Source organism: Pseudomonas sp. PGPPP4, assembly GCF_002256045.1.
Taxonomy (GTDB): Bacteria; Pseudomonadota; Gammaproteobacteria; order Pseudomonadales; family Pseudomonadaceae; genus Chryseomonas; species Chryseomonas oryzihabitans.
In genome coordinates, this window is the sequence record NZ_NKID01000011.1 from 57,672 (window position 1) to 147,528 (window position 89,857).

Annotated in this window: 78 protein-coding genes, 4 pseudogenes and 1 riboswitch (1 of these 83 running past the window's edge); of the genes and pseudogenes, 49 read left to right on the plus strand and 33 right to left on the minus strand. The window is 67.2% G+C overall.

The features are described 5' to 3' along the window. The 5 genes from CFE50_RS18560 to pstS all read right to left on the minus strand — a co-directional run. Window positions 1-203 carry the 5' end (the start) of a putative porin gene (locus tag CFE50_RS18560; protein WP_286736653.1) on the minus strand. Its footprint begins 1,084 nt before the window's first position, so 203 of the gene's 1,287 nt are visible here — the first part of the coding sequence; its start codon is at window positions 201-203; the stop codon falls past the left edge of the window. Between the two features lie 291 nt (window positions 204-494). After that, window positions 495-1,259, minus strand: a complete 765-nt coding sequence (gene pstB / locus CFE50_RS18565) for a phosphate ABC transporter ATP-binding protein PstB (protein WP_017638707.1) — start codon at window positions 1,257-1,259, stop codon at window positions 495-497. 5 nt (window positions 1,260-1,264) lie between these two features. Further along, window positions 1,265-2,140, minus strand: a complete 876-nt coding sequence (pstA, locus tag CFE50_RS18570; protein WP_007160737.1) for a phosphate ABC transporter permease PstA — start codon at window positions 2,138-2,140, stop codon at window positions 1,265-1,267. Then, a complete protein-coding gene (pstC, locus tag CFE50_RS18575) occupies window positions 2,140-3,114 on the minus strand; it encodes a phosphate ABC transporter permease subunit PstC (protein ID WP_007160736.1) in 975 nt (324 codons plus the stop codon). Before pstC ends, pstA begins: the two co-directional genes overlap by 1 nt. Window positions 3,115-3,190: 76 nt before the next feature. Then, complete coding sequence (pstS, locus tag CFE50_RS18580; protein ID WP_007160735.1) at window positions 3,191-4,204, minus strand: phosphate ABC transporter substrate-binding protein PstS; 1,014 nt, start codon at window positions 4,202-4,204, stop codon at window positions 3,191-3,193. 395 nt (window positions 4,205-4,599) lie between these two features. Further along, window positions 4,600-4,767, plus strand: a riboswitch (yybP-ykoY riboswitch). A gap of 4 nt (window positions 4,768-4,771) precedes the next feature. Here pstS and mntP point away from each other — a divergent pair. Continuing rightward, a complete protein-coding gene (mntP, locus tag CFE50_RS18585) occupies window positions 4,772-5,344 on the plus strand; it encodes a manganese efflux pump MntP (RefSeq protein WP_286736657.1) in 573 nt (190 codons plus the stop codon). After that, window positions 5,344-6,180 (plus strand): SMP-30/gluconolactonase/LRE family protein, encoded by an 837-nt coding sequence (locus tag CFE50_RS18590; protein WP_150339575.1) that lies wholly within the window; start codon window positions 5,344-5,346, stop codon window positions 6,178-6,180. The genes mntP and CFE50_RS18590 overlap by 1 nt, the downstream gene beginning before the upstream one ends. Here CFE50_RS18590 and CFE50_RS18595 read toward each other — a convergent pair. After that, a complete protein-coding gene (locus CFE50_RS18595) occupies window positions 6,177-6,719 on the minus strand; it encodes a cytochrome b (RefSeq protein ID WP_286736658.1) in 543 nt (180 codons plus the stop codon). The genes CFE50_RS18590 and CFE50_RS18595 overlap by 4 nt on opposite strands. Before the next feature lie 79 nt (window positions 6,720-6,798). After that, entirely contained in the window at window positions 6,799-8,472 is a 1,674-nt protein-coding gene (locus CFE50_RS18600) for a phosphoethanolamine transferase (RefSeq protein WP_286736659.1), read from the minus strand. A 244-nt stretch (window positions 8,473-8,716) separates the two neighbouring features. On the opposite strand from CFE50_RS18600, the gene CFE50_RS18605 reads away from it, so the two are divergent. Continuing rightward, the gene (locus tag CFE50_RS18605; RefSeq protein WP_286736661.1) at window positions 8,717-9,679 is read left to right on the plus strand and encodes a cation diffusion facilitator family transporter; all 963 of its coding nucleotides are present in this window, start codon (window positions 8,717-8,719) and stop codon (window positions 9,677-9,679) included. Here the strand turns inward: CFE50_RS18605 and CFE50_RS18610 are convergent. Further along, window positions 9,676-10,224, minus strand: coding sequence for a cytochrome b/b6 domain-containing protein (locus CFE50_RS18610; protein ID WP_286736663.1), 549 nt, complete (start codon window positions 10,222-10,224; stop codon window positions 9,676-9,678). The genes CFE50_RS18605 and CFE50_RS18610 overlap by 4 nt on opposite strands. Beyond that, window positions 10,224-10,490, minus strand: coding sequence for a PepSY domain-containing protein (locus tag CFE50_RS18615; RefSeq protein ID WP_286736665.1), 267 nt, complete (start codon window positions 10,488-10,490; stop codon window positions 10,224-10,226). Before CFE50_RS18615 ends, CFE50_RS18610 begins: the two co-directional genes overlap by 1 nt. A gap of 153 nt (window positions 10,491-10,643) precedes the next feature. Between CFE50_RS18615 and CFE50_RS18620 the strand changes: the two genes are divergently transcribed. Both CFE50_RS18620 and CFE50_RS18625 read left to right on the plus strand, forming a co-directional pair. Then, window positions 10,644-11,309 (plus strand): response regulator, encoded by a 666-nt coding sequence (locus CFE50_RS18620; protein ID WP_286736751.1) that lies wholly within the window; start codon window positions 10,644-10,646, stop codon window positions 11,307-11,309. After that, a complete protein-coding gene (locus CFE50_RS18625; protein WP_286736667.1) occupies window positions 11,306-12,667 on the plus strand; it encodes an ATP-binding protein in 1,362 nt (453 codons plus the stop codon). The genes CFE50_RS18620 and CFE50_RS18625 overlap by 4 nt, the downstream gene beginning before the upstream one ends. A 10-nt stretch (window positions 12,668-12,677) precedes the next feature. Here the strand turns inward: CFE50_RS18625 and CFE50_RS18630 are convergent, their stop codons facing one another. After that, entirely contained in the window at window positions 12,678-13,892 is a 1,215-nt protein-coding gene (locus CFE50_RS18630; RefSeq protein WP_286736668.1) for an MFS transporter, read from the minus strand. A gap of 78 nt (window positions 13,893-13,970) precedes the next feature. On the opposite strand from CFE50_RS18630, the gene CFE50_RS18635 reads away from it, so the two are divergent. Together CFE50_RS18635 and CFE50_RS18640 are read left to right on the plus strand one after the other, a co-directional pair. After that, a complete protein-coding gene (locus tag CFE50_RS18635; protein WP_286736669.1) occupies window positions 13,971-14,465 on the plus strand; it encodes a MarR family winged helix-turn-helix transcriptional regulator in 495 nt (164 codons plus the stop codon). Window positions 14,466-14,470: 5 nt separating this feature from the next. Continuing rightward, window positions 14,471-15,244 (plus strand): AraC family transcriptional regulator, encoded by a 774-nt coding sequence (locus CFE50_RS18640; RefSeq protein ID WP_286736671.1) that lies wholly within the window; start codon window positions 14,471-14,473, stop codon window positions 15,242-15,244. Here CFE50_RS18640 and CFE50_RS18645 read toward each other — a convergent pair. Both CFE50_RS18645 and CFE50_RS18650 read right to left on the minus strand, forming a co-directional pair. Continuing rightward, window positions 15,241-16,305, minus strand: coding sequence for a 2-isopropylmalate synthase (locus CFE50_RS18645; RefSeq protein ID WP_286736672.1), 1,065 nt, complete (start codon window positions 16,303-16,305; stop codon window positions 15,241-15,243). The genes CFE50_RS18640 and CFE50_RS18645 overlap by 4 nt on opposite strands. 150 nt (window positions 16,306-16,455) lie before the next feature. After that, complete coding sequence (locus tag CFE50_RS18650) at window positions 16,456-17,817, minus strand: MFS transporter (protein ID WP_027600118.1); 1,362 nt, start codon at window positions 17,815-17,817, stop codon at window positions 16,456-16,458. Window positions 17,818-18,134: 317 nt separating this feature from the next. Here CFE50_RS18650 and CFE50_RS18655 point away from each other — a divergent pair. The 3 genes and pseudogenes from CFE50_RS18655 to CFE50_RS18665 all read left to right on the plus strand — a co-directional run bounded on the left by CFE50_RS18655 (window position 18,135) and on the right by CFE50_RS18665 (window position 20,879). Then, window positions 18,135-20,222 (plus strand): annotated as a pseudogene (locus CFE50_RS18655) (PAS domain-containing protein). A gap of 26 nt (window positions 20,223-20,248) precedes the next feature. Beyond that, the gene (locus CFE50_RS18660) at window positions 20,249-20,383 is read left to right on the plus strand and encodes a hypothetical protein (RefSeq protein WP_286736673.1); all 135 of its coding nucleotides are present in this window, start codon (window positions 20,249-20,251) and stop codon (window positions 20,381-20,383) included. 214 nt (window positions 20,384-20,597) lie between these two features. Further along, window positions 20,598-20,879, plus strand: coding sequence for a hypothetical protein (locus CFE50_RS18665; protein ID WP_286736674.1), 282 nt, complete (start codon window positions 20,598-20,600; stop codon window positions 20,877-20,879). A gap of 9 nt (window positions 20,880-20,888) precedes the next feature. Here CFE50_RS18665 and CFE50_RS18670 read toward each other — a convergent pair whose 3' ends face one another. Then, entirely contained in the window at window positions 20,889-21,671 is a 783-nt protein-coding gene (locus CFE50_RS18670) for an aldolase (RefSeq protein ID WP_286736675.1), read from the minus strand. Window positions 21,672-21,801: 130 nt separating this feature from the next. Here CFE50_RS18670 and CFE50_RS18675 point away from each other — a divergent pair, with 130 nt between their 5' ends. Next, on the plus strand, window positions 21,802-23,619 hold the full coding sequence (locus tag CFE50_RS18675; RefSeq protein ID WP_241808016.1) for an alkaline phosphatase family protein: 1,818 nt from the start codon (window positions 21,802-21,804) through the stop codon (window positions 23,617-23,619). 7 nt (window positions 23,620-23,626) lie between these two features. Here the strand turns inward: CFE50_RS18675 and CFE50_RS18680 are convergent, their stop codons facing one another. Both CFE50_RS18680 and CFE50_RS18685 read right to left on the minus strand, forming a co-directional pair. Further along, window positions 23,627-24,457 carry a PhzF family phenazine biosynthesis protein gene (locus CFE50_RS18680; protein WP_286736676.1) on the minus strand — a complete coding sequence of 277 codons (831 nt, stop codon included), beginning with the start codon at window positions 24,455-24,457 and terminating at the stop codon, window positions 23,627-23,629. Window positions 24,458-24,983: 526 nt separating this feature from the next. Next, the gene (locus CFE50_RS18685; protein WP_286736677.1) at window positions 24,984-25,748 is read right to left on the minus strand and encodes a FadR/GntR family transcriptional regulator; all 765 of its coding nucleotides are present in this window, start codon (window positions 25,746-25,748) and stop codon (window positions 24,984-24,986) included. Window positions 25,749-25,900: 152 nt separating this feature from the next. On the opposite strand from CFE50_RS18685, the gene CFE50_RS18690 reads away from it, so the two are divergent. The 5 genes from CFE50_RS18690 to CFE50_RS18710 all read left to right on the plus strand — a co-directional run bounded on the left by CFE50_RS18690 (window position 25,901) and on the right by CFE50_RS18710 (window position 30,562). After that, window positions 25,901-26,641, plus strand: coding sequence for an SDR family oxidoreductase (locus CFE50_RS18690; RefSeq protein WP_286736678.1), 741 nt, complete (start codon window positions 25,901-25,903; stop codon window positions 26,639-26,641). 43 nt (window positions 26,642-26,684) lie between these two features. Then, the gene (locus CFE50_RS18695) at window positions 26,685-27,533 is read left to right on the plus strand and encodes an ureidoglycolate lyase (protein WP_278896091.1); all 849 of its coding nucleotides are present in this window, start codon (window positions 26,685-26,687) and stop codon (window positions 27,531-27,533) included. 106 nt (window positions 27,534-27,639) lie between these two features. Next, the gene (locus CFE50_RS18700) at window positions 27,640-28,932 is read left to right on the plus strand and encodes an L-fuconate dehydratase (protein WP_074585514.1); all 1,293 of its coding nucleotides are present in this window, start codon (window positions 27,640-27,642) and stop codon (window positions 28,930-28,932) included. Further along, window positions 28,929-29,789, plus strand: coding sequence for an amidohydrolase family protein (locus CFE50_RS18705; protein ID WP_286736680.1), 861 nt, complete (start codon window positions 28,929-28,931; stop codon window positions 29,787-29,789). Before CFE50_RS18700 ends, CFE50_RS18705 begins: the two co-directional genes overlap by 4 nt. Continuing rightward, entirely contained in the window at window positions 29,786-30,562 is a 777-nt protein-coding gene (locus CFE50_RS18710) for an L-fucose dehydrogenase (RefSeq protein ID WP_286736681.1), read from the plus strand. The genes CFE50_RS18705 and CFE50_RS18710 overlap by 4 nt, the downstream gene beginning before the upstream one ends. 433 nt (window positions 30,563-30,995) lie before the next feature. Here the strand turns inward: CFE50_RS18710 and CFE50_RS18715 are convergent, their stop codons facing one another. Next, complete coding sequence (locus tag CFE50_RS18715) at window positions 30,996-31,133, minus strand: hypothetical protein (RefSeq protein ID WP_169742428.1); 138 nt, start codon at window positions 31,131-31,133, stop codon at window positions 30,996-30,998. A gap of 60 nt (window positions 31,134-31,193) precedes the next feature. Next, window positions 31,194-31,757, minus strand: coding sequence for a TetR/AcrR family transcriptional regulator (locus CFE50_RS18720; protein WP_286736683.1), 564 nt, complete (start codon window positions 31,755-31,757; stop codon window positions 31,194-31,196). A 73-nt stretch (window positions 31,758-31,830) separates the two neighbouring features. Between CFE50_RS18720 and CFE50_RS18725 the strand changes: the two genes are divergently transcribed. The 8 genes from CFE50_RS18725 to CFE50_RS18760 all read left to right on the plus strand — a co-directional run bounded on the left by CFE50_RS18725 (window position 31,831) and on the right by CFE50_RS18760 (window position 38,994). After that, window positions 31,831-32,703: an alpha/beta hydrolase family protein gene (locus tag CFE50_RS18725; RefSeq protein WP_286736685.1), complete on the plus strand. Its 873-nt coding sequence runs from the start codon at window positions 31,831-31,833 to the stop codon at window positions 32,701-32,703. A 124-nt stretch (window positions 32,704-32,827) separates the two neighbouring features. After that, complete coding sequence (locus CFE50_RS18730) at window positions 32,828-33,946, plus strand: Re/Si-specific NAD(P)(+) transhydrogenase subunit alpha (protein WP_286736686.1); 1,119 nt, start codon at window positions 32,828-32,830, stop codon at window positions 33,944-33,946. 35 nt (window positions 33,947-33,981) lie between these two features. Further along, entirely contained in the window at window positions 33,982-34,296 is a 315-nt protein-coding gene (locus CFE50_RS18735) for an NAD(P) transhydrogenase subunit alpha part 2 (protein ID WP_286736688.1), read from the plus strand. A gap of 1 nt (window position 34,297) precedes the next feature. Beyond that, window positions 34,298-35,734, plus strand: a complete 1,437-nt coding sequence (locus CFE50_RS18740) for an NAD(P)(+) transhydrogenase (Re/Si-specific) subunit beta (protein WP_286736690.1) — start codon at window positions 34,298-34,300, stop codon at window positions 35,732-35,734. Between the two features lie 257 nt (window positions 35,735-35,991). Beyond that, window positions 35,992-37,113: a hypothetical protein gene (locus CFE50_RS18745; protein WP_286736692.1), complete on the plus strand. Its 1,122-nt coding sequence runs from the start codon at window positions 35,992-35,994 to the stop codon at window positions 37,111-37,113. A gap of 260 nt (window positions 37,114-37,373) precedes the next feature. Next, window positions 37,374-37,706, plus strand: a complete 333-nt coding sequence (locus CFE50_RS18750) for a hypothetical protein (protein WP_286736694.1) — start codon at window positions 37,374-37,376, stop codon at window positions 37,704-37,706. Beyond that, a complete protein-coding gene (locus tag CFE50_RS18755; protein ID WP_286736696.1) occupies window positions 37,703-37,993 on the plus strand; it encodes a hypothetical protein in 291 nt (96 codons plus the stop codon). Before CFE50_RS18750 ends, CFE50_RS18755 begins: the two co-directional genes overlap by 4 nt. A gap of 185 nt (window positions 37,994-38,178) precedes the next feature. Then, a complete protein-coding gene (locus CFE50_RS18760) occupies window positions 38,179-38,994 on the plus strand; it encodes a glucose 1-dehydrogenase (protein ID WP_286736697.1) in 816 nt (271 codons plus the stop codon). On the opposite strand, the gene CFE50_RS18765 is transcribed toward CFE50_RS18760, so the two are convergent. Continuing rightward, entirely contained in the window at window positions 38,991-40,151 is a 1,161-nt protein-coding gene (locus CFE50_RS18765) for a sensor histidine kinase (protein ID WP_286736699.1), read from the minus strand. The two genes, CFE50_RS18760 and CFE50_RS18765, sit on opposite strands and share 4 nt — an antisense overlap. Before the next feature lie 78 nt (window positions 40,152-40,229). Next, window positions 40,230-40,481: a hypothetical protein gene (locus tag CFE50_RS18770; RefSeq protein WP_286736701.1), complete on the minus strand. Its 252-nt coding sequence runs from the start codon at window positions 40,479-40,481 to the stop codon at window positions 40,230-40,232. A 210-nt stretch (window positions 40,482-40,691) separates the two neighbouring features. Here CFE50_RS18770 and CFE50_RS18775 point away from each other — a divergent pair, with 210 nt between their 5' ends. Beyond that, window positions 40,692-41,789: an alpha/beta fold hydrolase gene (locus CFE50_RS18775; RefSeq protein WP_286736703.1), complete on the plus strand. Its 1,098-nt coding sequence runs from the start codon at window positions 40,692-40,694 to the stop codon at window positions 41,787-41,789. Window positions 41,790-41,798: 9 nt separating this feature from the next. On the opposite strand, the gene CFE50_RS18780 is transcribed toward CFE50_RS18775, so the two are convergent. Beyond that, entirely contained in the window at window positions 41,799-42,299 is a 501-nt protein-coding gene (locus CFE50_RS18780; protein WP_241808000.1) for a GNAT family N-acetyltransferase, read from the minus strand. Window positions 42,300-42,479: 180 nt separating this feature from the next. Here CFE50_RS18780 and CFE50_RS18785 point away from each other — a divergent pair, with 180 nt between their 5' ends. Further along, window positions 42,480-43,040 carry a carboxymuconolactone decarboxylase family protein gene (locus CFE50_RS18785; RefSeq protein ID WP_286736706.1) on the plus strand — a complete coding sequence of 187 codons (561 nt, stop codon included), beginning with the start codon at window positions 42,480-42,482 and terminating at the stop codon, window positions 43,038-43,040. A 565-nt stretch (window positions 43,041-43,605) separates the two neighbouring features. Here the strand turns inward: CFE50_RS18785 and CFE50_RS18790 are convergent. Then, on the minus strand, window positions 43,606-44,775 hold the full coding sequence (locus tag CFE50_RS18790) for an MFS transporter (protein ID WP_286736708.1): 1,170 nt from the start codon (window positions 44,773-44,775) through the stop codon (window positions 43,606-43,608). 96 nt (window positions 44,776-44,871) lie between these two features. Here CFE50_RS18790 and CFE50_RS18795 point away from each other — a divergent pair, with 96 nt between their 5' ends. From CFE50_RS18795 to CFE50_RS22930, 4 genes and pseudogenes are all read left to right on the plus strand, one after another. Beyond that, a complete protein-coding gene (locus tag CFE50_RS18795; RefSeq protein ID WP_144947991.1) occupies window positions 44,872-45,765 on the plus strand; it encodes a LysR family transcriptional regulator in 894 nt (297 codons plus the stop codon). A 186-nt stretch (window positions 45,766-45,951) separates the two neighbouring features. After that, window positions 45,952-47,364 (plus strand): sugar porter family MFS transporter, encoded by a 1,413-nt coding sequence (locus CFE50_RS18800; protein WP_286736711.1) that lies wholly within the window; start codon window positions 45,952-45,954, stop codon window positions 47,362-47,364. 235 nt (window positions 47,365-47,599) lie between these two features. Next, window positions 47,600-48,607, plus strand: a pseudogene (locus tag CFE50_RS22925) (cache domain-containing protein); the annotation flags it as partial. Window positions 48,608-48,694: 87 nt separating this feature from the next. After that, the gene (locus CFE50_RS22930) at window positions 48,695-49,462 is read left to right on the plus strand and encodes a methyl-accepting chemotaxis protein (protein WP_371099676.1); all 768 of its coding nucleotides are present in this window, start codon (window positions 48,695-48,697) and stop codon (window positions 49,460-49,462) included. Window positions 49,463-49,960: 498 nt separating this feature from the next. Here the strand turns inward: CFE50_RS22930 and CFE50_RS18810 are convergent, their stop codons facing one another. Then, window positions 49,961-51,397, minus strand: coding sequence for a dihydrolipoyl dehydrogenase (locus tag CFE50_RS18810; RefSeq protein ID WP_286736715.1), 1,437 nt, complete (start codon window positions 51,395-51,397; stop codon window positions 49,961-49,963). Window positions 51,398-51,630: 233 nt separating this feature from the next. Between CFE50_RS18810 and CFE50_RS18815 the strand changes: the two genes are divergently transcribed. Together CFE50_RS18815 and CFE50_RS18820 are read left to right on the plus strand one after the other, a co-directional pair. Then, window positions 51,631-52,152 carry a hypothetical protein gene (locus CFE50_RS18815; protein WP_077171523.1) on the plus strand — a complete coding sequence of 174 codons (522 nt, stop codon included), beginning with the start codon at window positions 51,631-51,633 and terminating at the stop codon, window positions 52,150-52,152. Between the two features lie 351 nt (window positions 52,153-52,503). Beyond that, window positions 52,504-53,547, plus strand: coding sequence for an acyltransferase family protein (locus tag CFE50_RS18820; RefSeq protein ID WP_286736717.1), 1,044 nt, complete (start codon window positions 52,504-52,506; stop codon window positions 53,545-53,547). A gap of 19 nt (window positions 53,548-53,566) precedes the next feature. Here CFE50_RS18820 and crcB read toward each other — a convergent pair whose 3' ends face one another. Together crcB and nhaA are read right to left on the minus strand one after the other, a co-directional pair. Beyond that, window positions 53,567-53,944: a fluoride efflux transporter CrcB gene (gene crcB / locus CFE50_RS18825; protein ID WP_027600082.1), complete on the minus strand. Its 378-nt coding sequence runs from the start codon at window positions 53,942-53,944 to the stop codon at window positions 53,567-53,569. Between the two features lie 12 nt (window positions 53,945-53,956). Beyond that, complete coding sequence (nhaA, locus tag CFE50_RS18830) at window positions 53,957-55,126, minus strand: Na+/H+ antiporter NhaA (protein WP_286736719.1); 1,170 nt, start codon at window positions 55,124-55,126, stop codon at window positions 53,957-53,959. A 258-nt stretch (window positions 55,127-55,384) separates the two neighbouring features. Between nhaA and CFE50_RS18835 the strand changes: the two genes are divergently transcribed. The 3 genes and pseudogenes from CFE50_RS18835 to CFE50_RS18845 form a co-directional block, all read left to right on the plus strand. After that, on the plus strand, window positions 55,385-56,548 hold the full coding sequence (locus CFE50_RS18835) for an HPP family protein (RefSeq protein WP_286736721.1): 1,164 nt from the start codon (window positions 55,385-55,387) through the stop codon (window positions 56,546-56,548). Window positions 56,549-56,654: 106 nt separating this feature from the next. Then, window positions 56,655-57,086 carry a DUF4398 domain-containing protein gene (locus CFE50_RS18840; RefSeq protein ID WP_027600079.1) on the plus strand — a complete coding sequence of 144 codons (432 nt, stop codon included), beginning with the start codon at window positions 56,655-56,657 and terminating at the stop codon, window positions 57,084-57,086. Window positions 57,087-57,115: 29 nt separating this feature from the next. Continuing rightward, window positions 57,116-57,499 (plus strand): annotated as a pseudogene (locus CFE50_RS18845) (DUF4398 domain-containing protein); the annotation flags it as partial. Between the two features lie 51 nt (window positions 57,500-57,550). On the opposite strand, the gene CFE50_RS18850 reads toward CFE50_RS18845, so the two are convergent. Further along, window positions 57,551-59,212: a bifunctional metallophosphatase/5'-nucleotidase gene (locus CFE50_RS18850; RefSeq protein WP_286736724.1), complete on the minus strand. Its 1,662-nt coding sequence runs from the start codon at window positions 59,210-59,212 to the stop codon at window positions 57,551-57,553. A gap of 197 nt (window positions 59,213-59,409) precedes the next feature. Here CFE50_RS18850 and CFE50_RS18855 point away from each other — a divergent pair, with 197 nt between their 5' ends. The 7 genes from CFE50_RS18855 (at window position 59,410) to CFE50_RS18885 (ending at window position 65,740) form a co-directional block, all read left to right on the plus strand. After that, entirely contained in the window at window positions 59,410-59,817 is a 408-nt protein-coding gene (locus CFE50_RS18855) for an ExbD/TolR family protein (protein WP_286736726.1), read from the plus strand. A gap of 2 nt (window positions 59,818-59,819) precedes the next feature. Beyond that, the gene (locus tag CFE50_RS18860) at window positions 59,820-60,593 is read left to right on the plus strand and encodes an energy transducer TonB family protein (RefSeq protein WP_286736728.1); all 774 of its coding nucleotides are present in this window, start codon (window positions 59,820-59,822) and stop codon (window positions 60,591-60,593) included. Window positions 60,594-60,617: 24 nt separating this feature from the next. Continuing rightward, entirely contained in the window at window positions 60,618-62,906 is a 2,289-nt protein-coding gene (locus CFE50_RS18865; protein ID WP_286736729.1) for a TonB-dependent receptor family protein, read from the plus strand. 14 nt (window positions 62,907-62,920) lie between these two features. Continuing rightward, window positions 62,921-63,571, plus strand: coding sequence for a MotA/TolQ/ExbB proton channel family protein (locus CFE50_RS18870; protein WP_286736730.1), 651 nt, complete (start codon window positions 62,921-62,923; stop codon window positions 63,569-63,571). Window positions 63,572-63,627: 56 nt separating this feature from the next. Beyond that, on the plus strand, window positions 63,628-64,182 hold the full coding sequence (locus tag CFE50_RS18875) for a GNAT family N-acetyltransferase (RefSeq protein WP_286736731.1): 555 nt from the start codon (window positions 63,628-63,630) through the stop codon (window positions 64,180-64,182). Window positions 64,183-64,256: 74 nt separating this feature from the next. Further along, window positions 64,257-65,264 (plus strand): zinc-dependent alcohol dehydrogenase family protein, encoded by a 1,008-nt coding sequence (locus CFE50_RS18880; protein ID WP_286736733.1) that lies wholly within the window; start codon window positions 64,257-64,259, stop codon window positions 65,262-65,264. Window positions 65,265-65,347: 83 nt separating this feature from the next. Beyond that, on the plus strand, window positions 65,348-65,740 hold the full coding sequence (locus CFE50_RS18885; RefSeq protein WP_007160683.1) for a response regulator: 393 nt from the start codon (window positions 65,348-65,350) through the stop codon (window positions 65,738-65,740). Here the strand turns inward: CFE50_RS18885 and CFE50_RS18890 are convergent. Next, entirely contained in the window at window positions 65,737-66,120 is a 384-nt protein-coding gene (locus CFE50_RS18890; RefSeq protein WP_007160682.1) for a response regulator, read from the minus strand. The genes CFE50_RS18885 and CFE50_RS18890 overlap by 4 nt on opposite strands. 244 nt (window positions 66,121-66,364) lie before the next feature. Here CFE50_RS18890 and CFE50_RS18895 point away from each other — a divergent pair, with 244 nt between their 5' ends. After that, window positions 66,365-69,706, plus strand: coding sequence for a PAS domain S-box protein (locus CFE50_RS18895; protein ID WP_286736736.1), 3,342 nt, complete (start codon window positions 66,365-66,367; stop codon window positions 69,704-69,706). A 551-nt stretch (window positions 69,707-70,257) separates the two neighbouring features. On the opposite strand, the gene prpF is transcribed toward CFE50_RS18895, so the two are convergent. The 4 genes and pseudogenes from prpF to CFE50_RS18915 form a co-directional block, all read right to left on the minus strand. Continuing rightward, a complete protein-coding gene (gene prpF / locus CFE50_RS18900) occupies window positions 70,258-71,403 on the minus strand; it encodes a 2-methylaconitate cis-trans isomerase PrpF (protein ID WP_286736738.1) in 1,146 nt (381 codons plus the stop codon). A gap of 21 nt (window positions 71,404-71,424) precedes the next feature. Next, a complete protein-coding gene (yghX, locus tag CFE50_RS18905; protein WP_286736740.1) occupies window positions 71,425-72,315 on the minus strand; it encodes a YghX family hydrolase in 891 nt (296 codons plus the stop codon). Between the two features lie 109 nt (window positions 72,316-72,424). Continuing rightward, window positions 72,425-76,543 (minus strand): annotated as a pseudogene (locus CFE50_RS18910) (CheR family methyltransferase). A gap of 735 nt (window positions 76,544-77,278) precedes the next feature. Beyond that, window positions 77,279-79,612 carry a DNA polymerase II gene (locus CFE50_RS18915; RefSeq protein WP_286736741.1) on the minus strand — a complete coding sequence of 778 codons (2,334 nt, stop codon included), beginning with the start codon at window positions 79,610-79,612 and terminating at the stop codon, window positions 77,279-77,281. 210 nt (window positions 79,613-79,822) lie between these two features. Here CFE50_RS18915 and CFE50_RS18920 point away from each other — a divergent pair, with 210 nt between their 5' ends. Both CFE50_RS18920 and CFE50_RS18925 read left to right on the plus strand, forming a co-directional pair. Beyond that, a complete protein-coding gene (locus tag CFE50_RS18920; RefSeq protein WP_286736743.1) occupies window positions 79,823-80,515 on the plus strand; it encodes a 3'-5' exonuclease in 693 nt (230 codons plus the stop codon). Window positions 80,516-80,600: 85 nt separating this feature from the next. After that, the gene (locus tag CFE50_RS18925) at window positions 80,601-81,644 is read left to right on the plus strand and encodes a zinc-dependent alcohol dehydrogenase family protein (RefSeq protein ID WP_286736744.1); all 1,044 of its coding nucleotides are present in this window, start codon (window positions 80,601-80,603) and stop codon (window positions 81,642-81,644) included. 6 nt (window positions 81,645-81,650) lie between these two features. Here the strand turns inward: CFE50_RS18925 and CFE50_RS18930 are convergent, their stop codons facing one another. Beyond that, complete coding sequence (locus tag CFE50_RS18930; RefSeq protein WP_169742435.1) at window positions 81,651-82,142, minus strand: hypothetical protein; 492 nt, start codon at window positions 82,140-82,142, stop codon at window positions 81,651-81,653. A gap of 385 nt (window positions 82,143-82,527) precedes the next feature. On the opposite strand from CFE50_RS18930, the gene CFE50_RS18935 reads away from it, so the two are divergent. Next, window positions 82,528-83,547, plus strand: a complete 1,020-nt coding sequence (locus tag CFE50_RS18935) for a branched-chain amino acid aminotransferase (RefSeq protein WP_286736746.1) — start codon at window positions 82,528-82,530, stop codon at window positions 83,545-83,547. Between the two features lie 864 nt (window positions 83,548-84,411). Here the strand turns inward: CFE50_RS18935 and hisN are convergent. Next, entirely contained in the window at window positions 84,412-85,218 is an 807-nt protein-coding gene (gene hisN / locus CFE50_RS18940; protein ID WP_044342957.1) for a histidinol-phosphatase, read from the minus strand. Window positions 85,219-85,220: 2 nt separating this feature from the next. Further along, entirely contained in the window at window positions 85,221-86,171 is a 951-nt protein-coding gene (locus CFE50_RS18945) for an adenosine deaminase (RefSeq protein ID WP_241809608.1), read from the minus strand. Window positions 86,172-86,399: 228 nt separating this feature from the next. On the opposite strand from CFE50_RS18945, the gene CFE50_RS18950 reads away from it, so the two are divergent. The 3 genes from CFE50_RS18950 (at window position 86,400) to CFE50_RS18960 (ending at window position 89,287) form a co-directional block, all read left to right on the plus strand. Further along, window positions 86,400-87,500: an acyltransferase family protein gene (locus CFE50_RS18950; RefSeq protein WP_241809607.1), complete on the plus strand. Its 1,101-nt coding sequence runs from the start codon at window positions 86,400-86,402 to the stop codon at window positions 87,498-87,500. Between the two features lie 107 nt (window positions 87,501-87,607). Beyond that, on the plus strand, window positions 87,608-88,714 hold the full coding sequence (locus tag CFE50_RS18955; RefSeq protein ID WP_241809606.1) for a calcium:cation antiporter: 1,107 nt from the start codon (window positions 87,608-87,610) through the stop codon (window positions 88,712-88,714). Window positions 88,715-88,723: 9 nt separating this feature from the next. After that, window positions 88,724-89,287, plus strand: coding sequence for a DedA family protein (locus CFE50_RS18960; protein WP_278438823.1), 564 nt, complete (start codon window positions 88,724-88,726; stop codon window positions 89,285-89,287). Window positions 89,288-89,857: the final 570 nt, after the last annotated feature.

Here is an 89,857-nt window from a genome sequence, read left to right on the forward strand (position 1 = left end):
TGCTGGGCGACCTGGGCGGCGCGCGCCTGCTGCTCCTGCTGCAGGTCGCCGCGCAATTCGGCGTACTGGGCGGGGGTGATGGAGCCGTTGGCCTTGAGCATGTCGAGCAGCTTCTCATCGACAGCGGCACTCGCGGCGGCCGAGCAGGTGGCCAGGAGCACGCCCGAGAACAGCGCCGTGAATCGATAAGGGTTAACAGACATCGGCAGATCTCCTTTCAAGACAATCCAGGGGGTGGTGGCTGGCAATGCAGCCCGTCACGAAGCTGGGTCAGTCTCGGCAGAAGAGATGTCGTTTTGCTTGCAAGAAGATAAAGCTTTTAATTCAAGTCATTGAATCTGAAGCAAAATTTAATCAAACCTTCATCCATCTCGGGCCGCGCGATAGAGGATCGGCATGGAGCACGATGACCAGAGGCCCTGGCCCGGTACTTTCCGCTCGCCCATGAAAAAGGCCACTCCGGGGAGTGGCCTTGCCGAGAGCCGGCGAAATCCTCAGCCGAAGCGACCGGTGATGTAGTCCTCGGTCTGCTTCTTGTCCGGCTTGGTGAAGATCTTGTCGGTCTTGTCCACTTCGATCAGCTCGCCCAGGTACATGAAGGCGGTGACGTCGGAGCAGCGCGCTGCCTGCTGCATGTTGTGGGTGACGATGACCACGGTGAACTCCTGCTTGAGTTCGGCCAGCAGCTGTTCGATGCGCGCGGTGGAGATGGGGTCCAGGGCCGAGGTCGGTTCATCCAGCAGCAGCACCCGCGGACGCAGGGCGATGGTGCGGGCGATGCACAGCCGCTGCTGCTGACCGCCGGAGAGCCCCAGGGCGCTCTGGTTGAGCTTGTCCTTGACCTCGTCCCACAGCGCCGCACCGCGCAGGGCCTGCTCGACGCGATCCTGCAACTCCACCCGGGACAGCCGCTCGTGGTGGCGGATGCCGTAGGCGACGTTGTCGGCGATCGACATCGGGAAGGGCACTGGCTTCTGGAACACCATGCCGATGGTGCTGCGCAGGCGGCTCAGCGAGTACTTGGGATCGAGGATGTTCTCCCCGTCCATGAGGATCTCGCCGGTCGCTTCCAGCCCCGGGTATTCCGAGTAGATGCGGTTGAAGATGCGCAGCAGCGTGGACTTGCCGCATCCGGACGGGCCGATGATGGCGGTGATCTGCTTGGCCGCGATGTCCAGGTTGATCGACTTGAGCGCCTGGTGGCCCTTGTAACGGAAGCCGACGTCGCGCGCCTGCAGTTCCGGTATCTGCGTCTGCATGGTAGTCACTTGGAATCCCGGTTACGAAAGAAGAAGCGAGAGGAGAGGTTCAGGAGCAGCACGAACAGCGTCAGCAGCAGGGCGCCGGCCCAGGCCAGGTGCTGCCAGTTCTCGAACGGACTCATGGCGAACTGGAAGATGGTCACCGGCACGGTGGCCATGGGCTTGAGCACGTCGGCGTTCCAGTACTGGTTGCCGAAGGCGGTGAACAGCAGCGGTGCGGTCTCGCCGGTGATGCGGGCGATGGACAGCAGCACCCCGGTCACCACGCCGGCGCGGGAGGCGCGCAAGAGGATCTGCAGGGTCACCTTCCACTGGGGGATGCCCAGGGCCAGGGCCGCTTCGCGCATGGCCGGCGGCTGCAGCTGCATCATCTCGTCGGTGGTACGGGTCACCACCGGCACCACCAGCATGGCCAGCGCCAGGGAGCCGGCGAAACCGGAAAAGCCCAGGCTGCCGCCGGAGTACTGGTTCAGCGTCACCACCACGGCGGTGTAGATGAACAGGCCGATGACGATGGACGGCGCCGACAAGAGGATGTCGTTGACGAAGCGCACCACCAGGCCCAGCTTGGAATGACGGGCGTATTCGGCCAACCAGAGTCCGGCGAGGATGCCGATGGGCGCGCCGATGGCGGTGGCCAGCAGGGTGATCAGCACGCTGCCGAACAGGGCGTTGGCCAGACCGCCGTCGGCGGCGCCGGGCGGCGGCGTCATCTCGACGAAGATGGCCGGGCTCAGGGCGCTGACGCCCTTGATCAGGGTGGTGCCGAGGATCCAGGCCAGGAAACCCAGGCCGAGCACGGCGGCGGCGCTGCCAAAGATCAGCGCGATGCCGTTCTTGATCCGCCGCTTGCGATAGAGATAGGCGTCGATGTGCATCAGTTACCTGCCTTGCGCGACAGTTGCGTCAGCATCAGTCGTGCCGCCAGCAGCACGAAGAAGGTCACCACGAACAGCAAAAAGCCCAGGGCGATCAGCGAAGAGCGGTGCAGATCGGTGTAGGCCTCGTTGAATTCGTTGGCGATCACCGAGGCGATGGAGCTGCTCGGCATCATCAGCGAGAGGGAGAACTGGTGGGCGTTACCCAGGACGAAGGTCACCGCCATGGTCTCGCCCAGGGCGCGACCGAGACCGAGGAAGGCGCCGCCGACCACCGCCGAGCGGGTGTAGGGCAGCACGATGTCCCAGCAGACTTCCCAGGTGGTGGACCCCAGCGCATAGGCCGATTCCTTGAGCTGGGCCGGCACGCTGCGAAACACCTCGTACATCACCGAGGTGATGAAGGGCAGGATCATGATCGCCAGGATGATGCCGGCGGTCAGCATGCCGATGCCCAGCGGCGGCCCCTGGAACAGCACGCCGATCACCGGAATGGCGCCGAGGTAGTCGTTGATGAAGGGCGAGATGTGCGCGGCCATGAAGGGACCGAAGACGAACAGGCCCCACATGCCGTAGATGATCGAGGGGATACCGGCCAGCAGTTCCACCGCCGTGGCCACCGGACCGCGCAGCCAGGTCGGGGCGATCTCGGAGAGGAACAGGGCGATGCCGAAGGCGGTAGGCACGGCCAGCAGCAGGGCGATGAAGGAAGTCATCAGGGTGCCGTAGATGGGCACCAGGGCGCCGAACTTCTCGGCTCCGACATCCCATTCGGCCGAGGTGATGAAGTCCAGGCCAAAGGTCATGAAGGCGTGGCGGCCGCCCCAGAGGGTGGACGCGGCGGCGCCGACCAGTACCAGCAGTACCAGCAGCGCGGCGGAAAACAGCAGCCGGCGGAACCAGACATCGGCGCGGGTATCCCGGCGGATGCGCTGTTCCTGAGCGGCGGAGAGGGGCAGGGTCTGGTCGGTCATGGAGCTTTCCGTCTACCTGGAAGGACGCGCGAAACCGCCCGGACCCCAGGGGATCCAGGCGGCGGGACAGGCGTGCTTACTTCTTGAAGTCGGACGCCCAGTAGCCTTCGATCTGCTTGACCAGGGTGTCCGGGACCGGGACGTAATCCAGGGCCGCGGCATCCTTCTGGCCATGCTCCAGGGACCACTTGAAGAAGTCGAAGGCGACCTTGCTGCGCTCTTCGTTCTTGGGTTCCTTGTACATCACGATCCAGGTGGTGGCGGTGATCGGCCAGGCGTCGGCGCCCGGGGCGTTGGTCATCAGCAGGTTGAAGTCCTTGGCGCTCTTCCAGTCGGCGGTGGCGGCGGCGGCCTGGAAGCTCTTGGCTTCGGGCTGCACGAAGTTGCCGGCGGCGTTCTTCAGCTGCACATGGGTCATCTTGTTGGTCAGCGCATAGGCGTACTCGACGTAGCCGATGGAGCCCTTGATCTGCTTCACGTAGGCGGCGATACCCTCGTTACCCTTGCCACCCACACCGACCGGCCAGTTGACGGTGGTACCGAAGTTGAACTTCTCCTTCCACTCCGGGCTGACCTTGGCCAGGTAGTTGGTGAAGTTGTAGGAGGTACCCGAGCCGTCGGAACGACGCACCACGGTGATGGCGCCCTCAGGCAGCTTCATGCCGGGGTTCAGCGCGGCGATGGCTGGGTCGTTCCAGGTCTTGATCTCGCCCATGAAGATCTTGGCCATGGTCGGGCCGTCGAGCTTCAGCTTGCCAGGCTCGATGCCTTCCACGTTGATCACCGGCACGATGCCGCCGATGATGGTCGGGAACTGGCCCAGACCGCCCTTCTGCAGGTCGTCGGTGCTCATGGGGGCGTCGGTGGCGCCGAAGTCCACGGTGCCGGCCTTGATCTGGGCGATGCCGCCGCCGGAGCCGATGGACTGGTAGTTGATACGGTTGCCAGTCTTCTCGCTGAAGCCTTGCGACCACTTCGACAGAACGGGGAAGACGAAGCTCGAGCCGGCGCCCGTGACATCCACGGCGTGAGCGGCGGTGCTCAGGCAAAAGGCCGACAACAACAGAGAGAGGCTGAACGTGCGTTTCATGGTGGCTCCATTACCTAGTGAGGGCTGGCGCTAGGCTATTGCCGAAATGTGACAATTAAGTGTCAGCGGCATGACGAAACGGGGACGGCAGAGCGCCATCATTAGTGTCGGGCTGGCGCCGGACCTCATGGCCGGTAAAGGTACGCTTCCTGCCCTGCCCAGCGGGATCAAGCGACCTCCGGGCATCCCTGTACGACGTCGGCACAGGGCGCCGGTAGCCGCAGCCCGTCTCCCACAGCATCCTGTGCCGAGCCCCCCAACCCAGTAACAGCGCGGCCTGCAGCGGCTCTACCACAGCGTTCGAAAGACTCGACGGCAGAAGATTTAGCCAAGGCTATATATATTAGAACTATCTACAAGATAGACTTTCTCTATCCGGATGGGTAAGGTGGCGGCCTCTTTGGGGAGTAGCCTGCTTCCACCGCGGTGGAAAGCGTCCTGATCAACATACTCGGCAACCGCCGTGGTCAGGACAGCCAGTCAGGGTTGGCGAGACCAGAGGCATCACCGCGCCACGCCGGGCGTGCGGGGGTGTCTTGTGGATCGAGCCCGGCCGGCGCTGTCACGATGAACCCCGCTTCCCTGATGTTCCTGGCCTTCGCCATGTCCACCGATGCCTTTGCCGCCGCCGTCGGCAAGGGTGCCAGCCTGCATAAGCCCTGCCTGCGCGAAGCCCTGCGCACCGGCGCCATCTTTGGCGTCATCGAAGCCATCACCCCGGTGATCGGCTGGGCCGTCGGCCTCACCGCCGCCCAGTACGTCCAGCCCTGGGATCACTGGATCGCCTTCACCCTGCTCACCGTGCTCGGCCTGCGCATGATCTGGGCCGGCTTCGGCGCGCCCGAGGCCGAGGAAGAAAAGCCCCGCCAGCATTCCTTCCTGCTGCTGGCCCTGACCGCCGTGGCCACCAGCATCGATGCCCTCGCCGTGGGCGTGGGCCTGGCCTTCATCGACGTCAACATCGTCACCGCCGCCCTGGCCATCGGCCTCGCCACCATGATCATGGTCACCACCGGGGTGATGCTGGGCCGGGTGATGGGCAATCTGGTCGGCAAGCGCGCGGAGATGCTCGGTGGCGTGGTGCTGATCGTGATCGGCGTGGCCATCCTCCATGAACACCTGGCCGCCGTCGCCAGCTGATGGCCCGGCCCTGGCGTAGCGCCCTCCTCGTCCTGGCCGCCCTGCTGCTGGCCGCACTGGGCTTTCTCGCCTGGCAGCGCTTCTGGCCGGCCCAGGCCGCTCCCGGCTGGCGCTACGAAGTCGCCCATGCCGACATCGCCAAGGCCAGCGCCCTGGCCTGGCAGGGCGATGCCCTGCTCACCGCGGAAGAACTCAAGGACGGCAAGGGCCGGCTGCTGCGCATCGATGCCCAGGGCCGGCGCAGCGTGCTCAGCGAGGGGCTGTACAAGCCCGACGGCCTGGTGCCCTACCAGGACGGCTTCGCCTACAGCCAGGAAGGCGGCACCCATCCCATCCGCTGGTTCGACGCCGCCGGCAGTCGCGATCTCTTCACCGGTATCAACGCCCAGGGCCTCTGGGCCGAAGGCAAGCGGCTCTATGCCGTGGAAGACCGCAAGGGGGCCGGACGCCTGCTGCGCTACGACGCCGCCGATGGCAGCCTGACGGTGCTGCGCGACCACCTGGACGAGGCGGAGTCCTTTACCCGCTGCCCGGACGGCAGTGCCTTCTATACCGAGAAATCCCGCGGCCTGGTGCGCCAGCTGAGCGACGATGGCCGGGATCCGCCGGCGCTGCGCGATCTGCGCGAGCCGAGCTTTCTGCTCTGCGACCGCCGCGGCCTGTGGATCAGCGAAGACTCCACCCACCGCGCCCGCCTGCTGCTCTGGGATCGCCAGTCGGCCCCGCGCGCCATCCTGACCTTCCTGCGCGCGCCCCAGGCCTTGCTGCCACGGGGCGACGGCTATCTGCTGGCCGAAGGCGGTCGCGACCGCATCATCGCCCTCGAACCGCGTTAAAGCATGCGCTTCAAGGTGTCGTCCTTGCGCACCAGGTGATGCCAGAGCGCGGCCAGCAGGTGCAGGCCGATCACCCAGTAGAAGGCCTTGCCGAGCCAGAGGTGCACGCCCTTGAGCGTCTTCGCCAGTTCCGCGTCCACCGGGAAGGGCGAAGGCAGCGCCCAGGTGCTGGAGGGGATCTTGACCGCGCCGATGGTCAGCCAGACGGTGAACAGTCCGAGCAGCGGCTGGGCCAGCAGAAAGGCATAGAGCCCATAGTGGGTCAGCCGGCCGACGGCCTCCAGGCTTCGCGCCAGCGGCGGCGTGATCGGCGGTACCGGATGGCGATGGCGCACCAGCAGCCGCGGCAAGACCAGCGCCAGGACCAGCAGCCCGACCCAGAAATGGCTGAGCGTCACCCACTGGCGCTCCAGGGAGCCCCGCTCGAATTGCCCGCGGTTGAGGATCAGTACATAGGCCAGCAGTACCAGCGCGGCCATGAGCCAGTGCAGCAGCCGGGCGCTGCGCGCATAGCGGGAAACAGGAGAAGCGGAAGGCATGACGGGATCCTGCGACTGAGATGAAGAGGCGCCGGCAGTGTAGCGGCGCCCCGAGGCCAAGGGTAAGACGGCCGCGGCCCTAACCGCAGGGCGCCACCGAGGTATCCAGCAGCAAGGTGCTCAGCTGCTGCGGCGGCTGGTGCACGAGGCCGGTGGGCGATTCGCAGACGCGCTGCACGAAATTGTCGCTGAACAGGAGCTTGCCATGGACGAAGTACTCGTCGGGGCGGCGATTGGGATTGTCGATACGGGTCCCCAGCAGCTGCGCCAGCCAGCTGCCGGCCTCGTAGTGGCTGATCCAGCGCTCGCCCTGCAGCTCGGCCAGGGGTTGGGGCGGTGCGTCCCGCGCCACCACGATCACCGGCACGTCGCTGACCTCGGGCACCAGGTCGTTATGCCCCCAGTGACCGCCCTCCCCCAGCCGCTGGCCATGGTCGCCGGTGATGATCAGATAGCGCTCGCCGTCGAGGCGGTCGAAGTCGGTGAGGATCTCGGCGAGCAGGCCGTCGAGATAGTGCAGGGAATTGTCGTAGGCATTGGCCTGGCCCTCGGCCCCGCTATCCGGCCAGGGCGCCGGGGTGTTCTCGTGGCGATAGTTCTGCGCATAGGGCAGGTGCGCGGTGCGCAGGTTGAGCACCACGAAGTTGCGCGGCGCCCATTGCTGTTCGTCGAGGATCTCCAGCAGGGCACGGTCCTGGCGTTGCAGGAAGCGCAGCGGATGGTCCTCGCGGGTGATGGAGACGTCCAGATAGCGACTGCCCAGGTGCGCCAGCAACTTGGATTCCTGGGACGACAGCCAGTGGGTGCGAAAGCCGGCGGCCTGGGCGAAGCGGAACAGATTGATCTCGCCGCTGCGCAGGCGCCCGTCCTGGCCCGGTTCGCGGATCGGATTGAGCAGATAGGGCAGGCTCACGTCGGTGGCCACCCCCGCTGCCACCCCTGGGCGGATCAGTGTCTGGGGATTGCTCGCCAGATAGGCCGACAGCTGGGGCGTGGTATCGCGCGCATAGCCAAAGACGCCCAGGCGATCGCTGCGCAGGGAATCGGCCACCACTAGCCAGACGTGCCGCGCGCTGCTGGGCACCTGGGCCAGTCCATAGGGCGCATAGGCGGTGGGCGGCAGGACGACGTCGTCACGCCCGGCCAGGCGCACCGCCCAGGCGGAAAAGGCGTTGAGGCTGTTGTGCAGCCCGCTGCGCGCGGGGCTCGGCACGAAGGCATCAAGGTTGCGATAGGTGGCGCGATAGGGTTTGGACAGCAGCACCGCGGCGATCAGGATCAGCGCCCAGCGACTGGCCGGCAGCGGCACTCGGCCGGGCAACTGGAGATGCAGCGCGATCAGCAGTCCATAGGGCAGCCCCACGCACAGCAGCACCGGCCAGTGTTCGGGCAGACTGAGCCACAGCGTCTGGCGCACTTCGGCGGTGTCGCCCAGCAGGGCCTGGATGTCGATGGCGCTGAGCGGCTCGCCGAAGAAACTCAGGTTGCCCAGCTGCATTAGCTGCATCAGGGCGAATCCCAGCAGGATGACCGCCGCCAGGCGCGGCAGATTGCTCAGCCAGAGCGCCAGGCTGAACACCCAGAGCGCGGCCACATAGCCTGCTTCCAACTCGGCGCGGTTGTTTGGCGTGAAGCCTTGCTGCAGGAAGTCGTCGGCCAGCAACAGCAGGCAACTCAGACTGCTCAGCAGCAGCAGATTGCGCCAGGGCCGCCAGCCCGAAGCGCGGGGACGGGAGAAGGCTGCGAGCAGCATCAGGGCGCCCTGCGCACGCGCGAGGGGAGACGGGGGAAGGCGATCATGAGCGGGCTCCGGCGACAGGGAGCCGCTACCCTGAGGGGCGAACCTTAATGAAGTCTTAGCGGCTCATGCGCAGTAACAGATGACCAAGGGGTCAGATGACTGCCGACCCGCTTGACCCTGAAGTCACTTCAGGCTTCAGGATGGTCAGAGAAGGGCCTGTGCCCAACCGCCTCCTCAATGCTCCGGAGACCTGTAGATGAGTGGCTCCACCTCTCACCACGATCATGACCACGACCACGACCACGACCACGACCATCAGCATGGCCACGACCATGGTCATTCCCACGCCCCGCGGGTGACCGCCGACAACGAGCGCAAGCTCAAACTGGTCTTCGCCCTCACCTTTGGCTACGCCATCGTTCAGGCCGTGGGCGGCTGGTGGTCCGGCTCCCTGGCGCTGATCGCCGACTCCGGGCACATGGTCTCGGATGCCGCGGCCTTGCTGCTGGCGCTGGTGGCCTACCGGGTGGCGGCCAAGGCGGCCAATGCGCGCTTCACCTATGGCTTCCACCGGGTGCGCATCCTCGCCGCCCTGACCAATGGCGTCGCCCTGCTGCTGCTGGTCCTGTGGATCGGCTGGGAGGCCATCATGCGGCTGCGCGAGCCCACCGAGGTGTTGTCCGGCCCCATGCTGGCGGTGGCGGTGATCGGCCTGGCGGTCAATATCGTCGGCTTCGTGGTGCTCAACGGCGGGCACAAGGACGACAGCAACCTGCGCGGCGCCCTCCTCCATGTGGCCGGCGACCTGCTGGGTTCGGTGGGCGCCATCGCCGCCGCCCTGGGCATCCTCTGGACCGGCTGGACCTGGCTGGACCCGGCGCTGTCGATCCTGGTCGCCCTGCTGATCGTCAAATCGGCCTGGACCCTGGTGCGCGACGCCGGCGCGGTGCTCCTGCAGGCGGCGCCGCGGGAATTCGACACGGCCGGTGCCACGGCGGCGGTCCGCGCCCTGCCGGAGGTGGCCGAGGTGGGCCATCTGCACGTCTGGACCCTGACCGACGAGACCCGTATCGCCACCCTGCACATCACCCCGGCGCCGGGCAGCGATCCCCTGCGCCTGCCGACCCTGGTGGGCGAGCTGCTGCGCAGTCGCCATGGCCTGCAGCACGTGACGGTGCAGGTGGATCCGCCCGGTACCCTCGACGGGCACTGCGCCTAGTCGCGCGGGGACGACTCATCCAGCGGGCGACGGCGACCGGTCAGCATCGACAGCGGCAGGTTGTCGCCCACCCTCAGGCTTTCCACCACGGCGGCCACGGCATGCAGGCAGACCAGCGCCAGCAGGCCGTTGGCGAAGCAGGCGTGCAGGTCCTCGGGCCAGTCGGCGCCCCAGAGGGCATCCACCTCGCGCATGAGAAAGCCGGTGACGCCCAGGCCGCCGATGGCGGCCATCATCAGCAGCATCACCAGGGCGCCCAGCGGCGAATGGCCGAGACGATGATGGGGCCGCCCCTGCCAGAGATCGCGCAGATGGGCGCCCAGCCGCGCGCGGGTCGGCCAACAGTCGCTCCAGCGCGCGCTGCGCGGGCCGACGAAACCCCAGGCCAGGCGCACCAGCAGCCAGGCGCTGGCGTAGTAGCCGATCCAGCGGTGCCAGAAGGCGCCCTTCTCGTTGAAGAAGTAGTTGGCGAAAAAGGCGGCGGCGACCGACAGGTGGAACAGCCGTACCAGGGGATCCCAGAGCCGCACGGTCGCCGCGCTCATCAGCTGTCGATCTCGCTCTTGACCGCCTTGCCGCTCACCGGATCGTGATAGATCTCGACCTTGCGCCTGTCCTTGTCGAAGCCGTAGATCTCGTAGCAGTTGCCCTTGGTGATCTTGAACTTCTTGATCTCGTAGCCCTGCTCGCGCAGCTTGGCCTGGAATTGCTCGGCGTTCTGCCAGGTCGACTTGTCCGCCTGGGTGCACTGGGGCTCGGCAGCCAGGGCCAGGGGGCTTACTAACAGCAGCGGTAGCAGTAGACGGCGCATGGCGAAGCTCCTCTTGTGTTGGGAGACCCAGGCTCGGCGCCGAACCTTAATGCAATCTTAGGATGCAACGCCCGGTAACAGTTGCCCCTGCCGCTGCGCCAGGGCAGCGGCGATGATGGCGGGCTGGCGGCAGGCAACGAGAGGAACGCGGTCGTGCGGGTACTGCTGGTGGAAGACGATGCGGCCCTGGCCCAGGGCATCCGCATGGCCCTGCGCGGCGAGGGCTATACCCTGGACTGGGTGGCCGACGGCCTGGCCGCCGAACACGCCCTGGCCGCCGAGCGCTTCGATCTGGTGCTGCTGGACCTGGGCCTGCCGCGCCTCGACGGCCTCGAGCTGCTGCGCCGCCTGCGCAGCCAGCCGGACGGCCAGGTGCCGGTACTGGTGCTCACCTCTCGCGACGCCAAGGCCGATCGCATCCAGGGCCTGGATGCCGGCGCCGACGACTACCTGGTCAAGCCCTGCGACCTGGACGAACTCAAGGCGCGCCTGCGCGCCCTGATCCGCCGCAGCTGTGGCCGCGCGCAACCGCTGCTGGAGCACGCCGGCATCAGCCTCGACCCGGCCAGCCAGCTGGTGCACTACCGCGGCGCCGAGGTGGTGGTGACCCCCATGGAATACCAGCTGCTGCACCAGCTGCTGCTGCGGCCGGGCGCCGTCATCACCCGCGAACGGCTGAGCAATACCCTCTATGGCTGGCAGGAAGCCGCCTCGGGTAACACCCTGGAAGTGCTCATCCACAACCTGCGCAAGAAGCTCGACAGCGGCCTGATCCGCACCGTGCGCGGGGTGGGCTATCTGCTGGAGCGTCAGCCATGATCGCCATCCGTACGCGCATCCTCGCCCCCACCCTGGCCCTGGTGCTGGCCGGCAGCCTGGCCCTCGCCCTGCTGGCGCTGCGCGACAGCCATCGCGAGATCGAGGGTATCTACGACGCCCAGCTGGTGCAGGGCGCGCGCCTGCTGGAAGGCCTGCTGCAGGCCGGCACGCCGGCGGCGGATCGCTGGCCGGAGCTGATCCGGATGTTCGATCGCGCCATGCAACCCGCTCCCGGCAGCGTGGCGGCGCACCCCTACGAGAATCAGCTGACCTTCCAGGTCTGGACCGCCGATGGCCGGCTGCTGGCCCGCTCCGGCAATGCGCCGCGGCTGGCCGAGGTGCCGCCGGAGGGCCTGCACGAGGTGTTCGAGAACGGGCGCGAATGGTGCGGGATGCTGGTGCGTACCGCCGATGGCGGCCTGCGCATCTGGGTTGGCGAGCGCGAGGACCTGCGCCAGGACCTGATCCAGCGCATCGTCAGCCATACCCTCTGGCCGACCCTGGTGGGCCTGCCGCTGCTGGTCGGGGTGCTCTGGCTGCTGCTGGGCTGGGGACTGCGACCGCTGCAGGATTTCGCCCGCGGACTGCGCGAGCGCGATCCCCACAGCCTGGCGCCGCTGCCGGCCGGCCCGCTGCCGCCGGAATTGCAACCCATGCGCGGCGCCCTGGATCACCAGCTCGCCCAGTTGCGCGCCCTGCTCGATCGCGAACGGCGCTTCATCGCCGACGCCGCCCACGAATTGCGCACGCCCCTGGCGATCCTCGACCTGCATGCGCAGAACGCCCAGCGCGCCGAGACGGCCGCGGAGCGCGACGAAGCCCTGGGCTATCTGCGCCAGGGCGTCAGCCGGGCCACCCGCCTGGCCAGCCAGTTGCTGACCCTGGCGCGACTGGAACCCGGCGCCACCCAGGTCCAGCCGCTGGCCCTGGAACCCCTGGTGCGCGAAGAGCTGGCGGAATTGACGCCGCTGGCGCTCAGGCAGCAGGTGGAGTTGGTGCTGGCGGCCCAGGCCGGACCGCCGGTGCTGGGCGATCCGGACGCCATCTCCATCGCGCTGCAGAATCTGATCACCAACGCCCTGGCCTTCGCCCCCGCCGGCAGCGCGGTGGAAGTCGGCATCGAGGCCAGCCAGGACCAGGGCGTCCTGCTGCGGGTGGAGGACCGCGGCCCCGGGGTGGACGAGGCCGAACTGGCGCGGTTGTGCGATCGTTTCTACAGTGCCGGCAACCCCCAGGGCGCCGGGCTGGGGCTGGCCATCGTCGAGACCATCACTCGCCGCCTGGGCGGTGCCCTGACCTTCAGCAATAGGGCGCGGGGCGGCTTCTGCGTGGAGTTGCGCCTGCCGCGCGCCGGCTAGGTTCAAACAGCTAGGCCCGCTGGTAGCCGCGCGCCACGACCGGGCGCTCCGGACGGGTCAGGCGCAGGCCGAGACCCATCAGCAATACCACGCCGACCGCCATCAGCAGCCAGGCGTTGGCCAGGCTGTCCAGGTGGTCGCGCAGGATGCCGGCGGCCAGCGGCGCCAGGCTGGCGATCAGATAGCCACCGCCCTGGACGAAACCGAGCAGCGCGCCGGCATCGGCGGGATCGCGCACCTTGTCCATCGCCAGGATCAGCGACAGCGGAAACAGCGCGCCGATGCCCAGGCCGAGCAGAATGGCGGTGGGCACCGCCAGCTGCAGCGGCGCCAGCGCCAGGCACAGTAGCCCCACCAGCACCACGCCGAGCACCCCCAGCACCAGCGGCCGGCGATTGCGCAGCCGGGCGATGGTCGCCGACAGCAGGAGACCGGCGCTGACCTCGGCGAGACTCACGCCGCCCAGCAACAGGCCGCTGTCGGCCGGTTGCCAGCCGAGGCCGGTGTAGTACGGTGGCAGCCAGGCCAGCACCAGGGTGTAGGCGGCAGTACCGATGCCGAAGAAGGCCAGCAGCAGCCAGGCCTGGCGCTGCCGCCAGGGTTGCGCGCGGGGTGTCGCGTCCTGCACTGGCGCATCCGGACGGGCCAGGGCCAGCCAGGTGCCGAGCGCCAGCAGCACCGGCAGGGTCCAGAGCGCCAGGCCCTGGGCCCAGCCCCACTGCTCGGCCAGGGGCGCGGCGGTGGCCGCCGCCACGGCCGCACCGCCCATGATGCCGGTGGTGTAGAGACCCATCAGGGTACTGGTGCGCTGCGGATGGCAGCGGCGGATGTAGGCCGGGATCAGCGCCTGCACCAGGGCGATGCCGACGCCGCCCAGCCCGGCGGTGAGGATCAGCCCCAGACCGCTCGGCTCTTCCCAGCGCAGCGCATTGGCCAGGGCCAGCAGCAGCAGGCCAAGGGCGATGCCGCGGCGCTCGCCGAGCCACGCCTGCAGACGGGCGCCACCCAGGGCGCAGAGGCCCATGGCGGCGATCGGCAGGGTGGTCAGCACCCCGGCGCCGCTGCCTTCCAGGCCGGTGGCGGCCTGGATGCCATCCAGCAGCGGGCCGATGGCGGCCAGGATGGGTCTCAGATTGAGGCCGACCAGCAGCACCAGCAACACGGCGAGGAAGGCGTCCTGGCGCGGTGCGGGCGTGGTCGGGGATGAAGGTGACGCGGAAAGCATGGACAATCTCCGGAGTGACGCGATATTTCTCTTGATGAGAAGTATCTTAACATCAAGATATATTCCCGAGGTAAGCCGATGGCCGATCGCGCCGAATTCGCCGTGGACCAGTGGCGCCGCGAGCGCCCCGACCTGGATGCCCTGCCCATGCGCCTGGTGGGTCGCCTGGGCGAGATGGCCCAGGTGCTCAACCGCGATGTCCTGCAGCCCTTCTTCGACGAACACCGGCTGCACTATGGCGAATTCGATGTGCTGGCCACCCTGAGGCGCGCCGGCGAGCCCTATGCCCTGAGTCCGACCGTCCTCTATGAATCGGCCATGATCTCCTCGGGCGGCATGACCAATCGCCTCGACCGCCTGGAGCGCGCCGGGCTGATCGAACGGCGCAAAAATCCCGAGGATCGCCGCGGCACCCTGGTGGCCCTCACCGCGGACGGCTTCGCCCTGATCGACGGCCTGATGACCGCTCACGTCGACAACGAGCGCCGCGCCCTGGCCACCCTCAGCGAGGCCGAGCAGCGGCAGCTGGATGCCCTGCTGGGCAAGTGGCTGGCCGGCCGCGCGCCGTCCTGACGGCCATGTACCTCGACTTCAGCTCCTGCAATGGCCTCCACGCCCTGGCCCAGGACTATGCCCATGGCGAGCGGGTGCCGCCCCATCGCCATCGCCAGGCGCAGCTGATTCATGCCCTCTGCGGCATCGTCATCGTCAACACCGCCCAGGGGCGCTGGGTGGTGCCGCCCGGGCGGGGGGGCTGGGTACCCGCCGGCGAAGAGCACGATCTTCACCTGCTGGGCCGCGTTGAGGTGCGCACCCTGTTCGTCGATCCGCGAGTACGGGCCGAGCTGCCGACGCGCTGCCAGCTGATCGCCGTCTCGCCGCTCCTGCGCGAACTCATCCTGGCCGCCCTGCCCCTGCCTGCCGATCGACCGGCCGAGGGGCGCGCCCGCTCTATCCTGCAGCTGATGCTCGACGAGTTGCAGGGCTCGCCCACCGCCGGACTGCACCTACCCTGGCCGGTGGATGCCACGCTCGCCGCACTCTGCCGCCACCTGCGCCAGCACCCGGGCGAGCGCTGGACGCTGACCCGCGCCGCCGCGCGGCTGGCGGTCAGCGAGCGCACCCTGAGCCGGCTGTTCCTCAAGGAGACCGGCCTGACCTTCGGCCAGTGGCTGCAGCGGGCGCGGTTGGATTCCAGCCTGACCTCGCTGGCCGCCGGCCACCCCATCGTCGACGTCGCCCTGGACCACGGCTATGCCAGCCCCAGTGCCTTCGCCACCCGCTTCCGCCAGGTGCTGGGGGTGTCGCCTTCCGCCTATCGCGGCCAGACGGAGCTGCCCCCCGGCCCTTAGCCCGCCACCCGGCCCAGATCGGCCGGATCGATGATCCCCAGCGGTGCGGCCTGCGCTGGGTAGGCGGCCAGGGCCAGGCGACCGCCATAGGGATGCCGCGGATGGATGGTCAGCTGGTTGCAGGCTTCCACTACGCTGGCCACCTCTTCCAGGCGGGAGAAGTCGATCCCCGGCGTGATGCCCTGGCTGTAGAGATTCAGCGCCAGGGTCACCAGATCGACGTTACCGGTGCGCTCGCCATTGCCGAACAGACAGCCCTCGACCCGCGTGGCCCCGGCCAGCTGGGCCAGTTCGGCGCAGGCGACGCCGGTGCCGCGGTCGTTGTGCGGATGGACGCTGATGGTCACATGGGGCGCCGGACCCAGGCCGCGGATGAAGCCTTCGATCTGATCGGCATAGACATTGGGCGTGGCCACTTCCACCGTCGCCGGCAGATTGAGAATCAGCGGGCGCTCCGCCGAGGGCTGCCAGGCCTCGCGCACCGCCTGGCAGATCTCCAGGGCGAAGTCGGCTTCGGTGAAGCAGAAGGTCTCGGGTGAATACTGATAGGTCCAGGCCGTCTCCGGCTGGGCGTCACACAGGGCGCGCACGCGCCGGGTACCGGCCACCGCCATGGCCAGCGTGGCGGCGCGATCCTGGTCGAACACCACCCGGCGAAACAGCGGCGCGGTGGCGTTGTAGAGATGCACGATGGCGCGGGGTACGCCCTCCAGTGCCGCGAAGGTGCGCTCGATCAGCTCGCTGCGCGCCGGCGTCATCACCTGCAGCCAGAGATCGTTCGGCAGTCCGTCCGCGGAGACCAGTTCCCGCACGAAATCGAAATCGGTCTGGGACGCCGCGGGAAAGGCCACCTCGATTTCCCGGTAGCCGATCGCCAGCAACAGGGCGAAGAAGCGCCGCTTGCGCTCCAGCCCCATGGGCTCGATCAGCGCCTGGTTGCCATCGCGCAGGTCGGTTGAGCACCAGCGCGGTGCCTGGGTCAGCTGACGGCCCGGCCATTGGCGGTCGGGCAACGGGGGCGCGGCGAAGCCGCGGTACTTGGTCTGGGGTTGCTTGAGCATGGGGGACTCCAGGACGGGGTCCCCGAGTCTGAGCGCCCCGCCGGCCCGCTGCGCTCGCGAGCAGGACAGCCCCCTGCGCGATCCGGACAGCCGCCGGCATGAAAAAAGCCGCCGGGGGGACCCGACGGCTTGCTTGTCAGCGACCCGCGGTCAGCCCACCGAGATGCGCTCCAACGGTACCGGCTTGAGCCGCGGCGTGAGCACATGGATGACCACGATGGCCACCAGGTAGGCACTGCCGGCGACGATGAAGATCGGCTGGTAGGACTTGAAGATCTCCAGGATGTAGCCGTTGTAAGTGGTCATCAGCATGCCGCCGATGGCGCCGGCGGTACCGCCGATGCCGATCACCGAGGCCACGGCTTCCTTGGGGAAGAGATCCGACGGCAGGGTCATCAGGTTGGCCGACCAGGCCTGGTGGGCCGCGGCGGCGAGGCCGATGATGCCCACCACCAGCCACAGGCTGGAGACGAACTGGGCGGTGACGATGGGCACGACCGCTAGGGCGCAAAGTAGCATGGTGGTCTTGCGCGCCAGGTTGGCGCTGCGGCCGAGCTTCATCTGCTTGGACGAGCCCCAGCCACCCATCACCGAGCCGATGTCGGCGAGGATATAGATGGCGATCAGCGGCGGACCGAAGGATTTCAGATTCAGGCCGTAGGTCTTGCCGAGGAAGTCCGGCAGCCAGAACAGGTACAGCCACCAGATCGGATCGGTGAGGAACTTGCCGGCGGCATAGGCCCAGGTCTCGCGGAAGGTCAGCAGCTTGAACCAGGAGATCTTGGCCGCGACGGCCGGCTTGGCCGATACCGGGGAGCCATCGTCGGCCTGGATGTAGGCCAGCTCTTCGCGACTCACCTTGGGGTGCTCATGGGGGCGGCGATAGATCAGCAGCCAGGCGATCAGCCACAGCGCGGTGACCAGACCGATGGAGATGAAGGCCGCGCGCCAGCCCCAGGCCAGGGTGATGGCCGGTACCAGCAAAGGTGTGATGATAGGACCCATGGCGGTGCCGGCGTTGAACAGCCCGGTGGCCTGGGCCCGTTCCTTTTGCGGAAACCATTCCGAGACCGCCTTGAGGCTGGCCGGAAAGCTGCCGGACTCGCCGAAGCCGAGGGTGAAGCGCACCAGCACGAAGTGGGTGACGGTATGGGCGATACCGTGACCGATGCTGGCGATGGTCCAGATGGTGAAGGCCAGGGCATAGCCGATGCGCACCCCGACCTTGTCGATGATGCGGCCAAAGGTCAGGAAGCCGATGGCGTAGGCGCACTGGAACCAGAACACGATCTTGGCGTAGTCGGTCTCCGTCCAGCCCAGGTCCGCCTGCAGCGTGGGCTTGAGGATGCCAATCATCTGGCGGTCGATGTAGTTGATGCCGATGGCGATGAACAACAGGGCGCAGATCAGCCAGCGATAGCGGGTGAAGCGGGAGACTTGCGGGGTAGCGGCGACGGGCGTGTCCTGCGGCCGCAGGGCGGACTCCGTCTCGGGAGTGACCTGGATAGTCATCGAATGGGCTTCCTGACTTGTTGTTATTGACCGGCGTGAACCGGGGTCGTTGGAAAGCTGTTACCAGATATTCATATGACATCGTATGAGTGACTTTGGCAGGTGTCAATCCATCCAAAGCAGAGTGGTCAGACATCTATCAAGGGGCTAGACCCTGGCTATCAGAGCCGGCCTTGGCGTCACGCCAAGCACCCTGACCGGACTCTGAATACTCCCTTGAAGAATCTGTGATGCGCCTAGCACTTTTCTGGCTTTGGCCGTCTAATGCCGGTCTTTGAAGCGAAGCCGTCGCCTCATCTCTTTTCGCCGAGACTGCCGTGCCTGTCGCCGACATCCCCGCCCTGCTGGCGCGCCTTGCCGAGCTGGAGCAAGACAATCAGCAGCTGCGCCAGCAGCTCGACGCCCGCGCCGTGCCTGCGGAAAACAGCGCGACCCTGGCCAGCGAGCGGTACCAGTTCCTGTTCAACGCCATGGATGAGGGCTTCTGCATCATCGAGTTCCTCGACGGGCCTCATGGCCCCTTGAGCGACTACGTCCATGTCGAGGCGAACCCGGCCTATACCGCCCACGCCGGGATTGCCAACATTGTCGGCAAGAAGCTGCGCGAGGTGGTCGGCGACGAGGCCCAGGCCTGGCTCGACCGCTATGGCCACGTGCTGCGCACCGGCGAAGCCATCCGCTTCGAGCAGGAGCTGGTGGCCACGGGGCGCTACCTGGAGCTGACCGCCTTTCGCATCGAGCCGGCCAGCCGCCGCCAGGTCGCCGTGCTGTTCCAGGACATCACCGCGCGCAAGCGCGCCGAAATCGCCTTGCGGCAACTCAACGAAACCCTCGAAGAACGGGTGCAGGCCGCCCTGGCCGCCAACCGCATCCTGGCCAACGTGGTGGACGGTGCCACCGCTCTGATCCAGGTGCTGGATTTCGACTTTCGCTGGCTGGCGATCAACGGTACCGGCGCCGATGTCTTCGAACGCGTGGTGAGTGTCCGCCCCCATATCGGCGGTTCCCTGAGCGAGAACCTCAAGCGGCGTCCCGAGTTGTACGAGGTGATCATCCCGCTGTGGCAACGCGCCTTCGCGGGTGAGACCTTCCGCGAGATCGTCTCGGTGGACGAGGGCTCGACGCAGCGCCATTACGAACTGCAGTTCAGCCCCCTGCACGATGCCGAAGGCCGCTGTATCGGGGCCTATGAGTTCGCCTACGACGTCACCGAGCGCCTCAACGAGCAGGAGCGCATCCGGCTGATGGAAGAAGCCCTGCGCCAGTCGCAGAAGATGGAGGCCGTCGGCCAGCTCACCGGCGGCATCGCCCATGACTTCAACAACCTGCTGACCGGCATCCTCGGCTCGCTGTAGATGCTCGACCTGCGCCTGCGCCAGGGCCGGCTGCAGGACCTCGAGCGCTACACCGGCACCGCCCGCAGCGCCGCCCAGCGCGCCGCCGCCCTGACCCACCGGCTGCTGGCCTTTTCCCGGCGCCAGACCCTGGATCCGCAACCGGTGGCGCTGGAGCAGCTGGTCATCGGCCTGGAAGACCTCATCCAGCGCAGCATAGGTCCGCATATCGCCCTGGAGCGCGAAGCCGATCCCCAGCTCTGGCTGACCCATATCGACGGCCTGCAGCTGGAAAACGCCCTGCTCAACCTCTGCCTCAACGCCCGCGACGCCATGCCCGACGGCGGGCGCATCCGTATCGTCCTGAGCAACGAGCGCCTGGACGCGACCCAGGCCGAGCGCCAGGCACTGCCCGTGGGCGACTTCGTGCGCCTGAGCGTGGGCGATACCGGGAGCGGCATGAGCGACGAGGTCCTCGCCCGGGTATTCGATCCCTTCTTCACCACCAAGCCCATTGGCCAGGGCACCGGCCTGGGACTGTCCATGGTGCATGGCTTCGTACTGCAGTCGGGTGGCGAGATCCGCATCGACTCCGCGCCCGGCGCCGGTACCTGGGTACACCTCTATCTGCCGCGTCATCACCTGGCGCCGCTGACCGACAGCGCCTTGCCGGCCGAACCGGAACCCCACGCCCTGGGTCAGGGCGAGACCATCCTGGTGGTCGACGACGAACCCACCATCCGCACCCTGCTGGTGGAAGTCATGCTCGCCCAGGGCTACCAGGTGCTGGAAGCGGCCGATGCGGCCACCGCCCTGGCCCTGCTCTCGCCCGATACCCCGCTGGACCTGCTGGTCACCGATGTCGGCCTGCCCGGCGCCCTCAACGGCCGCCAGCTGGCCGACGCCCTGCGCGGACTGCGACCGGAGCTGCCGGTGCTGTTCATCACCGGTTATGCGGAAAGCCAGGTCATCGACGACACCCATCTCGAAACCGGCATGCGGGTGCTGACCAAGCCCTTCACCCTGGATACGCTGGAGCGGCGGATCCAGGCGATGCTGCAGCGATCCTGAGTCACGAACGGGCCAGGCACGCCATGATGTCTCTTTGCTATCATCAGCCATCCGCGTCGCTACCCGTGCCCTCGCTCATGGACAAGCTCTCCCTGCTGCACCTCCTGCTGATCTTTACCGCCATCGCCTGCATGGCGCTGCTGGCCTCGCTGATCCGCTAGCGACGTTAAGGTAGCCATAAGCCAGGCGGTGGCAAGCTCTCCTCCATGCCGAAAGGCATCGTAGAAGCTGACATCTGCGCTTTTAGCCCGGGAGGATCCCGGGCTTTTTTTTCGCGCCGACAAAATGCGCAGCAGTCCACGGGTCCGCGTTTTGCCACTCCAGCGCTCTCCGCCGGGCCTGGCATGATGGGGCTCTGGTCCAGGAGGGACAGCCATGATCACCAGGATGCCGTCAGCCCACGCTCAGTCGCTCGCCTTCGATGTCTGCCCCCTGGGCGCCGAGGTCCCGTCGCTGTCCATCGAGATCCTCCAGCTGGGCTTTCTGGCCCTGGATCATCATGGCCAGCTCGACATGAGTCGCGCGCTCAAGCGCCAGTTACGCGAGCGCCTGGTCGAGCAGCTGGATGCTCAGCTGCCCGCGGTCGCGGCCGCCGCGCTGGAGCTGTCCGCCCCGCAGGCGCAGGCCGTGCCCCAACGCCGCAGCCACGGCGGCTGACCGCCCCGCTCAGTCCCGATAGTCCGGTTCCAGCCGCAGCAGCTGGCGCTTCACGCTGTCCAGGTGCAGCCGCGCGCTGTCGGCGTTGCCCTGCAGCATCTGCTGGCAGGCGGCGTGCGCGATGGCCGGTGCCACCGGCTTCAGCGGCCGGCCGCTGGCCATGGCCTTGAGTTGCACCTCGGCGGCGCGCTCCAGGTAGTAGAGGTCGTCCCAGGCCTCGGCGATGCTGGGCCCCAGCACCAGGGGGCCGTGATTCTTCAGCATGACCACCGCCGCGTCCCCCGCCGCCCGGGCGATGCGTTCGCCTTCCGTGGCGTCCAGCGCCAGGCCGTTGTAGTCCTCGTCCACGCTCAGGCGGTCATAGAATTTCAACGCGGTCTGCCCAGCCCAGACGAAGGGCTCGCCCTCCAGCAGGCAGAGCGCCGTGGCATTGGGCATATGGGTATGGAAGGCCGCCCGTGCCCCGGGATTGAGCCGATGCAGCTGGGCGTGGATATAGAAGGCGGTGGCCTCGGGGGCGCCCTCGCCCATGACCACGCCACCGGCGAAGTCGCAGATCAGCAGCGAAGAGGCGGTGACCTCGGCGAAGGCCAGGCCATAGGGATTGACCAGGAACAGCTCGTCGTGGCCGGGCACCACGAAGGAGAAGTGATTGCAGATCCCCTCGCCCAGGCCCAGGCGGGCGGCCATGCGGAAGCAGGCGGCGAGGTCGATGCGGGCCTGGCGGATGGCCGGGGTCTCCAGATCGAGGTGACGGGCAGCGGCGGTGGTGCTCTCGAAGGCGTGGGCCATGGGGTGCTCCTTGGAAAGAGGCCGAGATGCTGCACAAAGGATGCCGCCCCCTGTCATGGCGCTGTCATCATAAAATTGCAGCAATCTCTTGTTACATCTCTGCCATCTTCCTCCCTGCAGAGAGTCTTCCATGGCCTTCCTTCCGACCCGTCTCGCCCGTGCCTGCAGCCTCGCCCTTCTCGCCAGTTCGGCGGTCATGGCCGCGGAACCGGCGCGCAACGTCATTCTCTTCATCCCGGATGGCCTGCGCGCCAACATCGTCGATGCCCAGACCGCGCCGAATCTGGCCCAGCTGCGCCGTGAGGGCGTGAACTTCCAGAACAGCCATTCGCTGTTCCCGACCTTCACCACGCCCAATGCCTCGGCCATGGCCACCGGGCACTACCTGGGCGACACCGGGGATTTCGGTAACACCCTCTACACCGGCTTCCCGGTGCCGGGCGCCAACAACAGCGTCACGCCCTTCCTGGAAAACGACGAGGTGCTGGGCGACGTCGACGAGCATTTCGCCGGCAACTACCTGGACGAGGAGACCCTGCTGGCCGCCGCGCGCCAGGCGGGCCTGTCCACCGCTGCCGTCGGCAAGCTCGGTCCGGTGGCCATCCAGGACGTGACCGCCCGCGATGGCGAGAAGACGGTGATCGTCGACGACTCCACCGGTCACCCCACCGGCATTCCCCTGAGCGCGGCCATGCAGGACGCCCTGAAACAGGCCGGTCTGCCCCTGGAAGCCCCGAGCCGGGGCGCCAACGGCAAGGCCGGCAACGCCACCACGCCGGGCACCCTGAGCGCCAACGTCGAGCAGCAGCGCTACTTCCTCGACGTCACCAACCAGGTGCTGCTGCCGCGCTTCAAGGAGAGTGGCAAACCCTTCGTGCTGGTGTTCTGGTCGCGTGACCCGGACGGCACCCAGCACAACCAGGGCGACAGCCTGGGCAAGGTCACCCCGGGCATCAACGGCCCCACCAGCCTGGCCGCCATCCGCAACGTCGACGCCAACCTCGGCGCCCTGCGCGCCCGGCTCAAGGAGCTGGGCCTGGACGGCAACACCGACATCTTCGTCAGCGCCGACCATGGCTTCTCCACCATCTCCAAGGAGAGCAAGACCAGTCCGGCGGCCAAGGCCAGCTACCCCGACGTGCCCAAGGGGCAGCTGCCGCCTGGCTTCCTCGCCCTGGATCTCGCCGCCGCGCTGAAATTGCCGCTGCTCGATCCAGACGCCAAGGGCGCCGCGGTGGCGATGGACCAGGGCCAGCACCCGAGCAAGGCCAATGGCCTGATCGGCCCGGACGCGGCCAAGCCGGAGGTGGTAGTGGCGGCCAACGGCGGCTCGGACCTGGTCTATCTGCCGCAGGGCGATGCCAAGGCCCTGGCACCCAAGGTGGTCGCGGCGCTGCTCAAGCAGGATTACGTCAGCGGCCTGTTCGTCGACGACGACCTGGGCAAGATCCCCGGCACCCTGCCGCTCTCGGCGATCAACCTCAAGGGCTCGGCGCTCACCCCCTACCCGGCCATCGTGGTCAACTTCCGCTCCTATGACAGCGGCTGCGGCCGGCCCGACGTCTGCGCCGTGGAAGTGGCCGACACCGGGCTGCAGCAGGGCCAGGGCATGCACGGCAGCTTCAGCCGCGGCGACACCCACAACTTCATGGCGGCCATCGGCCCGGACTTCCGCAAGGGCTTCGTCGACCTGAGTCCGGTCAGCAACGCCGACGTCGGCCAGACCCTGGCGCACCTGCTGCACCTGGAGATCCCGGCCAAGGGGCAACTGGTCGGCCGGGTGATCGGCGAGAGTCTGGAAGGCGGCAAGCCGGTCAAGGCCAGCCACCGGGTGCAGCGCTCGGCACCGGCGGCGGGCGGGCTGGTCACCGAACTCAAGACCCAGAACGTCGGCGACACCCGCTACTTCGATGCGGCCGGCTTCAAGGGGCGCTCGGTCGGGCTGTGATCCGCGCCTAGAGGCTGAGGGTGCCGCGGATGCAGTCCTGCACCGCGCCACCCACCCAGATCTGGTCGGCGATGCGGGCTATCCGCACCCGACCGCGCCGGCCCAGCGCTGTGCCCTGGCTGGCCAGATAGCGCTCCGGTGCCAGGCCCGCCGGGATCAGCCACTGCGCCAGGCTGGCGTTGAGGCTGCCGGTGACCGGGTCTTCGGCGAATTCCTCGCCCATCAGGGCACGCACCTCGAATTGCGCCTCGGCCGCGCTGCCCGTCCAGGGGGCGATCAGGCCGACGTTGAGGCCTTCCAGGGCAGCATAATCCGGCCGGATCGCCAGCAATTCCTCACGACTCTCCAGCAGCACCGCCACCCAGCCGGGGCCATTGTCCGCCCATTGGCTGGCCTGGATGCGCTCAGGCGCCAGCCCGGTGCACCGGGCGATGCGTGCCATCACCTCGGACTCCACCGCACCGCCGCGCACCAGCGGCGGCGCGGCAAAGGCCAGCTCCTCCCCGGCGGCGCGGATCGGCACCAGGCCGGCGCCGCATTCCTGGATCACTTCGCCGCCCTTGGGCCGCCCGCCTTCACGCAACCAGACATGGCAGCTGCCCAGGGTCGGATGGCCGGCGAAGGGCAGTTCGCGCTGCGGGGTGAAGATGCGCACCCGGTAGTCCGCTGCCGGATCGGTCGGCTGCAGGAGGAAGGTGGTTTCCGACAGATGGGTCCAGCGCGCCAGGGCGGCCATCTGTTCAGTGGACAACGCATCGGCGCCACAGACTACCGCCAGGGCATTGCCCTCCAGGGGGCGCTGGGCGAAGACATCGACCTGATGAAAGACGAGGGACATGGCGGCGGACTCCTTGGGGCAAAGCGCCGATTGTCCGCGGTCGGGCGCCGGTGGGGCCAGCCACAGCCGGGTCGCTAAATGGCCGTACAGACGGGCGTTACGCGCAGGAGTCGCGTGGAAAACGCTGCGCGGTTTTCCACCCTACGGCATCGTCGCGGGATTCGCCCTCACCCCAACCCTCTCCCCGAGGGAGAGGGGGCGGTTGCGTGCGGGGTTGTTGCCCTGCGTAGGGTGGACAACGGCGCAGCCTTGTCCACGAGCACCACACCCGTAGGTTGGCGCTGAGCGCAGCGAAGCCCAACGGCTGGGCTACCCATCCTCACCCCTGCCCTCTCCCCAAGGGAAAGGGGGCGGTTCCGAGCAGAGGGTTGTTGCCCTGCGTAGGGTGGACAACGGCGCAATCTTGTCCACGAGGCACCACACTCGTAGGTTGGCGCTGAGCGCAGCGAAGCCCAACGCGGGCGCGGCCCCCTCACCCCAGCCCTCTCCCAGAGGGAGAGGGGGAAAACCGAGGCACCTCAACCCCTCACTCCACCGCCGGCCGCGCGAAGATGCGGGTCACGGCATCGAGGTGCGCGGCCATCGCCTGGCGGGCGGCGTCGGGGTCGTGGGCTTCCAGGGCTTCGAGGATGGCCAGGTGCTCCTGCTGGGAGCGGTCGGGCATGTCTTCAGGGGTGTAGCGGCGCTGCAGCAGCTGGAACATGCTGCCGTAGCGATGGCCGAGCAGATGGCGCAGCAGCAGCGCATAGGCCGGATTGCCGCTGGCCTGGGCGATACGGATATGGAACAGCCGGTCGCCGGGATGGGTGGTGGAGCCCAGGCGATTGTCCTCGACGTTGCGCCCATAGGCCGCGCGGATACCGGCCAGATCACTATCGCTGGCGTGCCGGGCGGCCAGGGCAGCAGCTTCCGGCTCCACCAGGCGACGCGCCTGCAGCAGGGCGAAGGGCGGAATCTCGGCGTCCAGGTCCAGCGCCAGGCTCAGCTCCGGATCCATCTCCGCCCACTGGCCGCGCCCGGCCAGCTCCAGCACCGGGGTGTCCGGTGGCGGCGGGGCGCTGGGCGCGCAGACCCGCACGCCGTCGCCGACGCGCACGTCCACCAGGCCGATCACCTCCAGGGCGATCAGCGCCTCGCGTACCGAGGCACGACTCACCCCCAGCTGCTTGGCCAATTCGCGCTCGGCGGGCAGGCAACTGCCCGGCGGATATTCGCCGCCGTCGATGAGGGCGCGCAGCTGGTCGGCGATCTGCCGGTAAAGCCGTGGTTTTTCAATCACCTGAAGGGGCATGGCGGTCTCGTCTCATGCAGGTCGCGCAGTTTGCCGCGAAAAAATCCTTGCCTGAGAGCCTAGCAGGGTCTAAACAATAGGACCAATGGCCTGACCATTGACCGCTGGCGGTCAGGCGACTCACAACAATAATCAGCCAAGAGGTCTCCCGCATGAGTCATGCAGGCAAACGCGTCCTGGTCACCGCCGCCGGCCAGGGGATCGGCCGGGCCACCGCCCTCGCCTTCCATCGCGCCGGTGCCGAGGTCATCGCCACCGACATCAATGCCGCCGCCCTGGACAGCCTCGAAGGGCTGCACACCCGGGTGCTCGACGTCACCGATGCCGCCGCCGTGACCGCCCTGGTCGCCGACTTGGGCAGCCTGGACGTCCTGTTCAACTGCGCCGGCTATGTCCACGCCGGCAGCATCCTCGACTGCGACGAAGACGCCTGGCGCTTCTCCTTCGAACTCAACGCCACCGCCATGTATCTCATGATCCGCGCCGTGCTGCCCGGCATGCTGGCCCAGGGCGGCGGCTGCATCATCAACATGGCCTCGATCGCCTCCAGCCTCAAGGGCGTGGCCAATCGCTGCGCCTATGGCGCCAGCAAGGCGGCGGTGATCGGCCTGACCAAGTCGGTGGCCGCCGACTATGTCGGCCAGGGCATCCGCTGCAACGCCATCTGCCCCGGCACCGTGGATTCCCCCTCGCTGCACCAGCGCATCGCCGACCAGGCCGCCCGCGAAGGCCGCAGCGAAGCCGAGGTGCAGGCCGCCTTCGCCGCCCGCCAGCCGATGGGTCGCGTGGGCCGGCCGGAGGAGATCGCCGCCCTCGCCCTGTATCTTGCCTCCGACGCCGCCGCCTTCGTCACCGGGACCGCCCAGGTGATCGATGGTGGCTGGAGCGTCTGACGCCGTTTTTCGTCCGCACCCTTTTCCCCTCATAGGAGCTCCGATGAAACTCTTGCGCTACGGCCCCCAGGGCCAGGAAAAACCCGGTCTGCTGGATGCTCAGGGCCGGCTTCGCGATCTCTCCGGCCAGGTGGCCGATCTCGCCGGCGAGGCGCTCGGCGCCGAATCCCTGGCCCGGCTGCGTCAGCTGGACCCGAACAGCCTGCCACTGGTGGACGGCACCCCGCGCCTCGGCCCCTGCGTGGGCCGGGTCGGTAAGTTCATCTGCATCGGCCTCAACTACGCCGACCACGCCGCCGAATCCGGCCTGGATGTGCCCAAGGAGCCGGTGGTGTTCAACAAGTGGACCAGCGCCATCTGCGGGCCCAACGACGCCGTGCAGATCCCCCGCGACTCGACCAAGACCGACTGGGAAGTGGAGCTGGGCGTGGTGATCGGCAAGGCCGGGCGCTACATCGACGAGGCCAATGCCCTGGATCACGTGGCCGGCTATTGCGTGGTCAACGACGTCTCCGAGCGCGAGTGGCAACTCGAACGCGGCGGCACCTGGGACAAGGGCAAGGGCTTCGACACCTTCGGCCCGCTCGGCCCCTGGCTGGTGACCGCCGACGAGGTGACCGATCCGCAGAACCTCGACCTCTGGCTGGAGGTCGACGGCCACCGCTACCAGAACGGCAACACCCGCACCATGATCTTCTCGGTGGCCCAGATCATCGCCTACCTCAGCCGCTGCATGAGTCTGCAACCGGGTGACGTCATCTCCACCGGCACGCCGCCGGGCGTGGGCATGGGCGTCAAGCCGCAGTCGGTGTACCTCAAGCCCGGCCAGGAAATGCGCCTGGGCATCCAGGGCCTGGGCGAGCAGCACCAGCGCACCGTCGCCGCCGACTAGGGCAAGCCACCCCCACCCAAACCTGGCAAACCCCCGTGCCCGCTTTTCATCGAGCGGGCACGGGGCCGGGTCAGCTCAGCCCGTGAAAACCCTCGAGGACAGCGCCATGCCAACAACAATTACCGGCCTGCAGATCGAAGACATCCGCTTTCCCACCAGCCAGGCGCTGGATGGCTCCGATGCCATGAATCCGGATCCGGACTACTCCGCCGCCTACGTCATCCTGCAGACCGACCAGCCGGGGCTGGAGGGTCACGGCCTCACCTTCACCATCGGCCGCGGCAACGAGATCTGCTGCGCCGCCCTGCGCGCCCTGGAGCCGCGGGTGCAAGGCCTGACCCTGGAGTGGATCCAGGAAGACCCGGGCCGTTTCTGGCGCCACATCACCGGCGACAGCCAGTTGCGCTGGATCGGTCCGGACAAGGGCGCCATCCACCTCGCCACCGGCGCGGTGGTCAACGCCGCCTGGGACCTCTGGGCGCGCGCCGTGGGCAAGCCGGTGTGGCGCCTGGTGGCGGAGATGAGCCCCGAGGAACTGGTGCGCTGCATCGACTTCCGCTACCTCACCGACTGCATCACCCCCGAGGAAGCCCTGGCCCTGCTGCGCCAGCGCGCCGAAGGCAAGGCCGAGCGCCTGCAGCGCCTGGAAGCCGAGGGCTATCCCTGCTACACCACCTCGGCCGGCTGGCTCGGCTATCCCGACGACAAGCTGCGCCGCCTCTGTCAGGAGGCCATCGACGCCGGCTTCTCCCACATCAAGCTCAAGGTCGGTCGCGATCTCGCCGACGACATCCGCCGGGTGCGCATCGCCCGCGAGGTGATCGGCCCCGAGCGCCACCTGATGATCGACGCCAACCAGGTGTGGGAAGTCGGCGAGGCCATCGACTGGGTGCGCGAACTGGCCTTCGCCCAGCCCTGGTTCATCGAGGAACCCACCAGCCCCGACGACGTGGAGGGCCATCGCGCCATCCGCGAGGCAGTGGCGCCAGTCAAGGTGGCCACCGGCGAGATGTGCCAGAACCGCATCCTTTTCAAGCAATTCATCATGCGCGGCGGCCTGGACGTGGTGCAGCTCGACGCCTGCCGCCTGGGTGGCCTCAACGAGGTGCTGGCGGTGCAGCTGATGGCCGCCAAGTACGACCTGCCGGTCTGCCCCCATGCCGGCGGCGTGGGCCTCTGCGAATACGTGCAGCACCTGGCGATGATCGACTACCTCTGCGTCGCCGGCACCCACGAGGGCCGGGTGGTGGAATACGTCGACCACCTCCACGAACACTTCGAGGACCCCTGCCGGGTGCGCGGCGCCGCCTATCTCGCGCCCCAGGCGCCGGGGTTCTCCATCGCCATCAAGGCCGCCTCCCGGGCGCGGTATCGCCATGCCGGAGGGCAGCCGTCATGAGCCTGCGCCTGGATGCCCACCAACACTTCTGGCGCTATCGGCCGGCCGAATTCGCCTGGATCGACGGGCGCATGCCCGGACTGCAGCGCGATCACCTGCCCGCCGATCTGCAACCGCACCTGCAGCGGGCCGGTTTCGACGGCTGCATCGCCGTCCAGGCGCGCACCCTGGAAGAAGAGACGGACTTTCTGCTCGACCTGGCCGCCCGCACGCCCTGGGTGCAGGCAGTGGTCGGCTGGACCGACCTGCGCGCCGCCGACCTGGTGGCGGGCCTGGAACGGCGCCAGGGCAGTCGCCACCTACGCGGCTTTCGCCATCCGGTGCAGGACGAGGCCGATCCCGGCGCCTGGCTGGCCGATGCCGCCGCCAACCGGGGCGTCGCCACCCTGCAGCGGCATGGCTATCTCTATGAACTGCTGATCCACGCCGAGACCCTGCCCGCCGCCACCGCCTTCGCCGCGCGCCATGACCACGGCGTGCTGGTGCTGGACCACCTGGGCAAGCCGCCGGGCCGGGTCGCGCCCGCCGACTACGCCCGACTGCTGGCGCCCCTGGCACAGCTGCCCCATGTGCATTGCAAGCTGTCCGGGCTGGTCACCGAGGCCGACTGGCAGGGCTGGCAGGCGGAGCAGTTGCTGCCCTATGCGCGCATCGCCCTGGAGGCTTTCGGGCCGCAGCGCCTGCTGTTCGGCTCCGACTGGCCGGTCTGCACCCTGGCCGCCCGCTACGCCGAGGTGGTCGACCTGGCCGAGCAGGCGCTGCTGGATCTCACGCCCGGCGAGCGCGCCGCGGTCTTTGGCGGCAACGCGGCCCGGCTCTACGGGCTGGGCACCCAGCCGCGGGAGGCCGTGGCATGAATCTGCACCTGACCGACAAGGTGTTCCTGGTCAGCGGCGGCGGCTCCGGCATCGGCGCGGCCATCTCCCTGGCCCTGGCGGCCGAGGGCGCCCTCCCGGTGATCCTTGCCCGCGAGCCACTGGAGGCCAGCTTCGCCGCGCAACTGGCCGAACGGCAGCCCAGAGCTCGGGCCTTCACCGTGGAGCTGTGCGACGAAGCCGAATGCGAGCGGACCGTGGCCGCCGTGCAGGACGCCTATGGGCGCATCGATGGACTGGTCAACAATGCCGGGGTCAACGATGGGGTGAGTCTCAGCGCCGGCCGCGCCGCCTTCGTCGCCTCCCTGGAACGCAACCTGGTGCACTACTACCACCTGGCGCACCTCTGCCTGCCGGCGCTGCGCGCCAGCACCGGCGCCATCGTCAACATAGCCTCCAAGACCGCCCTCTCCGGCCAGGGCGACACCAGCGGCTACACCGCGGCCAAGGGCGGTGTGCTGGCCCTGACCCGCGAGTGGGCCGCCTCGCTGCTGGACGACGGCATCCGCGTCAACGCGGTGATTCCCGCGGAGGTCATGACCCCGCTCTACGAACGCTGGCTGCAGGGCTTTCCCGACCCGGCCGCCAAACTCGCCGCCATCACCGCGCGCATCCCCCTCGGCCGCCGCATGACCACCCCGGAGGAGATCGCCGACACCGCGGCCTTCCTGCTCTCGCCACGCTCCAGCCATACCACCGGCCAATGGCTGAGCGTGGATGGCGGCTATCTGCATCTGGATCGGGCGTTGACGTGAGGGAATGAGGCGGAGGAGCAGGAAGGCGCCCTCACCCCAGCCCTCTCCCGGACGGAGAGGGGGTGGTATTGTGATGGCGGCAGGGTTTGGCGTTAGCCGAGATCATCGATACGTGGAAAACGCTGCGCGGTTTTCCACCCTACCCATCCGCCGTAGGTTGGCGAGAGCGAACTCCCGTAGGGCGGACAACCGCGCAGCCTTGTCCACGCGCAGGGCACCAAAACCGCCGTTGGAGTGCAGGCCTGCCGCTGTGGCCACCCTCACCCCAGCCCTTTCCCCGGGGGAGAGGGGGCGGTATCGGAGTTAGCGGTTGGATCATCGATACGTGGAAAACGCTGCGCGGTTTTCCACCCTACCCATCCACCGTAGGTTGGCGAGAGCAAGCTCCCGTAGGGTGGACAACGGCGCAGCCTTGTCCACGCGGCAGGCACCGCTAGCGCTTCGGGCTCAACGGGCTGTCGTCCAAATCCTCGCGCTCTTCGGTGGTGGTGGTATTGGCCGAATCCGGCACGTCGCCGTATTCGTCGTAGTCGTGGGGGGTCTGCTTATCATCCGCGGGTTCGGGATTCATGGGGTACTCCGCTCGTAGAGGCACCCTTGGTGGAGTCCGCCGGCCCCGGCGGCGTTCCCCCTAGACCAGCGCCACCAGACGTTCGGCCACCCGGTCGAAGGGTTCGATGCTGCGCTGGGCGCGGCACAGCGGGATCACCCCCTGCACCGCCGCCACCAGCAGCGTCGCCAATCCCGCCGCCGCCTTTTCCGCATGGCCATGCTCGACCAGCGCCACCTGCAGCCGAGCCTCCCAGCGGCGATAGATGCCCGCCGCCGCGTCCAGCTCGCGCTGGGCGATCTCGTCCACCGGTTCTTCCACCGCCACCGCCATCACCGGGCAGCCGACGCGAAAGTCCGAGTCCAGCAGGATGTCGCGCCAGAGCCGCAGAAAGCCCTGGATGCCCGCCAGCGCCCCGGCCTGCAGCTGGCGCTCCAGATCGCGACTGACCTGGGCGCCGGCCAGCTCCACCGCCTCCACCACCAGCTGATGCTTGCCACCGGGGAAGTGATGATAGGTGGACCCCAGCGGCGCCTCGGCGCGCTTGATGGTCTCGCGGATACTGGTGGCATTGAGGCCGTGCTGCGCCAGCATGGCCGAAGCCGCCACCACCACCCGTTCCCGCACCGTCGACTGCTCGGTCATCCATTCTCCTTGCTATGACAGTCGTCATAATCTACCGTCCAGGCATTATAACAACTGTCATAGGGACCAACCCATGCCCAGCGACGCCCTCGTCGAGGACCTGATCACCGCGGACGGTTATCGCCTCAGCACCAGTCGCTATCCCGCCCAGGCACCGTTGCAAGGAAGGCTGATCGTCGCCGGCGCCACCGCCGTACCCCAGGGCTTCTATCGACGTTTCGCCCAGCACGCCGCGGCCCGCGGTTTCGAGACCCTGACCTTCGATTACCGTGGCATCGGCCGTTCGGCGCCGGCCTCGCTCAAGGGCTTTCGCATGGACCTGCTGGACTGGGCGCGCCAGGACCTCGCCGCCGCGGTGGACAGCATGGCCCAAGGCGACGTCCCCCTCTACCTGGTCGGCCACTCCTATGGCGGCCACGCCTTCGGTCTCTTGCCCAACCACGCCAAGGTGGCCGGCTTCTATGTCTTCGGCACCAGCGCCGGCTGGTACGGATACATGCCGCCGCTGGAAAGACTCAAGGTGCTGACCATGTGGAAACTGGTCCTGCCGGTGCTGACCTGGTGGAAAGGCTACTGCCCCTGGAGCGCCCTGGGCCTGGGCGAAGACCTGCCGCGCGACGTCTATCGCCAGTGGCGCCACTGGTGCAGCTATCCCCACTACTTCTTCGACAATCCGGCCATGCGGGGCATCGAAGCCGGCTACGCCGCGGTGCGCACCCCCATCGTCGCGGTCAACGCCCTGGACGATCTCTGGGCCACGCCGCAATCGCGCGATGCCTTCATGCAGGCCTATCGCAACGTCGACCTCCAGCGCGAAGACCTCGACCCCCGCCAGCACGGCGGCGCCATCGGCCACATGGGTTACTTCCGCGCCAGCGCCCAGCCGCTGTGGGACCGCGCCCTGGACTGGTTCGCCGCCCTCCCCCGGGTGTCCACGCCGAACTAGGTTGCAAACCGGCCGCCGACACGGCGCGCCTGTCGCTTTTCCAAAAGCTCCCCGTCGTTTCGGGACAGCCCCCCAACCGCCCCAGGTCCCATTGTGGCGGCACAAATAACAAGGAGAAACACCCGTGCTGATCGGCGTCCCTATGGAATCCGGTGCGGGGGAAACGCGCGTGGCCGCGACCCCCGAGACCCTCAAGAAACTGATCGGCCAGGGCCACCAGGTAGTGGTGCAACAAGGCGCTGGTGACGGCGCCAGCCTGCCCGACGCGGCCTATGCCGCCGTGGGTGCCCAGCTGGGCGACGCCGCGGCGGCCCTGGGCGCCGACCTGGTGCTCAAGGTGGCGGCGCCCTCGCCCGGCGAGCTGGCGTTGATGAAACCTGGCGCGGTGCTCATCGGCATGCTCAATCCCTTCGCCCAGGAGACCCTGGAGCAGCTCAATGCCCGGGGCCTCACCGCCTTCGCCCTAGAGGCGGCGCCGCGCACCTCCCGCGCCCAGAGCCTGGACGTGCTCTCCTCCCAGGCCAACATCGCCGGCTACAAGGCCGTGATGCTGGCGGCCGAGCACTATCCGCGCTTCATGCCCATGCTGATGACCGCCGCAGGCACGGTAAAGGCCGCGCGAGTGCTGATCCTCGGCGCCGGGGTGGCCGGGCTGCAGGCCATCGCCACCGCCAAGCGCCTCGGCGCGGTGATCGAAGCCTCGGACGTGCGTCCGGCGGTGAAGGAGCAGATCGAATCCCTCGGTGCCAAGTTCGTCGACGTGCCCTTCGAGACCGAGGAAGAGCGCCAGTGCGCCGAAGGCGTCGGCGGCTACGCGCGGCCCATGCCGGCTTCCTGGATGGAGCGCCAGGCCCGGGCGGTGCACGAACGCGCGAGGCAGGCCGACATCGTCATCACCACCGCGCTGATCCCCGGCCGCCGCGCCCCCACCCTGCTGCACGCGGCCACCGTGGCCGAGATGAAGCCGGGCTCGGTGGTCATCGACCTGGCCGCGAGCCAGGGCGGGAACTGCCCGCTCACCGAACTGGACCGGGTGGTGGTCAAGCACGGCGTCACCCTGGTGGGCTACGGCAACCTGGCCGCCCGCGTCCCGGCGGACGCCTCGGCGCTCTATGCCCGCAACCTGCTGGACTTTCTCAAGCTGGTGCTCAAGGACGGGGCCTTCCACCTCGCCCTGGACGACGACATCGTCGCCGCCTGCCTGATGTGCCACGGCGGCGAATTGCGCCGCAAGAACGCCTGACGCCTGCCCGGCCCTCTATCTAAAGGACTGCCCCCATGGATCTGATTTCCGACGGCATCTACAACCTGATCATCTTCGTGCTGGCCATCTATGTCGGCTACCACGTGGTCTGGAACGTCACCCCCGCGCTGCACACCCCGCTGATGGCGGTGACCAACGCCATCTCCGCCATCGTCATCGTCGGCGCCATGCTCGCCGCCGCCCTCACCGTCACGCCGCTGGGCAAGCTCATGGGCACCCTGGCCGTGGCCCTGGCGGCGGTCAACGTCTTCGGCGGCTTCCTGGTCACCCGCCGCATGCTGGAGATGTTCAAGAAGAAGGCCCCCAAGGCCCCGGCGGAGAAGTCCTGACATGAGCATGAACCTCATCACCCTGCTCTACCTGGTCGCCTCGGTGTGCTTCATCCAGGCGCTCAAGGGCCTCTCCCACCCCACCACCTCGCGCCGCGGCAACGCCTTCGGCATGGCCGGCATGACCCTGGCCGTGCTCACCACCCTGGCGCTGATCCACCAGCTCGGCAGCGACCTGGCGGTGCAGGGTATCGGCTACGTCATCGTCGGCCTGCTGGTGGGCGGTAGCGCCGGCGCCTACATGGCCAAGCGCGTGGAAATGACCAAGATGCCCGAGCTGGTGGCCTTCATGCATAGCATGATCGGCCTGGCCGCGGTGTTCATCGCCATCGCCGCGGTGGTCGAGCCGCAGTCGCTGGGCATCGTCGCCACCTTTGGCCAGCCGATCCCCAGCGGTAACCGCCTGGAGCTGTTCCTCGGCGCGGCCATTGGCGCCATCACCTTCTCCGGTTCGGTGATCGCCTTCGGCAAGCTCTCCGGCACATACAAATTCCGCCTGTTCCAGGGCGCGCCGGTGCGCTTCGCCGGCCAGCATCCGCTCAACCTGGTGATCGGCCTGGCCATCCTCGCCCTGGGCCTGGTCTTCACCTTCAGCGGCAACCTTGGCGCCTTCGCCGTGCTGGTGGCCCTGGCCTTCGCTATCGGCGTGCTGATCATCATCCCCATCGGCGGCGCCGACATGCCGGTGGTGGTCTCCATGCTCAACAGCTACTCCGGCTGGGCCGCCGCCGGCATCGGTTTCTCGCTGAACAACTCCATGCTGATCATCGCCGGCTCGCTGGTGGGTTCGAGCGGCGCCATCCTCTCCTACATCATGTGCAAGGCGATGAACCGCTCCTTCTTCAACGTCATCCTCGGCGGCTTTGGCGGGGCGACGGAGGCCGCTGCCAGCGCTGGCAGCGGCGAGCAGCGCCCGGTCAAATCCGGCTCGGCGGACGACGCTGCCTTCCTGCTGGGCAACGCCGACAGCGTCATCATCGTCCCCGGCTATGGCCTGGCGGTGGCCCGCGCCCAGCACGCCCTCAAGGAGCTGACCGAAAAACTGGTGCACAACGGCGTGACGGTGAAATACGCCATCCACCCGGTGGCCGGCCGTATGCCCGGCCATATGAACGTGCTGCTGGCCGAAGCCGAGGTGCCTTACGACCAGGTGTTCGAGATGGACGACATCAACTCCGAATTTGGCCAGGCCGACGTGGTGCTGGTGCTCGGCGCCAACGACGTGGTCAACCCGGCGGCCAAAAACGACCCCAAATCGCCCATCGCCGGCATGCCCATCCTCGAAGCCTTCAAGGCCAAGACGATCATCGTCAACAAGAGATCCATGGCCAGCGGCTACGCGGGTCTCGATAACGAACTCTTCTATCTGGACAAGACCCTGATGGTCTTTGGCGACGCCAAGAAGGTCATCGAGGAGATGGTCAAAGCGGTGGATTAAGTCGTAGCTCCTCGCGACCGCTTAAGTGGTCGCGAGGGATTTTCCTTGGCGCTCCATAAGACATACGTTTCTCTCTCGAAGCCTCCAGGCTTACGCACTCAACGCAAGGTTGTTCACGCAGGGATCAGCATCGCTCCTTCGACCGATTGCGCCTTCAGCCTTATCAGTCAGATTATTCCTCAGCACCTCACCTATCCCCTACCTCCCATCGAACGCTCACGATCCGGGCTCTCCCACCCCTCACAAGGACCGTCCCCATGCAAACCTCCCGCTCCCTCATGGTCGCGTTGCTGCTGGCCAACACCGGTGCCGCCTGGGCCGAATCCAATACGGCCAACGTCCAGCAGAACGGCGGCTTCAATGTGGTGAACCTGAACCAGGGCAGCGAGCTGTCAGCGCGCAACCAGGCGGATATCCAGCAGAGCGGCAGTTTTCTCAATGCCCAGGTCACCCAGCAGAACGATGCCGATGACCGCGTGCGGGTGGTGCAGACCAATGCCAGGAGCGCGGTCGAGGTCAATCAGGTCTGGGGGTCGCAGCGCCTGGTGGATATCGAGCAGCGCGATGGCGGCTATGACCGAGTACAGGTCGATCAGGGACCGGGCAGCGGCAACGAGACGGTGGTGCGCCAGAGCGGCCTGCGGCAGGACACCTCTGTCCACCAGGATGGCGGCTATCATCGGATCGACATCGAGCAGGACAGCTATGCTGCGGGTCAGAACACCCTGACGGTCCGCCAGGATGGACTCAACGGCAAGCTGGACCTGGCTCAGCACGGTGACCGCCAGGACCTGCAGGTGACCAGCTTCGGCCTGCGCAACGAGGCCTGGGTGAGGCAGACCGGCGAGGACTCGACCACGATCGTCGAGCAGCGCGGCAACGACAACTACATCGGCCTCAAGCAAGGCGGCGAGCGGCTGGATTCCAAGGTGGTGCAGGAGGGCAACGGCAACGATACCCGGGTCCGGCACTCCAGCAGCTATTCGCGGCCCAGCACCGTCGACATCGCGCAGCGCGGCGATCTGAACCGCGCCGACGTGAATGTCTATGGCGTGGGCAGCAGGCTGACCCTGGCGCAGACCGGTGACGGCAATGGCGCCGCCGCCATCGTCTCGGGCGAAGGTAATCAGCTGGATCTGGCGTCCAATGGCGACGCCAACGGCATCAATGCCTATTACCTGGGCAACGATGGCCAGCTGAAGGTCGATCAGCAGGGCGACAACCTCGGGGTGACGACCTACGTGACCGGTAATGCCTCCACCATCAGCGTCGCCCAGAGCGGCAGCCAGCACACCGCCGACCTTACCCAGAACACCGCAGGCAATACCATCAACCTGACCCAGAGCGGCTTCTCCAACCACGCCGTCATCAGCCAGTAGGCCTAATTCTTCACGCAAAATAGGATGAAGTTTAAAAGGGCTTATCTTCCCAATGCCTCGCTATACGTTGGCGTATACGCTGCCAAGTAAGCCAGAGAAACAGTATTGATACCGGCTTTGGAATTACGGCTTATGCTCCATTAATTCGCAGGGCCGACCCAGCATCCCGCACGTAAATTTCAATCCAAAGGCTGACTTGTACCTACCCTGGAAGGCAGGTACTGTCGCTGTACCCAAAAAGCCTGAGGCTATAGCGCACCATGAAAGACTTCGATGCCGGCTCTTTCTCCGACGTTGCCAATACTCCACTGGCCAGTGCGCTGTGGCAGTTCTTGCACCGAGACACCTCTATCGCCTGCCTGGAAACCACCACCTATTTGAAGCGGCCCGCGATCGAAGGCCTCCAACCTCACCTACTGGCCGAATTCGGTGATGAAATCAAAGCCGACAGGGTGAAACAGATGACCGGGCGCATGGTTAAGCAGGTAATGGAGAGCCTGGGCTATCGCCTGGAGCAAATCGACGTCAGCATCCGCAGAAAGGATCTCTACAAAACTGCTGCACGCTATGCCAAGCCCGAGGAACAACAATGAGCAGGTTCATTTGGACCAAGGAAAATCTGCCACAGCTTGGACTTATCTTTCTGAGAACGGTTTTGGACAATATGCGTGAAGAAGGCGCGACTGTCAGACTTGGCAATACCGGACAAGGTATAAAGCCCAATTATCAGATCCGCTTTCCCAACACAGTATCCATATCTTTTAGTGGGCTTAGCCACGAGAGATTCAACGGCCCCGCTACCTTTGAAGAAAAGAATCTGTCAGAGCCGTTTTCCTACAGCACTATTCGTACGGCCTACACAGGCACCAAAACCCGTTAATAGCCCGAAGAGAGCTAGCGAGATGACCGAGCCGATCGGGCAGAACCTCCCTGCGATTTCCGGTCGGCCAGTCAGCTCCAATCAGTTTATTTGTTACCGCTAACCACCGGGCGTGATGCTGGCCCCCTGACCCGACCGCCTGGACTACCCTCGGATGCTAGTCACGATCTGGAGGGCGTATTCCCATGGCAGCCAAACTCAAGGGCAAGACTGCCCTGGTCACGGGCGCGGCCCAGGGCATAGGCGCTGCCATCGCCCGGGCCTTCGGTGCGGAGGGCGCCTTCGTCTATGTCACCGACCTCAACGCCGAGCTAGGCCACGCCGTCGCCGCCGAACTGGGCGACCGTGCCTGCTTTCTGCCCCTGGATGTGCGCCTGGAAGCCGACTGGCAGCGGGTGACCGGGCAGATCCTCACCGAGCGCGGTCGGCTCGACGTGCTGGTGAACAATGCCGGAATCACCGGCTTCGAGCAGGGCGTGGTGGCCCACGATCCGGAACACGCCCGGCTCGAAGACTGGCACGCAGTACATCGCACCAATCTCGATGGCGTCTTTCTCGGCTGCAAGCATGGCATCCGCGCCATGCGTCCGGCGGGGGCTGGCTCCATCATCAATGTTTCGTCGCGTTCCGGGCTGGTGGGTATTCCCGGCGCGGCCGCCTATGCCTCGTCCAAGGCAGCGGTGCGCAATCACAGCAAGACGGTGGCGCTCTATTGCGCGGAACAGGGCCTCGCCATCCGCTGCAATTCGATCCACCCCGCCGCCATCCTCACGCCGATGTGGGAGCCCATGCTGGGTGACGGCCCGGATCGCGCGGCGCGCATGGCGGCGCTGGTGCAGGACACGCCATTGCGGCGCTTTGGCCGCCCCGAGGAGGTGGCGGCCGTGGCGCTGCTGCTGGCGTCCGACGAGGCCGCCTACATGACCGGCAGCGAGCTGAATCTGGATGGCGGCCTGCTGGCCGGCTCGGCGGTGAGGCCCGCGGTGGTCGAGTCGCCCTAGCCCTTCACCCTGAAGCTCAGCTGCAACTCGGTGCCGCGCTCGCCGGCGCGGGACCATTGGGCGTGGGCGCCGATCTGGCCGGCGAGGCCCTCGATCAGCTTCATGCCGGTGCCCGAGCCGGGCTTGCGGGCGGAGGTCTGCAACGGCAGGCCCTTGCCGTCGTCCTGGATGCGCACGCGCCAGGTATCGTCCTCGGCGATGTCGATGTCCACCGCCAGCAGGCCGCCCTCGCCGTCGAAGGCGTACTTGAGGCTGTTGGAGGCGAATTCGGTGAGGATCATGCCCAGGGGCACGGCGGTGTCCGGGTCCAGGTCGACGTCGGCGATGCCGATCTGCAGGCGCACCTGGCCGGAGTGCTCCTGGTGCAGGTGGCAGAGATTCTCCAGCAGCTGCATGACGAAGGGCCGCAGCCGCAATTGCTGGGCGGTGTTGGCCGCATAGAGTTGCTCGTGGACCAGGCGCAGGGCGTCGATGCGCGCGCCGATGCCCTGCAGCTCCTGGCGGGCCTCGTCGGACTGGGCCGCGCGGGATCTCAGCCAGACCAGTCCGGCGATGATGGCGATGTGGTTCTTGATGCGGTGCTGCATCTCCTGCATCAACCGGGTATTGGCCTGCAGGGCGTCGTTGAGGTCGCTGCTCTTGAGCAGGCGGTCGATGACCGGGCCGAGGATGGTGGCGTAGGTGCGCAGGAATTCCACGTCTTCCTCGCCGAAGTCCCGCGGCTCGTGGGCATCGACCTGCAGCAGGCCATAGGGCCGGCCGCCGGGCAGAAAGATCGGCACGTTCACCAGCGCCTGGACGCCGTGCTCGCGCAGGAAGTCGGGCAGGTCGAAGCGCTCTTCCTGGTGGATGTTCGGGGTGATGACCGGGCGGCTGACCTTGATCGAATAGGCTTCGGAGGAGCGCTCGCCGAGGGAGATCCGCGCCTGGCCGACGACCCCCGGTTTCCAGCCGACCCCGGCGCGGACCAGCGCCTGGTGCTCGCCGCGCTCGATCTCCAGCACCTTGGACAGCTCGGTACCGAGGGCATCGCCCACCAGGTGGCAGGCGCGCATGAGGATCTCGTCCAGATCCTCGCAGCGCAGCGCGAAGTCGCCAAAGTCCGCCAGCAGCTTTTGCCGCTGGGTCAGGGCCTGGACCCGCTGTTCATCGTTCATCGAAGGCTTTCCTTCTGGCATGGGCAAGGCACCGGGACAACGGCGTCAGCGAGCGCTGACCCGGGCCGCCCGCCGTCGCTAATCGTCCGGATGGATCTCGTCCGCCGTGATGGCCGGCAGGCTGCCGATGGCGCGCAATTCATTGATGGCGTCGCGAATCACCTCGTACAGCAGTGCGGTGTTGCGCACCAGGGTCTGATTGAGCACGCGCGACACCCGCGCCGGCCGGGCGGGATCTATGAGGGTGATCAGCAGGTTGTCACCCTGGGACTGGATCTCGTGCTTGATAGGCGGGTCCAGCGCCGCCAACTGGCTTTTGAGGGCTTGCATGAGGCCAGGCATTCTCCAAGTGCTGTTGCTCCTTCCGACTCGATCGCAGGCGCCGGCGTTCCAGCGCTTCGCTTGCCAGGCCATACGGCGTCCGGCCTGACGATAGGTGTGGAGCGTCTTTGCCGGCTGAGCCGAAGCCGCCGAGGTGAGTTGTCAGCTGCGCCGTTCGGCCTTATAAAAATCATCTTTTTCGGTGAAGGAACGGCGTCCATGGATAGAGTCCTCAAGGCGTGCAAGGCCGTTGGCGCCCTTTGCTCCGCCCTGACCCTGCTATTGCTGCTGACCGCCCCGAGGGTCCAGGGCGCCGACTCGCCCACGCCGGTCGCAGACGACTTCGTGGTGCCGCGCTTCACCTTCCACACCGGCCAGACGCTCGACAACTTCCGCCTGCATTACCTGACGCTGGGAAAACGCGGCAACCCGGCAGTTCTGGTGCTGCACGGCACCGGGCAGCAGGCGGCGGCGATGCTGAGCACGGATGTCGGTGGCCAGTTGTTCGGGCCCGGGCAGCCACTGGATGCGAGCAAGTACTTCATCGTGATTCCGGATGCCATCGGCACCGGCAACTCGACCAAGCCGTCGGATGGCCTGCGCGCCGCCTTTCCCCACTACAACTACGCCGACATGGTGCAGGCGCAATACCTGCTGCTCACCCAAGGACTGGGGATCAAACACCTGCGGCTGATCATCGGCAATTCGATGGGAGGCATGCAGACCTGGCTGTGGGGCGGTCTGCACCCCGGCTTCGCCGATGGCCTGGTGCCCATGGCGGCGCAGCCGACGGAGATGGCTGGCCGCAACTGGATCATGAGGCGCATGCTGGTGGAGTCCATCCGGCAGGACCCGGCCTGGAACCAGGGCAATTACCAGACCCAGCCGCCGTCCCTGCGGCTGGCCAAGACGATGTTCGAATTCGCCACCAGCGGCGGCACCCTGAACTACCAGGAGATCGCCGGCACCCATGCCCAGGCCGATGCGCTGGTCGACAAGCGCCTGGCGGCCTCGGTGGCCGTCGATGCCAATGACTTCATCTACCAGTGGGAGTCCTCGGCCGACTACAACGCCGAGCCGGGACTAGGCAAGATCAAGGTGCCGGTGCTGGCCATCAACGCGGCGGACGACGAGCGCAATCCGCCCGAGACCGGCCTCATGCAGGCGGCGCTCAAGCAGGTGCCGAGTGCCCGCTATCTGCTGATTCCGGGCAGCGCCGACACGCGCGGGCACGGTACCACCGGGCTCGCCAGGCTCTATGCGGCGGAGCTGGCGAAATTCGTCGACCAGCTGCCCAACGTCACTCAAGGCCGCTAGGGCCCCGACCTAGAGCGGGGTCGTTTCTTCCTGGTAGATGCGCAGCCCGCGCGCCTGGTAGTTGGCCAGGGCCGCCGGGTGATCCAGGGTGCAGGTGTGCACCCAGACGCGCTCGGTGCCCGTCCACTCCCAGGCGGAACGGAGGGCGTGACTGAGCAGCGGACCGCCGAAGCCGAGGCCCATGAAGGCGCCGACCAGGCCGAAGTAGCGGATCTCGACGTTGCGGCCATCCGGGCGGTACAGCTCGTAGTAACCGGCGATGGCGCCGCGGTGATAGGCGACCCAGGTGCGGTGCCCCTCCTGCTCCACCAGCGCGCGCCACTGGGCGTCGCTCCAGCCGCTGAGATCGCTCCAGTCCCAGGCCTGGCCGACCAGGGCATAGAGAAAACGGTTGAGTTCGGGTTGCGGCACCTCGCACTCGACGATCTGCAGATCGGGCCGTGGCGGCTTCTCGCGCAACTCGGTCGAGGCCGTCATTTCGAGGTAGAAGGTGGTGCAGGTCCGGTCCATCGCCAAGACTCCCTGGAAAAGGTCAGCGCCGATTGTGACCAGACCCAGGGGTGCGCTGCCAGTCTGATTGCGACCCTTGGCAAGGCTGCTCGCGTGCAGCACCGCGAATTTGCCGTGGGGGCTCGAGGTGGTATTGGATGAGCCAACCGAGCTGTCCGCTACCTTCTGAGGATCACCACCATGCCCATCTCGTCGCGGCTGACGCCCCTGTCCGAGCAGAACACCACGCCCGAGCAGCAGCGGGTGCTGGACGCCATCCTCAGCGGCCCGCGGGGCAATCTCGACGGCCCCTTCCTGGCCTGGGTGCACAGCCCGGCGCTGGCCGATCACGCCCAGCGGCTGGGCGCCTTCTGCCGCTATGGCACCCGGCTGGAATTGCGCCTCACCGAGCTGGCGATCCTCACCACCGCGGCCTGGTGGCGCTCTCAGGCGGAGTGGCAGATCCATGAGCCCATCGCCCGCCAGGCGGGGTTGCCGGATCAGCTGATCGAGGCGCTGCGGCAGGGCACCGCGCCGGTCTTCGATACCGCCGAGGAGGCCTGTGTGCATGCCATCGGCGTGGCGCTCTACGACACCCGGCGGATCCCCGCAGACCTCTATCGCCAGGGGGTGGCGCTGTTCGGTGAAGCTGGGATGGTCGAACTGGTGGGCGTCTATGGCTACTACAGCCTGGTCGCCATGACCCTCAATGCCTTCGCGGTGGATAGGGGCGGCGAGGCGCCGCTTCCCTTCGCCGAATGAGGCAGGCCGCGGACCAATACCCTTCAGTCAAAGTCCACACTGCGCTTCCAGCTCCCTGCTGACACGAAAAAACGCCTTGCTCTCTTCGCAAGAACGTGGCGTTTTGGTAACTGATCGGCATGAACCGATGCCAGGCTGTTGCATGGGCCACTATCAGGATTTCCACTGTTCCCGCTTTATCGCGGCCATGCTGGTGCGCCGTAGCGACCGCTCCTGCAGAGGCACGCTGTAGCGCCCCCTCTCCCTTTGGGAGAGGGTTGGGGTTAGGGAAAACCCTAGCGACGACCTCCCCGTGGAAAAGGCTGCGCCGTTTTCCACACTACGGGTCCATCTGCTATCGCGGCCATGCCGGTGCGCCGTAGCGACCGCTCCTGCAGAGGCACGCTGTAGCGCCCCCTCCCCCTTTGGGGGAGGGTTGGGGTGAGGGAAAACCCTAGCGACGACCTCCCCGTGGAAAAGGCTGCGCCGTTTTCCACACTACGGGTCCGTCTGCTATCGCGGCCATGCCGGTGCGCCGTAGCGACCGCTCCTACAGACATCAGGCCGCGGATCGGTCTACGCGCGGCTATCTCGCCATCGCAGCGTCTGCGGCCCGACCACGCCAGGCCAGGACCAGGGCCATCGCCAGCCCCAGGGCGGCCATGCCGGCGCCGGCCAGGGAGATCGCCGGATAGCCGAGACCGGCGTCGATCACCGCGCCACCCAGGGCCGCGCCGAGGGCATTGCCCAGGTTGAAGGCGCCGATGTTGACCGCCGAGGCCAGGTTGGGGGCGTCCTTGGCGGCTTCCATCACGCGCATCTGCAGCGGCGGCACCAGGGCGAAGCTGGCGATGCCCCAGACGAGGATGGCCACGGCGGCCGCCAGCGGCCAGCGCATCAGCCCGCTGAAGGCCAGCAGCACCACGATGAGCACGCCCAGGGAGGCGATCAGGGTGCGGTCGATGGATTTGTCCGCCGCCTTGCCGCCCCAGAGATTGCCCAGGGTCAGGCCGACGCCGAACAGCACCAGCATGGCGGTGATGAAGGCCGTGGAGCCATGGGTCTCGCGGGCAAGGATGGGCGCGATATAGGTGAAGACGGTGAACATGGCACCGGAGCCGACCACGGTCAGCGCCAGGGCGGCCAGCACCGGTGGGCGACCCAGCACGCGGATCTCGGCCAGCACGCCATCGCTCGGCGGCAGCGCCACGTTGGGCAGGGCGAACCAGAGCGCGGCCATGGTCAGCAGGCCAAGTCCGGCGATGCCCCAGAAGGCCTGGCGCCAGCCGAGCAACTCGCCGAACCAGGTGGCCAGCGGCACCCCGCCGATGGTCGCCAGGGTCAGCCCCATGAACATGGCGGCGACCGCCCCGGCGCGCTTGTCCGGGGCCACCACGCTGGCCGCCACCAGGGCGCCGACGCCAAAGAAGGCGCCATGGTTGAGCGAGGTCACCACCCGGGCGATCAGCAGGCTGGTGTAGTCGGTGGCCAGCGCCGACATCAGGTTGCCGAGGGTGAAGATGGCCATCAGGCCGATCAGCAGCTGGCGGCGCGGAATGCGGCCGGTGGTCAGGGTCATCAGCGGCGCGCCGATCAGTACGCCCAGGGCATAGGCGCTGATCAACAGGCCCGCCGCCGGAATGGACACGCCAAGATCGGCGGCGATGCCGGGCAGCATGCCCATGGGCGCGAATTCGGTGACGCCGATGCCGAAGGCACCGGTGGCCAGGGCCAGCAGGGGTGGATTGATACGCATGGGAAAGGCTCCTTATCTATGCCGCGAATGCTAAGCTCCCCGCTCAAGCGCCGGTAGACGGCGGTTTTGGCATGCACCTTTGCGCTGGAGTCACAAGTGGATCTGAATGGTCGCTCGGGAGAGATGGCGGTGTTCGCCCAGGTGGTGGAGGCCGGCAGCCTGTCCGCCGCCGCCAGAGCCCTGGGTCAGACGCCTTCGGCGGTGAGTCGCTCCATCGCCCGCACCGAGCAGCGCCTCGGCACGCGACTGCTGTTGCGCACCACCCGAGCCATCACCCTCACCGCCGAGGGCGAGGCCTATCTACGCGCGGCGCGACGCATCCTGGCGGACCTGGCCGAGGTGGAAGACGCCATCGCCGACCAGGGCGTGCCCCGAGGACGGCTGAGGGTCAGCGCCGCCCTCGGTCATGGCCGCATGACGCTGGTGCCGCTGGTGGCGGCCTTCAGCGCCCGCTATCCGGATATCGTGGTGGACCTGGCGCTGGGCGACGAGGTGGTGGACATCCTCGCCGGCCAGGCCGACGTGGCGATCCGCTTCGGCCAGCTGGCCGACAGTCCGCTGAGCGCCCGCCCCATCGGCGTCACCGGGCAGGTGGTGGTGGCCTCGCCGGCCTATCTCGCCCGCCACGGCACGCCCCAGGTGCCGGAAGACCTGCTCGAGCACAATTGCCTGAGATTCAACTTTCGCCGCGCCCTGCCCGACTGGCCCTTCGTCCGTGACGGCCAGGCCTTCGCCCTGAAGATCAGCGGCAACATCGAATGCAACAGTGGCGAGGCCCTGGCCCTGCTGGCCCGCGAAGGCGCCGGCATCGCCCGCATCGGGGAATTCAGCGTGGCCGAGGACCTGCGCAGCGGCGCCCTGGTGCCGCTGCTGGAGGCCTGGAATCCGGGCGACCTGGAACCCATCCACGCGGTCTTCGTCGGTGGCTCGACCATGCCGGCGCGGGTGCGGGTGTTCGTGGATTTCCTGGTGGAACGGCTGGGCCACTGAGGTCCTCAGGCGAAGCGCCCAGCCTGCCCACTCGGGAACTCCCGCCGGCATCCCCGCCCTAATCACCCACGTCCGCACTCGTGGCGCTCCTTCGCTGACTCGAAACGCTGCATTCGTTCGCTTCGCTGGCCTGAGGGCGCCCGGTTCGCCGGCCCCTTTCGTGTCTTGCCAGGATCCCGCTCTGCCATGTCCGCTTCCGCTTCCCCCGCCGTCGACCCCGACCAGAAGGCTTCGGCCCGCCGGCTGATCTTCATTACCGTACTGGTCGCCACCATGGGCGCCCTGGCCTTCGGCTACGACACCGGCATCATCGCCGGCGCCCTGCCCTTCATGACCCTGCCACCCGACCAGGGCGGCCTGGGCCTCAATGCCTATACCGAGGGGCTGGTTACCGCCGCCCTGATCGTCGGCGCGGCCTTCGGTTCGCTGGCGGCGGGTTATCTCGCCGATCGCTATGGCCGCCGCACCACCCTGCGCCTGCTGTCGATCCTCTTCGTCGTCGGCGCCCTGGGCACTGCGGTGGCGCCCTCGGTGGAACTGATGGTGGTCGCACGCTTCGTGCTCGGCCTGGCGGTGGGCGGCGGGTCGGCCACTGTGCCGGTGTTCATCGCCGAGATCGCCGGCCCCAAGCGCCGCGGTCGCCTGGTGAGTCGCAACGAACTGATGATCGTCAGCGGTCAGCTGCTGGCCTATGTGCTCAGCGCCCTGCTCGCCTGGCTGGTGCACGACAACGGCATCTGGCGCTACATGCTGGCCATCGCCATGGTGCCGGGCATCCTGCTGTTCGCCGGCACCTTCCTCTTGCCCACCTCGCCGCGCTGGCTGGCGGCCAAGGGCCGCATCGAAGAAGCCGAAGCCGTGCTGGAACGCCTGCGTGACACCCCCGAGGAGGTGCAGCGCGAGGTCGAGGAGATGCGCGAGAGCGAGGAGCAGGCCAGGCATCGCCCGCCACTGCGCGAACTGCTCGCCCAGGGCTGGGTGGTCAAGTTGCTCCTGCTGGGCATCGGCCTGGGCTTCGTCGCCCAGTTCACCGGGGTCAACGCCTTCATGTACTACACGCCGATCATCCTCAAGAGCACCGGCATGGGCACCAGCGCGGCCCTCACCGCCACCATCGGCAACGGCGTGGTCTCGGTGATCGCCACCCTGCTCGGCATCTGGGCCATCGGTCGCGCCGGACGCCGCACCCTGCTGCTGATCGGCCTGGTGATCGTGGTCCTGGCGCAACTGGCGCTGGGCAGCGTGTTGTTGTGGCTGCCGCAAGACCTCACCCAGAGCTACCTGGCGCTGGCCTGCATCCTGGTGTTCCTGCTGTTCATGCAGATGTGCATCGCCCCGGTCTACTGGCTGCTGATGTCCGAGCTGTTTCCCAACCAGGTCCGCGGCCTGCTGACCGGGGTGGCGGTGGCCGTGCAGTGGCTGTGCAACGCCACCGTGGCCTTCAGCTTTCCGGTGGCCCTGGAAGCCATCGGCAACTACACCTTCTATGGATTCGCCGCCATCAACCTGGGCTCGCTGTTGTTCGTCTATTTCTGCCTGCCGGAGACCCGCGGCAAGTCCCTGGAAGAAATCGAACGCCATCTGAAGAAAGAGTTATAGCGGGTCGTTAGCCGACCGATCGCCGATTTTCCGGCTTGTTGCGGACCAAATGGAATAATTTCTCATCCCGTATCAAGTCGGACTTTTCCGGGCCGATGCAGAGTGAAGGCATGTCGCCGTCACTCTTCGCGCCGGGGCGCGTTCGGGGCTTTCGATGAACATCAAGCAGAAACTCACCTCGCTTTTCGCGGTAACCGCCTGCCTCCCGGTGATCCTGGTGGCGGGCGTGGTCATCATGAACGTGCGCAGCCAGGCCACCGGCGATTTCCTCGACGGCAGCGGGCGCGAAATCCGCCAGATCGATCGCAACATCCAGCAGTTCTTCTCCGGCATCCAGCAGAACGTCGACTTCCTCGCCAAGGAGCCGAACATCCTCGCCCTGGAAGGCCTGAAGAACTACAGCGGCGCCGATGCCGCCCAGTTGCCGCAGCCGGAAGCCGGCCAGCAGGCGCTGGCCTATTTCACCCGCTTCGCCAAGACCCACCCCACCACCGCCTACCTGTCGGTCGGCCTGAGCGATGGCGGCTACGTCAGCTGGCCGGACGACGCCAAGCTGGCCAACTACGATCCACGCGTGCGTCCCTGGTACCAGGCGGCCATGAACAATCCGGGCAAGGTGGTGCGCACCCCGGCCTACTACTGGGCCACCGACGACGTCTCGCTGATGGGCGTGGTGCGCACCATGGAAGACGCCAGCGGCAAGGTCCGCGGCGTGGTGGGCCTGGACATCTCGCTCAAGCAGCTCACCGACCTGGTCAAGAGCATCACCCTGGGTCAGAGCGGCTATCTGCTGCTGGTGGAAGACAACGGCAACGTGCTGGTCGACCCGCGCGACCCCAAGCACAACTTCAAGCAGCTCAAGGAGCTGGGCGCCGCCTACCAGACCCTCAGCGGCATCCAGAGCGGGCTGGGTGAGGTCAACCTCAACGGCACCGACTACATGGTCAACGTCTATCAGGCCAAGGACCTGGGCTGGAAATTCATCGGCCTGATCGAGCGCAGCGAAGTCATGGGCAAGGCCACCGCCCTGACCTGGCAGATCGCCGGCATCACCGCGGTGCTGGCGCTGCTGTTTGCCGTGCTGGGCGCCGCCTTTGCCGGCATGATCGTGCGGCCGATCCGCGGCGTTTCCGCCGGCCTGGAATCCATCGCCCAGGGCGAAGGCGATCTGACCAAGAGCCTCAGCGTCCAGGGTAGGGACGAAACCGCCACCCTGGCCGGCTGGTTCAACCAGTTCCTCGCCAGCATCCGCCAGCTGGTGCAACGCATCGGCCAGGCCTCCAACGACCTGCAGCAGGCGTCCCAGACCACCACCCAGGCAGCGGCCAGCATGAACGAGGTCGCCGGGCGCCAGCGCGAGGCCGTGGAGCTGGTCTCCACCGCCTTCAACGAGATGGTCGCCACCTCCAACGAGGTCGCGCGTTCCTGCAGCCAGGCCGCGGCCTCGGCCGACGCCGGTCATCACAAGGTGCAGGAAGGCTACGGCCAGATCGAGAAGGCCACCGGCAACGTCAACCAGCTCAGCGGCAGCCTGGCCCAGTCGGCTCAGGCCATGGCCGTGCTGGAGCAGGACAGCCACAACATCAACACCATCCTCGACACCATCCGCGGCATCGCCGAACAGACCAACCTGCTGGCGCTCAACGCCGCCATCGAAGCGGCGCGGGCCGGCGAGCAGGGGCGTGGCTTCGCCGTGGTGGCCGACGAGGTGCGGGCCCTGGCCAAGCGCACCGCCGACTCCACCGGCGAGATCGACGGCCTGCTCGGCAGCCTGGCGCGGCGCACCCAGGAGGTCACCCGCCAGATCGAGACCAGCCTGGAGCTGTCGCAGACCAGCGTGGCCTCCATCAGCGAGGCGCGGGGCAGCTTCGAAGGCATCCGCCAGTCGGTGGACGAGATCCGCGACCAGGCCCTGCAGATCGCCGCGGCAGCCGAGGAACAGCACCAGGTGGCCGAGGACATCAACCGCCACATCGCCCAGATCCACGACGACGCCCAGCAGGTGGAAGGCCTGGCCCAGTCCACCACCCGCGACTCCTCGCGGCTGTCGCAGCTGTCGGGCGAACTGGACGGCCTGGTACGGCGCTTCAAGGCCTGACGGCGGGTGGTGGCAGAAGCCCCGCGGGTGATCCCGGCGGGGCTTTTTTATGGGCCGGGCGTTCGGGGACGCGTGGATAAGGCTGCGCCGTTATCCACCCTACGCAGGCTCCCGTGGCGGACAGTCCCCTCTCCCTCTGAGAGAGGGTTGGGGTGAGGGTGCCTCCAGCCAAACCGTAGCGTGGAAAACGGCGCAGCCTTTTCCACTGGCTGGTCGGGCACCCCGTTGGGCTTCGCTGCGCTCAACCCAACCTACGGGGCTGGTGGTAGCAGACGCCCCTCGGGTTACTCCAGGGGGACTCTTTGTAGATCGGGCGTTCGGGGACGCGTGGATAAGGCTGCGCCGTTATCCACCCTACGAACGTTGAATCTCCCCGCTACGCCGGACAGCCCCCTCTCCCTCTGGGAGAGGGTTGGGGTGAGGGTGCCTCCAGCAAAACCGTAGCGTGGAAAACGGCGCAGCCTTTTCCACTGGCGGATCGAGCCCAACACCCGCCCTTCAAGCCCCAGACGGCAAACCCTGGTCGCGGTCGCCACGTAGGTTGCTGTGGGCGGCCTGGCAGATCTCGCGCAGGCCGCTCTTGAGGCCCTCTTCGAGGGTGGGGTGGTAGAAGGGCATGTCCAGCAGCGAACTGGCGGTCTCGCCGTGGATCAGCGCCAGCACCAGCAGATGACCGATATGGTCCATGCCCGGTCCGACCATGGCTGCGCCGGTCAACTTGCCGGTGCCCGGTTCGGCATAGAAGCGGGCGATACCCTGGTTGCGTGCCTCGACCCGGGCGCGGCCCTGGTCGTGGTAGGAAGAGGTGCCGATCAGACTGCCCTGGTCGGGCGGACTGCCCAGCACGGCCACCGGCGGATCGGTGAAGATCAGCGAAAACAGCGGCGATCTCGGGGTCGGTCGGACCTCGGGATAGCAGGCCGCATTGTGCCCGGCGATGGCGCCCTCGTCGGAGGCCTCGTGGAGGATCGGCCGGTCATGGTCGGCATCGCCGGCGATAAAGATCGACGAGGCGCCGCACTGCATCGTCTCGGGGTCGTAGACCGGGGTGCCATGGTCGTCCAGTTCGATACCGGTGGTTTCCAGCCCCAGGCCTTTCAGCCGCGGCGGTCGCCCGGCGGCCACCAGCACGTAGTCGAAGTCGCCCTCGCCGCTCGCCGCACCGGACCAGGACAGCCGCACGCCTTCGCCCTCTCGCCGGGCATCCACCTCGACATTCAGCAGCAAGGTCAGGTCCTGTTCCAGGATCTTGCGCAACTCGGCCTTGACCTCCAGGTCCTCCAGCGCGCCCAGGCCATCGTCCTGGCCGAACAGGGTGACGGCCACGCCGAGGCGGGCCATGGCCTGGGCCAGTTCCAGGCCCACCGGACCGGTGCCGATCACCGCCAGGGAACGCGGCAGATCGGGCAATTCGAAGATCGTCTCGTTGGTCAGCGCCCGCTCGCCGAGGGCGTCGAAGGGTTCGGGTACCAGGGGGTAGGAGCCAGTGGCGATGACCACGTTGCGGGCGCTTACAGTCTTACCATTGCTAAGTTGCAAACGATTAGGCGCCACGAAGCGCGCCGTCGCCTGTTGGGCCACGCCCTCGGGCAGCTTGGCGAAACCCTCCTTGGTGGTGGCGACGAAATGATCGCGCTCGCGCCGCACCCGCGCCATGACCGCCGCGCCATCGACGCTGAAGCTGCCCACCTCGATGCCGAAAGTGCCGGCGCGGCGGACGGCATGATGAGCCTCTCCAGCAACGATCAGCAGCTTGGAGGGCATGCAGCCTACGGCGGCACAGGTGGTGCCGGCCCAGCGATCGTCGATCAGCAGGGTGCGCGCGCCTTGGCGGCGGGCGGCGCGTTCGGCGGCGAGGCCGGCGGTTCCTGCCCCGATCACGGCGACATCGCAGTCGAGATCGGCGGGGGTCGTAAGGGCTGCAGGGTCACTCATCTCATCACCTGACGTTGCGAAGGGTTACCCGACTCGCGCCAGGGCTCCAGCAAGGGACCCCAAGCGCAACGTTGAGGTTGCATCCCCAAGGCGTGACCCACTTCGACAAAAAACCGACAATTCTTGTCAGGAGCGTCAAATTCCATGCCACTCGTCACCTTATACTGGCCAACTGGAACCATTGAGGGTGTCCTATCCTCAATTAGCCAACTTAAATGGACGCAGGCACTCACATGGAACGTGACATCAGCAAGATTCCGCTCATCAACGATTGGTCCTACCTGATCGCTCTGGAAACCGGCCTGTTCACCCGGGGTGAACTCAGCGGCGCGGTGCTCAAGGCCCTCAACGACCAGGCCCGCCTGCTCTCCCGTCGCTACCTGGTGCAGAAGTCCAAGCTCGACGTACGCAAGCTGACGCCCGCCGAGACCGAGATCCTCGATACCCTCAGCGACACCGCCGCCAGCCTGCGTCGCCGTCAGCGGCTGCCGCACAACATCGTCAAGAGCCTCAGGGCCGGCGGCCTGATCGCCGCGGTCGAGCGCAGCGTCTGCGCCTCGGGCATCCTGCAGTGCCACAACGGCTTCTATGAAGACGGCCTGGAGCCGGGCGCCTTCGAGCGGATCGTGATGCGCCATCCCCATGAATTCGGCGATCACGCCCGCCAGAGCGCCGCCCTCTACTTCGCCCAGGAACCCTTCGCCCTGGAACAGTCGCAAGACGTGCACGACCAGCCGCTGCAGGCCAGCGCCTGATGAGCGAGGCGCACGCGATGACCGGGGCGGCCGGGAGGCCCCAGACCCCGTTCACCTGCGCGCGCCTCGCCGCCCCCGTTCCCGCTTGCGGTACCGCTTTTCCGGAGTCCTGGCGCATGACGCCCGCTTTCGCGCCGCTCAGCCCCCCATAGCGCCCCTGCCCTCGCCGGCCGGCCGATCTCGCTGATCGCGTCGGCTGTCGTCCTTTCGTTGCCGGCCCAGCCGGCAGCGGCCTTTGCCTGCGCGCGTCTTATGACGGGCGTCTCTGCCGATGCCGTTCGCGTCGTCCTCCAGCGGGAGTCCGCTCCCGGAGGGTGGCCGCGGCATGGGCCACGGCTGCGAGGAGCAGACATGACTACCGCCCACGTCCCCCAGGGACGCAACAACTTCGATTTCCTGAGATTCGCCGCGGCCTCCACCGTGGTGATCGGCCACGGCTTCTGGCTCTCGGGGCATATCGGCGCCGAGCCGATCCTCAACTTCACCGGCTTCACCGACGCGGCCAACATCGCCGTCTATGTGTTCTTCGTCATCAGCGGCTTCCTGATCACGGCATCCTTCCAGCGCAGTCGCAACCCCCTGGACTTTCTGCTCAAGCGCGCCCTGCGGATCTTTCCGGCGCTGATCGTCTCGGTGCTGTTCTCGGTGCTGGTGGTGGGCTGGCTGGCCACCAGCCGCGAGACGAGCGCCTACTTCAGCGATCGCCAGACCCTGGGCTTCTTCAAGAACATCCTCTTGATGACGCGCTTCGAGTTGCCCGGCGTCTTCACCGGCAATCCCTTCCCGGACACGGTGAACGGCAGCTACTGGACCCTGCCCTACGAGGTGTTCATGTACCTGTCGCTGCTGATCATCGGGGTGCTGGGGCTGCTGACCCGCTCGGTGGTCATGGCCACCCTGGTGGTGCTGGTGCTGGGCAACTTCCTGCTGCTGCCGCAGATGGGCATCGCCAGCTTCGTGCTGCACAAGGTGTTCAGCCTGGGCATGTTCTTTTTCGCCGGCGCCCTGCTGCAACTCGCGGGACCGCGCATCCCCTGGCGCCTGGAGATCGCCCTGGCGCTCTGCCTGCTGTCGCTGGCGGCCATCGTCTGGCACGTCCTGCCGGTGATCCACCTGGTGTCGCTGGCCTATGTGATCATCTACCTGGCCCAGGTGCAGGTACCGGTGCTGCACGGCTTCGGCCGCTTCGGCGACTATTCCTACGGCCTCTACCTGTTCAACTTCCCGGTCCAGCAACTGCTCATGCACTGGTTTCCCGACAGCTTTTCGCTGCCCGGCTTCCTGCTGGTGAGCTATGCCCTGACCCTGGGGTTCGCGGTGCTCTCCTGGCACCTGATCGAGGCGCCGGCGCTGAGATTCAAGCCACGGCGCCAGGCCCCGGTGGCGCCGGCCTGAGGCCAGCTGGCCGGGCGTCTCAGCCGAGGCGACCGGCCAGGGCGAAACCAGCCAGGGTCAGCAGCAGCGAGCCCAGCACATGGATGGTCACGGTGAGCGCCGCCCAGCCCAGGCGGCCGCTCTGCAGCAGCCCCACCACCTCGGCGGAAAAGGTCGAGAAGGTGGTGAAGCCGCCGCAGAAGCCGGTCACCAGCAGCAGCCGCCACTGGGCTTCCAGCCCCGGATAACGGGAGAACAGCCCCAGCGCCAGGCCGATCACGAAGCCGCCGACCAGATTGACCAGCAGCGTGCCCAGGGGCAGCAGCGGAAACAGCGCATTCAGCCGCAGACCGACCCACCAGCGACAGGCGCTGCCGAGGGCACCGCCAAACATCACCGCGAACAGCGCATAGGGCATCTCAGACTCCTCTCAACGACGAGGGGCGGCGAGGAGCAGGACGGCAACGCCCGCCAGGGCCGACAGCAGCGACCCCAGCAGCACACCGATCTTGACCTCGTCGACCAGGAAGGGCGCCCCCGGAAAGGCCAGGGCGCCGATGAACAGACTCATGGTAAAGCCGATGCCGCAGAGCAGCGCCACGCCATAGAGCTGCAGCCAGCTGGCACCCTCGGGCAGCCGCGCCAGACCGCTGCGGATGGCCAGCACCGCCATCAGGGAAATCCCGATCTGCTTGCCAAGGAACAGCCCCAGGGTCACGCCCAGGGGCACCGGATCCAGCAGATTGGCCGGCGACATCCCGGCCAGGGAGACCCCGGCATTGGCGAAGCCGAACAGGGGCACGATCAGGAAGGCCACCCAGGGATGCAGCGCGGACTCCAGCTTGAGCAGCGGCGAGGCGTCGTCGGCCTCGGTGTCGCCCAGGGGAATGAACAGCGCCAGGATCACCCCGGCCAGGGTCGCATGGATGCCCGAGCGCAGCATGCAGAACCACAGCAACGCCCCCACCAGCAGATAGGGCAGCAGCGCGGTGACCTTGAGTCGATTGAGCACGAACAGCAACGCCACCAGACCGGCCGCGGCCAGCAGCATGCTGCTGGAGAGGTCGCTGGTATAGAACAGCGCGATGATCAGCACGGCGCCGAGGTCATCGAGGATCGCCAGGGCCGAGAGAAACACCTTGAGCGACGCCGGCACCCGCGAACCCAGCAGCGACAGCACGCCGAGGGCGAAGGCGATGTCGGTGGCGGCGGGAATCGCCCAGCCTGAGAGGGTCTGGGGATCGTGGCGATTGACCAGGGCATAGAGCAGCGCCGGCACCAGCATGCCGCCCAGGGCGGCGAGCCCCGGCAGGGCGCGATCGCCCCAGCTGGCGAGTTGGCCGACCGCCATCTCGCGCTTGATCTCCAGGCCCACCAGCAGGAAGAAGATGGCCATCAGGCCGTCGTTGATCCAGTGACCGAGCGACAGACCACCCACGTACCAATGCAGACTGGCGAAATAGCCCTCGGCCAGCGGCGAGTTGGCGACGATCAGGGCGATGGCCGCGGCCACCATCAGCACGATGCCGCCGGCCGCCTCGGCGGCGCAGAAGCGATTGAGAAAGGCCAGGGCCTTGGCCGGGGAAAGGGGGGAATTCATGGGCAGCCGGACTCCGCGCGGCGGCCCGACCTGCGCTCGATTCGACCTGTCCTACCGCGAGATTGCGGCGACACCCAGCCGATGATCCTACTACGGCAGCCCCGGCGGTCGCAGCAGAAAATCGCCTGGAGACGGCAGCCGCTCTGGGTCGCCGCCTGGCCGTCGGCCAGGGCGCCGAGCGCGCCGCGCCGGTCTTGCCAGGGCTGCCTCCAGGAGGGACCATCAGCGCCCTCGTTCTGCCCAGCAGCTGCCTTTCCCATGTCCCAGGAACCCCTTACGCCTTCGCCCTCCCTCTTCGCCCGCCTGGTCCAGGGGCTGCGCGCCTTCTGGCCGGCGCCGCTGCCCATCGACGGTCGCGAACGCCTGCGCGCCAGCCTCGGCGCCGGCCTCGGCATCCTGCTCGCGGCCCTGCTCGCCGCCTGGTGGCTGGAAGGCCAGCCGGTGCACCAGCACGGCGCCCTGGCGCTGGCCCTGGTGGCGCCGCTGGGCGCCAGCGCCGTATTGGTATTCGCCCTGCCCTCCAGTCCGCTGGCGCAGCCCTGGTCGGTGGTGGGCGGCAACACCCTGTCGGCGCTGATCGGTATCGCCTGCGCGCTGTGGATTCCCGAGGCCAACCTGGCCGCCGCCGTGGCGGTCGCCCTGGCCATCGCCGCCATGTTCACTCTGCGCTGCCTGCACCCACCGGGTGGCGCCTCGGCGCTGCTGATGGTGTTGATCGGCGCCCAGGACTTCAGCTACGCCTGGAGTCCGGTGGCGCTGGATTCGCTGCTGCTGGTGAGCGCCGGCCTGCTCTACAACAACCTGACCCGTCGTCCCTGGCCCCATGTGCCACGCCCGGCCGAGCCGAGCGGCGAGACGCGCCTGCAGCGCGCCGACCTCGACGCCGTGCTGGCACGCTACAACCAGGTGCTGGACATCAGCCGCGACGACCTCGCCGAATTGCTCGAACAGGTGGAGGCGCGCGCCTACCAGCGCAAGATGGGCGAGCTGCGCTGCGCCGATGTCATGAGCCACGAACCGGTGACGGCCCGCGCCGAGATGCCGCTGCAGCAAGCCTGGGCGCTGATGCGCGCCCGGCGCATCAAGGCGCTGCCGGTGGTGGATCGCCAGGGCCATCTGCTGGGTATCGTCACCGTCGCCGACTTCATGCGGCAGATCGACCTGGACGTCCACGAAGGCCTCGGCTGGCGCCTGAGATCGCTGGTCCGCCCACGTACCCGCCAGGAGGAGAACAGCGTCGGCCACATCATGACCCGCACCGTGCGGGTGGCCAGCGCCGACCGCTTGCTGATCGACCTGGTGCCGGTGTTTTCCGAGAACGGCCACCGCCATATCCCTATCATCGACGGCTCGCGCCGCCTGGTCGGCATCATCACCCAGTCGGACCTGATCCGCGCGCTGTACCAGGCGGTACGGGCCTGACCGCAGCGAGCCGCCCTCAGCTGGGGTTCTGCAGCGAACCTCGCCGCGTTTTCGCCGTCTCAAAGGCACTGTCGCCCATTCCGGGCGACCTGCCAGGAATGTTCGGATGAAAACCGGTCCCGCTCGTGCCTCTTCGTTCTCCGCGCCTCGTGCGCTGCTCGCCAGCCTGGTCCTGGGCGGCGGTCTGCTGCTCGCGGGCTGCGCCGGCAACCCGCCGACCGCGCAGATGGCCGTGACCCAGTCCGCCGTCAACGAAGCCGTGAGCGGCGGCGGCAACCAGTTCGCTCCCATCGAGACCAAGTCGGCCCAGGACAAGTGGACCCAGGCCCAGGCGGCCCTGTCCAACGAGAAGTACGACGAGGCCAAGCGCCTGGCCGAGCAGGCCGAGTGGGATGCCCGTCTGGCAACCCGCAAGACCCAGGCCGCCAAAGCCCAGGCGGCGCTGCAGGATGCCCAGAACAGCATCCAGCAGATCCGTGAGGAAGGTCAGATCAATCTCCAGCTGCAACAGAATCTACAGAAAAAGGTGCAGCAGTAAGGCTGCCCGCTCTCTTGAAGGACGAAACCATGCGTAAACGTTTTCTGCTCCCGCTGATGTCGGCGCTGACCCTCACCCTGGCCGCCTGCGCCACCCCGCCCAACCCCAACCTGGAAAAGGCACGCAACGACTACGCCGCTCTCGAATCCCAGCCCCAGGCCACCCAGCTGGCGGCGCTGGAAACCAAGGACGCCGGCACCTGGCTGGCCAAGGCCGACAAGGCCTACAAGGACGGTGAGAACGAGCGCACCGTCGACCAGCTGGCCTATCTGACCCAGCAACGCATCCAGACCGCCATGCAGACCATCAAGCTGCGCATGGCCGAAGCCGAGCTGAAAAAGGTCGACGCCGAACGCGGCGAAGCCCGCCTCAACACCCGCACCCAGCAGCTGCAGCAACTGCAGAAGGCGATTAAGTAAGGTCGCGCGGCGCGGAGCCCCCTGGGCTCCGCGACCACTCTCGCCTCAGCCGTCCTGACGACGGATGCGCCCAGCCGGTTCGGCCTGCCCCGCGGGCTTGCCCAGGCGCTCCTGTTGCACCAGATAGCGCTCCAGTGCTTCCAGATCGGTGATAGCGGTCTCCAGGCGATTGCTGCCGTCCCGGAGCAGCGCTGCACCATCGCCGCCGTCGGCCAGGAAGTTGTTGGCCACCACGCGATAGCGCTGGTCCTCGGCCAGTGCCTTGCCATTCAGGCGAATGCTGCCTGGGACGACGCGCTGCCCGACGGGCCGACGTCCATCCCAGACATAGGTGAAGCCTGCCGAGACCTGTAGAGGCCTGGCATCGGGATCGCGACTCCATTGCTGCTCCAGCAGCTCATGCAACTGGGCGCCAGTCAGATCGACCAGGGTCAGGGTGTTGGCGAAGGGCTGGCAGCTGGCGAGCTGGGCATAGGTCAAGCGCGACTGCCCGGGTGCCAACGCCAGTTCGTTGCGGATGCCACCGCTGTTCATGAGGGCTATCTGCGCACCCTGATCCCTGACCGCCGCCAGTTGCGCATCGGCGATGAGATCGCCCAGGGCACTCTCTCCGGCTGCGTCGTAGCGCGGCGCCAGGCGGGACACGCCCAGCCGGGCGACCGGACGCTCCAATACGGTCTTGCTGCGGGCCGCGACCCGGGCGACCCAGGCCGCCAATTGCGGATCTGGTGGATAGTGTCCCGGGATCACCGGCAGGTTTTCCATCTGTACCCCGGTCACGCGCCGCTGGCGCGGATCGATCTGCAGGCTGACATGGCTGACCAACTGGCCGTAGGAGCCGCCTTGGAACACCGGTATCCGCCCCACGTGGCAGGTATAGGCCTTGTGGCTATGAGCACTGGCAACCAGATCGATGGCGGGATCCAGGCGCTTGACCACCTCGACGATCGGTCCCTGGAGGTCACGGCAATCGCGGCCCCCCGCCTGGCTGGTTCCGCCCTGATGTATGATGGCGACGATGGCGTCCACGCCCTGGGCGTGCAACGCGGGAATCAGCGCATTGATGCTGTCGGCCTCGTCGGTGACCTGCAAACCCGCCAGCCCCCTGGGCGTGACCACCTGATCCAGCGCCTTGAGCACCGCCCCGACGAAGGCGATCTTCTGTCCATGGGCCTCGAGGATGCGATAGGCGGGAAACAGCGGCTTACCGGTGCGGCTGTCCAGCAGGTTGGCGGCCAGATAGGGAAAGCGGGTGCCCTGCCAGTGCGGCTCGAACTGGCAGGCCTTGGCTGGTCGACTGGAATCACAGCCGCCGTGGACCAGGCGCAGCAGCTCGGCCTTGCCATTGTCCAGTTCGTGATTGCCCACCGCCGAGAGTTGCAGGCCGAGCAGGTTCATGGCCTGCAGGGTGGGCTCGTCGGCCCACAGCGCCGAGACCGCCGGACTTGCGCCGATCAGGTCGCCGCTGCCGATGACCAGGGTCTGGGGATCCGCTTGCCGCAGGTGATCAATCAGGCTACCCACGTTGGCGATACCCCCCATGGGTTGTCCCCTTCGCTCCGCGTCGAACAGCGCAGGATTGGGCTCCAGATAGCCATGGAAATCATTGATCAGGGCCAGGTTGACCGTGACCGGCTGCGACGGCGGGCTGGCACAGCCAGTGAGTAGCAGCGCCAGGGCAAGAACCGCGGGAAGACGAGGAAACATGAATGAGCTCCGGGCAAGAACCCCAGGCCAGAGCGGTCGGCTCTGCCAGGGCGAGGCAGCATGACGAGCTAATGTGACAGTTCCTACTCGTCCAAAAAGTGACGCCAAACTGTCAGCGCAACGCAAGAAATCGGTCGCGGAAGCGTCAAGGACGGTTGTTAGGGTCTCCGGCTTCCGACCAACGGTAGACCCCGACCATGAAAGCCTGGGACGAACCCAAGAAGCGCAAGGCCCACATCGAACTCATCCCGATGATCGATGTGATGATGTTCCTGCTGGTGTTTTTCGTGCTCATCAGCCTCAACGTGATTCCCGCGCTGGGCATCAAGACCCAGTTGCCCGGCGCCAGCAGTGCCGTCCAGCTCAAGCCGCAGAACAAGGCGATCGTCACCCTGGCCGCCAGTGGTGAACTCCAGCTCGATGGCGAGCCCCTGAGCCTGGCCGAGCTGCCCGAGCGACTCAAGGCCCAGGCCAGGCCCGACAGCCAGACCACCATCATCATCAACGGTGACAAGGCGGTCGCCATCGAGCGGCTGGTGGAGGTGATGGACAACCTCCGCCAGGGCGGCTTCAGCGCCATCTCCATCGCCACCCGCAAGCCCTGACCATGTACGCCCTCTATCGCTCACGCCACCTGCTCGGCTGGCTACCGGCAGCCCTGGCGACCGTGTTCATCGCCTGGACCCTGCAGCAGGTACCCCTGAAGATCGAGCCCAGCTACGACGCACCGCCGGTGCAACTGGCTCTTGCCGAACCCGAGCCCGAGGCGGTGACGCCGCCACTACCGGTGGTGGAGCCACCGCCCCCAGCGCCGATCGTCCAATCCGCACCCGAGCCGGACGTGCCCCCGGTGGTGGCCGAGCAACCGAGCGCCCCGCCCCCGCCGCCCAAGCCGCGCGTCGAGCCCAAGCCCCAGCCCAAGCCGAAACCGCGGGTGGAGCACCACCCCAAGCCAGTCGCCGAGCCGCAGCCGACCACGACGCCCAGCCCGACGCCGCCCAAGGTCGTGGCGCCCGCGCCGCGCCCGGCGCCACCGGCCCCACCGGCGCCCCCGCCCAAGCCGGCGGTGGATAGCGGCGCCCTGGAGGGCGGCTACCTGCACGGCGTGCGCAATGACCTGGAGCGCTACAAGCAATACCCCAGCGGTCGCCAGGCCTCCCTGGAGCGCCCCAGCGGCAAGGTGGTGGTCTGGCTGCTCGTCGACCGCACCGGCAAGGTCCTCGACCGCGGCCTGGAAGAGCGCGCCAGCAGCATGCTGCTCAATCGCGCCGCCCTCACCAGCCTGGGCCGCATCGAGCAGGTGAAGCCCTTTCCGCCAGAAGCCTTCGCCGGACGCAGCCAGCTGCGCATCACCGCCACCTTCGACTATTCGCCCCGTTAACCACCAGCCTTTCGAGGATTCGAGATGAACCGCAGTAAACTCTGTCTCGCCATCATGGCGGCCAGCCTGGGCCCTGGTCTGGTCTGGGCCGACGGCACCGCCGAACGCGACGTGGGCACCATCGGCGTCCAGGGCAACACCACCCTGGGCAGCGGCTACCTGGCCCCCGAGCAGAGCGCCAAGTCGCGCTCCAGCCTGACCCGCGAGGCGATGGACAAGCAGACCGCTACAGCCAACGCCATCGATCGCCTCCAATACACGCCCGGCCTGCACGTCAGCAGCAACGACGCCAGCGGGATTTCCGGCTTCAACTTCACCATGCGCGGTCTCAATGCCAGCGAGATCGGGGTCTCGGTGGACGGCATGCCGCTCAACGACTCGGGCAGCTACAAGGTCTACGCCAACCTGCTGGGCGATCCGGAGAACCTGGACCAGATCTTTGTCACCCAGGGCTCCTCGGAACTGGATGGCCCGCACATAGGTTCCAGTGGCGGCAACATCGGCTTCACCACCGTCCGACCGACCAAGGACAGCGATGTCTTCGTCAAGCAGGCGGTCGGCAACAATGGCCTGACCAAGACCTTCGCCCGACTCAATACCGGCGAATTCAACGGCTTCAGCAACTGGCTGTCGGCGTCCCACACCGAAGGCGATCTCTGGCGCGGCAAGGGTGCGGTACGCGCCGACCGGGTCGAATTCAACAGCTTCTTCGACCAGGGCAACGGCAACACCGGCAACCTGATCCTCAAGTACTACCGGCAGGACAACGACAGCTACACCAAGCTGACCAAAGCCCAGTTCCAGCAGGGTGGCCGCAGCTACACACCGGCGCCAGACAGCCCCGTACTGGGCAGCAACGGCAAGATCGCCCGCTACTACGAGTTCAGCAAGAACCCCTTCGAGAACTTCAGCGCCATCTTCAACGGCCACCTGCAGCTGCAGGACAATCTGGCGCTCAGCTTCAACCCCTATTTCTACTGGGGCGACGGCAGCGGCAACGGCTACTTCAGCAGCGCGCTGAATCGCAATTCCAGCCGCAATGGCGTCTATGACCTGAGCAACCTCAACAGCGCCGCCGGTTATGCCGCCGATGGCACGCCCAACTCCGGCGTCTACTATCGGCCCTCGCGTACCCAGACCTGGCGTCCTGGCGTGACCACCAAGCTGACCTGGGACGTGAATGACGCCCACAGCCTGCAATTCGGCTACTGGTTCGAATATGCCCGTCAGTCGCAGACCCAGCCCTATATCCCGATCGACGCGGCGGGCAAGGCAGGCGACAACTTCTGGCCGGATGCCCGCAGCGTGGTGGATGCCCGCGGCAACCGGATCCAGGGTCGCGATCGCTACACCGAAACCCCGGCGCACAAACTCTGGGTGCAGGACACCTGGACCCTGAGCCCGGACTGGACGCTGAACGTCGGCACCGCCTACCAGAAGGTGGAGCGCAAGGCCGACAACCATGGCGATCTCGGCAGCCTGCCCTTCGAGCGTTCGCGCAGCTACGACGCCTTCCTGCCCAGCGCCGGGCTGAGCTATCAGCTCGATGCGCAGAACCAGCTGTTCTACAACGTCAACCGCAACATGCGGGTTCCGGCCAACTACGTGCTGTACGACAGCAGCCCGGACTCCCTCAACCTGCGACCGGAATTCAGCTGGAACCAGGAACTGGGCTGGCGCCAGCAGCGCGAGACCATGGCCTTCTCCGCGAGCCTGTTCTTCCTCAAGTTCAAGGATCGCCAGGCCTCGAGCAAGGACATCAACGGCGACAGCCTCAGCTTCAACGGCGGCGACGTCGACAACAGCGGCCTGGAACTGGCCTGGAGCGGCCTGCTGCCCCACCATTTCAACTACTACACCTCCTACACCTATACCCGCTCCATCCAGCAGGACGACCTGCCGGTCTACAACAAGGGGCAGCGCCTCGAGCTGCCCACCAAGGGCAAGCAGTTCGCCAACGTGCCGCGCAACATGCTGGCCGCCAACGTCGGTTATGACGACGGCCGCTACTACGGCACCTTCGGCGGCAAGTACAGCAGCAAGCTCTATGGCGATCTGACCAACGACGAGAGCGTGTCGGGGGCCACGGTCTTCAACCTGGGCGCCGGCGTCTACCTGCCCACCGACAAGCGCTTCCTCAAGGACGCCACCCTACGGCTGAACGTCGACAACCTGTTCGACAAGAAGTACCTGGACGACGTCGACAGCGTGCAGACCAACGCCGTCGCCTACCAGGGCTACGCCGGTAGCAGCCCGACCTACAACGTCGCCATGGAGCGCACCGTGACCCTGTCCCTGGAAGGCCATTTCTGAGCCCGGAGCCCCGCATGAATACCCAACTCCTGCACGACGCCACCTTCTATATCCTCTACGGCTGCATCGCCCTGGCGCTGTTCATCGCCATCGAACGTGGCCTGTTCTACGCCTATACCCGGCGCCAGGCCGGGCGCCTGGCCGTGGCCCTGAGCCAACGCGAGGTGCAGCAGAGCGGCCGGCTGCCGGCCGCCCTGGCCGAGCGACCTGGACTGGCGGTCACTATGGTCGAGCCGATCCTGGCGCAGCGCGGCCGACTCGATCACCAGGCGCTGGAGGATCTGGTCGATACCCAGTACCTGGCCACCCGGGCACCGCTGGCGCGCAGTCTGTGGATCATCGAGACCATCACCACCGCCGCCCCGCTGCTAGGTCTGCTCGGCACCATCCTCGGCATCATCGATACCTTCAAGGCTCTGGCCTCGGCCGGGGTGTCCGATCCGGGGCAGATCTCCGGTGGCATCGGCACGGCGCTGTTCGCCACCGGCCTGGGCATCGCCGTGGCCCTGATCTGCGTGGTCTTCCACAACTTCTTCCAGGACCGCCAGGAACGCGTCAACGAACAGCTCAAGATCGTGCTGATCCGGGCGCGCGGCGCCGCCGGCTCGCCCATCCAGGCCGAGTTGGCTGAAGACCTGTCGCCCGCGCGGCTGCGCCAGGCTTGAGTCGAGGCCCTCGCGGTGTGCCGCGAGGGCTCCCACGCCGCTGCCGGAGGATTGCCATGCTGCCGCAACCCAGCCTGCTCACCGAACGCCTGACGCTACGCCCCTGCAGCGAGCGGGACGTACCCGCCCTGGTGATCCTGGCCGGCGACCTGCGTATCGCCGCCACCACCGGTACCCTGCCCCATCCCTACACCGAGGCGAACGCCCGCCACTGGCTCGCCACCCACGCACCCGCCTGGTCCACGGGGAGCCAGGCCCACTTCGCCATCGTCGACCGGACGCGCGACGATCTGCGCGGCGTCATTTCGCTGCGCCGCGACGGCGAGGGTACGGCCAATGTCGGCTACTGGATCGGCGTGCCCTCCTGGGGCCAGGGTCTGGCGACCGAAGCCTGCGCCGCCCTGGTCGCCTTCGGCTTCGACCATTGGGCGCTGAGCGCCATCCATGGCCGCCACCTGCCCGAGAATCCCACCTCGGGTCGCGTACTGCTCAAGAACGGCTTCATCCCCCAGGGACGCATCCGCGCTCTGTTCCCCATCCGAGGTGGAGAGGAGGAGCTGGACAGCTATCAGCTGACCCGCGAGCGCTGGCTGACTCGTCTGCTGGATTGAATTCCCGCGCGGCGCCTGGGGTCCCTTCTGGATTGGCAGGCCAACCGCGGCCTGCGCCCCTGAGGAGACCTGACATGCACGCCATACGCCTACGCAAACCCGGTGGTCTGGACCAGCTGGAGCCCTGCGAACTGCCCGATCCCGGGCAGCCGGGGGCTGGCGAGATCCGGGTGCGGATCAAGGCCAGTTCGCTGAATTTCCATGACCTGGGCGTGGTGCTGGGCAAGATGCCGACCGCCGATGGGCGCATTCCCATGTCCGATGGCGCCGGGGTGGTCGAGGCGGTGGGCGCCGGGGTCAGCGAATTCGCCGTGGGCGATCACGTGGTCTCGACCTTCTTTCCCCACTGGCTGGACGGCGAGCCGCCCATCGATGACTTTTCCACCACGCCCGGCGATGGCGTCGACGGTTTCGCCTGCGAGGTGGTGGTACGTCCAGCCACCGCCTTCACCCGCGCGCCCAAGGGCTACAGCCATGCCGAGGCGGCGACCCTGACCACCGCCGGGCTGACCGCCTGGCGCGCCCTGGTGGTGGACGGTGGCCTCAAGGCCGGTGACAGCGTGCTGGTCATGGGGACCGGCGGCGTCTCCATCTTCGCCCTGCAGCTGGCCAAGGCCATGGGCGCCACGGTGATCGCCACCTCGTCCTCGGACGAAAAGCTGCAGCGCGCCTATGCCCTGGGCGCCGATCACCTGATCAATTACCGTGAAGAGCCGGAATGGGGCGCCAAGGTGCAGGCCATCACCGGCGGCCGTGGCGTCGACATCGTGGTGGAGGTGGGCGGTCCGGCGACCCTGGCGCAGTCCATCCAGGCCGCGCGCATCCATGGCCATCTGGCGCTGATCGGGGTGCTCACCGGCGTCGAGGGCCAGGTCCCCACCGCCAACCTGATGCGCCGCCACCAGCGACTGCAGGGTTTGATCGTCGGCAGTCGTCGCCATCAGCAGGAGATGATCCGCGCCCTGGAAAGCACCGGGATTAAGCCGGTCATAGATCGCAGCTACCCGCTGAACGAGATCGCCGCGGCCTTCGCCTTGCAGAAGGACGGCAGCCATTTCGGCAAGATCGTCCTGGAGTTCTGATAATGGTCAGACGAAAGCCAGACTGAGCCCAGCAGGCCTCTGCTAGACTTCCGGAATCGTCTCATCGCGTTCCGGAAGTCCCGATGACCTCGCCTGATCCCCTCCCCTATCTCGTCGTCATCGAAGACAACGGGCTGCTCGCCGAACTGCTGAGCAATCATCTCGAAGAGCGACTGGGCTGGACCTGTGTTCGCTTCGACAACGCCGACGACGCCCTGGTGCATCTGCTCCAGCAGCAGCAAAGCCCCGGGCTGGTGATCACCGACCACCTGATGCCCGGCCAGCTGCGTGGCGGCGAACTGGCGGAGATGCTGTTGCAGCGCTGGCCCGCGCTGCCCATGGTGATCACCTCGGGCTACGGCTACGAGATCACCACGGCGCTGCCCGAGCAGGTGATCTTCCTGCAGAAGCCCTGGACGCTGGACGAGGTGGATTCGGCGGTACGCCTGGCACGGGCGCGCCAGGCGGCGGGCTAGACACCCAGCTGGCCGCAGGCCTTGAGCAACTGGTCGATGGTCCAGGGCTTGGGCAGGAACAGCGCCCGCTCCTCGCGCTCGGCGTACTGCTGGCCGGTATAGCCGGAGGACACCAGGATCGGCAATTGTGGAAAGCGCTGACGCACCTGCTTGGCCAGGGCGAGTCCGTCCAGCCGACCCGGCATGCGCACGTCGGTGAACAGGAGATCGGGCGGTAAGGGATCGGACTCGAGCCAACCCCAGGCGGCGTCGGCGGTATCGAAGGACTGGACGGCATAACCTTCCATCTCGAATACCTCCGTCGCCAGCGATCTCAGCACCGGATCGTCTTCGACGACCAGCACGGTGGTAACAGCAGCGGAAGAAACTACATCGGTCATGGCAACGCTACTTCATTAGTACGACTAAATAGACCGAAATTTCTCGAATTGGATCACAAGGCTCGGATGGGCGGCTGGCAGCCGGGTGCCGGCACTTGTCTGATGCCGTAACGGCTACTTAATTCCCTGTCTGTCGGAAAAAGGTGCTGGCAGATCGCTAGCCATCGCCCGACTCTCTTACTCTAAGGCTCTCGCCGGACGTCACCGCCGTCCGCTTCCGCTGCTCACGCGCTCGAACGACCCCATGGCTGAATCCGCTCTCTCCCACGCTGAACTCCAGGCCGAAGTCCGTCGCCTCCGCGCCGCGCTCGACCAGTGCACCGCGCTGCCGCCCCAGGACGCCCAGCGGCGTCTGGCGATCTTTGATGGTGCCATCGATTTCGCCATGATCGTGCTCGATCCGGCCGGGGTGATCACCGACTGGAACAGCGGCGCCGAACGCCTGCTGGGCTGGACCGCCGCAGAGATTCGCGGCGCGCCGGTCGAGCGCTTCTTCACCCCCGAGGACAACCAGATCGGCCGGGCCGCGCTGGAAATGCGGCTGGCGCTGCAGGACGGTCGCGCCGAAGACGAACGCTGGCACCTGCGACGCGACGGCACCCGCTTCTGGGCCAGCGGCGAGATGCATCCGCTGTACGACGACGCCGGCCGCCATACCGGCTTCGTCAAGATCCTGCGCGACCGTACGCCCCAGCATCTGGCCGGCCAGGCCCTGCGTGACAGCCAGCGCCACGTGGGCGAGGTGCAGCAGAAACTGGCGGAAAGCGAGCGCTATTGGCGCGGTCTGTTCGAGCAACTTGACGAGGGCTTCATCCTCGGCACCATTCTGCGCGATGGGCAAGGTCGCGGCTGCGACTGGCGCTATGACCAGGTCAACCGAGCCTGGTGCACGCACTTCGGCCTGAACGCGGAGCAGGCGATCGGCCAGACCGCCCGGACCCTGTTTCCCGAACTCGAAAACCTCTGGGTGGAGGATTTCACCCGGGTGGTGGATACCGGCCAGTCGTTCAGCTACGTGCGGCAATTCCAGGCCAACGGGCGCTGGTACGAAGGTCATGCGCACAAGGCCGGCGCGGAGAGCTTCCTGGTGCTGTTCCTGGATGTCACCGAACGCGAGCAGGCCGCCCAGGCGACCCGCGACGAAGAGCGCTATCGCCGCGCCCTGGCAGAGCTGGGCGAAGGCTTCAGCCACCTCAACGACATCGAGGCGGTCACCGAGCTGGCCTGCACAGTGCTGGGCACCCTGCTGGACGCCCAGCGGGTGGGCTACGGCCTGGTGGACGCCGACGCCGAGACCATCAGCGTGGAACGCGACTGGACGATCTTGGCCGCCGGCAGCCTGATGGGCACCCTGAATTTCCGCGACTATGGCAGCTGTATCGAGGACTTCAAGCGCGGCGAGACCGTGGCCATCGAGGATGTGCGCGAGGATGCCCGCACCTGCCACAACCTGGCCGCCCTGCAACGGCTGGACACCCGCGCCTTCGTCAGCACCCCGCTGTTCGAGCACGGCCATTTCGTCGCCCTGCTCTATGTCAGCGCCAGCCAACCGCGGTGCTGGACGCCGGTCGAAGTGCAATTCATCCGCGAGGTCGCCAATCGCACCCGCTCGGCGACGGCGCGGCTGACCGCGGAGCGCGCCTTGCGCGACAGCGAACTCAATCTGCGGCTGGTGGCCGACACCCTGCCCTGCCTGATTGCCTTCGTCGATCGCGAGCTGATCTATCGCTTCGCCAACATCGAGGCGCCCAAGTGGTTCAAGGACGCTCCGGAAAGCATCCTGGGTCGCAGCATGGCCGAGGTCTTCGCGCCGGAGCTGTTCGCGGCCCGGCGTCCGGCCATCCAGGCCGCCCTGGACGGCACCCCGGCGCGGCTGGACCTGCCCTGGGCCTGGCCGGACGGCCGCCGACGCATCGCCGACATCCACTATCGTCCGCGGCGCGATGCGCGCGGGGCGGTGGATGGCTTCTATGTCTTCGCCCAGGATGTCACAGCCCAGCGCGACGCCCAGACGCTGATCCAGGCGCAGAATCTCAGCCTCAGCCAGGAGGTCCAGGCGCGCACCGCCGAGCGCGACCGGCTCTGGGCGCTCAGCGAGGATCTGCTGCTGACCGCCGATTTCAACGGGCAGCTGCTACGGGTGAGTCCCTCCTGGTCGCGCGGCCTGGGCTATTCCGAAGCCGAGCTGCTCAGCCGCCCCTACCGGGAACTCATCCATCCCGACGATCTGCCAGGGGTGCTGGTGGCACTGGACGAACTGCGCCGCAGCGGCCTGCCGGCGCGGGTGGAAAACCGCGTCCTGGCGGCGGACGGCAGCTGGCGCTGGCTGTCCTGGACGCTGTCGATGGACACCGAACAGGATCGCCTCACCGGCGCCGGGCGCGACATCACCCGGGAACGGGACGCCGCGGAGACCCAGGCGCTGCTGGAAGAGCAGTTGCGCCAGTCGCAGAAGATGGAAGCGGTCGGCCAGCTCACCGGCGGCCTGGCTCATGATTTCAACAACCTGCTCGCCGGCATCGTCGGCAGTCTGGATCTGCTCACGGTGCGCATCGGCCAGGGCCGGCTGAACAATCTCGAGCGCTACACCACCGCCGCCCAGGGCGCCGCCATCCGCGCCGCCGCCCTGACCCACCGGCTGCTGGCCTTTTCCCGGCGGCAGACGCTGGATCCCAAGCCCACCGACGTCAATCGCCTGGTGGCCGGCATGGAAGACCTGATCCGCCGCACGGTGGGTCCGGCGATCCAGATCGAGGTGGTGGCCAGCAGCGAGCTGTGGTCGACCCTGGTCGATCCGCCGCAACTGGAAAACGCCCTGCTCAACCTCTGCATCAATGCCCGCGACGCCATGCCCGAGGGCGGCCGCATCTTCATCGAGACCGCCAATCGAGCGCTGGATGCGCGCATGGCCCGGGTCCGCGACCTGGAAGCGGGCGAATACATCGCCCTCTCGGTGACCGACAACGGCTGCGGCATGCCGCCCGAGGTGATCGCCAAGGCCTTCGATCCCTTCTTCACCACGAAGCCGATCGGGGTCGGCACGGGGCTGGGCCTGTCGATGATCTATGGTTTCGTGCGCCAGTCCGGCGGCCAGGCGCGCATCCATTCCCAGGTCGATCAGGGCACCAGCGTCACCCTCTTCCTGCCACGCCATCGCGAAGCGGCCACCGGCGTCGATCTCGCCGCCAGCCAGCCGACCCTGCCGCGCCAGGGCCACGGCGAGACGGTGCTGGTGGTGGATGACGAACCCACGGTGCGGATGCTGGTGGTGGAGGTGCTGGAGGAACTGGGCTACGCCGCCCTGGAAGCGGCGGATGCCAGCTCCGGGTTGCGCCTGCTGGAATCCGATGTGCGCATCGATCTGCTGATCAGCGACGTTGGCCTGCCCGGCGGCATGAACGGCCGCCAGATGGCCGACGCCGCCCGCCAGCGCCGCCCGGGCCTCAAGGTGCTGTTCATCACCGGCTACGCCGAGAACGCCGTGGTCGGCAATGGCCACCTGGAGCCCGGCATGCACGTGATGACCAAGCCCTTCGCCATGGACGCCCTGGCGGTGCGTATCCGCGATCTGATCGAAGGGACCTGAGGTCAGCGTCGGAGTGGTTCATCCCTCACCCCAGCCCTCTCCCGGAGGGAGAGGGGGCGGTTGGGAGGCGTAGGGTGGATAGCGGCGCAGCCTTATCCACGAATGGAGCCGGAGCTTGCCCAGTGGAAAACGCTGCGCGGTTTTCCACGCTACGGTGGACGCAGCCAAGGTGCACGAACCACTCGCCGCACGGGATTCGACCGCCCCCTCTCCCTCTGGGAGAGGGCTGGGGTGAGGGCGCTCCAGCGCAGAGGTATCCCCTCCGTTGGGCTTCGCTGCGCTCAACCCAACCTACGCGGCCGATCTCGGTCGTAGGGTGGATAACGGCGCAGCCTTATCCACGCATGACGTAAAGGTTCGCCCAGTGGAAAACGCTGCGCGGTTTTCCACGCTACGCCAGGACACCGGCTGGATCGCGGCCATGGGCCGCTCCTACGGGAAGCGGTCGCGCGGGATTCGACCGCCCCCTCTCCCCCTGGGAGAGGGCTGGGGTGAGGGCGCTCCAGCGCAGAGGTATCCCCGCTGCTGGGCTTCGCTGCGCTCAACCCAACCTACTCTGCCGGTACCCGCACCCAGCCTTCCATCAGGCGCCGGGCGCTGCGGCTCATGCTGGCCTTTTCCACCTGCCAGACGCCGCCAACCTCACGCGCCAGGGCGCCGACCGCCACGCTGCCGGCGGTATGGCCTATGCGGACCTGGCGGCCATCCAGGTCGCCGGTCAGGGTGTGGACCAGCGTCCCCGGCAGCGCTGCGGCCACCGCCACGGCAACCGCGCCGGTGCCGGGGATGGCGTGGTGCAGCTTGCCCATGGAGATCATCCGCGCGATGACGTCGAGCTCCTCGGCCTGAACCTGCTTGCCACCGGCCACCCGGTAGGTCTGGGGTGGCGCGATCAGACACAGCTTGGGCGTATGCGGCCGCTCCGCCGTGGCCTGGGCGGCGGTCGCGGCTAGGCCCATGGCCACCGCGCCCGCCGCGCGCAGCGCCTCCAGGCGCGCCAGCAGCGGCGCATCGCCGTTGACCTGCGCCTGGGTTTCGGTGCCACTCAGACCCAGGGTCTCGGCGCGTACGAAGACGGTGGGATTGCCGGCGTTGAGCAGGGTCACCGGCAGCCGGCCCAGCCCCGGGACGTCCAGTTCGTCGACCGCCCGCCCGCTGGGCAGCACGCTGCCGTCGCTGCCCGCCGGATCGAGAAAGTCGAGCACCACCTCGGCGGCCGGAAAGGCCACGCCGTCGAAGCGAAAATCGCCCTCCTCCTGCACCTCGCCATTGGCCATGGGGACGTGGGCGAGGATGCGCTTGCCCAGATTGGCCTGCCAGATGCGCACCCTGGCCAGGCCGTCGCGCGGTGCCTGGACCAGGCCCTCGCTGATGGCGAAGGGACCGACGGCGGCGCTGAGATTGCCGCAGTTGCCCGACCAGTCGATCACCGGTACCTCGATGGCCGGGGCGCCGAACAGATAGTCGACGTCACAGTCCGGACGGCAGGACGGCGCGATCACTACCACCTTGCTGGTGCTGGAGGTGGCCCCGCCCATCCCGTCGATCTGCTTGCCGTAGGGATCGGGGCTGCCGATCACCCGCAGCAGCAGCGCATCGCGCGCCGGACCGGCCGGCGGCAGGTCGCGGGCATGAAAGAACACGCCCTTGCTGGAACCGCCACGCATGTAGACGGCGGGGATACGCAGTTGCGGCATCGGAGGTCTCCGTCAGGGTGCCTAGGCGAGATGGCGGCCGAACCAGCCCAGGGTGCGGTCCCAGGCCAGGCGCGCGGCGGCTTCGTCGTAGCGCGGGGTGGAATCGTTGTGGAAGCCATGGTTGGTGCCGGCATAGCGATGCACCTCGTAGGTCTTGCCGGCCGCCTGGAGCGCCGCTTCGTAGGCCGCGGCGCCCTCGTTGATGCGCGGATCGTTCTCGGCGTAGTGGATCAGCAGCGGCGCCTTGATCGCGGCTACCTCCTCGGCGCGCGGCTGACGTCCATAGAAGGGCACCGCCGCAGCCAGCTCCGGGTAGGCCACGGCGGCGGCATTGGCCACCCCGCCGCCATAGCAGAAACCGGTGATGCCGACCTTGCCGGTGCTGAATTCGTGGCCCATCAGGGTTTCCACGGCGGCGAAGAAGTCGTTCATCAGCTTTTCCGGATCGACCTGCTGCTGCAATTCGCGGCCCTTGTCGTCGTTGCCGGGATAGCCGCCCATGGCGGTCAGGCCATCCGGCGCCAGGGCCAGGTAGCCGGCCTTGGCCAGGCGCCGGGCGACGTCTTCGATATAGGGATTGAGGCCGCGATTCTCGTGGACCACCACCACCGCCGGCACCTTGCCGCTGGCCTTGGCCGGGCGCACCAGATAGCCGCGGACCCGCCCATGCCCCTTGGGCGAGGGGTAGTAGACGTATTCGGCGACGATGTCCGGATCGGTGAACTCGACCTGGGTGGCCAGAGCGTAGTTGGGCGTCAGGGCCGCCAGCACCCCAGTGGCCGACAGCCCCAGCACCGCGGCGCAGGCGCCGGCGCGGTCGAGGAAGTCGCGGCGGCTGATGCGACCGTGCACATAGAAGTCGTAGAGCTCGAGCAGTTCGGGCGAGAAATCCTTGGCGGTGAGACGGGTCATCGCGGCGCTCCTCTGGCGGGAAACGGGGCCGCCGGCCCGGTTGGGCGGGCGCCCCGATGGCTCCCGAGTGTGCCGCGAATCGTCTGACTAAGCTACCGCCCGCGCGTCCTCAACCGGACGCCTGCAGCTCCTGCAGGATGGCGATCAGCGCCTCGAAACTGACCGGCTTGTTCAGATGCCGGGCGAAACCCGCCGCCCGCGCCTTGTCGATGTCCAGCCGGGTGCCATAGCCGGACAGCGCCACCGCCGGGGTGCCGACATTGCGATCGCCCGCCCGCACCTGGCGCAGGAATTCGTGGCCGTCCATCTCCGGCATGCCGATGTCGGAGAGGATGACGTCGAAATCCCGTTCCTGGGCCAGCGCCAGGCCGCTCTGGGAGTCGGTCTCGGCGGTGACCGCCACGCCCTCCTCTTCCAGCAGCAGTTGCAGGGTCTCGACGATGTCGGGCGAGTCGTCCACCAGCAGCACCCGCAACCCGGCGATGGACCGACCTTCCGCCTGGGTCTCGCCCAGCTGGCGCTCCTCGCCCTGGCACAGCGGCAGCCAGACACTGAAGCGCGCGCCCTGGCCGAGCCCCGCGGAATGGGCCTCGATACACCCGCCATGGGCCTCCACCAGTTGCTTGACCAGCGCCAGACCGATGCCCAGGCCATGCTGGGCGCGAGCGGTGTATTTCAGCTCCGCCTGGCCGAACATCTCGAACACCCGCGGCAGGAAGTCCGGTGCTATGCCCTGCCCGGTGTCGCTGACGTCCAGCCGCGCCTCGTCGCCGTCCACGCCCAGGCTGATCTCCACCTGGCCGCCGGCCGGGGTGAACTTGATGGCGTTGTTGAGCAGATTCCAGACGATCTGGCCGATGCGGGTGGCATCCGCCTGGACGTGCAGCGGCGTCTCCGGCAGCCGTGGGCAGCTGACCTGCACCTCGCCCGCCAGCGGCCGGATCACCTCGGCGATCTCGCGCAGCTGCTGGGCCAGGTCCAGACTCTGGCGCTCCAGCTTGAGCTTGCCGGTGCGGATGCGCGACAGGTCGAGCAGGTCGTCGATGATCTGCGCCTGGCTGCGCACCGCGCGCTGGATGGCCTCGGTGGCGCGCCGCGCCAGGGGCACGTCGCGCAGCACCGGCGAGCGGGTCAGCAGTTCGCTGTTGAGCTGGATGAGGTTGAGCGGATGCTTGAGTTCATGGGACATCACCGCGAAGAACTCGTCCTTGAGCTGGCCCAGGGCCCGCTGCTGGGCCTGCTGGGTGGCCGTCTCGCTGGTGCGGACGTGGTCGGCGGTGGCATCGCGGGCGATCTTGGCATAGCCGCGCCCGCCAGAGGCATTGCTCATGCGGCTGAGCACCCCGGCGCAGTACAGCCGGCTGCCGTCCTTGCGTCTCAACCAGCGCTCGTCGTGGGCGGCGCCCGCTTCCCGGGCCTGGCGCATCTCGATTTCCGGCACCTGGGCGGCGACGTCTTCCGGGGTGAAGATCAGGCTTACCGGCTGGCCCAGGGCCTCGCGCTCGCTGTAGCCGAACAGCCGGGTGGCACCGCCGTTCCAGCTGTTGATGACGCCCGCGGCATCCAGGGTGACGATGGCGTAGTCCTGGATGTTCTGCGCCACCAGGCGCATGTTTTCCTCACCGGCGCGGGCGCGATCCTGGGCCAGGCGCCGCTCGGTGATGTCGATGAAGGTCAGCACCGCGCCCTCGATGCGATCCTCGGCGGTGCGGTAGGGCAGCAGTCGCGCCAGGTACCAGTGTTCGTCGTGGCTGCGCACCTCGCGCTCGATCAGCCCGAGGGACTCGAACACCCGGCTGGCGTCGGCGGCCAGCTCCGGGTAGTCCAGCCGGTGGGTGATGTCGAGCAGCGAGCGACCGGTATCGCTGACGATGATGTTGAAGATGCTGGCCGCGCGCGGGGTGAATCTCTTGATGCGCATGCCGCGATCGACGAACACCGTGGCGATGTCGGTGGAGGTGATGAGGTTCTGCAGATCGTCGTTGATCTTGCCGGTTTCCTCGATCTTGGACTTGAGTTCGTAGTTGACGGTGATCAGCTCCTCGTTGATCGACTGCAACTCTTCCTTGCTGGTCTCCAGCTCCTCGGTGGCCGAGCGCAACTCCTCGTTGATCGCCTGCAGCTCTTCGTTTGACGCCTTGAGCTCCTCGGTGGAGGTCTCGGACTGCTCGATGGTCAGCTGCAACTGCTCCTTGGTGCGCTGCAGCTCGGCTTCCAGCTGGGTGAGCACGCTGTCCTTGGCCTCGATGTGATCGCCGCTAGCGTCGGTGCTCATGACGTCTTCGACTTCGTCGAAGAGCACCAGCATGTAGTCGGTGCTGGTGTCGCTGTCGCGGAAGGGGCGCACCACCATGTTGATGTAGTAGCTGCGATCGTCGCGCTGGATGTGCACGCGGCGCGCCTCGACGCTCTTGTTGCTCTGCAGCGCCTGGAACAGCGCCGTCCGCAGCTCCAGGCGCAGCTCCTCCAGCACCAGCGCCGGCAGGCTGTAGCTGGGCTCGCCGCCGACGTATCTCAGGAAGCGACCGGCCCGCTCGGACAGGTGCACGATGTTGGATTCGCGGTCGACGATGATGCTCGGCGGCGCGTATTGCTCCAGCACCCGCTGATGCACCTCGGCGAAGGACACCTTCTTGCGCCGGCCGACCTGATGCGGCGGCAGGCGCACGCTGTGGATGCCCGGATTGAGATTGAGCAGCGGCGTGGGACGCACCACGCTGGTGGTGTGCTTGGCGCGGTAGATGCGGTTCTTCTTGTCCACCGTGGCGAACAGGCTGCTCTGCACGTCGGCCGACTCGGAGCTGCCAAGGAACAGATAGCCGCCCGGCTTGAGGGCGAAATGGAAGGTGTGCAGGATCTCGGCCTGCACCTCGCGATCCAGGTAGATCAGCAGGTTGCGGCAGCTGATGAGATCCAGGCGGGAAAACGGCGGATCGCTGAGCAGGTTGTGCTGGGCGAACAGCACCTTCTCGCGCAGCTCCTTCTTCACCCGGTACTGGTTCTGCTCCTTGAGCAGGTGCTGGCGCAGACGCGCGGGGGCGACGTCGGTGACGATGGAGCCCGGATAGACGCCATGCCGGGCCACCGCCAGGGCATGCTCGTCGAGGTCGGTGGCGAACACCTGCAACCGGGCGCCGGACTGGCGCAACTCGGCCTGTTCGGTCAGCAGCATGGCCAGCGAATAGGCTTCTTCACCACTGGAGCAGGCGGCGCTCCAGACGCGCAGCTCCTGGTCGTCTTCGTTGACCGGCAGGTGCTCGAACAACTCCGGCATGACATCGCGCTCCAGGGCCTCGAAGGCTTCGCGATCGCGAAAGAAGTTGGTCACGCCGATGAGCATGTCCTTGAGCAGCGCCGGCGTCTCTTCCGGATGATCATGGAGAAAGCCGGCATAGGCCGGCATGTCGGCGATGGCGTTGACCTGCATGCGTCGCTCCACCCGGCGCAGCACCGTGGCGGTCTTGTACTGCTTGAAATTGTGTCCGGTGCGGGTGCGCAGCAGGGTGAGGATGTCGCGCAGCGCCAGCTGCATGGCCTTGCTGGACGGCCCGGGCACCCGGGATTCATAGTCCAGCTGGCGCAATTCGCTCTGGCTCAGGGTGCTGATAGTGGCAGCCAGCTCCAGCAGCTTCTGCGGCATCTCCACCACCGGCAGGACGAAGTCCACCACGCCGGCCTTGATGGCGCTGCTGGGCATGGAGTCGAATTCGGCATCTTCCGGCGCCTGGGCCAGGGTCACCCCGCCCTACTCCTTGATCCGCCCCAGGCCCACGGCACCATCGGCGCCGTTGCCCGAAAGGACGATGGCCACGGCATGGGTCCGGTGCACATCGGCCAGGGTGCGAAAGAACAGATCCACAGCCACATGATCGCCATGGGGGCGCTGGGCCGGACTCAGGCGCAGATAGCCGTCGTTCATGGTCAGGTCATGGGCTGGCGGGATCACATAGACATGACCGGCATGAATGGGCACCGGTTGGGTGACCTGTAGCACCTGCAGCCGCGTCACCCGCTGCAGGATCTGGTCGAGATGGCTCTGGTGCTCCGGCGACAGATGTATCACCACCACGAAGGCCATGCCGCAGTCGACCGGCATGACTTCGAAGAAGCTCAGCAGCGCCTGGATCCCACCGGCAGACGCGCCGATCCCCACCACGGGAAACGGCAGGTCACTGGGGGTCAGGTGCCTGGAATTGTTGGGTCTGGCCACATCCGCCTGTTTGCTCATCTATCCGCCGTCTGAAAATCCGCAAGAAATCGTGATCGCCGCTCCTGCACCGATCCGGACAGGCCCTCCTCCCTTTCGCCCGGAAAAGGCCTGCCACTGGCCCGAGTATAACGAGCGCACGCCAGGAGGGCGGCCCTCATCCTGCCGCAAGAAGGCGTAAAGCTGGGGTACCGCCTGAATGGGACTGACGAGCGCCAGGCAAGTGCGAGCGAAACGCAGGAAAGGGCCGGGGTGAGGGTGTCCCAGGCCCGGCCATTGACCACCCCGGAAACCATGCGTGGATGAGGCGGCGCCGTCATCCACCCTACGCCGAACCCACACCCATGCCGATCCGCCCCCTCTCCCGCCTGTGGGAGAGGGCTGGGGTGAGGGTGTTCCAGGCTACGCGATTGGCCACATCAGGAGGCACGCGTGGATGAGGCTGCGCCGTCATCCACCCTACGCCGAACGTACTACCCACGCCGATTCGCCCCCTCTCCCGCCTGCGGGAGAGGATTGGGGTGAGGGTGTTCCAGGCTACGCGATTGGCCCCGCCGGGATGCCCGCGTGGATAAGGCTGCGCCGTTATCCACCCTACGCCGAATTCACCACCCATGCCGATTCGCCCCCTCTCCCGCCTGCGGGAGAGGGCTGGGGTGAGGGTGTTCCAGGCTACGCGATTGGCCACGCCGGAAATCATGCGTGGATGAGGCTGCGCCGTCATCCACCCTACGCGGCAACGCCACGCCAGGCCCCCTAGAACAACCCCATCTGCTGATCCAGCAGCCGGTCGAAGCGGTCACCGACGAAGGGCAGGATGGCGTCGGCCACCGGGGCCAGCTGGCGCTGCACATAGTGGTCGTAGTCCGGCGGCGCATGGGGCAGCTCGACCGGTTCGGCGCCGGCGGTGGTGATCAGGTAGCTGATCCAGCCGCCGCGGCGAAAGCGGCTGCGGCGGCCCACGCGGGCGCCTTCCGCCTCCAGCAGGCGCGCCGCGCGGACCTGCGGTGAGAGGTTGCTCTGGTATTCCTCCAGCGGCCGGCGCAGGCGCTTGCGATAGACCAGCAGGTCGTCGAAATCGCCGGCGCGGGTGCGGGCGACGAAGTCGCGCACATAGTCCTCGTGGGGCTCGCCGGTGAAGATGCGCAAGTACAGCTCGCGCTGGAAGCGCTGGGCCAGCGGTGACCAGTCGCTGCGTACAGTTTCCAGCCCCTTGAACACCAGTTCCGGCTGGCCATCGGCACCTGGCCTGAGCCCGGCATATCGCTTCTTGCTGCCCTCTTCCGCGCCGCGGATGGTGGGCATGAGAAAGCGGGAAAAATGAGTCTCGTACTGCAGCTCCAGATGACTTTCCAGTCCCAGCTCGGTCTGCAGCTGCGCGCGCCAGTGGGCGTTGACCGCCGCCACCAGGTCGCGCCCGATGCGCTCGGCCTCGGCCTCTTCGTGAGCGCGGCCGAGCCAGACGAAGGTGGAATCGGTGTCGCCATAGATCACCCGATAACCACGGGCCTCGATCAGCTCGCGGGTCTGGTGCATCACCGCATGGCCGCGCAGGGTGATGGACGAGGCCAGGCGGTGATCGAAGAAGCGGCAGTGCGGGGTGCCCAGCACGCCATAGAAGCTGTTCATGATGATCTTCAGCGCCTGGGCCAGGGGCGCGTTGCCAGCGCGCTTGGCGGCGTCGCGCCCTTCCCAGACCCGCGCCACCATCTCCGGCAGGCAATGTCGGGTGCGATGGAAACGTGCGCCGCGAAAGCCCGGTACCGTTTCCGACTCAGGCAGCGCCAGGCCCTCCACCAGGCCCACCGGATCGATGAGAAAGGTGCGGATCAGCGAGGGATAGAGGCTCTTGTAGTCCAGCACCAGCACCGAGTCGTAGAGCCCGGGCCGGGAATCCATGACGAAGCCACCGGGGCTGGCCTCGGGCGGCTGGGCGCCGAGATTGGGCGCGACGAAGCCATGGCGGTGCATCAGCGGCAGATAGAGGTGGTAGAAGGCGGCGATGGAGGCGCCATGACGCTCCAGCGGCAAGCCGGTGACGCTGGCCCGCTCCAGCAGGAAGCGCAGCAGGCCGGTCTTGGCGAAGATCCGCGTGACCAGTTCGCAGTCCACCAGGTTGTAGCGCGCCAGGGCGCTCTTCTCGCCGGCGAACATGCGATTGATCGAGGCCATGCGGTCGTGGGGATTGTCGATGGCCTTGCCCTCGCCCAGCAGGGTGCGGCTGACGTTCTCCAGGCTGTAGGAGGGAAACACCCAGGTCGCCGACTTGAGCGCCTCCACCCCGTCGATGATCGGCCGTCCGGCCAGCAGGGCGTGGAAGGGCCGGCCCTGGCCGCCGGGTTCGTAGCGATCGTCCTCGACGGCGCCCCGGCCCAGGTGCAGGGGCACGCCCAGTTTGCGCGCGTGCTCGTGGAGCACGCGGATGTCGAACTGCAGCACGCTCCAGCCGATGATGACGTCGGGATCATGACGCGCCATCCAGGCGTTGAGGCGTTCGAGCAGGGTGGCGCGGTCGGCGACGTATTCCAGATCGAAGTCCACCGCGGCCTCTTCCCCGGTCGGCGGGCCGAGCATGTACACCTGGCGCTGGCCGCAGCCGTGCAGGCCGATGCTGTAGAGCTCGCCGCGCTCGCTGGTCTCGATGTCCAGCGACAGGGTGCGCAGCGTGGGGCGGTAGTCGGGATCCGGTCGCAGGGGCGTGCCCTCGGCGGTGGGCAGCGTCACCGGCGCGGTGATGAAGCGCTCCATGAGAAAGCGATCCGCCGGGGCGATATCCGTCTCGTAGACGTCGATGCCGGCGGCGGGGAGGCGCTGCTCCAGTTCGCGCAGGGTGCGATAGCGCGGCGCATAGAGCCCCAGGACGGGGCGCCGCTGGAAGTCCTGCAGCGCCAGCTCGCGGATCTCCACCCCGGCCGGCAGCAGGCGCTCGATGTCCGCCCGTCGCGCGGCCGGGGCGAAGGCCACCGCCTGTTGCCCCGGCACCCGCAGCTGGTGCGGACCGCGGTCGGTGGCGAACCAGAACACCAGCTCCATCCCGGTGGAAGTCTCGCGCCAGAGGCGTGTCAGCAAGAAACCCTGGACGGCGGCCAAAGCGGTGGCGCTCCTCGACATGGATGAAAGGCCCATTCTCGCAAGGCCAGCCGCTACAGGCGACCTCGGCGCGCCCGGTGGTCCGCTCGTCGCCCCTGCCGAATGGCCTGTGTCCTGTGGCGATGATCTTGCATCGAATGCCCACACCCGTCGTAGAGCCGACTGTTCGGCGCCTGGGCGCACCCTAGTTTTCAGTTGTCAGGCCGTGTCATGAATCCGTTGTCGTCGTCGTTTCCCACCGCTGCCGCACCCCGCTACAACGCCCAGCAAGCGCGTGTGCGCGAGCAGGCGCGTCGCTGGCTGGAACAGGACGTCCTGGTGCTGGATACCGAGGCGACCGGCCTGGGCGAGGATGCCCAGCTGATCGAGGTGGCGGTCATGACCCTCAGTGGCCGGGTGCTGCTCGATACCCTGGTCCGCCCAGGCATCGCCGTACCGCGCGAGGCGACCCTGATCCACGGCCTGACCGACGCCCACCTGGCCCAGGCGCCGCGCTTTCCCGAGGTGTTCGCCACCCTCTGGCCGCTGCTGCGGGGCCGCACCGTGCTGGCCTATGGCATGGCCTTCGACTATCGCCTGCTGGCGCACAATGCCCGCCTCCACGGCCAGGCCCTGCCGCCGGAACTGGAACGCGAGACGCCGCCGGTGCAACTGGTGGATGGCACCCGCCTGCACTGCCTGATGCAGCTCTATGCGCACTTCTGGCAGGAGCCGAGTCTGGACAGCCGCAGCCAGGACGGCTGGCGCCGCAAGTCCCTGGCCATGGCCGCCCGCCAGCACGGCGTCGTGGTGCAGGAAACCCATCGCGCCCTGCCCGATTGCCGACTCAAGGCCGCCCTGGTGCAGGCCCTGGCCGGGGAGGCACCGGCCACCTGGCAGGGTCTGCAGGCGCTGGCGGGCTAGCCGAGCGGCAAGGTACCGGCGGGCAGACAGGCGAACGCTGCGCGACTTGCCATACTGGAGTCGTCATCCCACCCGAGGCCCCGCCATGAAAGCCGTCGTCTACGAAGCCTTTTCCGCGCCACCCCGCCTGTGCACGGTGCCGGACCCCACCCCCGAAGCCCACGGCGTGGTGCTCAGGGTCATGGCCACCGGCGTCTGCCGCAGCGACTGGCACGGCTGGGTCGGCCATGACAGCGACATCGAATTGCCCCATGTGCCGGGCCACGAACTGGCCGGCGTGGTGGAGGCGGTGGGCAGGGACGTGACCCTCTGGCGCGTCGGCGACCGGGTGACGGTGCCCTTCGTCGGTGGCTGCGGCGCCTGTCCGCAGTGCCATGCCGGCCACCAGCAGGTCTGCGATCACCAGTTCCAGCCCGGCTTCACCCACTGGGGGTCCTTCGCCCAGTACGTCGGCATCCACCAGGCCGATCTCAATCTGGTCGCCCTGCCCGAGCAACTGGACTTCGCCACCGCGGCCAGCCTGGGCTGCCGTTTCGTGACGGCCTTTCGCGCGGTGGTCGATCAGGGCCGGGTCAGCGCCGGCCAGTGGGTCGCGGTGCACGGCTGCGGTGGCGTCGGCCTCTCGGCGATCATGATCGCCCGCGCCCTGGGCGCCCAGGTGGTGGCCATCGACATCGCCGCCGACAAGCTGGCACTGGCGCGCCGCCTCGGCGCAGTGGCGACGATCGATGCCACCCAAGTGGCCAGCGTGCCCGAAGCGGTGCAGGAACTGACCGGGGGTGGCGCTCACGTCTCCCTCGACGCCCTCGGCCATCCCACCACCTGCTGCAATTCCATCGCCTGCCTGCGCAAGCGCGGCAGGCACGTCCAGGTCGGACTGCTGCTGGGTGACCAGGCGACCCCGGCGCTGCCGATGAACCTGGTGATCGCCCGGGAACTGGAGATCCTCGGCAGCCACGGCATGCAGGCCCATCGCTACGACGTGCTGATGGCCATGCTGCGCCAGGGCACCCTGGCGCCGGAGAAACTGATCGGCCGCGAGATCAGCCTGGCCGAATCCGGCGCGGCGCTGATGCACATGGACAGGTTCGAAGGCACCGGGGTGACCGTCATCACCCGCTTCGACTAGCCCGGGCTAGTCGGCCTCCGCCGCCTGCAAGACCCAGCGCAGGCCCTGCAGGTCCTCGGCGGACAGGGTCTCGCGCAGGCGGCAGAGGCGATAGTGGACGCGGGTGTTCATGGCCACCCACTCCAGGTCCTGGCGGGTGGGCTGGGCGACGAAGTATTCGCCATAGCGCTCGTCCAGCCCGGCCATGCGGTACTGGCCCTTGAGCGGCAGATAGATCTGGTTGTTCATCTCCCAGCGACTGGCGCTGCAGCCGTGGAAGCGAACCTTGTCGCCAAAGGTGGACAGCTGGGTGCGAAAATCGGTGGTGGCATTGCCGGCACTGGTCTTGAACTGACTGGCGATGACGCTGAAGACGATACCTTCCGGCGAGGGCGCGCCCCGCCATTCGATGACCCGGCGATTGAGCGCCGTGTCGAATCCATCGGTGAAGATACCGGCGGCCTGCGCCGTGAGCGTTGGCAGGGTCAAGGCACCCAGCAACGCCATCATTGTTTTCAAAACGAGCTCCTGGTGATGACCCCGGCGTCTAGCCTGAGGCAGCAGGCCGAGGCGGCAAAGGGCCAGCTTCAGACTTTGGAGACCCGATTGGCTGAAAGGTGCCCCCGCCGGTCCGGATAAGCGGTATCTTTCACAGTCTAGGCTCTGTACGAAAAGTGCCTGCGCTCGGTGATGCTGCGTTAAAAATCAGCTCGGAATGCTCATTTACCCTTCGTAAACTCCGCTTCCTCGCCGATTTTTGCCTTGCCTGACCTTCGCTCGGCGACTTTTCATACAGAACCTAGCGACGAGCCCGCCTCGTCCACCCCTTGAACCGTCGCCGGCGAGGCGTACGGCCCGACCACGAAACGACCGGCCAAGCCGCCGGAGAGCACTGCGAGGATCTATGAGCGCTGCGGACATCGATTGGAAGACCCTCGGTTTCGACTACATCAAGACCGACTTCCGCTATATCGCCACCTATCGCAACGGCAGCTGGGGACCCGGCGAGCTGACTCGCGACAACCAGCTGCACATCAGCGAAGGCTCCACGGCCATCCACTACGGCCAGCAGTGCTTCGAAGGCCTCAAGGCCTATCGCTGCCAGGACGGCTCCATCAACCTGTTCCGCCCCGACCGCAACGCCGCGCGCATGCACAAAAGCTGCGCCCGCCTGCTGATGCCGCCGGTCCCCACCGAGATGTTCATCGACGCCTGCCAGCAGGTGGTCAAGGCCAACGAGGCCTGGATCCCGCCGTACGGCACCGGCGGCGCCTTCTACCTGCGTCCCTTCGTCATCGGCGTGGGTGACAACATCGGCGTGCGCACCGCCCCCGAATTCCACTTCGTGGTGTTCGGCATCCCGGTCGGCGCCTACTTCAAGGGCGGCATGACCCCGCACAACTTCGTCATCTCCGGCTACGACCGCGCCGCGCCCCAGGGCACCGGCGCCGCCAAGGTCGGCGGCAACTACGCCGCCAGCCTGATGCCCGGCGCCCAGGCCAAGGCCGAAGGCTTCGCCGACTGCATCTACCTGGACCCCCTGACCCATCGCAAGATCGAGGAAGTCGGCTCGGCCAACTTCTTCGCCATCACCGGCGACGGCAAGTTCGTCACCCCGCGCTCCGAGTCGGTGCTGCCGGGCGTGACCCGCATGTCGCTGATGGACCTGGCGCGCGAGCGGCTGAACCTGGAAGTGGTCGAGGGCGACGTCCATATCGACCAGCTCGACCAGTTCGTCGAAGCCGGCGCCTGCGGCACCGCGGCGGTGATTACCCCCATCGGTGGCATCCAGTACGGCGAGCAGCTGCACGTCTTCCACAGCCTGACCGAAGTCGGCCCGGTGACGCGCAAGCTGTACGAGGAACTGACCGGCATCCAGACCGGCGACAAGCCCGCGCCGGAGGGTTGGATCGTCAAGGTCTGACTTGGGGTTGGTTTGGTTTGAAAAGGCGCCTCAGGGCGCCTTTTTCGTTGGCCGGCAGGGTTTGGTAGGTTGGGTTGAGCGGAGCGAAGCCCAACACTGCGGAGCTTGCGCCTATCAGCGTCCGGCTACTTACCGACGTGTGCTGATGCTTTTTGTTTCGCCCACCCGGGCGAGTCACTTTTGCCAGTCACGGCAAAAGTAACCAAAAACGCTTGCCCCGGACATCCGGCCCTCCGCTGCGCTCCGGGTCCGCTCACGCCAGCGCCGTTCCGGGGTCGGCCTACACGGGCCGTCCATGGCCCGTTAGGCCTCTCGCCGCATCCATGCGGCTCGACCCACTCCACGACACTGGCGTTCGCCCTCCTGAACGGGGCGATTCGCGTGCCTGATGCCTTGGGTGCAAACCGGTAGGGTGGACAACGGCGCAGCCTTGTCCACGCGTTAAGCCTTACTCCCTCAGTGGAAAACGCTGCGCGGTTTTCCACGCTGCGAATCGCTCTGGCTTAGCCTGTAAACACCGTAGTCTCAGGCTGGCCTCCCGTCCCCGTCAGTGAGGCCGAGTGCAGGTGTCGCGGAGGGGGATGCGAGGCAGGACGCCGAGCGAGGCGCGAGGGGCAGGACGTCCCTTCGTGCCGTGCCCCTGGAGCGGCGCCGCAGCGAAGGGCCGAACGTGAGGCATGCGTTTTTGCATACCTTTGTTCGGAGCGCGCAGCCGCGACTGGCAAAAGTGACTCGCCCGAGGGGGCGAAAAGCCATCCGAGCACTCGATAAGCAAATAGGGCACCGATAAACCGAGGCATCACGGCAAACTCCGTGTTGGGCTTCGCTCCGCTCAACCCAACCTACGAAGCCGCCTGCCAAGCCTCAGGCCAGATGCTGCAACCGCTCCACCAGCTGCGCATGCAGCTTTGGATCGCCGCAGGCGAGGATGGCCCCGCCCTGTTGGGCATCGCCGCCATCCCAGGCGGTCATGCGGCCGCCGGCGCCTTCGATGATGGGAATCAGCGCCTGCACATCGTAGGGCTGCAGGCCCGCTTCGATGATGACGTCGACGAAGCCCGAGGCCAGCATGCAGTAGGCGTAGCAGTCGCCGCCGAAGCGGGCCAGCTGCACCTCGGCGGCCACGGCGTCGAAGGCCGCCAGGCGCTCGGGGGTGTCGAAGATGTCGCGGCTGGTGCACATCAGCCGGGCCTGAGCCAGGCTGGCGCAGGGGCGGGTGCGCAGGGCCGCGCCGTTGCGCCAGGCGCCGGCCGGGGTGCCCAGGTAGCGTTCGCCGGTGAAGGGCTGGTTCATCACCCCGATCACCGGGCGGCTGCCGTCGTTGAGCGCCACCAGGGTGCCCCACAGCGGCAGGCCGGTGATGAAGGCGCGGGTGCCGTCGATGGGGTCGAGCACCCAGCTCAGGGGACTGCTGCCGGCGACGTTTTCCTCTTCCTCGCCGAGGATGCCGTGATCCGGGTGCTCGGCCTGGATGAGTTCGCGCATGGCCCGTTCGGCAGCCTTGTCGGCGATGGTCACCGGGTCGTAGCGACGCCCGGCGACGGCGGCGTCGCCCTTGTCGTCCACCGCCAGCTGGGCGCGGAAGTAGGGCTGGATGGCCACGGCGGCGGCATCGGCCAGACGCTCGGCGAAGCGTTCGTAATAGGAAATCTCGGCAGCAGTCAGGCTCATGCTCATTTCACCAGGCGGGCGTCGAGGCTGTTCTGCGCCAGGCGCCGGGCCTGTTCCTGGGTCATGCCCAGGCCTTCGTGCAGGGCCATGAAGTTCTCGGTGACGTAGCCGCCGAAGTAGGCCGGGTCGTCCGAGTTGACGGTGACCTTGAGGCCGCGGTCGAGCATCTTGAGGATGGTGTGCTGGCTCATGTCGTCGAACACGCAGAGCTTGGTGTTGGACAGCGGGCAGACGGTGAGCGGGATCTGCTGGTCGACCAGGCGGGCCATCAGGCGCTCGTCCTCGAAGGCGCGCACGCCGTGGTCGATCCGCACCACGCCGAGCTGGTCGAGGGCTTCCCAGATGTACTCCGGCGGACCTTCCTCGCCGGCGTGGGCGACGGCCGGAAAGCCTTCGGCGCGGGCACGGGCGAAGACGCGCTTGAACTTGCTCGGCGGATGCCCCTTTTCCGAACTGTCCAGGCCGACGGCGACGAAGTGGTCGCGGAACGGCAGTGCCTGGTCCAGGGTGGCCTGGGCAGCATCTTCGGACAGGTGCCGCAGAAAACTCAGGATCAGCCCGCTGGTCACGCCCAGCTGCTTTTCACCATCGCTCAGCGCCTGGGTGATGCCGCGCACCACCACTTCGAAGGGAACGCCGCGATCGGTGTGGGTCTGGGGATCGAAGAAGGGTTCGGTGTGGATGACGTTCTGTTCCTTGCACTTGAGCAGATAGGCCCAGGTCAGGTCGTAGAAGTCCTGCTCGGTGCGCAGCACGTCGGCACCGGCGTAATAGAGGTCGAGGAATTCCTGCAGGTTGCCGAAGTTGTAGGCGGCGCGCAGGGCTTCGACATCACCCCAGGGCAGGGCGACGCCATGGCGCTCGGCCAGCTTGAACAGCAACTCGGGCTCCAGGGTGCCTTCCAGGTGCAGGTGCAGTTCGGCCTTGGGCAGGGCGTTGAGCCAGTCGTACATGGGATCCTCGGGATAGCTTGAATCAGGAAAAGATGGACGATTGTCGCACGCTTTGCCCGGTTTTCCGCAGCCATCCGGGTTCCCGCTGACCGATGTACGGTGGCTTCGTCGGTCAGAAATTCCCAGCATTCCACGCTTTGGGCCAGCAAAAGGCCATAACGCCTGCATCGGGTCTGGATCTGACTACAATCGGGACGCATGGCTCCAAACACCACGCGTGAGGTATCCGTGCAGACCGTTCAGGATCATGTTGGCGGCAAGAACAACAATCTCAATCTGATTCGCATGATCGCGGCGCTCGCCGTGGTCTTCAGTCACAGCTTCGCCATCTCCAGTGGCACCCCCACGGCGGAGCCCGGACGCGAGAGCCTGGGCATGACCCTGGGCGACATCGCGGTCGACATCTTCTTCATCACCAGCGGTTTCCTGGTCACCAAGAGCCTGCTCAGCCGGGCCGACATCATCGACTTCGTCTGGGGCCGCGCCCTGCGGGTGGTGCCGGGGCTGCTGGTGATGCTGGTGCTGACGGTGCTTGGCCTCGGCGCCTGGCTGACCCGGGCGCCCCTGCAGGATTATCTGAGCGATCCCCAGACCTGGTTCTATCTGTTCAAGAACACCGGCCTGATCGCCGGCGCCGAATTCGACCTGCCTGGGCTGTTCGAGGGCAATCCGCTGCAGGCCATCGTCAATGGCTCGCTGTGGACGCTGCCCTTCGAGGTGGGCATGTACGGCGCCCTGGCGCTGCTCTGGCTGGCCGTGCTCTGGCTGCGCCTGGACAGCCGCCACTTCCAGCGCGCCATCCTGCTGTTCGCCGTGGGCGCCGCCCTGTTCAAGCTGTTCGCCCACTACTTCTTCGCCAGCGAATCCCATCTGCTGCGGCTGTTCCAGATGTTCTTTCTCGGTGGCGCCTTCTATGTGCTGCGTGCCTACATCCCGCTGTCGCGCACGCTCTTCGTCGCCGCCGTGGCGCTGCTGGCGGTGGCCACGCCCGACCGTGACAGCTTCTTTCTGGTCTACAACCTGGTGCTGGGCTACGTGCTGCTCTATCTCGCCTTCGTGCCGGCCGGGCGCATCCGCGCCTTCAACGAGGTGGGCGACTATTCATATGGTCTGTACATCTACTCCTTTCCGGTGCAGCAGACCCTGGCGGCGGTGATCCCGGGCATCGAGGCCTGGACCATGGTGATCCTCTCCATCGGCATCACCCTGCCGCTGGCGGTGGTGTCCTGGTACCTGGTCGAGCGTCACGCCCTGGGCTATCGCCAGGCCTGCGCCACGGGCACCAAGGCGGTGTGGAAACGCCTGGCGCCGCGCGCCCGGGTCGGCTGAGGAGGCAGCCACGCGGGCGAGCAGGGCAGTGGCGTATCGCGGTGCGAGCGTTTTGCCGTCTACGGCGGTCGTAACAAGGCATTGCTCAACCAAGGACGCCCTTTTCCATGCTCGCCGCCCTCAAAGACGAAACCCTGCTGCTGGTCGCCATCGGTGCCACGGTGCTGGCCTATGTGTTCGAACACGCGCTGCTCGGCGGTGGCCAGACCCTGGCGCTGATCGCCGCCGGCGGCCTGATCGCCGCCATCATCTGCGCGGCCATGCGCGTGGCCCATCACGCCGAATTGCTGGCGGAAAAGGTCGGCGACCCCTACGGCACCATGATCCTGACCCTCTCCGCCGTGCTGGTGGAGGTGATCATCCTGGCGATCATGATGAGCCACGACCACTCGCCGACCCTGGCCCGCGATACCATCTATGCCGCGGTGATGCTGGACATGAACGGCATCATCGGCCTGGCCGCGCTGCTCGGCGGCCTCAAGCACGGCGAACAGCCCTACAACGACGATTCCAGTCGCAGCTATGGGGTGATGATCATCACCGCGGTGAGCATCTCCATGCTGGTGCCGGAATTCATCCCCTCGGCCCAGTGGCACGTCTATTCCTTCTTCACCATCGGCGCCATGGCGCTGCTCTACACCCTGTTCCTGCGCATGCAGACCGGCCCGCACAGCTACTTCTTCAGCTACAACTACCCGGACAAGAAGCGCAAGCGTCCGGCGGTCGAGGGCGAGGCGGCGGATGCCGGCCATGGCCAAAGCAGCGCCACCCTGTCCATCGCCATGCTGATCGTCGGCATCGTTGCCACCGGGGCCCTGGCCGAGGTGATGTCCAAGTCGCTGGACACCGGCCTGGAAGGCCTGGCCGTGCCGGCGCTGGTGCCCGCGCTGGTGGTGGCGGTGATCTCCGCCAGCCCGGAGATCCTCACCGCCCTGCGCGCGGCCATGGCCAATCGCATGCAGTCGGTGATCAACATCGCCCTGGGCGCCAGCCTGTCCACCGTGATCCTCACCGTGCCGGTGGTGGAAGCCATCGCCCTGTACAACGGCCAGCCCATCCAGATGGCCATGACCCCGGTGCAGACGGTGATGATGGCCGTGACCCTGATCGTCGCCGCCATCAACCTCAACGACGGCGAGACCAACGCCATCGAGGGCATGACCCACTTCGTGCTGTTCGGCACATTCATCATGCTGACCATCCTCGGTCTCTAGGGACGCGCCATGATCGACAGCGAGGTCATCAGCAACTACGGCTACGGAGCTGCCGTGCTGGGCGCCCTGATCGAGGGCGACGGCGTGGCCATCCTGGCCGGCATCGCCGCCCGTCATGGCTACCTGCTGTTTCCGCTCACGGCGGTCTGCGTCGCCCTGGGCGGCTTCATCGGTGACCAGACGCTGTTCTTTCTGGGGCGACGCTACGGTGACCGCATCCTCGGTCGCTTCAAGCGCCAGCAGGCACGCATCGACTGGCTGCGCAGCCGCATCCATCGTCACGAGGCCTTGTGGATCATCGGCATCCGCTTCGCCTATGGCTTCCGCCTGATCGGCCCGCTGCTGATCGGCGCCAGCGGCGTACGCCCGCGGCGCTTCCTGTTCTACAACATCATCGGCGCGCTGCTCTGGGGCTTCGTCATGACCGGCATCGGCTATGCGGTGGGCGAAATCCTGCGCGACTTCTTCGCCGAGCATCATGTGTCGAAGCGCTGGCTGATCGCCGCGGCGATCTGCGTGGCGGTGCTGTTCATCGGCGCCCGCGCCATCCTGCGGCGGCGGGAGGGGGTGTAGGGGGCTTTTGTAGGTTGGGTTGAGCGGAGCGAAGCCCAACACCTGGCTCTAGCTGATTATCGAGTGCCTTGATGGTTTTGGTTTCGCCCACCCGGGCGAGTTACTTTTTGCAGTCGCCAAAAAAGTAACCAAAAACGCTTGTCCCCACGTTTCGGCCCTTCGCTGCGCTCCGGGTCCCCGCGCTCCGGCGCCGCTCCGGGGGCTCGGCACGAAGGGGCCTCCTGCCCCTCGCGCCTTGCTCGGCGTCCTGCCTCGCATCCCCCTGCGCAACGCCTGCACTCGGCCTCACTGACGGGGACGGGACGCAAGCCTGATACTTGGGTGTTCACAGGTTGTAGCGTGGAAAACCGCGCAGCGTTTTCCACTGAGGGAGTAACGCTTAACGCGTGGACAAGGCTGCGCCGTTGTCCACCCTACCGGTTTGCACCCAAGGCATCAGGCACGCGAATCGCCCCGTTCAGGAGGGCGAACGCCAGTGTCGTGGAGTGGGTCGAGCCGCATGGATGCGGCGAGAGGCCTAACGGGCCATGGACGGCCCGTGTAGGCCGACCCCGGAACGGCGCTGGCGTG

Bases quoted from the DNA above. Each gene is read 5' to 3' on its own strand.
- CFE50_RS18665 (WP_286736674.1), top strand. From the start codon at position 20,598: ATGATCACCAGGATGCCGTCAGCCCACGCTCAGTCGCTCGCCTTCGAT.
- pstC (WP_007160736.1), bottom strand. From the start codon at position 3,114: ATGACCGACCAGACCCTGCCCCTCTCCGCCGCTCAGGAACAGCGCATC.
- CFE50_RS18710 (WP_286736681.1), top strand. From the start codon at position 29,786: ATGAATCTGCACCTGACCGACAAGGTGTTCCTGGTCAGCGGCGGCGGC.
- pstA (WP_007160737.1), bottom strand. From the start codon at position 2,140: ATGCACATCGACGCCTATCTCTATCGCAAGCGGCGGATCAAGAACGGC.
- prpF (WP_286736738.1), bottom strand. From the start codon at position 71,403: ATGCCGCAACTGCGTATCCCCGCCGTCTACATGCGTGGCGGTTCCAGC.
- nhaA (WP_286736719.1), bottom strand. From the start codon at position 55,126: ATGAATTCCCCCCTTTCCCCGGCCAAGGCCCTGGCCTTTCTCAATCGC.
- CFE50_RS18615 (WP_286736665.1), bottom strand. From the start codon at position 10,490: ATGCGCCGTCTACTGCTACCGCTGCTGTTAGTAAGCCCCCTGGCCCTG.
- CFE50_RS18790 (WP_286736708.1), bottom strand. From the start codon at position 44,775: ATGCGTATCAATCCACCCCTGCTGGCCCTGGCCACCGGTGCCTTCGGC.
- CFE50_RS22930 (WP_371099676.1), top strand. From the start codon at position 48,695: ATGAACGAGGTCGCCGGGCGCCAGCGCGAGGCCGTGGAGCTGGTCTCC.
- CFE50_RS18885 (WP_007160683.1), top strand. From the start codon at position 65,348: ATGACCTCGCCTGATCCCCTCCCCTATCTCGTCGTCATCGAAGACAAC.
- yghX (WP_286736740.1), bottom strand. From the start codon at position 72,315: ATGACCCGTCTCACCGCCAAGGATTTCTCGCCCGAACTGCTCGAGCTC.
- CFE50_RS18740 (WP_286736690.1), top strand. From the start codon at position 34,298: ATGAGCATGAACCTCATCACCCTGCTCTACCTGGTCGCCTCGGTGTGC.
- mntP (WP_286736657.1), top strand. From the start codon at position 4,772: ATGAACCCCGCTTCCCTGATGTTCCTGGCCTTCGCCATGTCCACCGAT.
- CFE50_RS18770 (WP_286736701.1), bottom strand. From the start codon at position 40,481: ATGCAAGCCCTCAAAAGCCAGTTGGCGGCGCTGGACCCGCCTATCAAG.
- CFE50_RS18745 (WP_286736692.1), top strand. From the start codon at position 35,992: ATGCAAACCTCCCGCTCCCTCATGGTCGCGTTGCTGCTGGCCAACACC.
- CFE50_RS18920 (WP_286736743.1), top strand. From the start codon at position 79,823: ATGAATCCGTTGTCGTCGTCGTTTCCCACCGCTGCCGCACCCCGCTAC.
- CFE50_RS18895 (WP_286736736.1), top strand. From the start codon at position 66,365: ATGGCTGAATCCGCTCTCTCCCACGCTGAACTCCAGGCCGAAGTCCGT.
- CFE50_RS18870 (WP_286736730.1), top strand. From the start codon at position 62,921: ATGAATACCCAACTCCTGCACGACGCCACCTTCTATATCCTCTACGGC.
- CFE50_RS18705 (WP_286736680.1), top strand. From the start codon at position 28,929: ATGAGCCTGCGCCTGGATGCCCACCAACACTTCTGGCGCTATCGGCCG.
- CFE50_RS18945 (WP_241809608.1), bottom strand. From the start codon at position 86,171: ATGTACGACTGGCTCAACGCCCTGCCCAAGGCCGAACTGCACCTGCAC.
- CFE50_RS18925 (WP_286736744.1), top strand. From the start codon at position 80,601: ATGAAAGCCGTCGTCTACGAAGCCTTTTCCGCGCCACCCCGCCTGTGC.
- CFE50_RS18650 (WP_027600118.1), bottom strand. From the start codon at position 17,817: ATGACTATCCAGGTCACTCCCGAGACGGAGTCCGCCCTGCGGCCGCAG.
- CFE50_RS18810 (WP_286736715.1), bottom strand. From the start codon at position 51,397: ATGAGTGACCCTGCAGCCCTTACGACCCCCGCCGATCTCGACTGCGAT.
- hisN (WP_044342957.1), bottom strand. From the start codon at position 85,218: ATGAGCCTGACTGCTGCCGAGATTTCCTATTACGAACGCTTCGCCGAG.
- CFE50_RS18695 (WP_278896091.1), top strand. From the start codon at position 26,685: ATGAAACTCTTGCGCTACGGCCCCCAGGGCCAGGAAAAACCCGGTCTG.
- CFE50_RS18755 (WP_286736696.1), top strand. From the start codon at position 37,703: ATGAGCAGGTTCATTTGGACCAAGGAAAATCTGCCACAGCTTGGACTT.
- CFE50_RS18750 (WP_286736694.1), top strand. From the start codon at position 37,374: ATGAAAGACTTCGATGCCGGCTCTTTCTCCGACGTTGCCAATACTCCA.
- CFE50_RS18880 (WP_286736733.1), top strand. From the start codon at position 64,257: ATGCACGCCATACGCCTACGCAAACCCGGTGGTCTGGACCAGCTGGAG.
- CFE50_RS18765 (WP_286736699.1), bottom strand. From the start codon at position 40,151: ATGAACGATGAACAGCGGGTCCAGGCCCTGACCCAGCGGCAAAAGCTG.
- CFE50_RS18875 (WP_286736731.1), top strand. From the start codon at position 63,628: ATGCTGCCGCAACCCAGCCTGCTCACCGAACGCCTGACGCTACGCCCC.
- CFE50_RS18800 (WP_286736711.1), top strand. From the start codon at position 45,952: ATGTCCGCTTCCGCTTCCCCCGCCGTCGACCCCGACCAGAAGGCTTCG.
- CFE50_RS18835 (WP_286736721.1), top strand. From the start codon at position 55,385: ATGTCCCAGGAACCCCTTACGCCTTCGCCCTCCCTCTTCGCCCGCCTG.
- pstB (WP_017638707.1), bottom strand. From the start codon at position 1,259: ATGCAGACGCAGATACCGGAACTGCAGGCGCGCGACGTCGGCTTCCGT.
- CFE50_RS18815 (WP_077171523.1), top strand. From the start codon at position 51,631: ATGGAACGTGACATCAGCAAGATTCCGCTCATCAACGATTGGTCCTAC.
- CFE50_RS18715 (WP_169742428.1), bottom strand. From the start codon at position 31,133: ATGAATCCCGAACCCGCGGATGATAAGCAGACCCCCCACGACTACGAC.
- CFE50_RS18610 (WP_286736663.1), bottom strand. From the start codon at position 10,224: ATGAGCGCGGCGACCGTGCGGCTCTGGGATCCCCTGGTACGGCTGTTC.
- CFE50_RS18670 (WP_286736675.1), bottom strand. From the start codon at position 21,671: ATGGCCCACGCCTTCGAGAGCACCACCGCCGCTGCCCGTCACCTCGAT.
- CFE50_RS18960 (WP_278438823.1), top strand. From the start codon at position 88,724: ATGATCGACAGCGAGGTCATCAGCAACTACGGCTACGGAGCTGCCGTG.
- CFE50_RS18640 (WP_286736671.1), top strand. From the start codon at position 14,471: ATGTACCTCGACTTCAGCTCCTGCAATGGCCTCCACGCCCTGGCCCAG.
- CFE50_RS18625 (WP_286736667.1), top strand. From the start codon at position 11,306: ATGATCGCCATCCGTACGCGCATCCTCGCCCCCACCCTGGCCCTGGTG.
- CFE50_RS18725 (WP_286736685.1), top strand. From the start codon at position 31,831: ATGCCCAGCGACGCCCTCGTCGAGGACCTGATCACCGCGGACGGTTAT.
- CFE50_RS18760 (WP_286736697.1), top strand. From the start codon at position 38,179: ATGGCAGCCAAACTCAAGGGCAAGACTGCCCTGGTCACGGGCGCGGCC.
- pstS (WP_007160735.1), bottom strand. From the start codon at position 4,204: ATGAAACGCACGTTCAGCCTCTCTCTGTTGTTGTCGGCCTTTTGCCTG.
- CFE50_RS18645 (WP_286736672.1), bottom strand. From the start codon at position 16,305: ATGCTCAAGCAACCCCAGACCAAGTACCGCGGCTTCGCCGCGCCCCCG.
- CFE50_RS18590 (WP_150339575.1), top strand. From the start codon at position 5,344: ATGGCCCGGCCCTGGCGTAGCGCCCTCCTCGTCCTGGCCGCCCTGCTG.
- CFE50_RS18675 (WP_241808016.1), top strand. From the start codon at position 21,802: ATGGCCTTCCTTCCGACCCGTCTCGCCCGTGCCTGCAGCCTCGCCCTT.
- CFE50_RS18935 (WP_286736746.1), top strand. From the start codon at position 82,528: ATGAGCGCTGCGGACATCGATTGGAAGACCCTCGGTTTCGACTACATC.
- CFE50_RS18775 (WP_286736703.1), top strand. From the start codon at position 40,692: ATGGATAGAGTCCTCAAGGCGTGCAAGGCCGTTGGCGCCCTTTGCTCC.
- CFE50_RS18785 (WP_286736706.1), top strand. From the start codon at position 42,480: ATGCCCATCTCGTCGCGGCTGACGCCCCTGTCCGAGCAGAACACCACG.
- CFE50_RS18595 (WP_286736658.1), bottom strand. From the start codon at position 6,719: ATGCCTTCCGCTTCTCCTGTTTCCCGCTATGCGCGCAGCGCCCGGCTG.
- CFE50_RS18865 (WP_286736729.1), top strand. From the start codon at position 60,618: ATGAACCGCAGTAAACTCTGTCTCGCCATCATGGCGGCCAGCCTGGGC.
- CFE50_RS18860 (WP_286736728.1), top strand. From the start codon at position 59,820: ATGTACGCCCTCTATCGCTCACGCCACCTGCTCGGCTGGCTACCGGCA.
- CFE50_RS18780 (WP_241808000.1), bottom strand. From the start codon at position 42,299: ATGGACCGGACCTGCACCACCTTCTACCTCGAAATGACGGCCTCGACC.
- CFE50_RS18690 (WP_286736678.1), top strand. From the start codon at position 25,901: ATGAGTCATGCAGGCAAACGCGTCCTGGTCACCGCCGCCGGCCAGGGG.
- CFE50_RS18680 (WP_286736676.1), bottom strand. From the start codon at position 24,457: ATGTCCCTCGTCTTTCATCAGGTCGATGTCTTCGCCCAGCGCCCCCTG.
- CFE50_RS18735 (WP_286736688.1), top strand. From the start codon at position 33,982: ATGGATCTGATTTCCGACGGCATCTACAACCTGATCATCTTCGTGCTG.
- CFE50_RS18635 (WP_286736669.1), top strand. From the start codon at position 13,971: ATGGCCGATCGCGCCGAATTCGCCGTGGACCAGTGGCGCCGCGAGCGC.
- CFE50_RS18850 (WP_286736724.1), bottom strand. From the start codon at position 59,212: ATGTTTCCTCGTCTTCCCGCGGTTCTTGCCCTGGCGCTGCTACTCACT.
- CFE50_RS18600 (WP_286736659.1), bottom strand. From the start codon at position 8,472: ATGCTGCTCGCAGCCTTCTCCCGTCCCCGCGCTTCGGGCTGGCGGCCC.
- CFE50_RS18630 (WP_286736668.1), bottom strand. From the start codon at position 13,892: ATGCTTTCCGCGTCACCTTCATCCCCGACCACGCCCGCACCGCGCCAG.
- CFE50_RS18820 (WP_286736717.1), top strand. From the start codon at position 52,504: ATGACTACCGCCCACGTCCCCCAGGGACGCAACAACTTCGATTTCCTG.
- CFE50_RS18660 (WP_286736673.1), top strand. From the start codon at position 20,249: ATGTCTCTTTGCTATCATCAGCCATCCGCGTCGCTACCCGTGCCCTCG.
- CFE50_RS18890 (WP_007160682.1), bottom strand. From the start codon at position 66,120: ATGACCGATGTAGTTTCTTCCGCTGCTGTTACCACCGTGCTGGTCGTC.
- CFE50_RS18605 (WP_286736661.1), top strand. From the start codon at position 8,717: ATGAGTGGCTCCACCTCTCACCACGATCATGACCACGACCACGACCAC.
- CFE50_RS18700 (WP_074585514.1), top strand. From the start codon at position 27,640: ATGCCAACAACAATTACCGGCCTGCAGATCGAAGACATCCGCTTTCCC.
- crcB (WP_027600082.1), bottom strand. From the start codon at position 53,944: ATGCCCTATGCGCTGTTCGCGGTGATGTTTGGCGGTGCCCTCGGCAGC.
- CFE50_RS18955 (WP_241809606.1), top strand. From the start codon at position 87,608: ATGCTCGCCGCCCTCAAAGACGAAACCCTGCTGCTGGTCGCCATCGGT.
- CFE50_RS18840 (WP_027600079.1), top strand. From the start codon at position 56,655: ATGAAAACCGGTCCCGCTCGTGCCTCTTCGTTCTCCGCGCCTCGTGCG.
- CFE50_RS18855 (WP_286736726.1), top strand. From the start codon at position 59,410: ATGAAAGCCTGGGACGAACCCAAGAAGCGCAAGGCCCACATCGAACTC.
- CFE50_RS18685 (WP_286736677.1), bottom strand. From the start codon at position 25,748: ATGCCCCTTCAGGTGATTGAAAAACCACGGCTTTACCGGCAGATCGCC.
- CFE50_RS18720 (WP_286736683.1), bottom strand. From the start codon at position 31,757: ATGACCGAGCAGTCGACGGTGCGGGAACGGGTGGTGGTGGCGGCTTCG.